We start from the raw sequence: 115,343 nt of genomic DNA, 5'->3' as shown, positions 1-115,343 counted from the left end.
TCCACCGGCTCCGCGCCGGCGGATACGGCTTCTGTAGTTTCCGCGGCCGCTGCCCCGGCCTCGGAGGCCTCCGGCGCTTTTCCCGTTTCCGCCGGGGCGCCTGCCCCTGTCTGCCCGCCGCAGCCTGCCAGTAAGCCTGCCGCCATGGTGACTGCCATTAAGACCGCTGTTAGTTTTTTCATCTTTTTCATACGTTTTCTCTCCTTCATTCTTTATTTCAGGCCTATTCCTTGACGGAACCGACCAATACGCCCTTTACAAAATACTTCTGCACAAAAGGATACACGCACAGGATAGGCAGCATGGTGATAATGATAGTCGCCATCTGGATGGACTGGACAAATACTTTATTATGGCTGCTCATCATGGACTGCGCCTGGGTGGCCAGCTGGCTGTTGAAATTGACCAGAACATCCCGGAGATAAATCTGCAGCGGCTTGATATTTTTATCGCTGATATACAGGTAAGCATTCCACCATTCGTTCCACCGCTCCACTGCATAAAACAGCAGGAAGGTTGCCATAAACGGCTTGGAAATGGGAATAAAAATACGCGTCATCACCACAAATTCATTAGCCCCGTCTATCCTGGCCGCTTCTTCCAGGCTGGCCGGAAGGCTGACGAAATAATTCTTCATGATAATCAGGTAATAGGTGCTTATCATGCTTGGAAAAATCATGGACCAGATGCTGTTGTCCAGCCCAAGTCCGCTTACCACCAGATAAGTTGGAATCAATCCGCCTGAAAACAGCATGGTGAACAGGATCGCACTGAGAAAAAATTTTCTCCCTATCAGCCTTTTCCTGGACAGTACATAGGCTGCTGTAACCGAGAATACCATATTTAAGGTGGTTCCCACAATGGTGACGAACAGCGTGGTCCCCAGCGACCTGTAAAAATAAGTGTCGCTCATAATGGTTTTATATCCCGTCAGGTCAAATACGTGCGGATACAGGTATGGGGAATAGGTGGCGCTGGCCAGGGTATTGGCCAAAGACACTATCAGCACGTTATAAAACGGATAAATAGTTATCAGGGCTATCAGCCCGAAAACCAGATATAAAACCACATCGAACAGCGATATTTTTCTTTTTTTCATAATCCTCCCTCCTGTCAGAACAGCCCTTCTTCTCCGGCGCTTACCACCACTTTGTTGGCAATGGTAATCATAACTACGCCGATTACTGATTTCAGCAGGCCAATGGCCGTAGTATAGCCAAAGTTGGTCCCCACCTGGAAGGACTGGCGGAATACATAGGTGTCGATAATATCTGCCACCGGATAGACCGGGGAGGAATACAGATTAAATATCTGATCAAAGGAAGCGCCTCCCATAATGCCGCCGATCTGGAGTATAAGCATGGTGCAGACAATGCCCAGGATACCCGGCCAGGTTATAAAACGCATTTTCTGGAACCGGTTCGCGCCGTCTATACTGGCCGCCTCATATAGCTGGGGATCAATGCCCGTCAAAGCCGCCATATAGATAATGGCGTCCCAGCCGCATTCCTTCCATATATTGGAGATCCATATAAACGGCCGGAAGGCTTTCAATGACATCAGGGGCGATACCTCCGGAAGCTTCAGCGCTCCCAATACCTGGTTTACAATCCCGTTGGAGGCAAACATACTGATAAGGATTCCCGACAGCACCACCCATGAAATAAAATGCGGGAAGGTAAACACTGTCTGGAAAAATTTTTTCACTCTCGGCTGCCGGATTTCATTCAGGGCAATTGCCATAAGTATCGGCATGGGAAAATGGAACAATAATTTCCCGAAACTGAAAATCAGCGTATTTTTAAAAGCCCTCCAGAATTCCGCATCCTTAAACATGGTTTGAAAGTGCGTCAGCCCGATCCATGGGCTGTGCCACAATCCCGTATTGTACTGGTAATTTTTAAAAGCCAGGCTGATGCCCCCCATGGGCAGATAGCAAAATATCACATACCACAGAAGAACCGGAAGAAGCATAGCATAAAGCATCCAGTCATTCCGAAAATGCTTTCTGAAATTGCCCTTTGGCTTCAAAGCCACCCTTTTTTCCCGTCTCATCCCTTCACCTCGCTGTTTGTTTTATGCTTTTCTGTCTTTTATTATAGGGTAAAAAAGCGGGAATAAGTATGGTCAAAACAGGGGAGATTCGGCCCCGGAAAATGGATAAATTTTAGGAGCGGGGGCCTTTGGGGGTAAAAATGGATTTTCTTTAGGCACAATCCTGCATTTTTCCATACAGGGTTCCTGCCGGGTATGCTATACTTTTTATCAGGAAGGAGGAGGGTTATGTCAAACTTATCCATTAAAAAGCAGTTTCAGATCATACTGGGGTGCATGGCCGCTCTCAGTCTGATTCTTTCCGTAGTTTCCTACACTGCGCTGGATCGCCTTCTGCTGAAGAATGCCGCCGCCTATGCCAGAAATACCTCCCAGAAATTCGACGGGGAGATGCATTACCTGTTCCAGCGTATTGATTCTATTTTTAATACGCTTCTTTTCGACCGGAACATTGAAGGGCTTCTGCATACCCCCTATTCTTCAAAATCCCAGAAATATGTGAAAGAACTGCTGGTTCAATTTACTTCCTTTTCCATCATGAACCAGGATATCAGCGACATCGCCCTGATTTCTCCGGATATGTCCTGGTCCAATCTGTATGACGCGGATACGCTGCGGCGGCTTTCCGGGCAGATGGAAGGGACCCATGGACTATACAGCTTCGGCTTTTTGTCCTCTTCCCTGACAAATACGAATATTTCCCGGGAAAAAAGGATGGTCTTTGGCTGCAATGTTTATGGTATGCATGAAATGGCCTATTATGGAAAATACCAGGGAAGCCTGATTCTTTCCATTGATTTGAAAAAAGCGCCGATTATCCTCCCCACAGAGGATGAAAGCACCACCTATTTTCTTCTGGCGGACAGCCTTGAAAATACCTTCTCCTTTAATTGTCCCGAGGATATTGCCGCCTGCCTTCTGGACAGCTGCAGAGAGAAAAACGCCTTTGCCGCAGAGGAACCTGTAAATTATGACACCCCTGATTACCTGATTTATGTCACGCCGGTTTCCAATGTAGGCTACCGTATTATAAGCGCTATCGACAAGAGGCAGCTTCGCCGGGATGTCCTGCATACCACTATAATAATCACCCTGATCATCACAGCCTCGCTTATGCTCCTGGCCTTTTTCATGTATATCCTGCTTCACAACATGGTATCTCCGCTGGATCAGCTTTCCTGCTATATTGAAGAAATCAGGCAGAAACCGCTGAACAAAAAAAGGATGCCCCTGCACCTGGGCGGCTGTTCGGAAATCCGCACCCTCAACGCCTCCTTCCACGAGCTTCTTGATGAGCAGCAGAAGCTGACCCGCCAGCTGTACCACACTACGGTGTCACTTTATGAAACCGAGCTGGAAAAGAAACAGGCGGAACTGGAATTCCTGCGCAGCCAGATCAATCCTCATTTTCTTTATAATACCCTGGAGTCCATCCGGGATATCGCCATGGAGGAACAGGTGCCCGAAATCGCCGGTATGTCGGATGCCCTGGCCAGACTGTTCCGCTATAACGTTAAGGGAGACGCCAATGTCCCTTTCTCCCAGGAGCTGGAAATCACACAGGCCTATCTGGATATCCAGAAAGCCCGTTTTCCCGGAAAGCTGGAGGTTATCTGCAGCGTACGCCCGGAAACCCTGTCCGTCTCCATCATGAAATTTCTGCTTCAGCCTCTGGTGGAAAATGCAGTTTTTCATGGTATAGAACCCGCGCTGCGCAAGGGAACGCTGTTCATAGGCGCCCGGGTACAGGAGGGCCGGCTGCTGATTACCATCCAGGACGACGGCATCGGCATTCCCCCGGAACAGTTTGCGCAGCTGCAGGAGCACCTGGCTGATATCAGTTTCATCAATACCTACTCCCAGCAGCATGTGGGAATCCTCAATGTAGCGCACCGGATTTTGCTTAATTACGGAGAAGGGTACGGACTCACACTGGAATCCGCACCGGAAGAAGGGACACGCATCCTGCTGACGCTGCCTGCGGACAGGGAAGGCGATGCATCCTGACGGAGCTGCTGCGCATTTCACTGCGGCAGGGGGATCTGTTATAGAAAAGGAGCCGATTTATGTTTCGTGTTATTATTGCCGACGATGAAAACAGAATTGTAAAAATGCTGGCAGCTTCCATTCCCTGGACCAAGCTGGGGCTTTCCGTCGCTTCCTTCGCTTCGGACGGGATGGAAGCGCTTCGCCTTGCGGAAGAGAAAAAAGCAGACATCATAATCACGGATATCCGAATGCCGGGGCTGAACGGACTGGAATTATGTGAGAAGCTTCACGAAGCCAATCCTAATATCCAAATCATCCTGATCAGCGGGTATGCGGACTTTTCCTATGCCCAGCGCGCCATCCAGCTGGGTGTGCTGGGCTACTGCCTCAAGCCTGTGGATATCCAGTATCTGCAGAAGCTTCTCCGGCAGGCCGTACAGAATATCCGCCGGGAGGTCTCCTTACAGGCAGATACCCTTTTGGATTATATGGAGGAAGGTGAGGAAGGACCTCTGCGCAGGATTCTCTGGAAATTCGGCTTCACCGCGCCCGAACTTTACCTGGCTGTTTCCGTCCGTATGCCAGACTGCGGGGAGGCGCTGGAAGCCGGGCTCACCGTCCGTCTGGGAAAGCGTAAATACCTGTATTTGCGTGAAAAACCCTTCCCCAGGGATGCGGCCTGCCGTCTTATCGGGGAAAGCAGGGAAAAAGGCGGCATCGGCCTTCCGCCCTCTCCCATACCCATTAGCCAGCTGAAGGAAAAGGTATCCGAAACGGAAATTATGGCCTGTCAGTTTTTCATCACCGGCAGTTCCTGTCTGACGGAATTTCCTGTTTCCACTGCCCTCACGGACGAATTTTTTGCCCGCTTCCAGGAAGCGCTTACCTGCGCTGATTCCCTGCTTGCTTTTCTTCAGCAGCTCCGCAGGCAGAACTGCGCGCTTCTTATAGACATCGCAAGCGCCTACCGTTTTTATAACCGGATGCTTGCCAGCCCTTACCTGGGCTCCTCTCCGGGCGACGATGAATACTTTCTGAACGGCTATGAACAGCTCGCAGAAAATTACGGTTCTTTCGCAGACGTTCTTGAAGAAATGGAATCCTGTCTGTACCTGCCGGAACCCGAACCGCAGCCCTCCCAGAACGGATCCAATGCCACTTCCTTCATGAAAATTATCAAATACCTGAATGAAAATTATGAAAAGGACGTTTCCCTGAAAAAGCTTTCCGGGCTTTTTCACCTGAATTCCTCCTATGTAAGCTTTCTGATTAAAAATGAAACTGGCCTCACCTATTCCCAGTATCTGACAGAGCTGAGAATCGGCAAGGCCAAGGAGCTGCTTACCACCACGGACCTGAGCCTGGCGGAAATCAGCGAGGCGGTGGGCTTTAACGACTATTTTTATTTCATTAAAAAATTTAAAAAGGTAGTGGGGGTAACGCCGGGGCATTTCACCTGAAATGCACGGCGTTTTCCATATCCGGCCGTGCCTGCCGGATACGGAAGCTTCTTCCTGCTGTCCGGATCCGATCAAACAGACAATAACAGCCGATTGGCACAATAAATATCTCCAGCCGTCCCAGAAGCATTCCCGCCATCTCCACAAGCAGTGTGGCGTTGTTCGTCGCCGGTCCCGTAATGCCTATGGAAAGACCCACCGTGCCCAGCGAGGAAGAAAATTCAAACATGGCCTCCGCAAGATCGCAGTCCGCCGTCTCTGTGAGCAGCAGCGACCCGGTGATGAAAAGCAGCAGATAGGTGACCGCAAAGCTGCCCGTCTGTTTATACAGCTTTTCATCAATTAACTGCCTTCCCTGAGCATTCCGGTAATAAGGAATACTGATCCTCCTGCCGGAAGAGACCCGCTCCTTCAAGTTTTCAGCAGCCATACGCATCATGATGTAAACCCGGGTCAGTTTCAGCCCTCCGGCTGTGGAACCAATCCCGCCGCCGATCAGCATCAGCAGTATCATAATGCCTATGGCTGACTGCGGCCAGTCCTGATACCCCATAGTGGAAAACCCCGTGGTGGACAGGGCGGATATCACATTAAAGCCGGCCTGCCTGAAGCTTTCTCCGGATTTTCCCACCAGCAGATGACTTCCCAGGCTCCAGGCCGCCAGGGGAACGGCTACCGCCAGCACCCCAAACATAAACCGCATTTCACTCACCTGCAGAACTTTCTTCAGCCTGCCCTGCACCAGAAGCAGCAGTACGGCAAAATTGGTGGTTCCTATCAGCATGAGGATACAGGTTATCGTATCCACGGCAATGCTCCCATAGGCCCCGATGCTGTCTGTCTGCGTGGAAAAACCGCCGGTGGACAGGGCGCACATCGCATGGTTGATGCTGTCAAAAACAGACATTCCAGCCACCACATAAGCCAGTGTGCCCACCGCCAGGAACCCACAGTACATCAGGGAAATCGCCCTGGCTGTCTTTCCCAGGTTAGGCATCAGGCGGTCAGGGTGCCCTTCCGCGTTATAAAGGTTCACAGACTCTCTTTCCTGCACAAAAATTATCATCATCATGACAAACCCCAGCCCGCCGCAGAACTGCATAAAGCTTCTGTGGAATAAAAAAAGGCGGCCGGCTTCCCTCACATCCACCACTGACAGCCCAGTGGTCGTCCAGCCGCTCACTGCTTCAAACAGCGCCTGCACCACGCCCAAACGCCCTGCCAGCAGGAAAGGGGCCGCCCCTGCCAGAATTCCGTAGCCCCAGGCGGCAAGCACCGTCATGCTGGAAGCGTACAGATGCCCTCGGTAATTGTACGCCTCCTTTTTATGACGGGTAAGGAAGCCGATCACCAGCCCCAGCAAAATGGAAAACGCCGCCGGGATCAGAAAAGCCGGAGCGTCGCCGGATTCCTCCGGATAAAACGGCAGCGCCAGGAGCGGCACTGCCAGCAGCATTCCTATCAGCAGTATCAGTTTTCCGATGCTGCTTTCCTCACGGATAAATTTTCTCATGACTACCTCTTTTTCCTGTTTTCAACAGTCTTTTTTCTTTTTTTCTACAGCTTTTTCTTACTTTGGGGTATCTCCCCGCATTTTTTATTTTCCTGTGAGCCTGTGGATCGCTTCCTTTTCCTGATCCGTAAGCGAAATCATCACCAGGGTATCCCCGGGAAATATCCTGCTGTCCCCGCGGGGAATCATGCTTTCCTCCCCCCGCAGGATGCAACCGATTATGGTATCCCTGGGCAAATCCAGCTCCCATATTTTTTTCTTGGCAGCGGGCGCCGCCTGGCTGATATAGACCTCGGTAATTCCCACCTTCCCGCTGCCAAGAGGAATCCTTGTTGCCATTTCGTCCATAAAAGCCTGCTGTTCTATGATGCCCGCCACAACATTAATAGCACAGACCACCGAATCAATTCCCATTTTGTAGAAAAACTCCGTTTTCTTCGGATCGCTTACCAGTGCCACTGTTTTTTCGACCAAAAATTTCTTTTTGCACAGCTCGCAGATAACCAGGTTATCCTCGTCATTCTGGGTCAGGGCGATGGCAATATCAACCCTGTCCGCTCCGGCTTCCTCCAGGACAAAGGGCTTGGAGGCGTCTCCGTAAATGACCTCCAGCGCCTGGATTTGGGCAAGGCTGTGGCAGTCGGCGTAATTTTTATTGATAACGATGACCCGGTAACCCTTGCGTATCAGAGATAAGGCCAGAGATTTTACCTTATGAAAACCGCCTGCCAGCAATATCAGTTTTTTCTCGGAAATTATATTTTTCATGATACCTCTCCTTTCCCTATCAGCCTTTCTATTTCCCTGGCGGACAGGACTGCCGGGCAGATGGTTTCCATGTTTTTCCCCATGCCTGCGTCTTTATAGATACATTCCTTTTCCGGATCGTAAAGGCGGCATACGATTTTTTCCGTATGAAACAGGACCGATGCGATCTGAGCCGTCATAATATTTACGTTATCATTGTCCGTTACCAGAATAATACAGTCCGCCTTTTGGGCGCGGACACCGGTTAGCGCCTCCAAATCCGTGGCGTCCGCAGTTTCCGTAAGCCCTCCATAAGAGGAATCCAGTTTTCTGAAAGCCTCCCTGTCCCGGTCGAGGATGCACACGTCATTTCCCTGGCTGTATATTTCGTTTGCCAGGCTGGCTCCCAGCCTTCCGCAGCCGATGATCAGCACATATTTTTTCTCATCCTTATGAGATACCAATAATTCCAATCCTTTCATAACCTCTCCTGTCTGTCCGTTTCAACGGACCTTTAATCAATGAAAAAAACCTGGCTTCTCACTGCTTCTCTTTACCACATGGCCTGCGCCGTTTTCATCATATTCAATTTTAAAGCGTTCTTTTTTTCCCTGTTTCCCACAGTCTTCCATGGTGTATGCAGGGGCTCCCGGTTTGGAAAAGCTGCCGAAATTCTCCATGTTTTCTCTTGCCGGAAGGAAGGTGGGATCCAGCACCCAGGCCGCCCGGAAGTGTTTCATTGCGGATACGTGGTTTCCCTGCGTCTCCATCAGGATCCCAAGCAGGTTGTGGGGCTGCGCCGCATCCGGATATTCCTTCATCGCTTCGCATATCATTTCACGGGTTTCTTCCATATCGTAAGCATTGATCAGGCGGCGCACTTTTTCACTCAGACAGGCCATGTATTCCTGTACGGTTCCTGTATCCACTGCTGTTCTCATTTCTGCTCCCATCTGCCCGCTTCAGCAGGCGTTTACATCAGAGAGGCTGCCTTTTTCTTCAGCCTTCTATCTCCTTTTGATGATTTTATTGTAAGCAGAATCCTGTGAGAGAGGTGTGAGAGTTTTGGGGAAAGGTGTGAGAATGTTGTGAGTAAACATAGAAGTAATTCAAGAAAAAAGCAGAAAGATGAGAGCAAATATTTGTTTTAAAATGTAAATTTTCACTTTATAAAGTAATCCAGAAAATTTGTTGTTGCTTCCCTTTATAAAGGTTTTCACACTTCAACACACCGCCGCAGCTCATGGCAGTGCGACCAGATGCAATATTGTCTTTATCACAGGAAATCATTACTTTGGACATTCCCATTCTTCCTGCCAAATCCAAAATGAGAAGCAGCTGCTGCCTTCCGTATCCCTTTTTTCTTTCAGCAGGCCTTATACCATATCCAATATGTCCGCCGTGTCTCTTCAAATCTTCAGTCAAAAAATGGCGTAGCTGAATGGAACCAATGATTTTATTATCAGACTTCCTCACCGAAAAAAAGGTACTCACATGTACACCCTCTCTTGACAATTTGTCCTTCTCAATGGCAAGAACAAATTCAAGCCATGTATCAAAATCATCATAATAACCAATACCGCAACAACCGTTTATATGTTTTTCCCCGCAAAGCAAATACTCCTGCCGGTATTCCCAGATATCTTTTTCCATTTTCTTTGATGGTCTTATCAATACTAAATCATTCATAAAAATCTCTTCATCCCCCTATTTGCATCCTTTTATATCCGACACCCGCTCCACAATCACTCTTACTTTTCATGCCGCCTTTATTCATCCGCCATTCTGTACCCTATCCCGATTTCTGTCAGAAGATACCTCGGTTTTGCGGGATTTTTTTCAATCTTGCGCCTGAGGGCGGCCATAAGCGCACGAAGGGCCTGGGTGTCGGAATCGTAGGATACTCCCCAGACTTCTTTGAGGAGATAGCCGCTGGTGAGCACCTTGCCCGCATTTTTCATCAGCAGGGTCATCAGGCTGAATTCCATGGGGGTCAGGTGCAGCGGTTCGCCGTCCAGAGAGGCTGCGTGCTTCTCCACATCCAGTTCCAGACCTCCTACCCGGTAAACGGACTGCGGCCGGGGAAGCCCCTGACGGTACAGGTGGCGCAGCGCCACACGGATACGGGCCATCAGTTCCGTTGCCGAAAAAGGCTTGGTCAGATAATCATCCGCTCCCAAATCCAGCATGGCTGCCTTTTCTCTGTCCTGATCCCTGGCGGATACGATGATAATGGGCATTTCCGACCATTCCCTCACCTTTTTCAGCACTTCCCCACCATCCATATCCGGGAGCCCCAGATCCAGAAGCATCATATCCACCGGTTCCGCCAGCAGCTGCTTCATGGCCGTAGCTGCATTTCCCGCGGTAACGCAACGGAACCCTTCCGCCTTCAGCGCATAGCAGATAAAATTCCTGATCTGCACATCATCTTCAACCACAAGAATCGTTTCATGATACTGCTCCATCGTCGTCCTCCTCCCCGCTGTCCGGGGCATCTTTCTCTGTAACCGTCTCTTTCAGGGGCAGGGTGAAAACAAACTCCGCTCCCCTCCCGTCTGTCCTGTTATGCGCTTCCATCCTTCCGCCGTGCTGACGGATAATGGATTCGCAGATGGTCAACCCCAGCCCGATTCCCTTCTGGGCATCCACCGGCTTGATCTGCGAGGTATAAAAAGTCTGGAAAATATTCGGCAGATCCTCCGGAGCAATGCCTTCTCCCCTGTCGGCCACAGTAAATACGGCATTTTCCCCCTGCAGATCCTTTTTTACAGTCACTTTGATTTCCTCCGCCCCATCGGTATGCTTTACCGCATTATCCATCAGGTTAATCAGCACCTGCATGATCAGCTTTGCATCCATTGGCACCATGAGCACCTCTTCCGGGGCTTCCACCTGGATTTCACGGTCAGGCGCCCTGCCCGCCATCCTGGCCACAGCACCGCCTATGATTTCCTCCGCGGCTTCTTCCTGCTTGCGGATCACCATCCGGCCCTCCTGGAGCCTTGTGAGGCTGAGAATATTTTCTACCAGGGTATGGAGCCAGATAGCGTCCTTGTGGATTCCCTGGGCCAGTTCATAGCGGGGATCCTCCCTGCGGGACATATCCATAATCATTTCCGATGTGCCCATAATCCCCGAAAGCGGTGTACGCAGGTCATGGGAAATGGCGCGCAGAAGATTCCCCCGGTACCGTTCCTGCTGTACCTGCTGCCGGGAGGCTGCCTGCTCCTGCACCGCCAGTATCCGATCCATGGCCAACGCTACGCATTCCAGCATGGAATGCAGAAACGCCTTCTGCGTTTCCCCGAATCCGGCCGCAGCCTCCACCGGGATGCGCACCACCCCTAAAATTCTCTGCCCGCCATAAACGGGCCAGTCATAAAATTCCGTCCCCATATCAAAGGGCGCATGCAGCTGTGCCAGCCGTTTTTTCAGTTCCTCTTCACCGTCAAGCCTTCTTCTTACCAGCCTTCCTTCCTCTGTCTGCTGCAGAAAAGTCTGTTCCGGATTTCCTTTTTCATCATAGCAAAGGCAGGCGGCCTGACAGCCCAGAAGATCACTGATAATGGAAACGGCGGTCTCCGCCGCGTCCGAAAGCTCCTTTGCCTCAGTAAGATGGCTGGTTAGCCGGTACAGCGCCTGGGTTTCACGTTCCTTTTCCAACGCCTTCTTGGCATTTTCCTTTTCCCTGGAGGTAAGGGCGCTGGTCACAAAGGCCACTACAGTCATGACCGCAAAGGTAACCATATAGCCCGCATCGTAGAACTGCAGGGAATGATAGGGCTTTGTAAAAAAATAGTTAAAGGTAAGCGTCGCTGCCACCGAAGCCAGGATTCCCCAGAAATAACCCCTGGTCAGGCTGGAGGTAACGAAAACAGCCAGGATATACAGAAGCACCACGTTCGTTTCCGTAAAGCCGATTTTCCGGAACAGCATTCCCACTACTGTGGCAAGAAGCAGAAAAACCACCATTTCCAGCGCATACAACGGCTGCAGCCGTATCATTCCTTTGCTTTTTTCCATAATTCCTGTTTTTTCAGCCCGTTTTCTTCCCATTCGAGCACCTTTCTCCGATCTTAATTTGCCGGATACTGCTGAATAAGAACCATATCCACATCTCCTGTCATCCCATACAGTATCCGTTACTCAATGGGAAACAGCTGCGGTTCTTTTTCCCCGTGTAAACCTGGACATCTGAAAAATCCAGCCATATACAGCAGGTTCTTTCCCAGATTATACAGCCATACAGAATTTCCGTAAAGCATTTCCGTCCACCCAAGTTATAATGTACCCGTTGGCTTTTTCCTCCCGAAGCTTATATCAGCTCTTTCTTGTTACAGTTTCATGACTATATTTTACGTAATTAACTTAATTGTTTTACGTTTTTATTAAGTTTTCAAAATTCAGAATTCTTTTGTCAATCTTAAGATTTACTTCATTGTTTTCCTATGTGGGATGGTTCATAATGGGGGTATAAGGAAGCAGATTGTTTATTTTTAATAGGTAATTGCGTAACAAGTCCGCAATTAGAAGAGGGGAGGCATCTTAATGAATGGTTTGAGACGTGTTTCTATATTGCTTGGAGTCAGCCTGGTGCTGACGCTTTTTCTGGGGGGAATGACCGTCCTGGCGGATGAGGCTGGGAGCGTGAGCGGGAATTCCAACCCAGAGCCTCCTGTTGTGGAGGCGCCGCCGGAGACGCCCGGTGAACCTGACGGGAATGGGACACCTGTACCCCCTGCGCCCGCTGAGCCTTACCTTTGCGGGAAGGACGGAATTATTACAGGGGTGAACCCCGAATACATACAGGGCCTGCTGGCACAGGGAACGAATCAGATGAAGCTGGTTATTCCTGCTGTGGTTGGAGGCGTTCCGGTGAAGGGCATTGGGGATAATGCCTTTAATCAGAGTAATTATGCCAGCATTAGTTTTGTTGGGCTGGATTTATCTGCTGCCACCGGTCTTACTGCCATCGGGAAAGGCGCATTTTTTAACTGTACGGGGCTGACGGGCAGCCTCAGGCTTCCTGCAGGAATAACATCGGTAGGGGAAAATGCTTTTTATTCCGCGGGATACCGTTTCGTTTATCTTTCGGGTAAGAACACTGTATATGGGGATTCGGCATTCGGCGGGGGAGCGCTTGCTGCGGTTGTCTGCCCGGACAAGTCTTCCTATGACGCGCTTACCCTCAAACCGCCGGTGGATCGCGCAGAAAAGCTGACTTACCCTGTCACTCTGCGTTTTGTGGATGAGGCGGGAAATGAGGCGGCTAAGGCCAGGGCGGCATTGTACCGGATGCCTTTGAAGTATGTGCAGAAGGATAATAAATCCTGGACAATTAAGGCGGATTATAAGCTTCCGGAACCTTCCGCGGGTACGTCTTCCAATAATTGGAGGTGGGTATTTGATAAGGGAAGCAGCACCGGGGTTACCCCTGATTCCCTTGTGACCGGCGAGGTGCTCACGCTGATTCAGCCGCTGGATCTGCCTCAGGTAGGCTTTGGCGGCGATATTGATAAGACCTATGACGGCAAACCGGCTTCTCTCAATGTCTCAGCCAGCCATCCCCATTACTCTTCCTATCAGGGCGCACAGAACGGGGATGTGATTTTCTATTTTATCTGGACCTGGGTTGACGAGAGCGGAAAAGAAACAAGAAAATCAGATTATGACTTATTCAATATGGAGTTCCGGGATGCGGGCAGCTTTACCTGCCGGGTTACGGTGCAGGCGGCAATCAAAGGCGAGAATAAGATCATTTATGAGGATCATCATGACTTTAAGGTGAAAATCCGTAAGGCAGAGCCTGATGTTACCCCTGTTATTTCCTCCGACAGCATCTCTGTCAGCGGCAGCCTCCCTACGCTTTCCCTGAAGGAAGGAAGCACGGAAGGCAGTATCCGCTGGGATGACGGCCAGACGATTCAGGAAGGAAAACATGATTATTCCTGGACGTTCACGCCGAAGGACAACAATAATTATACAGAGACACAGGGCACAATAACCCTGGAGGGTGTTTCGGATGCCCTTTACGCAATTGAGGTTACAGTATCCGGTAAAGGTAAGGTATCTCCATCCGGCTCCTTCTCGTTAAGTAAAGGGGAGACTGTTGATTTCACCTTTACGCCTGAGCCGGGTTATAAGCTTGATTCCGTTACCTTTGACGGTGTTGATATCAAAGGGGAACTCAAGGAAAATACCTATCAGTTGAAAAATGTACCTGCCGGGGATTCCAAGACCCACAGGCTTGCGGTATCCTTCGTTATTATGGAATCTGAGGATATGAAAAAGGTGTTTGACAGCCTTCCTGTGTTAAGTGAAGGAAGCAGTGTCAATACAGAACAGGCAAATGCTTATCTGGATGCTAAAATCCAATATGAGGAGCTTTGCCAAAACCGTACGCCCAATATCCCCGAAGAAACGCTGCTGAAGTTCCACCGTTCCCTGCTGGCTCTCCCTTCTATTAAAATAGATGTGGATGAGACCGGGATCGTAACCATGTCCGACTATGCCGCACTTCTGTACGATATGACAGCGCAGGAAGCCAGGGAACTGAGAAACGGCGCCATTACTAACTACACAATAACAATCAATGTAAAAAAATCTACTGTTAATCCGGAACAGAAAAAGGAAATCCAGTCCCTGTTAAAGGATGCCGTTATCACTTCCGGAAGCTACGATATAAAGCTGTATAAGATCATTACCAAAAATAGCATCACCACAACCACTGCTTTATACGAAACACCCAAACAGCTCATTTTGAGCTTCCCTGTTCCAAAGGATATAAAGGCAGTTGCAAACGGATACCAGAGAACCTTTTATGTTGCCGGATTACATGAGAACAGCCGATCGCGTACTTCCGCTTCACTTTTTACCAACAGTGATTCTTCCGGAAAGACCATTACCATTAAATGTGATAAGTTTTCGGTGTTCTCAGTTATTTACCAGGACGTAAAAAAAGCGGAGGATTCCCACCACTCCGACAATAAGGATAATAACAGCTCCAACAATAATGACAATAACTCTTCTTCCAACACATACGTACCTGACTATGAGAAGGATTTCTGGGACAATGTGGTCAAGCTGATTAAAAAAGCAAAGGCCGGGGATACCGTAAATGTCAATGCGGTTACCTATGATAAAATGCCTGAAGCAGTTATGGCCGCCCTTCGGGAAAATCCTTATGTGGCCCTGATTGTGAGATGGGACGGAGGAAAGCCTGTCATTATACCGGCCCAAACGGCGCTGGTTTATGAAAAGGGACGTGTATATTATCCGCTCTCCCTTCTGAGTGAGCTGTACGCCAAGGTAAATGCGGCGCTTACAACGCCCGCTCCCGCTCCTTCGGGTTCTGGCTCCGCCTCCAACAGCAATTCAGGAAAATCGTGGGAAATTTCCGCGCCTTCCTCCAATAAGACCTCCTCCTATACGCCAACGCCGAAGGATAAAGGTTCTGAGACAACAACGGAAACAGAGACGGAAAGCGAAACGGAAACACAGGAAACCGAAACCCCTTCGGAAACAATGGAAGAACCCACTCCCGCACCGGAAACCACTCCGGAGGAAGAGCTTCCTGTCAAGGAGCTGACAAAGAAAACGGAAAGCAAGACAATTACCATCGTTCTCATAGCCTCCTGTGTTCTTCTGATACTGGTGGTGGTAATTATCGCAGTGCTTCTGTCAATTAAGAGAAAGAACAGATAAATACGTAATTCTAATTGCATGCAAGATCAAAGCTGCGGGCCGGAAAACAAAACCGTTTTCCGGCCCCTTTATCGTACTGGATTTTACTCTAATGCTCAATTATTGGAAGATCCTCCATTTCTGTAGCTATCGCAAAAGTTATCCTGTATAATCATAGACAAATGAAAAATTTGTAGGTTTGCAACTTCAAGTAGCGGAAACGCAAAGGGAAGTTGGTACTAATTCCTTTGAATGACACCTATAATCTATTCATAATTTATGAATGGAGGTAATGATATGAGCTTTGCGGAAAACCTGAGACAAATCAGGGAAGAAAAAAATATCTCCCAGGAGAAGCTTGCCGAATTGCTGGATGTCAGCAGGCAGGCCGTATCAAAATGGGAACAAGGCATCGGGTATCCTGAGGTGGAAAAGCTTTTGCTTTTATCTAAAGAACTGGATATTTCTCTGGATAGTCTTATGGAAACGGAAATTGCCAATGGCGAAAACCCGGAAACCGGCAATGTAACAGGATCAATTGTAATTGAATCCCCAAATGAAAATATTGTCATGACCTGCTGTAAGGTTATGTCCTCCCCCCAATTTAAGGGCGGGAAAAAATCCCCGAAATATGCACTTATAGGGATGCAGAGTAATGGAGGATCGTCGTTTTGCGGGGAAAACACTACCTTTCTGGGATGGTATGCATCTCAGGAAAGCATAGCAAATGAAATCCGAAGTATTTATGAAGCTATCGCCAAAGGAATCCCTGCCTATTCTTTGAAATATAGTGTAAAAGTGGAAAAGCATTTGTTCTCTGTTAAAATAAAATAAATTTCAAATCAAAGGAGAAAATGATGAAAAAAAATTTGTGTATCTTGTGTTCTTTCATATTAATTTTAACATTAACAGCGTGCGGGACAGGTTTTGACGGCAGCCGAACAGGAAATGACAGTGAGCTTGTCATGGATTTTAAGATATTAAATACCACAGACTCGCAAGCTTTGGCTGCAGCAGAAGGCGATACTATTCATGCAGAGCTCGCGGCAAAGGACGGGTGCTTATCATTTACAATTCAGAAAGGCGATGAAGAACCTTTCTATGTAAGCGAGAAACTCATCGGTTCCCAGCAATTTGATTTTGAAATTAACGAAAGCGGTACATATACAGTTACAGTGACAGGAAAAAAGGCCAAAAACGGAAGTGTCAGCTTTACGGTTGTAAATAATCAATAGCCAAACCTCCGCTTATCACAATAGCCAAACCTCCGTCCCTTAGAATAATAATTTGGTACTATATACCCTTTCATGAAGAACATATTACGTATTACCGGAAAATAATAAATATGACAGGCTTTTAAACATTGGAGGTATTCCAAGTGGAGCTGGAAAGTAATCTGCTATTGTCCCAGGCCAAACAGCTTTATCATATAACACCGCTGTGGGAAATAACTACCGGATATTCAGGCGACAGCATTTTTGAGGCCGAATCCGGATTACGCCGCCGTATCCTGAGGGTTGCTGAATTCAGTAATAAGAAAGAGGCTCATGTGGAATTTGAGACGCGCTGGACAGAATATCTGGCGCTAAGAATGGAGGGCATTGCCAAACCGGTACGGAGTGTAAACAACCGGCTCTATGAGGTGGCCGGGGCCGGCGGCAAAACCTACATCCTGTCCCTGCAGGAAAAAGCGCCGGGAAAAATTGTGGACATTAACGACCCTAAAGAATTTAATGAAGAGCTATTCTTTCAGCTTGGTATGCTGATGGGACATATGCACAAACTGACCATGTGTTACGAAGGAAACCAACGCTGCCCCGAATTCAAATGGAATGGCCCGCATTTCTGGCGCAGGAATATTGCGATACCGGACGAAGCTGTGCGTCAGGGAGAAAAGAGATTCCTGGAAGAACTGGAACAGCTTCCTATCGGAAACGAAAATTATGGGATTGTCCATTTTGATATCCACACCGACAATTTTCTTGTCGAAAATAAAAGAATAACCTTAATCGATTTTGATGCCTGTCAGTTTAACTGGTATGCTGCCGATATGGCGAGTGCAATGTTTTTTATGGTGCAAAAAGGGGCGGGGCCGCTTAAAAATCTGACGGAAAAGGAACGTACCAATTTTGCCGAAGCTTATCTGCTCTCCTACCTGAAGGGATATCTTCAAACCAACACTATCAACGCTTACTGGATTGGGAAAATGGATTTATTTATGCGCTATCAGATGATTGATGAGTATGTAGCCGCCCAAACAGGCTGGCCGGAAGAATCCGCTCACCTGAAGCAATGGTATCTGAACTGGTATAAGGAAAGAATTGTGAAGCATTTGCCCTATGTATTTATAGATTATGAAAGAATCCTGAGGAATTTACCCGATCTGAAAAAAATATAAACTAAACTTAATCAAGGAGAATCGTATTATGGATAATTTTATTACACCGCCCAACCACATAAATTTCAAAGCGAAGAAACTTTTTGGAGCAATGGGAACAATTATTGATGGCTCGATAGCATACGTCGATTTAAATGGCGGCGGCCCAACCGAACAGCATACGCATGAACATAATCACCTCTTTATTGTAACTCAGGGTGAAGCAAAAATAAAATTAGCGGACAGCGAAGTTGTGGTGAAAAAAGACGAAGCGTTTCTTGTGGAAGGTAATATTCCGCATTCTGTATGGAATAACCTGGAATCCGAAACAATAATGATTGGAATTTCAGTTAAATAGATTTTGGTTTATTGGATTTAACCTCAATTACTGCCGGAATTGAGAACATATCTTCACAACCAAGGTGCCTGCAGCCAGGCTGGATAATACTGAATTTATGGAGGAAAACAGAACTATGGGTATCATCAAACATGAAATACCGATTTTAGAATTTGATACCGAAAAAACAGCGGTCATTAACCCCACGCATGACAGACTCGACCTGAAGCTTCCATTGAAATGCGTATTCGCATTTCTTGGGGAGTACATCGATGAATATGCGAAAAACAGTGAGACAAGACAAGTAGAAACCTTTATCAGCGCCACCAAGCAGTATCCAATTTATGTAACAAAATATATGGATACGGACATTTGCCTTTGCCAGGCTCCCGTAGGAGCGGCGGCGGCCGCACAGCTCATGGATTTCCTGATTGGCTATGGCGTAAAAGAAATTATATCCGCAGGCTCCTGCGGAGTGTTGGAGGATTTTCCGGAAAGCACTTTCCTTGTTCCATATAAAGCGTTGAGAGATGAAGGAACTTCCTATCACTATGCTCCGCCGTCAAGATTTATTGATATAGACGAGAAAGCAAGAAAAGCCATAGAGAAAACTATTTTAGAACACAAAATGAATTACCTGGAGATTATTACCTGGTCTACTGACGGCTTTTTCCGTGAGACTAAGGAAAAGGTCGCTTACCGAAAGGAAGAAGGCTGTTCAACGGTGGAAATGGAATGTTCGGCGCTTGCCGCCTGTGCCAGGCTTCGTGATGTCATTTGGGGAATGATACTCTACACCGCAGATAGCCTTGCAGATGCAGAAGCGTATGATCCGCGAAACTGGGGCGGCAACGCCTGTGAATATGCATTAAAGCTGTGTCTGGATGCCGTATTGAAAATAGGGTGATGTGCTTAAAGATTTGGGATCCGGGCCAGGGAAATTGATACCTGTTGTCCTGATGAGGGCAGAGTTTGTATTCATGGACTGCACATGCAGTGTCTGGTATATGGAAACACGGCATTTCCCGCTTTGTGTCGTGTTTTTTTCATTCGATTTGTTCTATGATTGCTGTTGAAAGGAGGAATACCCGGTGGATCAGAAAAAAATCGGAAGCTTTCTGAAGGAGCTTCGAAAAGAAAAAGGCCTTACCCAGGAACAGCTGGCAGAATTGATGTATGTTTCTGACAGAACCGTATCCAGATGGGAAACCGGTAGCAATCTGCCGAGCCTGGATATCTTAATCAGGATATCCGATTATTATAATGTTGAATTGAGTGAAATACTTGATGGAGAAAGGAAAAGTGGGAAAATGAATAAAGAATTGGAAGAAACCGTATTAAAGGTAGCAGATTACAGTAATGATGAAAAAATGAAAATGATGAAAAAACTCCATATTTTTTCATGGATCGGAGTTGTAAGCTTTCTCATCTACCTGGCTTTGGATGTAACCGGCCTTGCCGGCCAGGGAATTACGGAAGCCATAGCTTCCTTCTGCAGCGGACTGTCTTTGGGGATGTTAATTACCGCCGTGCTCTATACGAGTAATTCCATATATAAAATTAAGGCCTTTAAAAAGCGCCTTTTGGGGAAAAAATAAAATTGCTTTCTCAGCAGATAAGCGGTTCTGGTTATCTGCTGACAATAGATACGGGCCGAAAAACATTTATGTTTTCCGGCCCGTACCTGTTTCGCCTGTCAGATTTCAAAGGTTTCCGATTTGAAATTACTGTAATATCTTCCCTCGGCAGCCGTAAACCGCAGGACGCAGTAATCCGGATCCGTGACACCTTTCGGGTAATACATGGTATCCCCTTCTCTCCAAATCATTTCCTTACTCTCGCTGTCCTCTAAAACCTCCATCGTCCCTTTGAGCATAACGCCCCTGAAGAAGCGCCTGTCGCAGAAATAAATACAGGCTTTTGGGTTATCCCGATACTGCGCCGCTCTCATGGATGATGTATTCGTAGTAAAATAAAATGTCCTGATACCCTCTCTTTTACGCGGCGGCAGCATGGCCTTGGTGTTCGGAAAGCCATCCCCGTCCACGGAGCTGATAAAAGCCACCCCTTGCTTATCAATCAGATTTCCTATTGTGTTTTCCGCATTTTTCATCGCTCGCCCTCCTTTTTCCCCATTATAACTGGCTGCCTTCCTTTGGTAAAGTACACACTTTTTAGTAACTATTAAATGGCAGTTATAAAGGGTCTGTCGGTTAATACAGATTTTTAACCTACGGTATCCAAAAAAGAGGGAATTCAACAGAATTTTGTTTTTTACAGGAATCTGTTTTTAAACTGTTGAAACTTTCTTTCCTGAAATCACTCTGAAAATCTGTTCTGTCGTGTCCTTTAAATTAATATAGGCAGTGTTCTTTTTCATTGCCTCTTGAAGAGTTATTGTACCCTTTTGAATTGAAAAAAAAGCATCAATACCATATTTATTACAGTTTTTACCGACTTTTACATTACCGGCTAAAGCGATTACCATACAGCCATTCCTTTTAGCCAATGCTGCAATACCAACCGGTACCTTGCCCATCATTGTCTGCTCATCCAGTTGTCCTTCTCCGGTTATGACAATATCCGCTTTCTCTAACTCCTTCTCCAATCCTGAAGCATTTAAAATCAACTCTATCCCAGATTGTACACCAGCATTTAAAAAACTGAAAAAGGCGAACCCAAGACCGCCTGCGGCACCGGCTCCCGGAGCATCCTGCATATCTTTCCTACAAAAGGCTGCACAAACACTTGCAAAATGTCTCATATCCTGATCAATCAATTCCTTTTCTTCCGGCCGTACCCCCTTCTGAGGTCCAAATACATAAGTTGCACCGTTAATCCCACATAACGGATTGTTTACATCACAAGCCGTAATAAATGTGCACGCTTCTAAGTCTTTGCATTTTCCGGTATCAACTATTTTTTCTATTTTACCCAGATTAGGAAGAATGGCTTTCAGCCGGTTCCCATTTTTATCATAAAAACATATTCCCAAAGCCTCCAGCATTCCGATTCCACAATCATTTACTGCGCTTCCCCCTAATCCGATATAAAACTTTCTGCAGCCCTGCCCGATAGCATGAAGAATCATCTCACCTATTCCATAACTTGTGGCTTTCCATGGATTCTTCTCCTGCATCAGCATCAAACCTGCTGCCTGCGCAATTTCTATTATGGCTGTCTTTTTTTCAGCACATACCCCATAGGCAGCCGTTACTTTACTGCCGTTTGGGCCTGTAATCAGACATTGAACCAATTCTCCTCTCCAAGCAGAGACCATTGCTTCTACAGTTCCTTCTCCTCCATCTGCTACAGGCCTGACGACGACTTCCGCCTTTGGTAAAACTTCAAGTATGCCTTCCCTAACGGCATTCCCTGCTTCCATCGATGTCATACTGCCTTTAAAAGAATCCATTGCTACTACAATTTTCATCTGCAGCAGTCCTTTCTTACACTTTATTTTTCTGCTCACCATTCAGCCAGGAATAAAGATTGTCAAATACAATTTCTGCTCTTAATTTCATAGATTCTACCGAGGCAAATGCAATATGTGGAGTTACAATAATATTAGGGCAGTGAAGTAATGGATGCTCCAAATCCAACGGAGGTTCTGTCTCAAACACATCGCTTGCCGCGCCGGCAATTGTACCATTCCTTAACGCCTCCGACAGATCTGCTGAATTCACTACTGCTCCTCTGGCAGTGTTTATTAAAATTGCATTTTTTTTCATTAACGTCAGTTCTTTTTTCCCAATAAGATTCTTGGTATCTTCTGTTAAAGGGCAATGTAGTGAAACAATATCAGAACGCTTCAATAAATCCTCTATTGTAACCTGTTCGTCAAATATATTTGTATCTACCGCTTTTCTTCTGCTCGATACAATCACATGACACCCAAATGCTTTACACAAAGATGCCACGCCGCTTCCTATGGCTCCTGCACCTACAATTCCTACCGTTTTGCCCCTAAGAAGATTTCCGATAAGGCCTTCCTTTGTTCCTCCTTCACGGCATCTTATTTCTGTTTGCTTTACCTTTCGAAGAAGCTGTATCATAAAGCTGATGCAAAGCTCTGCAACGGCCTGTGTTGCATAACCCGAAGCATTACTCACTGCAATATCTCTGCTTCTTGCTTCTTCCATGCCAATATGATCAACTCCGGTAAAGGCTACATCAATAAATTTCAGTTTTTTACATGCCTGTATTACCTCTCCTTTCAAAGGCATATTAGCCAATATAATAACATCCGCATCCTTACCTCTTTCTTTTTGTACAGATACATCCGTACTTTTTTCATAAACAGTAAATGTATGGCCCATTTTTTCCAGTTTTGCTGCCTGTTCATCCAGAAATGCTTTGTCCACTCCCAGACCTTCCATTAATACTATATTCATATCTTATCCTTCCTTATTGAATAATACTTGTAATCCCTTCCGGAATAAATGTTATAGTTCCATTGTTAAAACCCAATATCCTGTCTGCCTTTGCCAATGCATCTTTAAAATCGAATGCTGGTACTATATGCAGATTCTTTACCATTTTTTCAGGACATTTACTGATAAGAATCACTGCATGCTGTGATAAAATTCTGGCCATTATCTGGGCTTGCCATTGATCCGCCTGCGTCCTATGCCTCGGCACCTTTAATATTTTATCCAATACATCCTGAGCAGACTGTGCATGACTAAATATCTTATAAAATGCATCCCCGCCGCAGCCATCATCACAGGCTGCAGCCATTATAATTACGCCCCCTGTTTTGACAGTTTTTTCAGCAGCTGCCATCCCTTTCACAGTCTGATATATGTTTTGATCCATAGGATATCCATTATTTGATGCAACCACAATATCTGCCGGGATCCGTCCGGCTTTACACAGACTTTCCAAAAACATGACCCCTTCCTTATGGGCAAGCTCCACATCTCCGGCAAACGCGCCAATAACTTTATGTGCGGAATTAATTACTACATTTAGTATATAGGCCAGCCTTGCTTTATGGGCCGCATAAATCATATCTCTGTGTATCAGATTATCTTTTATCTGACCATATCTGGAGTTAGGATCTTCGATAAACTCCGCGCAATGATTTGCATATATCGTATCCCGCCTAGAAATACCCGGCAAAACGCTTTTTCTGCCGCCTGAATAACCGGCAAAGAAATGCGGTTCAATAAACCCTTCCGCTATCAGCAAATCGGCCTCTGCAGCCAGCCTGTTTATCCAAAGTTCTCCTCCCGAGGGCAATTTACCCAAGTATTTCATATCTGTGGAATCACAGTCATGAATGATTATTTTTTCTTTTTTGACAAGCTCTTCTCCGAATTTGTCATACAGCTCTTCTTTTCTGGTACTTCTGTGACAGCCTGTCGCAATAAGAATAGTGATATCCACCCTTGGATTTGTCTTACGAATCTCTCTCAGCATATCTGGTATAATTAACTTGCTGGGAACAGGACGCGTATGGTCGCTTGCAATAATAACTACCTTGCTCTTGCCTTTTGCCAATTCACAAAGAGGCGCTGTCCCTATCGGATTCTGCATCGCATCCGATATAAGTTCATGTTCTCCCTTTCCTGCAGAAAATGTGTCCAGTTTACTGTTTATAACGCCAACGACTCTTTTATCTTCAACGTTTGCCTCCAAGGTTTCCTTACCATAAGGTATTTGGATTCTCATAATATTCCCGCCTTTATTATATGGATTCTGATAGGCATAACTTATTTTGGCCATACTCCTGCATTATCCAGCCTTCTCTTAGCCTCCGCGTATATCTCTTCTGATAGGGGCCCTTTCTGAGCCGCCCTGATATTAGCTTTCAAATGCTTTATATTTCCTGTACCAACAATTACTGTCCCAATAGCCTGATGACTAATTGCAAAACGGATTAAAAAATCAGCTGCACTTTCTCCGCTGTCACATAATTCATCCAGCTTTGACTTTTTAAAAAGTTCATCATAATAATCAAAATATTTCTTCACTGCCCCCCTGCAGATTATTCCTATATTCTTTTCTTTTGCCTGCGTTATAATATTTTCATTCGTCCTAATCAACGCTCCATAAATCAATTGAATTACCTCGAATTTATCCCATTGAAGCATTTCTTTACAAGCCTGATATCCAAAGAGGGCCGGATACATTGGCTGATCAGGAGAACCATTTCTGCAGCTGAATGCAATATGACGTACCTTGCCGCTTTTTTTGATACTTTCAGCTGCAGCTATCACTTCATCCTGTGCTCCTCCTGAAAGATAATCGGGCATAATTCCATGTAACTGCCATATGTCAATATATTCTGTCTGCAAAAGTTCAAGACTGCGGTCAATATTCTTATATAGCTGATCAGCCGTCCAAATATGATCCGGCCCAAGACTGAATTTTCCATGAGAACCTACATTACAGCCACATTTGGTAGCAAGAATATATTCATCTCTCCGCCGTCCTATCGCTTTGCCCACATACTCTTCTGCAATACCGTAACAGGGTGAAGAATCTACAAAATTAATGCCGCCGTCCAATGCTTCATTTAAAAGCTTCTCCGCTTCTTCATACCTCAACCTGCCTATTTCCATACTTCCAAATCCAAGCACTGAAACCTGCAAACCGGTATTTCCTAATTCTCTTTTAATCATATGTATCCCCCTGTTTTCGGATTAGTCTTTCTTCCGTTACGTGACTGGACAGTTTCCGTCATTTTGGCATATTTACTTTTTCCCCACGCTTCTAAATCCAAAAGTCCCAATCCCATACCATACCCCGCCTCTGAACCGCAAATGTTCAGCATAAAGGCAAGCCATTTTCCATCAGGGCTCACGTTGGAATTTGTTGCTCTCCATGGCTTTTTCCACAGCATCCTTGTCATTCTTGTTCTTTCCATGGAACCATCAAGCTTCAGCTTCCATAAATCAATTGTATTTGATAAAGCGCCTCCATCACAGGAGGATTCCAAACATATATACTCTTCATCCGGAAATATCCCTTCACATTCATTATGAATATGCGATTCTGAAATATACAGTTTTACCTCACCCGTCTTAATATTGACCCCTTTTACAGTACAGAAATAATCTGCTTTATCGACCTCGGGCGGATTGTAATATTCAGCCATTATAACTTCCGAATCTTCCAACCGGAAATCCTGCGGTTCCGGATCATATCCGTGTGAGCGGTATATAACTTTATCTTCCCCTAATTCAGGGCCGTTTTCTCCATAATTTATTTCTGTAACATGCACTTCAAAATCTTCAGGGCTGCCAATAGATGGATCATGGTTTCCATTCATTGAATATGTGATTCGATTTGCAATCCTTGACACTCCGCAGCCTTCAAATATTCTTCTTCCCAGCGGTTTGGGCGGATATTTCGCATCCTTGTCCATAATCCACAACTCAGATTCCACACGTCTGCTTATATATCGATCTTTAAATTCTTTGGGACCAATTAAAATATAATCGCCATTAGGCAGGAAAAGTACACGCAAGAAAGAATGGTGTGTTCCAAGATCTTTGGTTAAATTTCTTACTTCCCTGGTTTCTATATTAATTTCACAAACATCTCCATAATTACTTTCAATAAAAGCGATCCGTTTTCCATCAGGAGACCAATATGGCCTTTCACCATATGGAAGTAGTTTATAGTGAAATTCAGGCGGATCATTCAAAGGGAATTCCTCCTGCGCCATTATATTTTTTTTAGCCGGTTCGTAGTTCATATTCATACCTCCTCCGTTTTCTTATGTAAAAGGTTCTAATATAGTTACTGTTTCCTGTGTTGAATAATAGGCCTTCGCATGAATCCTTCCCATTTTATGATTTCCTTTTATTTTTACCTTTTTTATTTCTCCAGGTAACAAGTCAAAATAATTATCGCTGAATTCCCAGCCGAAATAATCGCCTTTCTCTTCCGCCTGAAGAACTATATTTCTCGCAAAAGAATCTGTCTCAATAACAAGCATTTCATTCTCCCAAGACAGGCTTAGTTTGCAGTCTGGAAACTCCATATGCCTTTCTATATCCGCAAAATCAATAATTTCTGTCAGGATATTTCCTCCTTCATCCACTGCCACAGCGTATAAAATACTCTCATTCATCGGAAATTGCTGAAACTGGTTTAAATCCATAATAAAAAGCGACTGATCCGGCATCACAGAAAAAGAAGTCTTTGTAAAAGCTATGGGATAATTTTTCTTTATGTTAAATAACTTAATAAAAACATTTCCCCTAATTTCTTTTATAGTGTCATTCACAGCCCACAATCCGATATAGTCATCTATCGAAAAAAACAGTTGAAAAGGCTGATATGCCCGTTTTAATGCGAAATATGGAAGTGAGGGTTCCATATAGTAATCCAGAAGACCTGAATAAATATGCGGTGCGCTGGTATTTATTTTCCACCAAAGATGCCCTTTACACCTTCTTATATTATCTTTTCTTTCCTCATACTTTCTTCCCCTGCGATATCTCCCTACACATTTTGTCATATATCTACCCACAGAACCCTGAAATCTGTAAATCATAGATTCTGGATCATTACCATCATAAAACTGCTCAACTTCTGAAATCTTTTTCCAACTGTCGGCTGAAGTAAAAGGACGCCATGTTTCTGGCCATGGGAATATATTTCCTTTTATCATTTGTCCTGTATAGAATGGGGGCCAAAGCTTTTCCTTTCCCACCATTCTTTCCATAGAATGATAGGCCGGAGGAAATGATCTCATATTTTCTGTTAGAAAAACAGGATATTCCCCTCCGGGAACAAACCAGGTACTTGTATAGCTATGGGTATCGCCTTCTAACGGATCATTTGCATAAGAACCGCCGCTTGGTGAGGAAAGATGATAATATCGCTGAGGATCCCATTTTTTACAAATTTGGCGATAATCTTCTTCATATATACCGTACCCGATGCATTCCCGCCCAGGATTTGAAAAATCTCTGCACATTATACTTTCATTACTTCCGCACCAAAGGAGTACGGAGGGATGGTGCCGAAGTCTCCTTACCTGATATTCTGCCTCTTTTCTGCACAACTCCCTGAAGCGGGCTTCCTCCGGATACATGGAATAATCATGAAAAAAGTCCTGCCACAGTAATATTCCAGCTTCATCGCACATATCATAAAAGCTGTCCGGAAGCCTGTCTCCTCCTCCCCAAATCCGAAGGCAATTCATATTCCCTTCTACAGCCATTTTTACTATTTTTTCAGCACGTTCTTTCTGATAACAGCCGGTTTTGTTATCAAGAGGCGCCATATTTGCTCCCCATAATTTTAAAGGCAGACCATTTATAACAAAATCCATATCTCCTTTTTTTTCCAGACAACGAAAACCTATCTTTTTCCGTACTTCATCTATCATGCCTTCCCCTGACTTTAACGTAATTTTTAATTGATAAAGAAAGGGAGCTCCCTTATGTATCACATTCCACAGTTTTGGATTTTCTACTTCTAAAATAATCTCTGCATTCAGACTCTTTACGCTGATTTCACGGCTGGCAATACACTTATTATCATCATATAAACCGCACGAAAGGAACAGATTGCACTCTGCCGCAAGATCGCTGAGGAACTCTGTATTCACACAGACACGTCCTAATACTGACTCCTTTATGTCCTGCGATTCCGTTCCTATTTTTCTCAAAGTCTGCACTGATATATCCACAAAATGGATACCCTGTTCTCCATGCTCTAACCATATATCATCGTATACACCTACCCTCGTTAAATAGGGAGGATATCCCAGATAATCGTCATAACCTCTGAAAAAAACGCGCAGCATAGCCTGTTTTGGCATTTCTTTTCCCAGGTATCTGTCAGGAATTTCTATCTGCTTCAGTTTATTATGGCTGGAATGAACATGAATAATTAAAAAATTGGCGTTATTTACAATTTCAGAAATATCGGCCTCTATCGGTAAAAAAACATCTTCATTCTGGGCTATTCGCTTTCCATTCCAATAAATATCGGCCAGAGTATCTATCCCGTCAATATGCAATTTCCAGGTTTCATTATCTGCTATTGGTTCATTACAAAAAACTTGAGCAGCATAAACCCAATCCTTTTCCGAGATCCAAGTGCTTTCCTTTCCGCTGCCGGTTATACCCGGATCCACAATCACCTTATGATATATCAATACCTCATGTACCTGCATGGGCATATGCGGAATCATATATCCTTTTTCGGGATCGTCATAATTCTCTTTTATTTGCATTACCTCTTTCTCCGAAAGAAGTTCGAAAGGTTCATACATAAATAATTTGAAATTATTTACAGTCTTTTTTTTCATCCATACTCCTAACCGCCATTAACCCTTTAATCCGGTTGATGCGATACCTTCCACAAAGTATTTCTGTAGACATGCAAAAACAATTAATACCGGAATTAAAGCGACTACAGATCCCGCCATAATTAAAGAATACTCTGAAGAATACTCCGTTATAAAGCTTCTCAAGCCCAATTGGATTGTTTTCAGATTTTGGGAATTAATGTAAATAAGGGGACCCATAAAATCATTCCAAATGGTTGTGAAGGAAAAGATCGTCAGTGTTGCTATTACCGGTTTGGATAGGGGAAGCATAATTTTTGCATATATTCCATATTCGCTCATACCATCAATACGCGCCGCCTCACATATCTCATTTGGTATTTCCATATAAAACTGTCTTACTAAAAACACTCCAAATGCAGTAAAACTCTGCAGTATAATCAGTGCTAAATGAGTATTTACCAACCCCATTTTCTTTATTATAATAAATTGCGGTATCATATAGGATTGCCATGGCATGGCTATTGTACATATGTAACTTAAAAATAAAAAATCTTTTCCGGGAAATTTCATTTTTGCAAATGCATAAGCAGCAAAAGTACTGGTAAGCAGCTGCAGAATCGTAATAAGAACTGTAAGCTTTGACGTATTAAAGAAATATCTTAAAAGGGGGATTTCTTCCCAAATACGAACGTAATTACTTGTTATGAATTCCTTTGGCCACCATACTACAGGATATGTAAATACATCCTTATTCATTTTGAAGGATGATGTAAGCATCCACGCAAAGGGGATCAGCATAATCAGACTGATGCCAATAAGAAGAATATATATTAACACTTTTGCGAGGAGTGGTCTTAGCTTTATTTTCATATTTATCACCATTTCTCCTTTTTCTTACATATAATCTGACCACTTTTTCTCGGCCCGGAATTGTATCAGAGTAATAACTAAAACAATTACAAAAAGTACCATGGCCACCGCACTGGCATATCCAAATTTGTATTCGGTAAATGCACTCTGGTAAATATGCATAACCAGAACATTTGTAGATCTGCCGGGGCCACCTTCCGTCATAGTATAAATTAAATCAAATACCTTAAAACAGGAAATTGTCAACATAATACTGACAAAAAAGGTAATCGGGGTCAGCATTGGTACCGTTATTCTTCGAAAACTCTGCCATCCTGACGCACCATCCATTTTTGCCGCTTCATATAATTCTCCGGGAATTCCCTGCAGGCCAGCAAGATATATAATCATATAGTAGCCCACATTTCGCCATATAGATGCCAGAATTACCACAGGCATAGACCAGTTGGTAGATGCAGCCCACCGGGGAGGATTTTCAATCCCAATTGATTGCAAAAGCATATTTACAGGTCCCATATCCGGATTAAACATCATGTTCCATACAGCCGCTATGGCGACTACTGCTGCAACATGTGGAAAAAATATCGCTGACCGGAAAACTGTTTTCCCTTTTATTGCCGTATTAAGCAGCCTGGCAAGTCCAAGTGAACATATCATAGTTACCGGCACAGTACAAACAGCATAATACAACGTATTAAACAATGAGATTCTAAATGTACTGTTTTTGATCATTCTTTGATAGTTTTTCAATCCTACAAACCAAAATTTATCCCCGGCATTCCACTCACATAAAGATAATACCAAAGTAAACACTACCGGAATTAACGTAAATATGAGATACCCAATAAAATTAGGGGCTATAAAGGAATAGGCTATCATGTTATTTTTAAATGTTTTTGAAGAAATTTTCTTCATATACTGTCCCTTCCTTTTTTATTGAAGGGATGTTCCAAAACGTCCTTATAAAACCGGTCTTTGTGTCCTGGAGCATCCCTTCCACTTATCTATTCTTCATTCAATGCTTCGTTTACTCTCTCTGTCAATTCTTTCAGTCCATCATCCAGTGAGAGACTTTTTGTCATAATCAAACTGTTTTCTTCATTCAGTATGGTTCCAATTGTTCCTGATTTTTCATGTACAGGGACCTCAAAAGATAACTGCGTTACATCAAATGCACTTTCACATCCTTCAGGAAAGCCTTCCTGGTTCAGATATATTTCCATAACCTTATCTGTACGTACGGCAGGAAGTGCACCATTAGCTGCCATAATCTCTGCGCCTTCTTCACTGCAAAGGTATTTAATAAACTGCCATGCCGCCTCTTTATTCTTGGATTTTGAATTTACACACATAGGGAATGCTGCTCCTACTGCATCTCCCGACTGGCCGCCAGCGGTATGAGGAGCTTTTACCATACCCCATTTAAAAGGAAGTGTTCCCGCATTTGTTTCTTCCAGCAAATAAGTAATAAACCAACTGCCCTGATATACGGTAGCTACCTGCTGATTAAAGAATGTTCCGGTATAGTGGAGGCTTCCTGTGGAAATTGTAGAGTAATCCATAATATAGCCGTTATCCTGCAGATCCAACACTCTTTGGTAAGCATCTCTCATAAATTCATAATCTGTTTCTATCGTTGTGTGCTTTCCATCCTGTATTGTCATGTTCTGAACGCTTGCCGGCCAATTTTGTAAATAGCCGCCATAAACCTTCTCAGTCCCGCTTCCGCTGGTCATCTCTTTACACATCTGTGCCCAGTCATCCCAGGTCATATCATCCGTTGGGTATGCAACGCCAGCTTTATCAAATAAATCTTTATTATAAAACAGAAGCCATAAATCATTTCTAAACGGCAAGCCGAATATCTGATTATTTATGCTTAATTTTTCAGCCGCCCCACTATAAATAGATAAATCTACGCCATCCCTCTCTATATAGGGCATAAGATCCTCTACCTGCCCATTTGAAACAAGTGTCATATATTGCTGGTTGTTCTTAGAGTAGATTAAATCAATATCTTCTCCCCCGGCCATCATTGTTGTCACTTTCTCAATATAATCCGAATTAAGAATATCAATGGGTTCAAATGTTACATTGGGATGCATTTCGGTAAATTTATTCATCGCTTCCTCAAAATAACCACAAGTTGCATAATCAACTATAGTCGCCTTCAGAACGATAGGTTCACTTTCCCAGTCTTCGACCTCTGTTTCCGAAGCTGTTGAGCCGTCTGTCTGCACAGTTTCCGTTTTTTCCCCGGCAGCTTCCGTACTTTCTGTTACGGCGGGCTGTTTGCCACATGCTGCAAGCATAGAACCTGCTACTATCAGGCTTACCAGCAACCTCATTGTTTTTCCTAAATACCCTTTCTTCATAAGAACTTCTCCTTTTCATTAAGTTTGTTGCATGCAACTTTGGCCGTTTGTTGTTGTAACCCTATTATCTTTTTTTCATGCGTGGAAAACAATGGAATTTCCTACCTGTAATCAGTAGATTTTTTATATTTTTTACTTACAGGATGGAATATTTTCATATTTTAGTAAATTTGTCAGACTAGTTTTTCTTTTCTTTTAAATCATAGTATAATATCAACAAAGCAATGACTAATGTGTTGTAATATTTAAATTATTGGAGACTTGATTATGAAACTGCTTCATACACTGAAAATGAAAATGATATTACTCTGTACAATTACTTCTATCTTTTTATCACTACTGCTTTCCTACCAAATATACCGTTTCATGCATAAATCTTTTGAAAGGGAACAAATTCAAACTGTTAACTACAATCTGGATCTCATAGCTTCTAATATAGAAAGAGAATTAGATAATTTATATCAAGTGATACTTTTTTGTTCAACTAATATCGAGATTTCCCGTTTCGCCAGTGGTATGAAAAACCAAGCTTATACATCTTATCCAATTTCCATGACAGCTTATGAACAGCTGAATGCTAAAATATTTAACTCCTCTATAGAAAACTATATCAATAAGATAATATTAGTTTCTAAAACGGGTGAATTTATTATCCAGGGAAAGTCCTATGGTATCAATAAAGATGTGGAAATATGCAGAAATCTTCCATATTTTGATGCACTGCTCAATGCATCTGATTATGAATGGATTGGTTTACAACCAGAATTATTTTCATCTTCCCGTCCCGGAACCTCTTCTCTTCCAATCATCAGGCCGCTTATTAACAGTTCAACAGGCGCAATCAATGGCTGGTTATATATTGCTTTAGATCCTTCCTTTGTAGCAGGGAAACTCACTTCCCATCCTCAGGCCTTTGATTCTACTTATTATTGGATGATTGAAAACAAAGCTTATCGATATGATAATGGGAACTTTGTAGAAACCCATCTGTGTATACAGGATGCTTCTCCATCAGATACCAGTTCTCTTTTATACCTTACAGAAAATGAAGACAATAAAAAAGCGCTGTGTATCAGCACTAGAAATGCCCCCTGGATGCTGATTCAAACGCTTCCTGACCCTAAAACTTTGTTTAGCTATAACGAATTTGAAAAAATTATTATTCCTTATATTTTGATACTTCTTATCAGTTTCCTTGTACTGGGCTATATTTTAAAACGTACCGTTTCTGATCCCGTAACCAAAATCAGCTGCCAGATTGATTCCATATCGGGCGGTAATTTTACTACGGATTCATCCTTGGAAACATCAGATGAATTTGGGCATATTGGTAAAGGAATAAATGTTATGTCGATGAGTATCCAAAGACTTATGAATCAACAATTAGAAACAGAACATGAAAAAAGGCAGCTGGAATTGGATAATCTGCAGAATCAAATCAGTCCTCATTTTCTATATAATACACTTTATACCATTAAGTGGATGGCCATAATCCAAAATGCTCCCGGTATTACGGAAATGTTGGATTCGCTTACGCAAATCATGAAAAATATTTCGAAAAATAAAAATTCCAAAATTACCCTGCGAGATGAACTGGAACTTCTCAACCATTATATTACAATTCAACGTTATAGATATGGAGACAGTTTCAGCTACTCATTGGAAGTTGAGAATGAAGAACTGTTAAACAGTCTTATCTTTAAATTTTCTCTGCAGCCGCTTATAGAAAATGCAATATTTCATGGATTAAGTACAAAAAAGCAGCCTGGACAAATACATTTACGTGTGAAAAAAGAGCAATCTGATCTGATCATTATAATCACTGATAATGGCATTGGAATATCTCAGAGAGAAATCAATAGGATTTTATCAACTGCAGAAGACATAACAGAAGAACAAATTTTCAAAAAAATTGGGTTAAAAAATATTAATCGCCGCTTACAGTTGGAATATGGAGAGCATTATGGAATCAGAATACGCAGTGAATTAAATCAATTCACTGAGGTTACCATTCGTTATCCCATTATGTTTTAGGAGGGCAAAGTGCTATGTATAAAATGATAATTGTTGATGACGAACCTATTATTCAAATGGGGCTCCGTTCTATTCTCAATTACAATGATTATGAGATTGAAATTATCAACGTTGCCAGCACGGGAGAAGAAGCTATAGAGCAAATCCGCATGTATTCCCCCGATATCGTTCTGATGGATATAAATATACCTGTTATGAATGGGCTGGAAGTTATGGAGACAATAAAAAAAGAATCAGTGGTATCCCCTGTTTTTATTATATTATCCTGCCATAACGAATTTGAATATGCCCAAAGGGCTATTAAACTTGGCGCAATAGATTATCTGCTGAAAATCGAACTTACTTCAGAAAACTTAGCGGAAGTATTGCGTAAAACCATATTACAAATAAAAAAAACAAAAATGCATACTGACTCTGAAAAAAATGATTTATACATGAAGCATGTATCATTGGTGGATAATTTCTTCCTGAAGTTATTAAATAACTGGTTTGAAACACCAGAGTCTATATATGAAATGATGACAGATTTGGATATTACAGTTTCGGGTACCTATTATACCTGTGTATATCTTGGCATACCGTCCTTTACTGATACAGCCTCACCTCTGCCCAAGACTGCCGCCGCACTTACAAATCTCTGTAACCTTATTACGGGACTATGCAAAAATTATTGCCCCTGTTATGTAGCTCCCTGGAATTTTAATAGTTTTGCTATTGTTCTGTATTTTAACCCGGAACCAGAACAGGATTTGTACAAAGATTTTATTCTTCCGTGTATACAGCATATTCAAAAAATGATACTGATGTATCAAAATATATCCCTTTTTGCCGGAATAGGTACCCCCGTTACCTCTATTGATCAAGTTTCCGCTTCGTTTAATGAAAGCAAAACAGCATTTCGCAATTGCACCGCTTCGGAAACTTTAGTCGTTTATGGCTCGTTATCCCCGAAAACAGGACATCCCTTCAACATTGGCATCATCCGCAAAGAATTAACTGCGGCGTTTGATAACTATGACATAGTTACTTTACGAAAGATTCTGGAGCAAATTCCCGAACTAATACTTAATTATATCCCTGATCCCGAACAGGCAATAGCTATCTGCAGTGATATTATGCATTTTTCAGCTATTTCCTATAAAGGTTCTGAACATATACTTGATGATATTTTCACACAGCAGAATTTCTACTACAGTCTTTATAAATGCCGGACAACAGTACAGGCTGCCGAATGGTTTCAGTCATTTATTAATGATCTATGCCGAAAAGTAGAAGCAGATTTTGAAAGCAAAAAAAACTGGCTTCTTCCAAGCATAAAAAAATATATTGAAGAACACTATATGGAACCTATAACCTTAACTGATGTATCTGCCTGTTTTAATGTCAGCTGCGGCTACATTTCAACTATATTTAAAAAAAACAACGGCATTGGTTTTACAGAATGTGTAACTCAGGCTAAAATACGGCACGCTAAGCAGCTATTGCTTAAACCCAATGCTAAAATTTATGAGGTTGCATCGCAACTAGGTTACAGCGACCCTTATTACTTCAGTAAAGTATTTAAAAAGTATACCGGATTTTCTCCAAAGGAATATATGACCAAAGGGACCACATAAAAAAATATTCATGGGGCTGTCGTTTATAGTAATTTTAATCAGCAGAGAGCCAAAAAAGAGAATACCGCAGGATTCTGGTTTCTTAGGACTCCAAATTCCTGCGGGAGTATTTCTTTTTTCCCTCGATAATATTATTGGGATACAAAAAACTACTTATTTTGTTATTTTATCTTCCCGCATAATCTCAATCCCCACCTCCTGCATGATGGTCACGGCGCCGAAAATCTTATGACCGCGCGGCGTCAGGAAATATTCCACCTTCAGCGGATATCCTTCAAAGGTCTTTTTCTCCACCACGCCGCAGGACTGCAGTTCATTCAGGTGCTGAAGCAGCATTTTCTGGCTGATTCCTGCAATTTCTTTTTTCAGGGCGGACAGGGAAGCAGGCCCCTTGCTCAGCTGCCACAGGATAACAGGCTTCCACTTTCCCTTAATCATATCGTGGGTTAATTCCAGTGGGCAGGTATATTCCTCACGCATTTTCATTTCCGCTCACTCCCTTTCCGGCGGCGGCCGCCCCATTTCCCTTTATTCCGAAAACCGGTACCCCACGCCTACCTCTGTAATAATAAACCGCGGGTTGGTGGTATCCTTCTCGATCTTCCGCCGCAGCGTCGCCATGAATACCCGGAGGCTGTTGGGATCGCCGCCCTCCCCATATCCCCAGATTTTACTCTGGATATAATTGTGTGTCAGGACCTTTCCCCGGTTGCTCACCAGAAGCGTAAGCAGCTTATATTCAATGGGCGTCACATGGATTTCCTTCCCGTCAATAAACACCATGCGTTTCACAAAATCAATCCGCAGATAATCACATTCAAAGCTTTCCCCCAGCTCGCTGCCGCCGCTGCTCTGCTCGGATTTCCGGATAGCAACGCGGATTCTGGCCAGCAGCTCGCCCATATGGAAGGGTTTCACCACATAATCGTCGGCGCCGAGATCCAGCGCTTTAATCTTCTCGCCTTCCTCCTGCCTGGCCGATACCACGATGATCGGCTTGTCCGAATTGCTCCTGATATGCTCTATGACCTCCATGCCATCCATATCCGGCAATCCCAGATCCAGGATGACCACATCCGGGTTGTTGGCATAGCTTAAGCCGATGGCCTCCCTCCCGGTGTCCGCCTTCAGATAATGGTAGCCTTCCTGCTTTAAACTCATGCAGATAAAATTGGATATATATTTATCATCCTCCACAATAAGGATGCTCACTTCTTTTTCACTGTTTTCCATCATTGCTCCTTTTCCGGCAGATGCCCGTCGAATGGCAGGTAAAACCGGAAGCATGCGCCTCCTTCCTCCCTGTTGAGAGCCTCAATCGTACCGCCGTGCGCCGTGACTATGGCCTTGCAGATGGCCAGCCCCAGGCCGATTCCTTTCCCCGTATCCCGGTTCACCGGCCGGAAGGTCACAAACTCATCAAAAATCCTGTCCTTAATTACCTCTTCGATCCCCGTACCGTTATCCTCTACGGAAAACCAGACCCCTTCCGGGGCCGCCTCCGTTTTTATCCGGATAAAGCCGTCCTCCTTCGTATGCTTGATGGCGTTGTCCAGAAGGTTGATGATCACCTGTACGATCATCTTTCCATCCATTTCCACCAAAAGCATCTCCTCCGGGATGTCTATTTCCACCCGGCGCTGCTTCCTCCGCCCCTTCACATAAGAAAGCGCATTGTTAATCACATCCTCCACGGCCTCCGGCTTTTTCTCCACCACCAGCTTGCCGCTGTCAATCTTGGTCATATTCAGGATATTTTCCACCAGCTGGATGAGCCAGTCCGCCTGCTCATTGATGTCCTTGCCCAGGCTCACAATGCTTTCCCGGTCCATTTTATCCCCGGACTCCGCGATCAGGCTGCTGGCCCCCGCAATCCCCGTAAGAGGCGTCCGCAGATCGTGGGAAATGCTGCGCAGCAGATTGCTGCGCATCTGCTCTTTTTCCATGGCAAACTTGATTCTCTCCTGCTCCATGGTCAGCTGCTCCGCCAGCTGCTCATTTTTCCTCGCCACCTCCACCTGATTCCGGAACCGTACCGTCAGGTTGGAGGATATGAGCGCCGCCACAAGAAAAAAGATGAGCAGAATCACATCATCCTGATTGGATATGGAAAACGTACGCACCGGTTCCGTAAACAGGTAATTGAATACCATAACGCTGACAATGGAAGCGATTACGCCATACTGGTACCCATTCGTACAATAGGCCACCAGAAGCACCCCCACAATAAAAAGCATCAGTATATTTTCCTTACCGATGCCCAGCCCGTGAAGCAAAAAAGAAAACAGAGAGGTAATGAGCATAATCCCCGCCAGCCGTCCCGCATACCGGATCTGATATAATCTCAAAAACCTTTCCATTTTCTCTTTCACAATAAATCCTCCTGAAACCTGTGTTGTCTCTATTCTATAGATGTTTCAGGATTTTATCAATATCTTTTTTACGGCCGATTACCATCAGGTGCTCTTCCGCGCGGAATACATGGTTCGCTCCGGGGAGGAAGCTGGTCTCGCCGTTGATTTTCGTACCGATAATGCTGCTGTTGAGCCTGGCGCGGAAATCCACCTCGCCGATTGTTTTTCCAACCCATTCCTTCAGGGGAGGGATTTCATAGATGGAATAGTCTTCATCCAGCTCGATATAATCAAATACATTATCAGCAGAATAGCGGACGGCCACTCTTTCCGCGATATCACGCTCCGGGTACACCACTTCGTCCGCGCCGTTTTTTAAAAGGAATTTTGCCTGGATATCCCTGGTGGCCTTGCTGACCACGAACCTGGCTCCCGCCTCCTTCAAAAGGCTGGTGATTTCCAGGCTGCTCTGGAAATTGGTGCCGATGCACACAAAGCACAGGTCAAAATTTCCCACACCCAGGCTGTGAAGCACCTCTTCATTGGTACAGTCCCCTATTTTGGCACTGGTCACCAGAGGAAGCAGAGCCTCCAGGGCCTCCTCCCTCTGATCCACTATCATGACTTCATTTTTCAGCTCCAGCATTTTTCGGGTTAAATGCTGCCCAAACCGCCCCATGCCTATAATCAATACTGTTTTCATCTTATCTTATCCTATCATTACTTTTTCTTCCGGCAGCTTTATGGGCGCCACCTTTTTGCGTTCCATAAAGGACAGGGCAAAGGACATGCTGCCGATACGTCCGCAGTACATCAGCAGGACAATGACAATCCGGCTGGCCGCGCTCAGATCCCTGGTAATGCCTGTGGACATGCCCACCGTGCCAATGGCGGAAAAGACCTCAAAAACCACATCCTCCATTACCAGCTGCGGCTGGAAATAAGGGATGGCTATGGACGCGATAATCGCCATGCACAGACTGATTACAGCCACGTCGCTGGCTTTTCTCACCGCATCGTCCTCCAGCCTTCTTTCGAAAATATTGCAGCCTCTGGCGCCGCGCAGGTTGGACCATACATAGATGAGAAGCACCACAATGGTGGTGGTCTTGATGCCGCCTGCCGTGGATCCGGGACTGCCTCCGATGAACATCAGAAGCACGGTCAGCATCTTGGAGCTGGTGGTCAGCCCCGCCGTATCTATGGTATTAAAGCCCGCAGTACGCGCTGTTACGGAGCTGAAGGCGGAGGTGAGCACCGTTTCCTTTACGGACATGCCCGCCATCAGGTTATCCTTTTCAAACAGATAGATAAAGAAAGCGCCTCCCACAATGAGAATCGCCGTACAGGACAAAACAATTTTAGTATGCAGCTTGTATTTCTTTATCTGCCATTTATTTCTGCAGATATCATCCCAGACAAAAAAACCGATGCCGCCGATTATAATCAGTCCCATAATCGTTACATTAATCAGCGTATCATCCGCATATGAGGTGAAGGAGGAGTAAGGGCCTTTGCTTGTTCCCATCAAATCAAAGCCCGCATTACAGAAAGCGGATATCGCATGGAAAATACCGAAATAAATTCCCCGCAGCACCCCGAATTCCGGCACAAACCGGAACGAAAGAAGAACCGCGCCCGCCATCTCTATAATACAGGTGCCGATGAGCGCCTTACGCACCAATCTGACCACGCCGCCCACCTGGCTGGTATTCATGCTCTCCTGAAGGATTCCCCTTGTTTTCAGGGAAATTTTCTTATTCAGGAACATGGCGAAAAGCACGCCAATGGTCATAAAGCCCAGTCCGCCCACCTGAATCATGAGCAGGATGATACACTGTCCGAACACACTCCAGTAGGAAGCGGTATCCACCACAACAAGACCTGTCACGCAGGTGGCGCTTGTTGCCGTAAACAAAGCGGTAAGGGGCGTAGCCATCTCACCGCTTCTTGTAGCCGCAGGCAGCATCAGCAGAAGCGTCCCTACGGTAATTACCAGAAAATATCCCATCGCAATTATCTGCGCCTGTGTCAGTTTGTTTCTGATATAATGAAACATTTCCCAATCCTTTTCCTTTTATTATTTTTTATTGTTATTTCTCTGTAACAGTTCAGGCAGGTTTGCGCATTCACTGCGCAAACCGTGAGAAAACGTGGTGGCAGCAGGCATCCGCCCGTACCCACAGTCACGGGGCTGTGCTGCTCAGGCATTGCTGCCTGAACTCTGTCTTTCAAAAAGATGATACAATCCTTCGGGCGTCGCTCCCGTTTTTTCCAGGACCCTGATCCGGTTCTCCAGGTAAATCCCCCGGTTTCCCGATTCATTACAGATGCCGTACAGCTGCTCCGCCCCTGCCAGGCGGTTTGCCATGCCGCACAACAGCAGGTTATGGTAATCGGAACCATCCAGGGCGAACACCGTCATCCCCGGCGCGCCAGCCACCTCATGCCATCGGGAGGATACATCCGTCAGCTCTTCTCTTGCAGCGCTGTCAAACTCCGGAATCCGCAGACAGCTGATACCGTTTTCCTGGAGCTTCTTTTCAAACAGGATGGCAAGCTCCCCTTCGCCTCCGATGAGCACCTCGTAATCATCGTCCGGCGCCGCACCCTTCGGCCGGAAATGGTATCCCTTCAGGATCTCATCCATATGTCCTGTAAAAACAAAGCCTACAATCAGCAGATATGCAGTCAATGCGGTCAGCAATAAAATATTTGTCAGAATCGTCATTTCATGATCGCCTCCTTGCCTTTTTTCCGTATCCACAGCTTTCCGGATACGAAAAAGGATGCTCGCTTAAACTCTTTTCTTAATTTAAGCATAGCATCCCGGGCATTAAGATAGTCTTAAGATTGCTTCTGTGGCATTAAGATTCCAATAAGATTCGTGTACCTGAAATTCTCCAGCATTTATGCGGGTTTCAGGCACTTTTTACAATGACTTCAAGTCTTTTTTCAAGAGGTTTTGTCACAAATTAATCTTAATTCTGACGCACTATATACGTATATCCCGTCATTCCCTATAGCTTTTCTTAACACAGCCCCATTAAGGCTGTCGGAATCTGTCATTAAGTTTCAATCTCCATAAAGTGCGTGTTGCTTTTGATTATTTTACTGTCAATTTTCGGCTGTAGCGCGCTATAATAATAAGATAAGGGAGACCAGCGTCTGTTTTCCGGCCCTGGAGAGTCCCTGCCTGATTATATTATGAAAAAAGAGGTACATAGCATGAAGGTATTATTAATTAACGGAAGCCCCCACAAAAATGGCTGTACATTCACTGCACTGTCCGAAATTGCAAAGACCCTGCAGGAATGCGGCGTTGATTCTGAAATTTTCCATATCGGCGCCGCTCCCATCCGCGGCTGTATGGGCTGTGGCGGATGCGCCGGAAAGGGGAAATGCATCTATGAAGACACTGTGAACACCGCTATCGAAAAGGCGGCGGAGGCAGACGGCTTTATCTTCGGTTCCCCTGTTCATTACGCTTCCGCGGGCGGAGGCATTACCTCCTTCCTGGATCGCATGTTCTATGCCGGGAAAAGCAGTATGGTTTACAAGCCCGGCGCCGCCGTGGCAAGCTGCCGCCGCGCCGGATCCACTGCCACGCTGGATCAGCTGAACAAATATTTCACCATCTCCAACATGCCCCTTGTAGGTTCCTCCTATTGGAATATGGTGCATGGAAATACCCCGGAGGAGGTGCTTCAGGATAAGGAAGGTCTGCAGACCATGCGCAATCTCGCCAGGAACATGGCCTGGCTGCTGCACTGCATCCAGGCGGGTAAGGAAGCCGGAATCCATGCGCCTGAACCGGAAAGAGGAAATACCACCAATTTTATCCGGTAACTGCTCATCCAGGTTATAACATTGAAAAAAAGCAGGAAAGCCGGCGTCCTCCCAAACAAGGCCTGCCAGTCACTTCCTGCTTTCTTTTTCTACTTCACATCCCCGTCGTCAAACCTGTCGCCGCATTCCGGGCAGAATTTCGGCGGATGAGCCGGATCCTCAGGCTCCCAGCCGCATTTGTCACAGCGGTAAAGCTTTGCGCCCGCCGGCCTGGGCTTTCCGCACTCCGTACAGAATTTTCCTTTGTTTACCGCGCCGCAGGAGCAGGTCCAGCCGTTATCTGACGGCTTCGGCTTTCCGCATTCCGCGCAGAAGCGGCCCGTATTTCCCTGAGCGCCGCAGCTGCAGGTCCAGCCGCCGGCAGCCTGGGACATGCCAGCCCCTGCCTGGGATGCCGTGCCCGTCCCTGTCTGGGGCGCCGCATTGTTTTGTCTGTTCTGCTGTCCCATTTCAAAAAGCTGGCCCGCATTTATTCCGCCTGCATTGGCTGCCATATTCATTCCTGCAAAGGCCATCATCGGCCCGGCAGCCTTATTTCCTGCCGCGGTTTTCATCGCATCGGCCTGCGCGCCGGTGATTGTTGCAGCCGCCATGTTAGGATCCCTGAGCACCGCCGCCTTCTGCAGCTGCTTGATCATATCCTCATCCTCTTCCGACGCCTTCACGCTGCTCACGCCGAAGGATGCCAGCGCGATGCCGCGCAGCTTCACCCATTTTTCGGAAAGCACCTGGTTCAGCGCCGCCGCGATTTCCTGCGTATGTCCCGGAAGGGAGCTATAACGGATTCCCATATCCGATATTCTTGCAAAAGCCGGCTGAAGGGCCGTCATCAGCTCACTTTTCAGCTGGCTGTCCAGATTCTCCCTGGAATAGGCCCCCTCCACATTACCGCATACATTCACGTAAAAGCAGATGGGATCCACCACACGGTAGGAATATTCCCCATGGCAGCGGATGGCGATATCAATATCCAGCCCGATATTCCTGTCTACCACACGGAAGGGAACCGGATTGGCCGTGCCGTATTTATTGCCCACAATTTCCTTTGTATTAATATAGTAAACACGCTGATCCTTAGGCGCTTCCCCGCCGAAGGCAAACCGGATGCCGAAATTTTCAAAGGATCTACGTATGTTTTCTCCTAAATCACCGTAAAAAACAGAGGGCTCGCTGGAGGTGTCATAAATGTATTCCCCGGGCTGGGCACAGATATCCACAACCCTGCCCTGGTCCACAATCATCATGCACTGTCCTTCATTGACCGCAATGACGGAACCGTTGGAAATTACATTGTCGCTTCCTTTTTTATTGGAGCCTCTTCTTGAGGTTTTTTTGCTTCCTTTTACCGCAAGGATATTGGCAGGAATGGAGTCACAGTAGAAATACTCCTCCCATTGATCCGCCATTACCGATGCCGCCGATTGTACTGCCGCTCTGATTAATCCCATTAAAACCGTCCTTTCTGCAGCTGCTGTCATGCCGCCGTACCATGCTCTTTCTGTTTCCGGGAATCAAGGCTGCACGCCGTTCCTTCCGGGTCTTTTGCGCCCCAGTCTCCTGTGCCGGCTGCCCCTCTGCCGCGGCATGCAGCAATATGTGTCTATTATATGTCATCCACCCTTTTTTTGCAAAAGAAACCGCCCGCCTGGTTTATATCGTTCCGGGAGCCGGCTGCCCCGGAGCCTGCCGCTCCATGGCGCCATGTGGATCCGGCAGGGGAAAGGAATCACGGATAAAGGCCCGGAACTGGCTCTCCTCCGCCTCCACAATCCTGCGCCAGCTGTCGGCAAACTCCTCCGGCCGCCCGTTTTTCAGATATTCCACCGCCTGCTCCGTACATCCTGCATAGACAGAATGAAGGCTTTTCCCCTTCATACGGAGAAGGGAAAAGGGATAGCCCCAGGGAAGCAGCTCCCTTATTTTTTGATAGCATTCGCGAACAAGGGCAAGGGGACATTTTTCCACAATAAAGGTTATACAAATCTCAAAACACAGATATCCTTTTCCCTCCTGTAAATACCAGGAGAAGCTTTCCCCCAGGCGCTTCTGCACCTCTTCTCCCTCCGCCCGCAGCGTATACAGAAGGACCTGGCTGATTGTAAGGGCAAGCAGCTGAAGGCTTTCCTGATACAGCTCTATACCTTCCCTGATTTCCCTGCCCGCAGCCTCGATTTTCTCAGGCTCCGTACAGACGATTGTCCCTTTTCCGTGATAGGATCGGGTCATTCCCAGATCCTCCAGAATATCCAGCGCACGCCGGATGGTATTCATCCCCACGCCATATCTGTCTGCCATATGAGGAAGGGAAGGCAGGTAGCTGCCGGCCGGATAGCTGCCGTGGATAATCTCGCGGATAATGCGCGAGGCCAGGGAATACCGCCGCTGCGGCCTGCTGCGGAATACATCCCAGCAAAACGGGATTTGCTTTACCTGCTTTAAGGAAAACTCATTTTCCGCTTCGTCCATAAAGGCAAACAATTCCGAGGCGGCCTTGCCATAAGAGACCTCGAACCGGTTTCTCAGGGCTGAGATGACTTCTTCCTGTGACAGCTCTCCCGCATTCCAGACCTCAGTTTCCACATCCGCTTTATTGTCCAGATAAGGAAAACGGATATACCGAATCGTTTCCCAGTAAAGATCCAGAATCAGCCGGTTGTTTAAGTTGGAAAGAACCATTATATAAAATGATACAGGCATGGACACAGCCCCCTGAAAAGGTTCTTCCGGCGGCCTGCAAAACCGATCCCATGTTTTTTGATCCATCCGACGCAGCCCTTCCTCCCAGAGAGGCTCAAACAGAAGCTTTCCTGATTCCGCCAGGTCCATAATTCCGTTCCTTCTCGGCACGAAATACAGGGCCGCATTTTTGCGGAAGCTGAACCTGGGCGCTTCATAAATCACCCTGGCGGTCTTTCTCGCATCAATCCGGATATATCCCTTTTTTTCCAGGAGCGCCAACGCGGACCGCACGGTTCCGGGAGCCATGCGGAACATATCCCCGATTCTGGCAATCGACGGCAGGCTGTCACCGCAGGCATAATATCCATAGAGAAGCCTTGTCTCAAAATACTCATAAATAAGCTTATAAAGTCCGTTATCCGACTTCATCGTAAACCCTCGATTTTTATTTCCCTTTCTTCTTATTCGTCCGTCCAAGTATTCTGGTCAGCGTATTTTTCAGCATTCCCACATCAATGGGCTTGGCAATGTGGGCCGTCATGCCCGCATCCCGGGCTGCCTGGATATCCTCCGCAAAGGCATTGGCAGTCATTGCAATCACAGGAATTGTCCCGGCATCCTCCCTGTCGGTTTCCCGGATGGCGCGCGCGGCCTCATAGCCGTTCATCACCGGCATCTGAATATCCATCAGCACCGCATCATAGGTTCCTGCCGGCGCGTCACGGAACTCCCTCACCGCCTGGGCGCCATTTTGCCTGAGAACCGGCTCCGCGCCGAACATGCGGAGAAGCTCGCTGATAATCTCCGCATTTATGGCATTATCCTCGGCAATCAGGAAACGGCGGCCGGCCAAAAGCGTGTCCGCCCCCGGCTCCAGAATTCCTGCATCCGTCTCTTCACTGACGTCGCTGTCCATTCCGTCCGCGCATTCACCCTCCAGTTCCACACAGAAGGTGGTTCCTTCCCCGACCCGGCTTTCCACACTTATCGTTCCGCCCATTAAATCCACAAGCCCCTTGGTTATACTCAGACCCAATCCGGTTCCTTCAATCCCCGCAGTCCTGTTGCTTCGGGTAAAAGGATCAAAAATATGGGATAAAAATTCCTCCGACATCCCAATCCCCGTATCGCGGACCGTAAACCGGTAGCGCGTATGCTCCGGCTCCCGGCAGGTCTCCAGTTCTTCAATCCGGAACTCCACCGTACCGCCCTCCGGCGTAAATTTCACCGCATTGCTAAGGATATTGATCAGAATCTGGTTAATCCGCAGGACATCCCCATAAAAACAGTCATGCCGGATATCTCCTTTGTTTATCACAAACCGCAGCCCTGCGCCCCCGGCCTGGGGAGCAATAATGGCCGACAGCTGTTCCACCAGCCCGGAAAGGGATATGCTCATCCGGTTCAGGGTAATCTTGGAGCTTTCTATTTTGCTCATGTCCAGAATATCATTGACAAGGCTCAGCAGATGTCTGGAAGACACGGATATTTTCTTCAGGCAGTCCGCCACTCTTTCCCTGTCATCCAAATGGGCGGCAGCCAGAGCCGTCATCCCCGTAATCGCATTCATGGGCGTTCGGATATCATGGCTCATGGCGGATAGGAATTCACTCTTTGCCTTGTTGGCTTCTTCCGCCAGGGCCAGCGCATCCTCCAGTATTTTCTTGGTCTGACGTTCGGAGGCCAGCATATCCGTCACATCCGCACGTACCAGGCAGATCGTCCTGTGATTGGCATCTCCCCAGAGTACATTGACCTGTTTATAACGCAGGCTGCCGTCATCTTCCTTGTAGGAAAAAAGGAAATCATAGCCTGACGGCTTTTCCCTGAGGTTTTTAAGCATCGTTTTTGTCCGGAAAAGCTCTCTGACATCCCGCTTCGCATCCTCTGAATCATGGCTGCCCAGGAAACGCATGATCGCTTCATCATAATTTTCCATGATAAACGGAGGAAGGTTCTTCAGCACCGTGTCCCTGGTATACATGGTCAGCCGTCCGCCGCTGCTAAGATCCACAAAGCCCGCCAGATCAAAGGTATAGGCAATCATATAAAGCAGCCCCTGCTGCTGCCTCACCGATTCCGTAATATCCGTCCTGGCAAGGCATACCCTTCCCAGCCTGAGATCCGTGGCGAAAACGGTCATATTTTTAATACGGATATCCCCGCTGTCATCTACCATGGAAAAGGAAAAGGCATAAGCCCCCTCCCTGCCCAGCTTCTCAGAAACTTTCTCCGGATTCAGGCTTTCCCGGTACAACTGTGCATCCTGCCCAACCACGCTGTCACGGATCATGGAATCTATCCATTCGGTATACCGGCCCTGCTGAGAAGGTACGCGGGAGGCGCCTTCATTACTGGAAACAAGCGTGCAGCTGTCCATGGACAAATCCACATCCAGCACATAGTCGTAGCCTGTAACGGACAGCTGATGCAGAATCCTGTCGGAAATGGTCTGTCCGGTTATATCCGACACTGTCAGTATCCCCGTCACATCTTTGCTGTCCGGCGTGGCAACCAGATTCATATTGATGAGGACATACCGCCCCCTTTCTTCATGAGGCAGCTTTACAAAGCATTTCAGGCGCCGCTGGGTATCCCCCCGGCGGAATGCCTCCAGGGAAGGTCTGTTCAAATAAATACCAAGAAATTCCTCCCGTTCCTGTTCATCCACCACCAGGCTGGAAAGGCCCATAAAAAACTCTTCCCTCACCGTACCAAAGGTCTCCAGCAGATTTGAACCGGTCCTGTCGATAATTTCCAGGATACGGTTCTGCGTAATATTGCAGTGCCCCATAACGAGCGCATTGGGATCAGGAGTACGGTAATGGCTGATAATCAGATCCTGATATTTTTTCCGGAGCCGCTCCTGTTCCTCCCGTTCCCTGGTAACGTCATGATAAACGGCATAGACCCGGCGCTCCCCGCCTTCGTTCTGGATAAGGGTAAGGTTGTTTTTCACCCAGACATAGCTGTCCTTCCCTTTTTTCAGGCGGTAAACAATCTCGCAGTGGCTGTCGCCGCTTTTGATATAATCATTCATCCTTTTATTTACATAATCCCGATCCTCCGGATGGACGCCCATCATGGCATCCTCTTTGTAAAGCTCCCAGGCCTTGTCCAGCGGCATGTCGGTCAGAGCCGCAAAACCGTCCGACAGAAATTCCGGTATCATGCTTCCGTCCGGTTCATAATGCACCACCGCAATACCGCCCGGCAGATTCTTCACCACCGTTTCGAAGTATTCCTCCAGACGCTCCTTCTCTTTTCGCGTCCTCACCTCGTCCGTCACATCCCGGATATACGTCACATAGGCGGGAATCCCGTTCCATTCCGTTTCGTTAAAACGGGCCATGAAATAGCGGTCCGTACCGTCAATCCGCATTTCATGCTCGATCCCGTCCGGCTGATGGCACCGTAGGGTACAGAAAGAACAGGGCGCATCCTTGCCGTGCAGCGCCTCATAGCATTTCTTCCCCACGCATTCAGCGCCTTTGCTGAAAAGAGTCCTGGATTCATTGACATAAAGCAGATCATAATTATCTCTGTCAATGATATAAATCCCGTCCGCCGTTTCATTGGCAATGCTCTGAAAAAGCCTGGTTTCCTCGGAAATCCCCGTAAAAACAGCATAAAACCTCGTGCTTTCCGCCAGCGGCCCCATCCGCCTGCCATTCAAATGAATCCAGACCAGATGTCCGTCCTTATGGAACATCCGGTAGGAAACATCCAGCACGCCGCCGCTTTCCACTGCCTTTTGCGCCGCCTCAAAAACCCGCTTCCTGTCCTGTTCATAAATCACGTTCAGCGCATCCCTGCCAATCATCCGCTCATATTCCTCCCGGCTGTGGCCGGAAAGCATGGTAACGCCGTCGGAAAAATAAGTGGGGATAAAACGTCCCCCTTCTATCCGGTAGCTGGCAATCCCGCCCGGTATGGAGTTAATCAGATGATCCATTTCCAGCTGCGCTTCTTTCAGATCGGATATATTATGGAATACGCAATGAAGCAGAGGGCAGCCGTCCTCTTCCCCGATCCATTTCATCCGTACCCGCACCCATACAATATGCCCGTCCCGGTGCTGCTTACGGAACTCAAAATCATCCACGCCATGGCTCCTGGCAACCTTCATCGCTCTGGATACCACCATTTTGGAATCCTCACAATAGGTCATTTCCGCCGCATCCCTTTTCACGAGCTCCCGGTATTCCTCCACCGTATAGCCGGACAATTCCGGCACACCATCCGAGAAATAGATGGTTTCAAAAATATCGGATACCTTATAGATGGCAACGCCCCCCGGTATGGCATTTATGATTTCCTGCATTTTTTCGTTGGCTTCCGAAAGTTCCTTCTTCAGCAGATATTCCGGGAAAGGCCGTTCCTTCAGGTCTTTATTGTCCATCCCTGTGCTGTCCCCCTGATATTCGTATTCCCCCATGATCTCCAGGCTCCCTTCACCCTTTCCAGAGGCAGCATCCGCCTTTATTGGCGGTTTTGGCACTATAAAGCGCCTCATCCGCCCGTTTTACCATTTCATTCAGGCCGTCTTCCTCATTACCAATCACAATTCCGGCAGAGCATGCCGGTACCAGACCCTCTCTCCATCCGCTTTCACGAACCGCCCGGCAGATTTCTCCTCCCTTTTTAAGAGCCATTTCTTCGGAACGCATCTGCTTCATAACTACGACAAACTCATCTCCGCCGAACCGTGAGAGAATGTCTGTCCCCCTGGTATGGCTGCGGATAATTTCACTGAACTTCATGAGCATCCGGTCCCCTTCTCCGTGTCCGAAGGAATCATTGATGTATTTCAGGTTGTCCAAATCAAAAAGATATACCGCCAGAGGGCAGTCCTCCTTATGCAGGGCTTCCACGGACGCCTCCAGCCCCCTCCGGTTCAGAAGCCCTGTGAGGAAATCCCGGTAGGCTTCATTTTGAAGGGTGCGCTCCCGCTCCCTGGACGCTGTAATTCCCATGGCGCGCAGCGCCCGGTTCCACAGGCTTTTCTGGGTATGTGGCTTTCTTGCGAAATCATCCACGCCCGCATCCAGCACCCTTTCCTCCAGCTGCGTATCCCCGGGGCCTGTGGCAATCACAGGGATGTTCCAGACAGATTTTTCCCGAAGCAGCACCTCAAGCACAGAAAAATTATCCGGACCGTCAAGCGTCATACTCAGGATCGCCACGGCAATTTTATTTTCATAGCTGGCAATGCAGGCCAGCGCCGCTTCCCCGTCGGCTGCCTCCACTACCTGATAGTTATTCTCAAAGGTCTTCTTCACCTGGCTGCGGTACTCCGCATCCTCATCCGCCACCAGGATCACGCGGGCCCATTGCTCCACCCAGGGCCGCTCCTTCGCCTGCGCCTGCCCCTCGTCCACGGTGGTCCGTTCCTTCCTCAGGAGCGCTTCAAACTCTCCGCAGGGCATGGGCCTGGCAAAAAAGTATCCCTGTACATAATCGCAGCCGATTTCCCTGAGCCTCTCCAGCTGTTCCCTGGTTTCCACGCCTTCCGCGACCACGCCCAGGTTCATCCAGCGGGCAAGTCCCATAATAAAGCGGAGAATCCCCTGATTCACCGGCTTTGCCGTCTCACTCTGGATAAACTTCATGTCCAGCTTCAGAATATCAATGGACATTTTATTCAGCATGTTCAGGGACGAATAACCGCTTCCGAAATCGTCCATTTCAATCACGAAGCCCAGCTCACGCAGCCGGCCGATGGTATGGATGATCTGCGCCGGATTTTCCGTATAGGCGCTCTCGGTAATCTCCAGATGGAGGCGCGAAGGCGGGAGCCTGTGCCTGCGGATGGTGTTAAGCAGAATATCCGCAATGTCCGCGTTGTAAATGTCGGCACGGGATACGTTGACGGAAACGGAAAGCGGAGGATATCCCTTATCCTCCCATTCCCTCAGTACTGCGCAGGCCCGGTCCCAGACATATTGATCCAGCTTGGTGATAAAACCGTTCTTTTCAAATAAAGGAATAAAATACGCAGGGGACTGCATTCCCCATTCCGGATGGTTCCAGCGTACAAGCGCTTCTGCTCCGGCCAGCCTGTCATCCTTAATCCGGTACTTGGGCTGCAGATACACCTCAAACTGGCCCTCCGCCAGCGCCGCCTCCATACCGTCCGTGATGGCCTGCTCCCGCAGGAGCCGGCTCCGCAGCTGATCGTCATAGGCAGCACAGTATTTGCCATACTGCCCCTTGATGCTGTTGGCCGCCAGCAAGGCCCGGTCGCACATCTGCTCCACGGAAATCCCCCTGTCGTGTATGGAATAAATCCCCCATTTCATCACAATATTTTTCGCATGGGAGAGGGAATTGATCTCCATTCCCAGCTCAATGAACATGTCGTCCGTATATTCTGCGGTATGCTCCAGCAGGCAGGCAAACTGATCCGCATTAAAACGGCCGCAGATCCCCTTATCTCCCACAAGCCTGGTATACATGTCGGCCACGCCGCACAGGAGCCGGTCCCCTGCCGGTATGCCGAATATATCATTGATAAGCTTGAAATTCTCTATATCGGAGCACAGGATATCATACTTCCTGTCCGGATGCTGCAGCAGGATTTCCTTCACGCGCTGATAAAAAAACTCTTTGCTGTACAGCCCGGTCAGCCGGTCATACTGGATCATATTGATCACAGCCGCCGTTTCCCTTAAATTAATGATGCTCGCCACCCTGTGCAGTATGATCTGCGGACGGTAGGGCTTCGCCACGAAATCCGCCGCCCCATGGGAAAGCGCCGCCACCTCGTCGGATTCACCGTCGCTCTGCGTCGTAACAATCACAGGAATCGAAGAATAGGCCTGATCCGCCTTTACATGAGCCAGGAAGGTATAGCCGTCCATGACAGGCATGATGATGTCCAGCAGGATCAGTGAAATCCCCTCCCCATACTCCTTCAGCACATCCAGAGCCACCGCTCCGTTTTCCGCCTCCAGGACCTGATATTCCGAGGATAAAATCTCGCTCAGCATCGCCCTGTTAATTTCGTTATCTTCTACCACCAGTATTTTTTTCTGTGAAATCATGTCTCCGCCCTCTGCATTATGTTTTCATTCCTGCCCAACCCACATATATCTAATAATTTTATCATACAAGAAAGGAATAAGCAATGCTGCGGAAGTTTAGAAACGGAATTATGAAATTTAATATCACCGGAACAACTGAAAAAAGAAGCCCTGAAAACCAGGACTTCTTCTGACGCAGTTCAGATATTGAAACCGTACCGTCTTACCAGATGCCGAGCATCTGCTGCAGGGTCAGGCTCACAAGGGCAATGGCCACCCAGCAGGTAAATCCAAGAGCAATAGGCTTGCCTCCTGTTTTTACCAGTTTTACCACATTTGTGTTAATTCCGATAGCCGCCATGGCCATAACGATAAAGAACTTGCTCAGCTGCTTGAGGAAACCGAAGATTTCATTGGCGGCTCCCAGGACAGGCCCGGTGCAGACAGAGGTGATAACAGTGGTAATGATGGAGGCGGCGACGAAATAGAGTATGAATGTGGGGAATACGTTTTTCAGGCTGACCGGCTTCCCTTCCCCCCGCATTTCTTTCTTTTCCTTCTGCATCCTTACAAAAGCAAGCATCAGCGAAACCGGTATGATTGCCAGCGTCCGCGTCAGCTTCACGATGGTCGCATATTCCAATACCGCGCCGTTTGTACCGTGCAGCGTATCCCAGGTGGAGGCCGCCGCTGTAACGGAGGAGGTATCGTTGACCGCTGTTCCCGCAAAGAGCCCGAAGCCCGTGTCAGTCAGCCCAAGCACCTCTCCCAGCGTGGGGAAAATAAGCGCCGCTATTACATTAAAAAGAAAAATAACGGATATGGCCTGGGCGATTTCTTCATCGTCCGCGTCAATGACAGGCGCTGCGGCCGCAATGGCAGAACCGCCGCAGATGCAGGAGCCGACGCCGATAAGAGCCGCCGTCTTGCCGGGAATCTTCAGAAGCCTGTACATAAGTATTGCAACCACCAGGGATGTGGTGATTGTGGAAATGATAACGGGGAGGGAAGTCATCCCCACCTTCCCTATCGTTCCCAGATTCAGGCCGAAGCCCAGAAGGATTACCGCATACTGCAAAATTTTCTTGGAGGTAAAGGCGATGCCTCCACTGACAGAAGACTTGTCCCTGATGGCAATTGCCAGCACCATTCCCGCTATGATCGCTATAACCGGAGCTCCTATCACCTCCAGGGCCCCTACCTGCCTGACCAGCAGCCAGGAGGGAAATGCAACCAGAAAGCACAGTAAAATTCCTTTTCCATTCTTTTTCAGAAAGTCCATGATCCACCTCATATGTTTTTTTCTTCCAGATTATATCGGCCCGGAATAATAATGTAAATTTATTTATATTTATATAATGATAAAAAATATTTATGGAAAGTCATAATACACAATTCATTTCCGGTCAATATTTCGTTTTCGATCCATCTTGCATAAACGTCAGGTACAATTTCTGCCAACTGTGCATAAATCCGGGCACCAAAAAAACTTCCTCCGCAGGAAAACACCGTGTTTTTCTCTTCGGAAGAAGTTTTCACATTTTGCAGCCGTAAAGCCCTGACGCACGGGGAATATGCCGGGCAGGCGGGAAAGCCGCTTTTTACTTTTTAATTATTCAGTCTCCTGACACATGGGCCAAAGAACGCCGGCTTTAGCGTATACGCCTTCCACGAGAAGGCGCCTGGTATCCTCCATCGGGTAGAAACGAGTGGTAAACACTGTTTCACCTTGGTTGACATAAATCTCTATCAGGGATGTATCTGCCAGGATACGTACTTCCTGTATACCGGAGATCAGCGCCCTCCGCTGCGTGCGTCCCCTGCCGGCGCCGATCTGCCTGCCGGCAACAGCGTCCGTGAAGGAAAGCACCGCCTCTTTTCCGTCCCAGGTAAACCTGAGAGCGTCTGCAATCGTAATTGACAGTTTACTGTCTTTTACACCGCTGGCACCGGCGCCTCCTTTTTCATCCACAGGGACTATCAAATCAAAGGCGGGAGCGCAGTACACGGCTTCCCCGGCCCTCACCTCCTGCCGTTCGCCGCGCAGGGCTTCCAGCTCGGGAACCGGATACTGGAGCAGGCGGCCGTTTTGTTCCCGGATGACCCGAGGAACCGTAAGCGCATGCTGCCAGCCGCTTTCTATCGTGGGATTTACATATTCCTCCTCAACATCCGGCAGGCCGGCCCAGGCGATCAGCAGGGTCCTGCCGCTTTCATCCGTAAAGGTCTGAGGAGCGTAAAAATCAAACCCCTTGTCCCATTCCCGGAAATCCTCCAGCCGGCAGCCCTCCCGGAAATCTCCGTTTACCTGAAAATAACCTGCCGTATAGACATTCTGGAATTCGTGTTCTTTCCTGGGAAGCCCCTGGGGGGAAAGGGAGAGGAACCATTTTCCCCCTGTACAAAACAAATCAGGGCATTCCCACATATAGCCGAACTTCATGGGCACGGTCAGCTCCCGGCAAAATCGCCAGTTTTCCAAATCACAGCTTTCATAGAGCAGCACCGCCCCGCAGTCATTTTTCTTCCTGCCCCCCAGAACCATATAGTATCTGTCTTCCAGGGCAAATACCTTGGGGTCGCGGATGTGCAGGGTATAGTCCGCCGGATAATCCCTGTTCGTGAGCAGCAGCTTTTTATCCCCGAAGGTCCTGCCGTCCCGGCTTTCCACCAGCACCGTGTTGGCCTCCCGTCCCTGGGTGACATAGTCAAAGTCTCCCGCAAGCTTCACATTTCCTGTGTAAAACAGGTACATGATCCCATCCTTTATAAGACAGCTTCCGGAATAAACGCCGCTTCTGTCAAACTGCTCATCCGGGGCCAGGGGAACGCCCGCATATTCCCAGTCCGTCAGGTTCCGGCTGGTGTAATGCCCCCAGAACTTTTCCCCGCCGCAGGGGTCAAAGGGCGAATATTGGAAAAAAACATGGTAGACACCGTTCATCTGGCACAGGCCGTTAGGGTCGTTCAGCCATCCTGCGGGCGGCATAAGATGGAACTTCAGACGCCAGGGGTCTTTCTGCACCCCTTCCTGCGCCGCCGCTTCCGCCTCCCTGATTTTGCGGATCATCTGCAGTCCTGCTTCGTTCATGGCCGCTGCTCCTCCTCTTTTTGTCTGGCACACTGTTTACTTTACACAGGAGAGCACCGGTTCCCCGGCCTTTACAGAGCCGGCCGCCTGCGTATTTACCTGTGCATAATCTCCGGTGTTCGTCACGATAACGGGGATTGTTATATCATAACCTTCCCCAAGAATTCCTTCCCGGTCAAACTCTATCAGCAGATCTCCCTTTTTCACATCGGAGCCGTCCTGTACATGGGCGGTAAAATATTTTCCTTCCAGCTTTACGGTATCCATGCCGATATGAATCAGGATTTCCGTACCGTCCGTGCCCAGCAGTCCCACCGCATGGCCCGTAGGGAAAATGGTCTGCACCGTCCCGTCAAAGGGAGCGTATACCTTCCCTTCCGAGGGTATTATAGCCATACCGTTTCCAAGCACGCCGCTGGCAAAGGTTTCGTCCTTTACCTGGCTGAGGGCAATGGCTTCACCGCTTACCGGGCTGTATACCGTCGTATCGCTGCCGGATTTTTCAGCTGCCTGACCGGAAACAGGTGCTGCAGGTCCGGAAACAGGTGCCGGCCCGGAAACAGTCGCCGCTGCTGCGGAATCAGACGTATTCCTGACCGCCGCAGGCTCTTCCTTATAAAGCGCCCAGGAAAGGATAAAGGCTATCACTGCGGATACGGCAATAATCATGGTATACTGCAGTGTGTAATCCGTGGTAATCAGATAACCGAACAGTCCCGTCACACCGTATGCGGAAGCGCCGATTCCTGTCCAGCCCGCAATAAGGGCGCCGCAGGCGCCGCCGATACAGCCGGCCACAAAGGGCTTCATGAAACGGATATTTACACCGAAAATAGCAGGCTCGGTGATTCCCAGGAAAGCGGACAGGGAAGCCGGAAGCGCCATGGATTTCGTCTTTTTGTTTTTTGTCTTTAAGGCAAGGGCGAGGGCGGCGGCTCCCTGTGCCACGTTGGCTGCCGTGGCAATGGGCATCCAGGTATTCAGGCCTGTCCCGCTCAGAAGTCCGGCCTCCAGCGCATTGTACATATGGTGTACGCCGGCCACTACCGTAGGCGCATAGGCAGCCCCGCAGACAGCGGCGCCGATGCCGAAGGGCAGGGTAATCAGGAACTGCATGCCGGAGAGGACGCCATTTTCAATCCAGGAAAATACGGGGCCGATGATTGTCAGCGTCAGGTAACCGGTCACAAGTACGGTTACGAGAGGCGTTACGAAAAGATCCAGGATTTCAGGCACGATTTTATGCAGCTTCTTCTCCAGCATGCACATGATCCAGACGGCGATTACCACGGGAATTACATGTCCCTGGTAACCCACCAGGTTAATCTGGTACAGTCCGAACCAGGCATCCGCCGTTGGGATGGATTCCGCGCCGGCCACGCTCCAGGCATTGAGCAGATCCGGATGAATCATAATCATGCCCACTACTGCGCCCAGAAACAGATTTCCGCCGAAAACCCGCGCCGCACTGATGGCGATGAGCACAGGCAGGAACACGAAAGCGGCATTGCTGAACAGATGCAGGATGGTATAAGTGCCGGACTGGGCCATGGCCGGATAAATCTTGCAGAGGCCTTCCAGAAGTCCCATTAAAAGGCCGCTTGCCACGATGGCCGGAATGATGGGTACAAATACGTCCCCCAGCGTTTTCACAGCGCGTTTCCAGAAGCTGGTCCTGGCGGAGGCTGCCTGCTTCACCTCTTCCTTGGTGGCAGCGCCGATTCCCGCAATCTGCAGGAATTCGTCATATACCTTGTTAACCGTGCCGGTCCCGAAAATAATCTGGAGCTGGCCGGAGGCAAAGAACACGCCCTTTACTCCCTCAATATTTTCCACCGCATCCTTATCGCATTTGTCATTGTCCGCTATTACCAGCCGCAGCCTGGTGGCGCAGTGCGCCGCACTGATAATATTCTCTTTGCCGCCGATGCTCTCATATACATCCTGCGCTGCTTTCCTGTAATCCATAACACCCTCTCCTTTTCACATTATAAGGAATCATTCTCATATGAATCGTTACTATTATGCCTAAAATAGCTAGTACAATGTGAATATTTTATATGGAATCGTTCTCACATCTTGTCTTTATTATAACCTGCTGATGAGTACTTGTAAATTCATAATTCCACCAAAATAGTATCCCTGCTTCTGTTGAAATTACACAAAAAAACTGCGGAAAGATCATTTTCTGTTTTTCCCGCAGCTTTGTATTTCTGTATTTATTTTTGTTTCTATTTCTGTTCTTCTGTTTTATATTACCGCTGCCTCGTGGTTCCTCTTTCCTCCACGCGGTAGCCCATTTTAATCTGTTTTCTTGCCTCATTCCCGTCCAGCAGCTCCAGGAGCAGCCTGGCGGCTTCCTTACCGCTGGTCTTATAATAGAAATGAACACTTGTCAGCTTAGGGCTGACGATGCGGCCGGACACCGTATCCCCCACGCCTGCCAGCGCCACTTCTTCCGGGATCTGCCTTCCCGCCTCCTGAAGCCTGGCCAGCGCGCCCAGGGCAATACTGTCAGTGGCGCAGAAAACAGCGTCCGCACCGGGGCACAGGGCAAGCAGCTGATCCATCGCCCGATAGCCGTCCTCCACGGAAAAGCCGGTTTCCAGGAAACTGACCGCGTCTTCCGCTATCCCTGCATCCCCCGCCGCCTCCAGAAAGCCTTTCCTCCGGCCCGCGCCCACGGCCTCATCCTGCTGCGTCACGCCAATACAGCCGATTTTTCCGGCCCCCCGCAGCAGGAGCCGCGACACATCCCGCGCCGCCAGGCAGTCGTCCTGGTAAACGCAGGAATATCCGTCCAGCCTCTGGCCCAGCAGGACAACCGGCACCTGCAGCGCCTTCAGCGCCCGCTTATGCTCCCGGGTAATGATTGTGGCAATCAGTATAATACCGTCCACATGGTTCTCCGAAAACAGCCGCAGGTATTCCAGCTCTTCCTTTTCCCGGTTCTCCGTATTGGCAAGCAGCAGCTGGTAGCCCGCTTCCTTCAGCACCACGCTGATCCCCGCCACCATCCTGCTGATGGAATCGGAATTGATTTTGGGAAGGATGACGCCGATCAGCCTCGTCTTTTTGGTGCGCAGCGTCTGGGCCTGCGTGGAGGGCTTGTAACCCGTCCGGTCAATCACCTCCTGAATGCGCTCTTTTTTTTCATCGCTGACGTAGCCGTTATTCAGGTAGCGTGATACCGTGGCCCTGGAAACCCCCGCCAGCTTTGCAATTTCATTGATATTCATGGAACCCCTCCATCCGAAACAGACGTAACCCCATTATTTCTTCTCCTGGCCAAGAGCCTTTTTGTAGCTGTTGAACGTGTCAATAAAAGCCTTGACCGCCGCCAGATCCTTATCGTCCATCTGCTCAATATCAGCGATGACTCTCCTCTGGACAGGTGACAGCGATGCATTCCTGCCCTTCCTGCTCATTTTGGGTTCCTTGCCGTCCAATATCCAGCCTGCGGAATATCCGTATCTTTCTTCTATCAGCGTGGCCGTGGAATGAGACACTCCGCTTTCATCTCTCAGAAGCTTGGAAATATAACTCTCCGTGACCTGAATGCTCTGCGCGAATTCCTTCTGCTTCAGGCCGTTCTCTGAAATAATAAGCCGGATTCTGTCTGATAATTTCATAAAATCACCTCGTTGTGCCTATCATAGCAAGAAAGCTGTAGTGAGTCAATCTAAATGCGTTGACAATGTAGTCATTCAATGCTATTATGTACTCATTCAAGTATGCAGTGGAGGGGTTCAACATGAAAGCTAATGATTACAAAGATGAAATCATCCGTTTCATCATAGATTCATCCGAAGAAGACAGCCTTATTATCGCTGCCTTTGTGGCGGGCCTGCGCTCCCGGAATGGCAGAAACGCTTCCTCCCCTGCCGAACAGGATACCCGGGACGGCAATAACGGGAAACCACAGGGGAACCGTTCCGCTTAGTAACGCGGAATGCTGCCGCCAGGCAAACAAAGAAGCAAAAAACAACAGAATACCGGAAGGGAGACAATTGTATGAAAAGGGATGGGAAAATATTGCCTGGGAACAGGAAGAAGGAGCTGTGGAAAGGAATCCGGCGGAACTACTGCCTGTATCTCTTTCTGCTTCCGGCAGTGGTGTTTATCGGGGTTTTCTGCTATGCACCCATGTACGGGGTACTGATGGCATTTCAGGATTATTCTCCGGGAAAGGGCATTCTGGGCAGCCCATGGGTAGGGCTGAAATGGTTCCGCACCTTCTTTGAACTGCCCCGTTTCTGGCAGATTGTTAAAAATACGCTGGTAATCAGCCTTTATTCCCTGGTGGTGGGCTTCCCCATTCCCATCCTCCTGGCCCTGATGATAAACAGCGTTAAGGGCACCCGTTTTAAGAAGCTGACGCAGACGGTCACCTATATGCCGCACTTTATTTCCACTGTCACCCTGGTGGGCATGATGTCCGTCTTTCTTTCTCCCAGATCCGGGTTTTTGAACCATCTCATCGCTATGCTGGGCGGCCCGGACGACCTGCATTACATGGGAAATGCAGCCGTCTTTCCCCATCTTTATGTATGGTCCGGCATCTGGCAGAATATGGGCTGGAGCTCCATCATTTATCTGGCGGCTCTTTCCGGCGTGGACCAGGAGCTCCATGAGGCGGCCATGGTGGACGGCGCCAGCAAGCTGAAGCGGATAATCCATATCGATCTGCCGGCAATCATCCCCACCATGGTTATCCTGCTGATCATGAACGCGGGAAGCATTATGAGCGTGGGCTATGAGAAGGTATACCTGATGCAGAACGATCTGAACGTAACCACGGCGGAGGTCATCTCCACCTATGTTTACAAAATCGGCCTGAAGCAGCAGCAATACAGCTATTCCGCGGCAATCGGCCTTTTTAATAACCTGATAAACTTTATTCTGCTGGTTGTGGTGAACAAGCTGTCCAAAAAGCTTTCCGGCTCCAGCTTATGGTAACACAAGGAGGGAGGAACCTGTAATGCACACACAAAAAACGGTAACCGGTAAGAAAAAATTCCGTTTTACCCAGGATACGGTCTTCGATATCATTGTAGCCGCCATTCTGTCAATCATTATTCTCATTATGGCCTATCCCATTTATTTCGTACTGATGGCCTCTTTTTCAGATCCTTCTTATGTAAATAACGGGTCGATGCTCCTGTGGCCCAAGGGCTTCACCTTGCTCGGCTATCAGAAGGTATTTGAGGATTCCCGTATCTGGACAGGCTATGGCAACACCCTGATTTATACCATCGGAGGTACGGCGCTGGGCACCTTTTTTACCATGATGGCCGGTTATGCCCTTTCCAGGAGGGATCTCCCCTTCCGCAACCTGCTCATGGCATATTTTGTATTCACCATGTATTTCGGCGGCGGCCTGATTCCCTTTTATATGGTAATTAAAAAGCTGCAGCTGACCAATACCAGAACGCTTATGATTATTCTCGGCGCTGTGGGCGTATACAATATCATCATTACCCGTTCCTTTATGGAAAACAATATCCCGGAGGAGCTGCGGGACGCCGCCCGCGTGGACGGCTGCGGCAACGGACGCTTCTTTTTCAAAATAGCGCTTCCGCTCTCCAAGGCGATTATGGCTGTCCTGGTACTTTACCTGGCCGTTTCCTACTGGGATTCCTATTTCAATCCCATGATTTTCCTTACTGACAGAAGCAAATACCCGCTGGCGCTGTATCTGCGTGAAATCCTGCTGACCGCCGCCACCGGGGCCGCCAACTCCATGACAACGGATGCGGAGGCGGCCAGAAAGCTGCAGACCATGGTACAGGTGATCAAATACGGCGTTATCGTCGTTTCCACCCTGCCGATCCTCTGCGTATACCCTTTCCTTCAGAAATATTTTGTAAAAGGGGTAATGATCGGTTCCATCAAAGGCTGATATCAATGGAAAGCGTTCCATGATGATAAACAATAATAAGGAGGCAGAGAATGAAAAAGAAACTGATTACACTACTGCTGGCGGCAGTACTCACCGCCATGACAGGCTGCGGAGGGCAGAACGCCGCTTCCGGCGATGCGGCGCAGGCTCCTGGGGATACGGCGGGTGCGCAGACGGAAGCCGGCGAGCCGGCCCCGACGGACAGCAAGGAGAAAACCACCTTCAAGATCGCAGTGCTCCTTCATCCGCTGACAAAGGATGAGGACTTTAACAACAAGGAGGTTTTCAAACAGGCGGAGGAGGCTACCGGCGTCCATATTGAATGGCTTCCCATTTCCGCAGCGGATGCGGAGGATAAGGTAAATATCATGCTTGCCTCCGATCTGCCGGATGCGTTTTTCGGCCTGGTAGGCGAGGGGCAGATCGCAAACAACATGGATTCCTTCGCCAACCTGGCGGAAAACGATCTGCTCAAGACCTATGCGCCTCATGTGGCCGCGGACTATGAAACCATCAACGGCGGATTCGATCTGGTGACCTGGCCGGACGGCTCCATCCGCTCTCTCATGACCGGACGGCAGACAAGCTACGAAAACGACGGCGAAGGCATAATGTTCATCAACAAAGCCTGGCTGGATAAGGCCGGGAAGGAAATTCCCACTACAACAGAGGAGTTCCTGGATGTGCTCAGGGCTTTCCGGGACGGCGATATGAACGGCAACGGGGACACCACGGACGAAATCCCCCTGGAGCCGTCCCAGAGCGACTGGTGCTCCAAGATTATGAACCTTGCCAATCCCTGGGGAATCGCAGGCACGGATTCCAGTGATGAGGCCGCCTTTAAAATGGTTAAGGACGGAAAGGTTGTGGGGACTGCGGATACGGAGGAATTCAGAAGCTTTCTGGAATTTGCCCACCAGCTTGTAGAGGAAGGGCTGCTGGATATGGAATCCTTTTCCCAGACCTCCGAGCAGTATCACGCCAAGCTCAGCGAGGGCGTAGTAGGCTGCTACTGGGCCTGGAATCCTTATGGGGATCAGAGCGAAACGGCGGCGGCCGATTATGTGGTAGTTCCTGCCCTTCAGGCGCCTGACGGACCCGGCTATGTGAAAACCGGCTCTCAGGATAAATTCGCCGCCAACCGCACCGGCTTTGCCATTACCAGCGCCTGCAAGGACGTTCCCCGGCTGCTGGAATGGTGGGATTATTTATCAAGCAGCACGGACATGAAATATACCTCCCGTTTCGGCCCCAAGGGCGAGGCCTGGGACATGGACGAAAACGGTACAGTTTTCGAAAAACTGCCCGAAAGCCTGACGGACGATTTCACGATTGAAAACTATAAATACACCTATGGCATGGTGGATTACGGCCCCCTGATCCGCAAGGACGAAAATGCGGAGGTGCTGGAGGACGTAGCCTGGACCTCCTGGTACCGCATCGAATGCGTGAAGGAAGTGCATGATTACTGCCTCCCTGCAGAAAACCAGCTGCCCATCCGCTTCGTGGATCCTGCCAAGACCAATGAAAGGACCTTTATTGAAACGGAGCTTCTGGCCTATATCCGCAATTATATCGCTACAAGTATCCTGGAGGGAATCGACGACGGCTCCTGGAATGCACATCTGGAGCAGCTGAAGGCCCTGCAGTATGACGCGTGGCTGCAGTGGTATCAGGATTATCTGGATGGGAAGTTCTGATGTGTGGATATCCGGTGATGATTAAATGGCAGAGCCATTTAAAATGATGTCTGTCCTGAACAGGTAATAATTTTAAGAGAAAAGCTATCCTCTGTTGTGTGGGGATAGCTTTTTGTTCCCATCATTCCACCTCCACCGTATCCACCTCCGGTACGGCCCCATATTTTCCGGCCATATATGCTTTTCGGATATTATCATTGGTCCGCACCTGAAATTCCGTCAGGTTGAAAAGTTCCGAACCCCGCTATGCCTGTCTTTATCCACAAAATAAACCTGATCCTTCCGGAAGATTCCCGGTATAAAGCTCAGATTGGGAAAGTTCCTCATTGCCTACTTCAAAGGTCATATCCTCAATTCCCACATCTGCCTGCTTTGCATAAGAAACAATAGCAGAGAGCATATTGGAGTCCTCAGCATACTCTAAAAGCTGCTTCGGGATATCCCCATAATCCTTGGAAAAATAAACAGATTCCCGAAACCACTTCATCGCAGCAATGCAGGGTTGGTAATTCATGACACAGGCAATTGAGAAAAACGGCTGGTTACCGGCCACTGCTTCCGCTATCATCTCCTTCTTTTTCCTATCTCCATTCGCCGGAAAAGAAAATGTCTGCCTGCACGGCTAAACATACTGACCCACAAAACAGTTACGAAGCAGGTATTACAAAAAATAAAGAATGCGATAAATAGTTTTTGACTATCTACCGCATTCCCAAATAACCTTTACCCTACATACACATCCCAAAGCTTACCGCAAGCGCCCGGTCCACCTGTCCCAACAAAAGATTGTCCACTCTGCCTATGTATTCCTTAAGCCTTGAGCGGTCAATGGTACGCACCTGCTCCAGAAGAATGATGGAATCCTTTCTTAAACCGAATTTGGAATCCTCAAGCGGTATATGCGTGGGAAGCTTATGCTTTCCGGTCTGGCTTGTTATCGCGGCCACGATGACGGTGGGGCTGTAGCGGTTGCCCATATCATTCTGAATGACAAGAACCGGACGGATGCCTCCCTGTTCTGAGCCGATCACCGGACGTAAGTCTGCGTAATATATATCACCTTTTTGAATGCTCATTGCTGTCTCCTCCAAATAAAATACTTCATCTGAAAATCCCTTTCCGTATCCTATTGAGGAGTGTTGCCTGTCAACCTGAGCTTTATTCATTGCTTTGAGGCGCTTTGGCAGAAAAAATTATTTTATTCCCGTGGTCGTCTTTCCCGTTCTTTTACAGTGTCAGTCGTTTGGACAGTTACCTCTTTTCTTCCGATGATAAAACTATTTTCCCTGTCGATAATAGAATTTCTTTTCCTTGACAAACTTTTATTTTAGAATATAATTACATTTAATAAATATATTTTGGGAATTTTATTCTACAGTTAAGGAGGGTACTTATGGAAAATGAAGCCTGCCTCGCCGCTATCAGGAACCAATACAATACACTTACCAAAACCGAACGGCAGATTGCCGATTACATACTCGCGAACAGCAGCTCCGTGGTGGAAATGAGCGTGGCCGATCTGGCTGCGGCCTCTGCTGCGGCCGGTTCAGCAGTCATCCGGTTCTGTAAAACCATAGGTTATACCGGGTTTTCCCAGTTCCGCATCACCCTGGCCATGGAGCTTGCCAGCAGGCCTGCGCCTGTCATGCCTCTTCTTACCAACAGCGATACCTCCGCAGACGCAGCGCGCAAGGTTTTTGACTCCAGCGTGCGTACTCTGCAGAATACGCTCTCCATGCTGGATTTTTCCATTGTTGAGGCCCTGGTAAATGAGATTTTACAGGCGGAACGTATCTGTATTTTTGGCGTGGGCACCTCTTCCCCCATCGCTGAGGATACCGGATACCGCTTCCTCCAGCTGGGGCTTTCCGCATCCAGCTATAAGGATATTCTCTTCATGCCTGTCGCCGCTATGAATATGAAAAAAGGAGAGCTGGCAATCGCCATCAGCCACAGCGGCCGGACACAGGCCACCCTGCAGGCGCTGCAGCTGGCAAAGGGGCAGGGAACCGTTACCGCCGCCATTACCAGCTACCGTACAAGCCCTCTGGCCCAAACCGCAGATTATTCTCTCACCGCCTACCCTGATGACATCAATTATCCCGTGGAGGCAGTCTCCGCCAGGCTCGCCCATATCTGTATCCTGGATGCCATCGCAGTAATACTGACCCTGCGCCAGGGCGAAGAGGCGGCGGCACACTTAAGAACCCGGAATGAGATTCTGGAACGGATCAGAAAGAAGGATGAGCTATGAAAAAAGCCTCCGGCCGGCTGCTTTTCCTCGTTGCCTATTTCGCCTATGCTTCTATCTATATTGCACGCCTGAACCTGACAGTAGCATCACCTGTCATGCAGTCGGAAAAGCTCATGAATGCCGCACAAATTGGAACTATGGGAGGTATCTTTTTCCTTTTTTATTCTGCCGGCCAGCTGCTGAATGGGTATCTGGGAGATATTTTCCCGCCGAAAATCATGATAATGACCGGTCTTTTCCTGACTGCGGCTTCTAATCTGGGAATTGGCTTTCTTCCCGGTACGGCGGTTATCACTCTTCTCTGGGGAATCAACGGCTTTGCCCAATCCATGCTCTGGGGGCCATTACTGCGTACTGTCGCCAGCCACTATCCTCCCGGGCGCAAATCCTTTATCGCCTCACTGCTTGTTTCCTCCGTGGGCACGGGCAGCATTCTCGGCGTATTTCTGGCAACGGCGGCCATCTATTTCGGCAATCTGCGGTATGCTTTTATCTGGCCGGGTGCGGCCGCACTGCTTTCGTTTATTGCCGTGTTTTATCTGTTTCCCGGTGTACCGGCGCAGGCCGCAGATCAGGAGAAAAAACCCCTGGCTTCCCTGTTTTCACCTGGGCTGATCCTCCTGCTCCTTTCCGCCATGTGCCATGGCGTGCTCAAGGACAACATCACTCTGTGGGCAGCTTCCTATTTTATGGATACTTTTTCAGTGGATTTGCCCACTATGTCCTTCTTTGTATTTGCGGTTCCACTGCTGACCCTGGCAGGAAGGCTGATTTACCCGCTTATCTACCGGGCCTGTGGCGGAAACGAACACAGGGTATCCTTATTCGCACTCATTTTAGCGGCGGTCAGCCTGGTCCCTCTGTGTTATTCCGGAATTTCCCTGATAACCTCCGCCATATGCCTGAGCACCGCCTCTGCAGCGGTTTCACTGATAAATACCTCATTCCTCACCATTTACCCTATGCGCTACCAGCAATACGGCTGTGTATCCAAGGTGGTGGGGCTGATGGATTTCGCCACTTACCTGGGCGCTGGAATCAGTTCCTCTTTTTATGGCTTCTGGCTGGAGTCCCACACCTATTCCGGTATGTTTTTATCCTGGGTTTTCCTGTCTGTCCTGGCTGTTATTTTATTATTTATAGTACAAAAAAGGAGATTAACATGAACGAAAAAGTAATCCTCATATCCATTGACGGTATGCGTCCCGACGGAGCCGTTGGCTGCGGCCATCCTTTTGTACAGGAATTGATGGAAAAAAGCACTTATACACTGCAGGGCGGCTCCGTGCTGCCACCAGTTACTCTGCCCTGCCATACTTCCATGTTTTACGGGGTCCCGCCGGAGCGTCACGGTATCCTTACCAACACCTATACCCCTCCTGTACGGCCGGTAAAAGGAATTGCCGAACAGCTGGCCGCCTCCGGGAAGGTATGCGCCGCTTTCCATAACTGGGAACCGATCCGTCACATCTGGCAGTCGGAAACCATGAAATATACCGGTTATATCAATGCCTATCAGGAGGATAATTCCGACAGCCTTCTGACCGGGATGCTTTTATCCCTTATCTCCCGGAAGCAACCGGATTTCCTCTTTCTGCATCTGGTGGAAACCGATGAAAAGGGAGGGCACGACCATGGTTGGATGTCTCCCGAATATCTGGGGCAGCTCGGCAACGCCCTTTCCTGTGCCCAGCGGATTTATCAGGCGGCTGGCAATGACTACCATATCATCATCACCGCTGATCATGGCGGCCATGACCGCAGCCATGGAGATAACTGTCCTGAGGATATGACAATTCCCATGTTTTTCTGCGGCAGGTACTTCCAGCACGGCAGGAAGCTGGAGCACGCATGCCTGCTGGATCTTGCTCCTACGATTGCCTGGCTGACCGGTGTTGCGGCTGTCAGGGAATGGGAAGGGCATATCATCCCTCACCTTTAAACCATATAAAAACAGGGGACTGCAATACAAAGGGCTGCTGCAAAATCAAACAATTTGCAGCAGCCCTGTTCTTCATGCATGCTCAGTGCTGGACATCCTGATTCTTCATCATTTCCATCAGGTTAAAGGGAGGAAGAATACTGTCAATCAGCTCATACAGAGCGTCGTCATAATGGTCGCGCACCTCACAGCTGCGGTCAAAGATCATGGTAGGCTCTTTTTCCTCCGTTACCGCATCCCACTGGGGAAGTCCGGAATGTCCCGGCCTGCCGGTCCGTGCAAAGGTCATCAGGGCGCCGAACATCCGGGCCTCCAGTTCATCGGAAACACCCTGGATGCCGCATACCTCCACCTTATCCGTATTGTGGAAAAAGAAGGGGATATCCGAACAGTGCCATGCGATTTTCTGATGCTGGATCGGGAACTCCAGGATAAAGTTGTAAAGGTAGGTCCCCGCGCCTCCCTTCGCGTGGAGCTTTGCCAGACGTTTGGAGGGCTGACGCATCACACGGTCCACATTCAGCAGATCCGTGGCATATTTTCCGGGATAGGCTTTGGCAAAGGCGGCAATCATTTCATCCGTATGTTCTCCGTAAACCTTTGCAATGATCTCCCTGGCCTCTTCCCCTGACAGCTTTGTTTTATCATAGGTTTCCGGCAGGAACGAAAACTCCCCGAATACGGAACCGATCAAAAGCGGGATCTGATATGCATGTTCACGGAAGCCGCACTCCAGCGGGCTGCCGAGATAATAATCATTTAACAGCGGGGAGCCTCCCACATAGCCGCCCTTCATGGCAATCGGCATACTGACCTTCGTATAGGCTTTTGCCAGCTCATAGTAGGGTACGGTTTCCAGCTTTTCCACATCCCCCTCGCCAAGCCCCAGCTCCGCGAGCAGCGCCCCGACGATTTCACGCCCGTCGCCGCGGCAGATAGGCAGTGTGGACGCATCCCCTACGCCGCTCATGATCATGCCCTTGTGGAACAGGCCGTCCGCGTCGGGAATCTGCATCAGGTCGGCCACCTTCATGCCACCTCCGGACTGCCCGAAAATTGTTACATTCTCAGGATCCCCGCCGAACAGGGCGATATTTTTATGTATCCAGCGCAATGCCGCCACCATATCCGCATGGCCTGCATTTCCGGAGTTTTTGTACTTTTCCCCGAAGGGGGACAGATCCAGATATCCCAGCAGATTCAGACGGTGATTGACGGAAACCACCACCACATCCCCGTCCATGCACATGTTATATCCATCATAGGCGATCTGCTCAATGGAGGAGCCGGCAAAATATCCTCCGCCGTGCAGCCATACCACCACCGGTTTTTTCGCCTCCTTATCCAGGGACTTCGTCCAGATGTTCAGGTTCTGGCAGTGCTCATCCTGCGGCCAGTAACGGTGGGGTACCATAAGCTCCGCGCTGGGCGTATCCTGGTTCATCAGCGGGCACACAAACCCGTAAGAGGTGGCGTCCTTTACGCCCTCCCAGGATGTTTCCTCTGGCATCTGGAAACGATCCGCATATGCATAGGGCACGCCTCTGTAAATATAGGCCCCTTCATAGAGAAATCCTTTCAGCCTTCCTCCGGTGGTTTCCACCACCGGTACTTCATCATAATTAAAATTTTTTGCCATCTTGTTAACCTCCTGCTTGTTTGTCAGAGAAAATACCTGCCCACTTTTGCAGGCAGCGGATTTTTCTCCTGAATAACTGTTATTTTCCTTCCGTCTCCCGTTTCTGTAAATCTGCCATTACTGTGGGATAAAGCTTATCCAGCTTATAAAAATAATAGAATACCGGAATGGCCAGCATGAACGGAATCGGCGCCGCCAGATACAGATTCTTAATCGCCGCAATGGCGGTTTCCGGCTGTACTGCTGCAAGTCCATTATATCCCGCCGCGCCGATAATGGCCAGCGCTACGGCGCCACCCACGCCTGCGCCGATTTTTGCGCCGAAGGTTGTGCTGGAATAAAGCATGCCTTCCACACGGGTTCCGGTCTTCCACTGTCCATATTCAATGGTATCAGCCACCATGGCAAACAGGGTTCCCGTAAGAGCCGCATTTCCCACGCCCTTAATCAGGGAGCATGCAATCAGCCATCCGCCGCTTGTGGGATTCATAAGCATAAGCACCTGCCCCACAAGGCTGATAATGCTTCCCACAAGGGCTACATCCCGCTTCCCGTATTTTTTGCTCAGCGGTGCTACTGCGGGCATGCATACCAGTACCGGCACGATGGATACCGCCGTAATAAAGCCCGCCAGGTTTTCGTTGCCCAGAATCCACTTGGCATAATAGGTGCCCACGCCCATGCCCAGGGACATTCCAAGTGCCGTGCATACCCAGATACCCACAATAATGAGCCAGTAATTGTTCTTCAGAAGAAGCTTGAAGCCCTTCACAAAACTGATGTTTTCCTTCTGTACGGAGGACACCCGCACACGCTCCTTTGTCTTTGCAAAGCAGAGGAGGAAAAGCGCCGCCGCTGCCACTGCATAAATAATGGAAACAAGAATCCAGCTCTTCTGCTGATTGCTGCCGCCCATGGCATTTACAAAGGGAAGGGTAAATGCATTGATGAGCAGGGAACCGCACTGTGCCATAAACATACGGAAAATATTGATTACCGTACGTTGTCCCTGATCACGGCTCATCAGGGAGGTGAGCGCGCCATAAGGGATATTGATCATAGTGTACAGGAATGTGGTAACCAGATTATAGGTAATCGCCACATATATGTATTTTCCCAGATCCCCCGTATTCGGCACCAGGAATACGAGCACACATGCAATGCCGATGGGAACCGCAAGCCAGAGCATCCAGTGCCTCGCCTTGCCGTATTTCGTCTTTACCCGATCCATTACGTAGCCCATGAAAATATCCGTGAACCCGTCCGCCAGCCTCGAAAACATCATAATGCTTCCAATAATCGCCGCATTCAGCCCCAGCGCATCCGTGTAAAAAAAGGTTACAAAGGTCGAGGTCAGGACCAAAATCAGGTTGCTTGCCAGATCCCCTCCGCCGTAAGCCACCTTTTCAAATACCCCTATTTTTTCCGTCTGCCCGGAAAGCTTTGCCTCCGCTGCTTTTCCAACCATAAAACTGCTCCTCCTTTGGTTCTTTTTGTTATATCAACTATACAAAAAAGAACCGCCACAGGATATCGCATTTCTCCTTACCTTTTCTCCCTTCCTTGCCGGATTTTGGATGGCAGTTTTTTCACTTTTCCTGCTAACGCAAGATTTCATGATAAAAACAGCAAAAATTGATGATTTCCGGCATTAATTCAAACAGGCCTGTGCATTTTATGCACAGGCCGTGTGGCTGCATGAAGGCGGCAAGCCTTATTCCTTCCGAATTTTAATAAGCATGACCTCAAGAGGCTTCACACTGGCTCTGATATTCAGAACAGGCTCCTCCTCCCGTACCTCTTCGCATTCTGTCCGATACTCAGGATACGAGCCCGCCTCCAGGAACGCGGACTCCTCCTGGTTCAGCGTATCCGGCGCTCCCATACGCACCCAGGCGTCATAGCTGCTGCCTCCCTGCCTTGTAATGCCATACCGTTTTATCCGGTATTTTCCCGGCGCCAGATGGGACATCTGGATGAAAAAAGCCTCCGCCTCCTTCGGCTGAAATACCTGATACCGGTTGGTCTGCGTCATATTTACCGTGTGGCGGTAGCGGTAAAGCAAATCATAATGACAATAATTATACAGGAAAATCTGTATCTCCTCATCCCGCTGTGAAATAAAGTATCCGTTTCCCTTTTCCACCAGCCGGTCCCCCATCTGCGCCAGAAGCTCCATCGCCCGGTAAGCGCTCTTTTTCACGCTGTTTTTGGTGAACAGCCCGAAGCCGCCGCAGAACATCTGGGGCACCGGTGGGATTTCATCCAGCCTGTCGTTCAGGGCAAAATACCCCATCCCGCTTAAATGGGCATTGTTTTCCAGGACATTTTTAAAAAGATATGCTGATTTATAGCAGGTGTCGTTGCACAGATCCCTCTGCCAGATCGTGCTGCTCCATTCCTCCACCACCAGCGGCAGCGCCCCTGCCCCCGCCTGTTTTAAAATCCCGCGGGCTTCCTCCGTCAGATGGAAAAGGATATCCTCATCCCTGCTGACGGCCATGGGAAAGCTTTCATTCCCCACTATCAGATTCAGGCCGCCCTCTTCCTCCTCCGGATTCACCCCGGCAAAGGAGCGGAAGCTGATGATATCCGGCATGCAGCCTCTCCGGCGGCACATGGCAAGAAACTGAGGCAGATATTTCCGGCAGTCCGTTGTTCCCGGGCCGCATACAAGGAAATTGCCGCATACGGATTTTATCGTCTCATAGGTACAGGTGTAAATCTCCTCATATTCCGCTTCCGTACATACACCGAAATTCATATATTCCGGAATCAGCCACGGGGCAAACAGCCACTGCCGCACCCGATCTCTGCCGTGACGCTCCACCAGGTGCTCCAGCAGGCTTCGGATCAGATCTTTCCACGCCTCCAGGGACTCCGGATAGGAAACCACCCCCGCCCGCATGGAGGGAATGGAGGTACTGCGCGCCAGGAGCCTGGGCATATTGCTTAACTCCACCATGGGCTTCGCCCCTGCTGACACAATAAAATCAATGGCTTCATCCACATAGGTGAAATTTTTTACCCGGTTGCCAATCATATCCGTCCGGAGCAGGCACATATCATCATCAAGAATCCCCTTTATGCGGATATATTCGAATCCGATCTGCTGCTGCAGAAGCATTATTTCCTGCTGCCTCGCTCCGTCCAGCAGCTCCCTCGCATAGCCTGCATTCATAATCCGCTTCCAGTGCTGAGTGATGCGCGGTTTTCTGCCCTCCAGATCTATCACCAGCTCCCGCACTTTTTCCTTGTACTGCTTTACCTCCGGATCGCTGCCGGCATAACGCATCAGAGAGGAAAAAACATGGTTCATTTCATCCGGCTCCGCTGCCGCCGTCTGCGGGGTTTCCTGCTGCGCCGCGGCCTGTTTCCGGTATTCTCCCGGCGTCATACCCCGGTACTGCTTAAACGCCTTGATCATGGCGTTCACATTGGGAAATCCGCTGTTATAGGCGATCTCCGTCAGCGTTTCCCTGCCGTGCATCATCCAGACGGCATGGCAGACACGCACCCTCGTCAGATACTCCATAAAGGACACGCCCAGATATCTGCGGAAGCTGTGTGATATGTATGTACGGCTCAGGAAGGTATGCTCCGCCAGATCCTCCAGGGTAATCGGCTCCCTGTAATTATTATGGATATAATCAATGGCCTGCTCCAGCCGTTCCCAGCCGCTGCCCTCCGGCAGCTCTTCCTTTTCCTCTAGGAAATGCCGGACCAGATTCTCAAGCAGCGCCGCAATCCGGTTCTTTATATACAGGGACTGCCTCATCTCATATTTATACTGCGCCTGAAAGGCCCGGGCCAGATTGTTCCGGAGTACATCATAGCTCCCCTGCCTGTCCTTCGGATACAGGAAGGAGCGGCAGTTTACCCTATGATTCAGAAGCTCCGGGCTGACAGAGGCCAGATAATGCAGGGAAATCGACAGCGACAGCGCACACGCATCCCCATCCAGCTCAAGTTCCAGCATCTGGAAGCTGTTGACGGCAAAAATATCCCCTTCATTGATACGGTATACCGGCCCGTTCTGGGCAAGGCACACCCGCCCGGCCCCCTTTAATACAAAGAGCAACTCCAGCTCCGGATGCCACAGCGCGCGTTCATCCTCCCTGCGCAGCAGGGTAAACCAGAAGTCTTCCTGTTTTTTGTCGGATTGTCCCATAATTGTGCTTCTCCTTCTTCCATTGCGGACCCCCTGGCCTCATGTCCGGCAAACGGTGAATCAGTGCTGATTATAGGATACCACCCTACGGGTTGGCAGCCAAGTATGGAATTTGCCGCATAATCTCCGACCACCTTTCGGCAATCTGCGAAAGCCCCTCCCCTGTAGGATGTGTCATATCCGCAGATATATATTCCGGATTACTTAACAGCTGTTTTCCCGGCGTATATATCAGCTTTGTCCCTTCCGCATGTTTACGCACAATCTCCCTGAATAGTTCCGTCCTCTCCTGCATATCCCCATTATGCGTAAAAATATCCGTTACAAAAACAGGCCTGCCGTCTGCTGCGAGAATTCCCATAAACTCCTCAATTCTTTTTTCATAGGCCGCGTCACTCAAAGGCTTTTTGAGCATGTTAATCCCCATCTCCACAGACGCAAATGTCCAGTCTTTTCTTGAAACAATATATTCTGCCATTGGTTTTTCCATAAAAGCCGAGCCTGCATAGCCCTGATTCATATAATCCACTCCAAATTTATGGGCCACCTGAAACGGATAGGTCCAGGGTGTCATCAATGCCATTCCGCCATGCGTAATCGAGGAGCCATAGGCCAGATAACATTTCTCAGGCGCATCCGATTTACAGGGCGGTTCCGTATTCCCTTCCCTGCCCAAATATCTACAGGTGCCATAAGGAAGCAGAACCCTTACCATCCGGGGTGAAAAAGGAAGCCTTGCCTGCCTTGCAATTGCTTCCAGTTTTTCAAGCTCTTCGGGATATTTTACTGAAATAACTGTTTCCGTCTCCCTAAGTGCTTTGGCAGAATACTGCCATCCTCCCTGGAATGAACCATAGTATATCAGCACCGTCTGTGCTTCCTCATCCGGATCCGCCCGGAGATGGAGCTTAACTTCTTCCCCGGTCAGACGGAATCTCACCTCAACCCCGGTTGAAAGGAAGGATGTGTTATCACGAATCCCTTGATCCAGCTGTTTTGCCACATCCCTCGGCAGACGAGACATCTTATAACCGTCTTCTTCCCATACCATTGCTTCCACATTATGAAATTCCATCTGGTCAAATATCATTGTCCTACCTCCGATCCGATATCCCTTTGTCCCACGGGCGTGCCGCCCGCTGGCTTTTCTGTGCTTTACTGAAAACGCTTAACCTTTCACCGCTCCCATCATAATTCCTTTGGTAAAGTATTTCTGCACAAATGGATACACAAGCATAATAGGAAGAATTACGAAGGCTGTCAGCGTAAGCCGGATGCTGGTAGGCGTGGCTGCTGTTGCAGAAAGCTGCGTGTCATTGGTAATCTGTGTCGCCTGCGCCTGGATCTGATTGAGCAGTTCATAAAGCAGGAACTGCATGGTATACAGTTTGGGATTGGTAATATACAGTTTGGTTGTAAAAAAGTCGTTCCAGTGGCCTACCGCTGTAAATAAAGCCACCGTGGCCAGGATTGGTTTCTGAAGAGGAAGCACAATCCGGAAGAGCCTGGTAAAATATCCTGCGCCGTCCAGATAAGCGGATTCCTCCAAATCCGGAGGTATAGCTTCCATGGAAGTTTTAAGCAGAACCATATTATAAACGGAAATCATACCCGGAATAATATAAATCCAGAAAGTATTCACCAGATGCAGCATCCGGTTATTCAAATAAATAGGAATCATGCCTGCCGAAAAATACATGGTTGCCACACAGAACCTGTACCAGAATTTTTTCCCCCACATTTCCTGCTTTGTGAAAAAATATGCGGTATATGCTGTGGCAAACACACTGACACCGGTTCCAAGGACGGTCCTGGCCAGCGTGATCAAAACTGAATTTCCAAGGTTTTCCACCTTTAGAATTTCTTTGTAGTTGCCGAAGTGAATTCCCACCGGACGCCAGGTTATGGCTCCCACTTCCACCATCTGGTTATTGCTGATCGTGCAGATTAGCAGATAATAAAAGGGATAGGCACACAGAAGCGCCAGTAAGGTGAACAGAATCCCGAAAATTATATTATAGCCGATATCTTCCATGGACATCGGTTTCTTAGCCTTTGGTAATACTTTTGTTTTTGCCATATTTTTACCTCCTTAAGCGACAAATTCACCCTGCTAGAAAACACTTGTTCCACGTACTTTTTTCGACGTATAGTTAGCCATGGAGAACAGTACCAGCGCTACAATGGATTTCATGACTCCTACCGCAACACTGTAGGAAATCTGGCCGTTTCCAATACCCAGATTGTACACATACAGATCCAGTACCTCTATGTATTCCTTATTCAGTGAATTGCCGAATGCAAGGAACTGATCCACACCATTGTTCAGGAAATTTCCGATGCTCATAATCAACAGCACGAAAAACGTGGGGATCAGCTGAGGAATCGTAATATACCTTATCTTCTGCCAGCGGCCTGCGCCATCCACCTGCGCGGCTTCATACAGTTCCTGATCGATACCGGAAATCGCCGCAAAGTAAATAATCGCACTCCATCCAAGGCCTTTCCATTGCTGCAGAAGCACCTGGGTCAGCCATACATGCTTATCGGAGTTCAGGATGTTGACCGGCTCCGAAATCCAGCCCATCCCGATAAGCGCATTATTCAGCACGCCGTTGTATCCAAAAATCCCCATAGCCAGGGAAAGCATGATTACCCAGCCTATAAAGTTCGGCAAAGTGGTTACGGTCTGCACCACCTTCTTAAATTTGTTCGATTTCATCTCGCTGAGCAATACCGCAAACAGCATAGGCAACGGAGAAAATACATATCCCAGCAGATGAATGGCAAAGGTATTTCTCAGCACGCGGAACAGATTCGCCCGCATTACCTTGTTTCCAAACAATTCCTGAAAGTTCTGCCACCCTACAAAGTTACTGTCAAACAACGATTTTCCCGGCTTATACTGGAAAAACGCAAAGGACCAGCCCCACAGCGGCAGATAATAAAACAGCAGTATCACAAGGATTCCCGGCAAAGCCATAAGAAAAACCTTATAGCCCAGCCATTTTTTTGACGCCGACATATCTTTCCTGCTTTTAGGTTCTGACTTACTCAATGAAGTGTCCCCCTTCCTTTCAACTCCGTATTTTAATTGTTTTTTCTGCTACTATTATGTTACACGCACAGCGCTTTGCCGTATATGAAAGAAATTACCGATAGTTTTAATAATTTCGGTTTATTTGCTTTCCGCCCTGCTTTCAATCATACATACTGAACTGTACAGACCTTCCGCTTTTGCGGTGATTTTTATTTTCCCAGGGGCAGGGTTGGATTTCACCAGAAGCTGGCAGAGTCCATGAAAAGCACGTCTTACCGGCAGCTTATCCGGCTCGTGGCTTCCCGGATTCCCGTTACCTGCTCCCAGGAAGGTTCCCGCGCCTTCCACCGTGAATGTAAGTTGCGGATCCGCTGTGGGGACTACCCGGCCATATTTATCCAGAATACGGACATTGATAATGGCAATATCCTGTCCATCCGCACAAATACAGTTTTCATAAGCTGTCATTTCTATTCTTTCCGCAGGCCCTGTCGTCCGTACTTCTTCCCGCGTTGCTTCTCTTCCGCCCTGATAGCCAACCGCACACAAAACTCCCGGTTCATAAATAATATTTTCCCATTTCAGGAACCAATCCCGTTCCATCCGCTTCCTTCCATAGCTTTTGCCATTGACCGACAGTTCCACTTCCTCATAATTACTGTAACAGTATACGGTAACCGGACGTCCTTCCTGCCCTGCCAGATTCCAATGGGGGAATACATGAAGAACCGGTTGCCCGGACCACCAACTCTGATAATAATAGGCGATATCTTTTTTAAAGCCGCAGTAGTCCATCACGCCGTATTGGGTGGAAACCGCCGGATACGGCATAGGCGTCGGTTCACCTTTATAATCAAAGGCCGTCCAGACAAAATACCCGGACAGATAAGGACGGGCATGATACATTTTCCACATATTTTCCGCCTTAAAGGCAGAATCCCCGCTCCATTTCCGAATATTTTTATTACCGTTTTCCGGATCCATAGGATAAAAATACCCCTGTTCCGTATTTGTCTCATAACAGGAACGGGTCCAGCCGTTTGAAAAGGCCTCCGTATTCATCATCGGCTGTCCGCAGGTCGTTTCATGATACGGATCCCATCTCTCGGGATAATAGTTAAAGCCTGCAATATCCAATTCTCCGGCCAGGGGAAGCAGCTCTTCCAGGGAGATATCCCTGCTGTCCTTTGTGCCATTGGGATTCCAGTACACAAGGGCCATGGTAACCGGACGGGAAGGATCCAGCTTTTTAACTTCCATACGCATTGCATGAGCTACCCGTCCCGCTTCCGGAGTAAACTGAAGGTTCACTTCTTCGTTTCCGATACACCAGCAATAAATACAGGGATGGTTCCTGTCACGCTTCACCATATTTCTAAGCTGCTCCAAGCTTTCTTTCGAAACACTGGTTTTTCTGGTTTCATCCATGACAAGAATCCCCATCCTATCACACATGGCAAGCAGTTCGGGAGACGGCGGGTTATGGGAACAGCGCAGCGCATTTGCTCCCAGTTCCTTCATCTTATGAAGACGGTACTCCATCAGCTTATCCGGGACTGCTATGCCCGTTCCCGCATGATCCATATGCTGGCAGAAGCCCTTCACCTGAAAGAAGGAACCATTCAGCAGCAGGCCTTTTTCCCCGTCCGCCTTTATGCTTCGGATACCAAAGGAGGTCTCCCTTACATCCACAGCTTTCCCATCATAAACAAGCTCGGTCCGCAGGGTATACAGATAAGGATTCTCCGGCCCCCAAAGACTGATATCCGTCAAATGCATCTCCTGCTCCACTGTATTTTCATCCCAGAAGCAAATATCCATTTCGGTAGATGTCGAACAGATTTCCTGTCCCACAGCATCAAGAATCACGGAACGTATACACACTAAAATCTCATTATCACGGCGGTTTGCAGCTGTAGTTTCAATGCGGACCTTCGCACAGCAGGTCTCAAGAACCGGTTCCGCCGTAATATAAATGCCGTCTTCCGGCAGATAGACTGGTTCCTTCACAGTCAGCCATACATGCCGGTAAATGCCGCCGCCTTCGTACCACCAGCCCTCCCGACCGGTGGAATCCACTCTTACTGCCACCAGGTTAGATTCTTCAAAGTTGATATATTCCGTCACATCATAAGTGAACCCTGTATAACCGCTTTCATGGGTTCCCACAAAATGTTCATTCACATATACGGTACTGTTGCGGAACACTCCGTCAAAGGTCAGAAAAACACGTTTTCCCTCCTGAGAGGCCGGGAGTTCAAATTTTTTCCGGTACCATCCAATTCCGCCTTCCAGGGAACCGCCTGCAAAATGTCTGCTGTCAATGGTTTCCATATCCGGCACCCTGTCTGATCCCACAAAAACCTCGTTTTTTTGCGTATAATCTCCCTCCATGACAAAATCGTGAGGCACATCTACATCTTTCCAGCCCGAATCTTCCAGGTTCCTTCCTGCCGCGCCGAAATAAAAGGACTTTCCTTTGGCTCCTCCCCAGCCTTCCGTATTGGTATGCGGCGCCAGATCCCCTTTGAAAAACTTCCAGCCCAAGTCCATATTGATTCTGTTTTCCATCTGTTCATCCTCTTTCTTATAATTATGTTTTGTGCATAAAAACAGCCGTGCCCATGAAAAATCAATTCTTTTCACAGGACACGGCGCTTCCATTTATTGCATTCCGGACAGGACTCCGGCCAGGCAATTATTCAGCTGCATTAAGGACCGCATCTCTTTCATTTCTTGCCTTTTCGATATCATCCAGACGCCACTGTATCAGATCCTCCGCGCCCAGATCCTTACAGTCGGCAACCATTTGCTGCCAAATACTTTGAAAGGTTTCTTCGTCCTCCGCATAGACCATTTTCCAGCTCGCATCTACCACCTTATCATTAATGGTGCTCATAGTAAGCTTCATAGAGTCATCCGGTGTGCTTAAAAAGCTGTTGATGAAATCAAGGTCACTTGTATAAACAGCGCAGTTATTGGTATCCACCAGATCCTGCCAGCTGTCATAGCCTGTGGTTTCTTTCCAGGAACGATATGCCTCATTGTCATTGGCAATTGCTTTTTCTTCCGGCCAGCCTGTATGGACACTGATTAAATCTTCTCCATTGGGCCCCTTATATGTCATAACCGCAGACTGGGCAAGAATCCAGCTTGTGTTCCAAAGATAGGCCTGTTCTCCATTGTCATAAAAGTACTTGTCTCCGGTCGCTGCCTGATTATATTCCTTTGCTTTTTCGGTCAGTGTAAGAACATTGCCGTTAATCTCGTACATATCGCCTTCCGGTCCTGCATTCCCCATCATCTGTGCATCCGGATCTGCCATCATATCGATAAAGGCAAGACATGCTTCCAGATTTTTCGTATTGGCATTTACCACAATATATTCATCCGTATTTCCAAAGATAGCATCTCCGTAAAGCGTTTCACTATTGATATAATATTTTGTTCCCGGAATCCAATATTCAAAATACTCGTTACGCCATCCGGGCTGTGTGCCGCCGCCGAACATTCTCGTCTTTTTCCCGGCAGTGCTCCGGTCCGTATTGATGCTGTCCGGATCTAGTATCCCCGCCTGCATACAGTCGAAGTAGAATTTCAATCCCTGGTAATAAACGCTGTTATCCTCCAGGATGGAAGAATATTTCCCCTCTATCATGTTTGTTTCCAGCAGATAGGGAAGCTGGTTTTCCGTATAGCCATGCCATCTGAGCCATGTAATAATATTTCCCCAATACTCGGTATCGGATCCTGAATTCAGCACAGTTCCATAGATTTTATTGCCGCTGTCATCTGTGGGATGGGCCTCCATCATCTGTTTTGCCACTGTGATCAGTTCATCATAGCTGTTGATTTCCGGCGCGCCGATTTCTTCATAAATGCTCCAGTTCAGCCTTACCACATTACGGTCTCCCATGTCTGTAATATCAGTTCCTCCCACATTGGTAGGCATTGCGTAAAGACTGCCCGTATCGTTACTCCTGTAATTTTTTACGAATTCCAGCGCGGGTCCAAGACCGTTTTTTTCAATCGCCGCCTGCACATGCGGAAGGTCGTCCAGATAATCATCCAGCTTCAGCACCATGCCCGCATCTATCATAAGGGAGAGATTTTCCGCGTTTACGTGCATAACATCCGGCAGATCCCCGCTGGCAAGAATTGCATTGGTTTTCTCGTCCGAATAAGCCCATACGTCAATGGCAAGCCCCTTTGTTTTGAAAAAATCTCCCAGATAACCCGAAACAGTCCCGCTGGTCAGATTCGCGTTAAAGGGATACAGGGAAATGGAAACCGGGTTCCCGCTGTGCTCACCTTCAAATGCCGCCAAATCAAAGCTTACTCCGCTGTCCTCTGCCGCTTCTTCCGTTCCCGCTGCCTGCGCGGCCGTTTCTTTGTTCCCTGCCTGGCTTGGCTGTTCCTGCGAAGAAGCCGTTGTACCGCTTCCGCAGCCGGCAAGCGTCCCTATCACCAATGCACCGGACAACGCCAGCGCAGCCACTCTCTTCCAATATCTGTTTTTCATACATTCCCTCCTGATAAAATTATAGTCTTCAGCTTCTAACCGTCACGTGACATCCATTCGAATTTCTTAGCTCAATCATAAATAGTTTCATAAATTTTGTATATATAAAAAATCTCGGATAATTTAGGAAATTCCGTATTCCTCACAAAGTCGGCTTTACTTGCCTGCCTTATTCCTATAAAATTATAGTACGGATTTACATACTGTTAAGGCAGAGGTCACTGTTCATTCCCAAATAGTATCTTTAAATTACAGGAGGTAATATGTTCCAGGTATTGCTGTGTGACGATGAAATATCTGTTACGAATTTTCTGAAAAACTCCATTCCCTGGGAAAGCCTTGGAATAGAAAATATCCATACCGCTTCCGACGGCAGGGAAGCCCTTGCTGTTCTGGAGAAAAATCAGGTAGATCTTCTGATAACCGACATCCGCATGCCGCGTATGGACGGATTGGAGCTTTTGGCAAAGGTCCGCCAGACTACCCCGGATACCCACTGCATCCTGCTGACAGCCTATGGTGAATTTGAATATGCAAAGGCTGCCTTCCGGCTGGGCGTGGATAATTATCTTCTCAAGCCGATTCAGGTGGAGGAGTTGACGGAGACAATTGAAAATACAGTAGAAAATATGTACCTGCACAGGAAAAACCAGGAGGTTCTCTTCCGTGAGAATATATTGCGCCGCTGGCTTACCGGCAGCATCGGTGAGGATGAACTGGGAGAAAGAAGCAGTCTTTTGGGGGATATTAATATTTACCAGCGCTCCTATTGTGCCGTATGCATGAGTAAAGCGGAGCATTCCATTTCCCTGTCCGCTTTTACCGAGAAGTGTGTGCCGGAGCTGTCCCGCGTATATGATTGTCTTCATGTCTGGGACAATCAGGGCTATTATGTCCTGATTGTGAGCGGGAAAGAAATAGACCGGGAGCAGCTGGCCGGGGTACTGAGGCAAACTGCGCGCCAGCTGGATATCTCCGATAAAATACGCATTGCCGCAGGAGCCGTGGCGGAGCAGAGTGAAAACCTCTGTGTAAGCTACCAGGGGGCAGTAAAACTGCTTTCCTCTCCGGAGCCTCCGGCCGGAACGGTCCAGCTTGTACCGGACAACAGCAGGATAGAGGCAGACCCGGACGCTTCTATTGATTATGTAAATCTTTCCCCCATCATACAAAAGGCGATTGATTACATCCACAAAGAATACGCAAATGGGGTATCCATCAAAGATTTCTGTGCGAAGCATACCATTACCACAGCCTATCTCGGCTATCTGTTTAAGAAAGAGACCAATACCTTTTTTAACAATTACCTGAATACCTACCGGCTGGAAAAAGCCAGGGAACAGCTGGTCAACTCCCAGGAAAAGGTAAATACCATCGCAGAAAAAAACGGTTTCACCTCAACCAGCTATTTTATAACCTCTTTTAAAAAATATACGGGAATGTCACCTCAGAAATACAGGGAGCAGAACCAATGAACAATAAAAAACCGGACAATCATGTAAATAATCTTTTTCTCACCAGCGCCTCCGTTTTCTGTATCCTGCTGCTTATTTTCAGCTTTCTTGCCATATATTTTTCCTACCACGACAAAAAAAGCCGGATTACATCGTCCATGGAAATGATCAGCACCTATACCAGCCAGGAATACGGAAATATAGTGAACAATTTCTGGCAGGCCTATATGCCTGTCTACGAAACAATGAAAGAGGATTCCACACTGGTAAAGAGCTATTTCGCAGCGGAGGACGAACTGACCCCTCAGGAAAAGAACCAGCTTTCCAGCCTGTTAAAAAGGATGAGCCTGCGGGATAACAGGATTACATGGATTGCCCTGTATTCCGCTTTAAGGCCGGTAAATTATATTCAATACGCCAATGATACTTCCATTAATACGCTGCCTGACAGCTTTCCCTATATCAAAGAGCTGACGGACAAAAAACAGCAGATGGAGGTTTATGGCATGCGCTATTTAAACGCTGCTTCCGCCGGAAATGAAACCTTTGCCATCAGCGGCGGCGTGCCCTTCGGCTTTGGGAAAGGCAGCATTATCATCGGTTATAAGACAAGCACCCTCGCCCAATCTGCCACTCTGTTTCCCGATAATGTAAAAAGCATGGAGTATTATGTCATATCCAATGGACAGGTTGTTTATAATTCTGAGGAGAATTATGATATCGGCTCACTTTATCAGCCGGATGGAGAAACAGACGGTATCCACACGGTAAACGGCACCCGTAAATATGTGCAGGCGCTCCCTTCCGGCAACGCTTCCTCCTATGTTGTCTGCTCCATTAATTACGGGGATATGCTCCGGTCTGTCCACAAGGATACCCCTTTGCTCCTTGCCGTATTTATTGCCTTTTTCGGATTTTCCGTCTTCATCGGCCGCAGCATTCAGCGGCAGGTGGCGGAGGAAGTGGCTGTAATTAAGGAGGGACTGAACATTCTGGCGGAAAACAACCTGGATTACCAGCTGCCTACCAATTTCAGGCAGAATGGTTTCCCGGAAATCGCACAGGATATCAATATGATGAGCTCACGGCTCAATGAAAGCATTAAGAAAGCATATTATTTTGAATTGAAGCAAAAGGATGCCGAAATGGCAGAGCTGCAGGCTACCTTCAACCCGCATTTTTTATACAATACCCTGGAAATGCTGCGCAATAAGTGCTACAGCAACGGGGATTCCCAGACAGCGGGGCTGATTGCCAACCTGGCCTCCATTTTCCGCAGCTTCATCGGAGCAAAAACCTTCGTAACCTTCCGGGAGGAACTGGCCTTCAGCAAGAAGTACCTGTCCCTTCTTATCGCAAGATACGGGGATCTCGTCAGCTTCCGCTATGACTTTGATTCCGCCCTGCTCAATTACGGAATCATACGGAATGTCTTCCAGCTCCTGATAGAAAATTATTTCGTCCACGGGTTTGACGCCAACCGGCCGGACAATGAAATTGAATTCATGGGAACCTTCCTGGATGAAGACAATATTCAGCTCCTTGTAAAGGATAACGGCTATGGTATGACAGAGGAAGAGGTCGTTGTGCTGAACCAGAAAATTGAAGAGCCGATCCGCCACAGCCGGGAGAACTTCGGCCTGAAAAACCTGAACCAGCGCCTGAAGCTCTTTTACGGTCCCAGCTATGGGCTGCATATTGAAAAAAATGAATCCGGAGGGATTACTGTTTTCATAAAAATCAGGAAAATGACGGTGGAGGAATATGAGGAAAACAGGAAACAATTGCGGGAACCGGAAGGGGATCCCGGTTCCCGCTAAGTGCCTTCCTCCGGCGCTATAGGCCAGTTTCAGGACTTCATTAATCCCCCGCCGCCTTATTGATTTCCGCCCAGGGAGTAATTGATATTTTGTGCAGGTTCTGTATCTGCGCCAGGCCTATTTTAATCCGTCACCCAGCCCGTAAACATCATTTTCTTTTCCTTCCACACCATCCCAATGGATTTCTTCTTTAAACTCCAGTTCAATAATCGTATCCAGCATATCACGTGAAGCTATCGGCACCCGGATTTCAATATTGCCTCCATCCTCCGTAAGTTCTGCGTCACGGGCATTCAAGGATCGCCAGGAAACCAGCTCGTTATCCGGTATCGTAAACTTTACAGTATCCTGCTGCCATTCAATGATATGGACGTATACCCTGTTTTTACGGTATGTAGTTCCGCCCCAGCTTCCCGGTATAACCGGGCCGCCTCTCGTTTTGTACACTGTATCCCCATATTTTTGCAGCCAGTCACCAAGCTGCCTGAGACGTTCCACCTGTTCCGGTTCCATATCCCCATCTCCTGTGGGACCGACGTTGAGCAGATAATTGCCGTCCCTGACCACAATAGAAATCAGGTTATGAACCAGTTCCCGTAAAGACAGCACCGGCCTTCCCGGAATGTATCCCCAGGAATCCGCAATACAATCATTGGAATCCCATGGTTTATCCGTACGGATATCATCAATCCGGCGTTCCCTCACGTGAAAATCACCTTCCCAGCCGAAACGGTTATTTATCATAATATCCGGCTGAAGCCTGCGTATCTCATTGATTATTTTTTCCGATTCCCAGAAATAATTAACTTTCATATATTCGCTGACGGCCCATTCCGGCCTGCGGAACCACCCCTGCTCGGAGGACCAGTCGATTCCGCCCAATGCCAGCCACTCCCCGTCAAACCAGAGCAAATCGATTTTCCCATAATTCGTCATCAGTTCCATCAGCTGATCATGGCACTGTTTTTTAAGCTCCAGCGCATTTTCCCAATAAAGATCCGGGAAAAAATAGCCCGGGAATCTCCAGTCCAGGGGAGAATAATAGAACCCCACCTTAAGCCCTTCTTCCCGGCAGGCTTCCACATATTCTTTTACAAAATCCCTGTGCGCCGCGCTGTTCATCGCATTGAAGCTGCTGCTCCTGCTGTCAAACAGACAGAAGCCATCATGATGGCGGGTTGTCAGCACCATATATTTCATTCCCGCATCCTTAGCCGCCCTGGCCCATGCACGGGCGTCAAACCTGCAGGCCGCAAATTCCTCCGACAGTTTTTCATACTCCTTCACATTCAGCCGTTCGCTGAACAGTACCCATTCTCCCTTTCCCAGCATGGAATACAGTCCCCAATGGATAAACATCCCAAACTTGGCGTCCCGAAACCACTGCATACTGCTCTCGTCCAGTCTGTGTACTTCTTCCGGCACATATTCTTTTTGCGCCTGTTCAAAGGATTTCATTTCTTCTATCTTTTTCATAGCTTTCCTCCTGCTGTTTTTTCCAGGCCCGCTCAGCCCTTTACGGCTCCTACCGAAATTCCCTTAATAAAATATTTCTGCATAAAAGGAAATACCACAAGGAGCGGGAGCAGGCCTACAATGGCAATAGCCATCCGGACGGTTTCCTGGGGAATCCCCCCGCTGATGCTGGACATGTTGATATTGCTGTTTGCATTTTTTGATAAAAACTCAATATTTTTAATCATATTATTCAAAAGCTGCTGCACGCTGAACAGTTTTGCATCTGTGATATAATATAACCCATTCATCCAGTCGTTCCAATACCCCAAACCGATAAACAGGCCGATTGTGGCAATAATCGGTTTACAAAGCGGCAGCGCTACCTGGCCGAATATCCGGAATTCCGTGGCGCCGTCAATCTGGGCGGCCTCGCTTAATGCAATCGGCATGTTGGACTGAATGTAAGTGCGGGCCAGGATAACATTAAAGGCGTTCATCAAAAGCGCCGGTATTATCAGTGCGCCTATCGTATTTTTCATATGCAGGTAACGGGTATACATGATATATGTAGGAACCAGGCCTCCATTAAACAGCATGGTAAAAAACAAATAAAAGGAAAGGAATTTTCTCCCGGGGAAATCCGGATGCGCTAAAACATAGCCATAAAGCAGCGTCATCATGGTTCCTGCCACCGTGCCAACCGCAGTTACCATAAGCGTAACTCCATAGGCGCGGAAAATCTGAGCCTTTTCATTCCATATATATTGATATGCTTCCAGGCTGAACTGCTTTGGCCAGAAGGAATAGCCATGCATTATAATCTCATTGTTACTGGTAAGCGACGCCATTACCAGAAGAACCAGAGGTATTATCATAATCAGCGATATAAGCCCCATCGCCAAAGTAAGCATCCACTGATAACGTCTTTCTTTTTTCCCAACCATATTGTCCTCCTGTCTGCTAAAATAATGCATTCTCAGCACTGTATTTTCTGGTTATCCGATTGGCTGCCAGCACCAGGACAAAGCCCACCAGTGACTGATATACACATGCCGCAGACGACATGCTGATATCTCCCAGTTCAATCAACCCGCGATACACATACGTATCAATCGTATTTGTTGCGTTAATCAAGGCTCCGGAATTCATCGGCACCTGATAAAACAGGCCGAAATCCGAATAAAAGATTCTTCCGATACTCATAAGGGTCAATGTAATTACCGTTGATTTTAAAAGCGGCAGCGTGATAAAACGGATTTTGCTCCATCTGGTTGCGCCGTCGATTTCTGCGGCCTCATACATTTCCTGGTCGATTCCCAGTATCGCCGCCAGATATATGATGGAAGAATACCCCGCGCCTTTCCAGCAGTTGATAAAAATCAAAATCCCGGGCCAGTATTTGGGCTCCGTATAAAAGGAAATTGCCTCCCTGCCCGACGCAGTAAGGCTTCCGTTAATAAATCCGGTTCGGCCGCTAAAAAACGCATAGGTCAGGTAGCTGATGATGATGATGGAAATTAACGACGGAATCAGCACACAGGACTGAAAAAGCTTCACCTTGGTCTTACTGCGTAACTCACTCAAAAGAATTGCAATTAAAATTGCCGCGAATGTATTTACAATAATAAACGCCGTATTATACAGAAGTGTATTCCTGGTAACCAGCAATGCATCCGGCGCCTTGAAAAGATATTCAAAATTGGAAAAGCCTGCCCAGTCGCTTTTCAGAATACCTTTTGAAAAATTTAAATTTTTAAATGCGATGACAATACCGAACATCGGAATATAATTGTTAATCAGCAGATATACAAATCCCGGCAATACCATAATATAAAGTGGCAATGCCTTACGGAAAAGTTTTATTTTTTTACCGTTCATATTCACTTTTTCCTCCAAAGCCCCTGCAGCGGCAGTCCTTATCAAATTTTTCTTCCTTCCTGCAATATGCAGCGCCTCCTGACATCAATTCCGCCCTAAAGAATAAGCGGTCAACCGATAACGATATCAACCGACCGCTTATAAGCATTATTGTTTACTTTTGTTCTGCCAGCCAGGCGTCCGCCTGTGCCTGCATTTCAGAAATAACATTGTCAATTCCCGCCGCTTTCAGTTCTTCATTAAAGGCTGGCAGGGATTCTGCCGGATCCGCATCCCCGTTTTCAATAATCGCTTTGTATTTTCCCTTAACATTGCTGATTGCCGTAATCTCATTCTTCACCTTGGATGTATCAAAGATAAAGCCATACAGCGGGGATAATTTTGCCGTGTCGTTAAACTCAGTATATTTTGCAAACACATCCTCCGGGTCGGTCTCCCATGCATATCCGATGGATGCATTCCCGGAAAACCACATTTCATTGCCCCAGCCTACATTGTCCCCGGTAACGCCTTCCGGATAACCGGCAATTCCTTTGGCCTCGTCCTTCACTACATAATCCTTGCCTTCTATCCCGTAACGGAACAGATTCTGGAAATCCGAATTGGTATACAAAAGATTCAGCACTGCCAGCGCTTTCTCAGGATGTTCACACTGCCCTGCAATTACCCATTCAATGAAGTTTACGGATTCGGTGGAGAGTGATTTTTCCGTAATCGGGATAGCGGTAATCTCCAATCCTGTATTCATCGTTTCCTGCGTTACAATGCCGGGATGATAATTTCCGAAATAACCAAAGGCATTGCCTGCTTTCAGAATATCCTGCCTCGGTGTGGTATTTGTTGTGGAATCCGGCATAAAATAACCTTTTTTATTCCACTCATAAGCGGCTTCCGCCATTTTCTTATACTGTTCCGTATCGTAGGTATTAATGATAGTCACGCCATCTGAAGGATCATCCTTCATATCCACGCCTACGCCTGCCGCAATTTCATCAAACTGACCTTTTACATAATTCAAAAAGCAGCCGCTGGTTAAATCGGACGGAATCAAAGGATACATACCCGGATGCAGCTTCTGTACCTGGCTCAATACCTTCTCCACATCGTCCATTGTCTTAATATCTTCTTCCTTAATACCGGTTTCGTCCAGGATATCCTTCCTGCATACCAGGCCCGCCTGCGCCGCCATATCCCGATAGCTGGGAAGTCCATACAGCGCGCCGTCAAAATAGCAGGCATCTATGTAACGTTCCATCGCCTGGTAGGCTTCCGGCGCATAAGTCTTAATCATGTCCGAAACATCATACAGCTGTCCTCTCTGTCCTTCTTCCCTGATACCATCGCTTTGCATGAAAATATCCATCTTTTCCCCGCTGGACAGCATCAGGTTAATCTGATCCCCATAAGCTCCCCATTCAATAATCTGCAGCTTTACTTTCGCATCAGCCACCGGGGCGATAATTTCGTTCATTGCATCCTCTACCTCCTGCATGCTGGCAGGAGAAGCATTGGAACCAGGCCATATCATAAGGATTTCTGCCATATCCCCGTCTTTTAAAACAGAGTCGGCCGCATCAGCCGCTTCCGCCGTTCCTGTTTCATTTCCCGTTTCATTCCCTGTTTCGGCAGCCGGCTTGTCGCTTCCGCTCCCTGATGAAGAATTTCCGCAGCCCGACAGCGTCGATACTATCATGGAAGCTGCCAATAACAATGTAATTAACTTCTTTTTCATATACTTCCTCCTAATTTTAAAATGGTAACGGCCGTTCTTGTTCTGATATCCTTATCATACGTTCTGCACCTTCATTCTTCAATTTCAATACCGATGCATTCCATAACAAAACCGACTTTTTATAAAGAAAAAGAGCATCTGCACCAGCCGCAGTGCGGCCGCAGATGCTCCTTTTCCTATCAATCCCTTTCATGTCTGACACGATATTCACTTGGTGTCTGGGATGTTAGTTTCTTGAAAATCTTGGCGAAATAGGCCGGAGAGTCATAGCCGGTCTGGGCGCTGATCTCCGCCATAGAAAGATTTGTTTCCCGCAGCAGTTTCTTCGCCATGATAATTCTGTATCTCTGTATGTATTCCATTAAAGTATAGCCGGTACATTTTTTAAATTCCCGGTTAATATAATCCCCGTTCAGATGGACCAGGGACTCGATATTCCTGCGTGTGATAATTTCGTTATAGTGCTCCTCCAAATAGCTTCTGACCTGCCTGATGGGATCTGACATTTCACTGTCTTTTTCATTCGGCGTTTTCATGGATACGGCCATATTTTCTTCCACCCGTTCAATCGCTGAGCTTATCACCTTCTCCAGCTCCTCAAAGGAAACAGGCTTGAGCAGGTATTGATAGACCCCAAGGGAAATCGCGCTTCTTGCATAATTAAAATCAGGGAAGCCCGTCAGGATTATGCAGATAATTTCCGGATAAGCATCCTGCATCCACTGTATCAGTTCAAGGCCGCTCTCTCCCGGCATTTCAATATCGCAAATCATGATATCAATCGCAGACGACGCCAGGATATCCCTTGCTTCATCCGCATTATAAGCCACAAAAACCTTCTGTATCCCTTTCTTTTTCCAGTCTATGGCTTTCTCCATGATCTGGATCATAGTAACTTCATCATCTACCAGAAGCAGTTTCATTCTCTGAGTCCCCCCTTCGATATCATCAGCGGAAGCAGCAGGGTTACCACCGTATTGCCCGGTACGCTCTCTATCTGCATTTGCGCTGTCTGCCCGTAAAATACCCGGATTCTTTCCTTCACATTCTGGATTCCTATATGCTCTCCTCCTGCTTCAATGGATTCATCCCGCTCTATTTTTTCCAGGATATCCTTTTTAAAACCGATTCCATTATCCCTGACCGTAATCTTCATCTTCTCTGTTTCCACAGCCTCCACCGTCACTTCTACCTGCAGCAGCGGAACACGCATAATATTATGCTTCAAACTGTTCTCGAAAAATGTCTGTATGAGAAGAGGCAGCACCGCCTGTTCTTCCAGTCCCGGTTCCACCGATATCCGGGCCTCAAACCGATCCTGATAGCGATATCTTTGGATTTCCACATAACTGCTGAGACATTTTAATTCCTCCTGCAGCAGGACAAACGTCCCCTTCCTGCCAAGAAGATAGCGAAAATAGCTCCCGCAGGCAAGCGCCAGTTTCTGGATGGAAAGGCAATCCTTCATCTGCGCCATACCATAGAACAGATTCAGTATATTCGTATAAAAATGCGGCTGTATCTGTATTCTCAGGTAATTGCTGTTGATTCTCTGCCGCTCCAGCTCCGTTTCATAAACCTGAATTTTCAGATGCGCAATCTGATCCGCCATGTTATTGAAGGTACAGAACAGATTCGCAATCTGGGAATTATCATGTACCACAGGAAGCCTGGTATCCATATCCCCGCCGCTGTAATTTTCCATTGCCGCCCGCAGCTTTTCCAACGGTTCAAATACGTCCCTGGTCTGCCTCCCCAAGACCAGAAATATCAGAAGCGACGCAAACAGCATAGCTCCCATTAAAATGAGTACTCCCGTGCCTTTATTGCTGTAGAGCCTGCCGCTGCCTATGGTCACACGGATACCGGCATCAGTATACTCCAGAAAACGGTCATAGGAAACTGTCATCCCCTTGTAAGGCTCTCCCATGTGCGCAACCGTATTTCCCGCGCGATCCACCATTTCCAGGACCCAGTTTTCTTCCTGATCATATAAGCCTTCCAGAATATGCCCCGCAGGATACAGGCTGCCGATATACCCGTTTTCCATATGGTAAATTTTCAGCAGATACGGCGTATCCTGCACATAAAGGACACTCCATTTGTCCTTGCTGGCTATTGTATTATGCGCAATATAATCGAAAACATTTTCTTTGATCCCCTGCGATTTCAGATAGGAAGTATTCTTTTCATCCACTGAAAAATATATGTTTCTATCCGGGACATATACAAAGGTCACAAGTTCATATCCCTGCCTGGCATTCATATCCGCAATCTGTGAACGAAGCTGCAGCTTTGCGGTTTCCACAGTCAGTTTATCCTCAGAATTGCACAGCTGGCTGTACAATGCCCCGGTTTCCGCACTGATAAAACTTAACATCATCCGCGATGTTTCATTCAGCTTGTTCTCCCAGAAGACTCCGTAGCTGTCAATGGTATCTTCAAACAGCTCCTGTGCCCGCTGCCCGTCCTTATGTATCAATAACAGGCTGCTTATCTCAATAATTAAAATGGCGCCGGTCATAACCGCCCCCATTGACCAAAGCACCTTTTTAAAAATTGATTTTTTGCCATTTTCCCCCATGTTTATCCCCTTCATTCCAGGCTCTTCCTTTACGCCTGCCGCAGCAAAACTTCAAGATACAAAAAGAGCCATCCTGTCGTAGATGCACATATACGGGTATCTGCGCGCCGTCCAACCAGGGACTTAAATCCCTGTACGCATTCATACGAAAAGATGGTTCCATGGGTTAATTTTAGAACAATGCAAAAATAAAATCAATGGATAACTGTTCAGTACCCTCAAAGTTACATCAAAGGTACTTCTAATCCAACAGCGCCCTCTCCACGCTCCAGTAAAAACTATTCTCCCCAATCATATCATAGATACCGGAGCGTTTCAGCATCATCATAGTGCTGTTAGGAACTCCGCATAAAAAGATTTTCTTCCCCTGTTTCTGCAGCTCGGCCAGCACCTGCATAAAAGTAATGGCGCCTGAGATATCCATATAGGAAACCCCTCGCATGGACAGCAGGACGGTATCAAACTCCTGCATTTTTACAAGGATTTCCTCAATATTCTGCGTGTTCGCAAAAATTATGGTTCCCGTCAGGTAAGCGACCGCAGCATTTTCATACTTCTTATTCAGTCTCTCATCCGCATTATTGATACGGCTCATATCCACTTTCTCATAATTGATTTCTATATGGGACAAACGGCTGACCAGAAGAACCAGCCCGGTTACCACACCCAGCAGAATCGCCGTGGTCAGATCAAACAAAATGGTAGCCGCCATGGTAATCAGGTATTTGGCTGCAGCCCCCTTGAAATGATGGGAAAAAATATACCTGATTTCCTTCCAGTCATTCATGCGGAAGGCGGTCACCATCAGAACCCCCGCAAGGGCGGACAGGGGAATCCTTGCCATCACAGGCCCCAGGATAAACATAAAAACAAGAAGCCCCAGCGCATGGAATATACCGGTCAGCCTTGTGCGCGCCCCGGATTTCAGCGCAACGCTCGTCCTGGCAATGGCCGCAGTTGCGGGAATCCCCCCGAAAAAGGGCAGGATAATATTTCCGATGCCCTGCGCCACCAGCTCCTGATCGCTGTTCAGCCTGACATTTGCCATTTTCCCGGCGCTGGCCCCGCACAGCAGGCTTTCAATCATCCCCAGCATGGCAATACTCACCGCCGGGCCGAAAAGCCCTTTGATATCCTGGAGATTCAGCGCTGCAATATCCAGACGGTCCTCCAGGAAAAGCGTTTTGGGAATGGCGCCCACCGTTTCCACATCCAGTTTCATTACAACAGAAATCACTGTGGCAATAATAATGCTCAGAAAGGAAGCCGGCACCACCGCGTTCCATTTTTTCGGAAAAAACACCATAAATAATACAACAAACATTCCCAGCAAAACAGCCTGCAAATTCACCGGAAAACCCAGGCGCCCATAGCTGAAAAGCTTTTGCACCGCGCTGGATCCTTCCGACGCAACTCCAAAAAAATTATCAATCTGCCCCATCGCAATAATCACTGCAATACCGGATGTAAATCCCGTAATAACAGGCGCCGGGATAAAGCTTGTCAGCCTGCCGATATGGAAAATACCGCAAAGCACAAGCAGGACACCCGCAATGAGCGTGGCCGCAAAAACACCCTGCAAGCCATATCCCGCAATAACGGACATCAATATGGCTGCCATTGCTCCCGTAGGGCCGGATATCTGATAAAACCCGCCCGAAAACGCACCGATTACCAGGCCGGCAATAATGGCCGTAACCAGCCCGGCCGCCGCCGTCGCACCGCTGCTTACGCCGAAGGCCAGCGCCAGCGGAAGCGCCACCGCCGCAACCGTCAGCCCGGCCATGAGATCCTTTATAAGATCTGCCCCGCTGTAGTTCTTAAACTCTTTTTTTAGCTGCTGCACATAATTCCTGATTAACATAACACACTATCTCCCCTTAATATAAAAAAGTCCGGCGCAGGACCTGCCTCTGTAATCGTGGTTTCCCTTGCAGGCCGGCGCGCAGAACTTAATTATAGGATTTCTATGATATTGCGTCAATATGAAGCAGCACTCTTTTACCTTTATCCAATTTTTATGAAATAAGGCAGCCGCTCCAAACCTGCTTCCACATGGATAGTCCGCCCGCCCTCATACAGCGTTCCGTCCTCCGCCTTCCACATCCCTCCGGGAAGGACAACCTCCCGGCTTACCGCACCCTTCCTCATAACCGGAGCTGCCATAACACGGCTGCCCAGCATATACTGATCCAGGATCCGTTCCATCCCTTCCTCCGGAAATTCATATGCCATCGGCCGCATTATCGGCTCCCCGGAAGCAGCCGCCTTCCCGGCCAGCTCCAGAATGAAGGGCGCCATTTCCTGATGCAGCCGATACATCCTCTCCACAATCCGAAAGCCTTCCTGGCTTAATACTCTCCATGGCGCCAGAGAAAACTGTATCATCGGGCAAAGCGCGCTCGCCTGCGTCCATCTTATAAAAAGCTCCTCATCAAAGCTTGTTTCAAACAGGTCATTAAAAACCCCTCCCCCCAGCATATCCGGACAATGATAGAAATTCCCGGTCAGCCCCTGCAGCAGGGAATGCGGAATAATCTGGTTAAGCCCCTCTCCTTCCCAGGTATGCATTTTATCCTGGAGCCGGTGCACATAGGGCTTTCCGCCGCCCTTCCAGCCGCAGCGGAACTCATGAAAGGGATAGAGTTTCCCCAGCTCTTCATAGTATGCAATCTGATCCTGCTCACAGCCTTTTATAAAGGAAGCATCGTCCTCGTCAAAGAAATAGGCATCCCCTCCATCAAACTTAAAACCGTCAACACCGTATTTTTCCTGCAAATAATCCAGCTGACTTTTATACCATTGTACCGCGGATGGATTGGACAAATCCAGTAAAGCGGTGCGCCCCGCCCACCACCAGCGATCCGCCGTATTGCCGTCCGCATCCTGAAGCAGCAGCTTCTGTGCCTTTAGTTTTTCATAATCCGGAGCCTCCGGATCAACCACCGCCATCGTCCACAGCATTACCGTAAAGCCCAGCTCGTGCAGGCGTTTGATCATTTTCTCCGGCTCCGGAAAGGTATCCTTCCTGAATTCCCAGTTTCCGAAGCAAATCTGCCAGCCGGCATCTATCATCAGAATCCCAGCGGGCATTCCATGGCTGATAATATTTTCAGCATATTCTAATACTTTTTCCTGGGATGAATTCACATTCAGTTCGATCCAGGTATTATACTGCGGTTTTTCAAAAAATAACCTGTCCGGCACCCTGGAAGGCAGTGTATATTTATCCCTGGCTGCATTCAGGCAGGCATCCCTGAGATTTTTCCCATCCGAATTCAGTTCCACCGGATAATCCGAACGGATTCTTATCTCGCCGTGCCAGAACCGGATCCGAAACGGCTTATCGCTCCAGATATATCGTCCTTTGGAGGATACAAAAAGCGGCGCCGACTGATCCAGCGCCAGCTTTATCGTTCCCAAATCCAGCTCACAATCACTGTCTTTATCATAGGGAAGCGTTTCGCCCAGATTCACGATACCTCCCCACCAATATTCATTTTCCAACATAGTAATACGCATCGTATGCTCTCCTCATAACCAATCTTTTTTATATGTCGCTCATTCCGGCAGCCGCCCGGAACTATTCCCGGGAAGCGCTGCCGCCCTCCAGCTCGGAAACCGCATGATAATCCCGGAACCGGGAAGGGGTTACGCCATAGAACTTCTTAAAAGCAGTCGTAAAATAGGTACTGTTGTTATAGCCTACGGCATCTGCAATCTGTGAAATATCCTTATCCGCCTCCGAAAGGAGAAGATCCCTGGCCTTTTCCATGCGGACCTTCAGAATATAATCCAATGTCCTGGATCCGGTAAATTCCGTAAACAGCTTCCCAAAATAGGCGGCGCTGATATTCAGCTTATCCGCCAGCAGGTTCACATTCAGATTGCTGTCGTCATAATTATTCCGTATGTAGTCCACCGCTTCTTCCATCATGGCTGCAGTAGAATGGCTGCTGATTTTGCTGATTTGGATGGCTGCCTCATCATACAGGGATTCCAGCCATAAAAGCAGCTCCTCCCTTCCTGTCAGCGCTGCTATCCGCTCCCTCAGAGAACCTCTTCCATTTTCCTTGCCTTCCGCATTCCGGCTCATCCTCCCGGCCTTCAGTATCGCTGCCCCAGTCTGCTCCAGCCTGGATACAAACTGTCCGTAGGGCATCATCTCACAAGCCTCAAGCAGATTACGGACAGCCTCCATATACCCTTCTTTATCCCTCTGCTTCAAACAGCCAATAATCACATCATCCCAGTCCTGCGGTATCTCATTTTCCATACCGGTAAGAACCACCGTTTCTTCACAGCCCAATAAATGTCTTGTTTTCAGGCAATCGTTGAGCCATCCGAAATAACGGACACAATCGCTGCCGCCGTCCCGCAATGCCTGGGACACCATAATATAGGTGCGGATTTGTGACAGCTTTTGTATGGAAGCCTTTGCTCTGCCAACCGCCTCCACGATCAGCTGCTCCGCCTGTTCCTCTCCATCCTCCCGATAAACGATGAACAGCATTCTTCTCAGGCCCACTTCCAGGCCGGTACAATGCCCGAACTGCTCCAGGGCTGTTGTAAACACGCTGCCCGCCATATTTCTCAGCATATCATATTCCTGCATACTGAAGCTGTCTGCCCGGTCCGCACTCTCCATAAAAACTACAGCCATATAATAAGGACGGTTTCCCGAAAGAATTCCCTTCTGCTGCATCAGATCCTGGATTTCCTTCCTCTGATTTCCCAGCAGCAGGTTCTTTACAATAAAGTCATTCTCTTTTTTCTCATTCAGTGTTTCAATATGTGTGGAAATCCCCTGATAAAAATGCTCCAGGAAAGCGATCTCGTCCTCATCCGCACCCGGTTCCATTTCCTCCGCAATCTGTGATTCCTTCAGATTCCCGACCATTTGGTTAAAGGGCCTGAAAATACGGCGGGAAACCAGCATCATCATCAGGATAATTGTCACCGCCGCCACTATGATAACGGCAAAAACAATATAAAAAACGTAATTTATATTCACAATCTGCGTGACATAATCCGACTGCGCCACAATATAATATCCGTTTTGCTGTGCAGGGAAGGATAAAAATTCCCAGCGCTTCCCATCCTCCTTCAGTTCAAATTGCTCCTCATGTGCCAGTACACGCCGTACCCATTCCCTGTCAGACCAGTCTTCTCCCAGATTTTCCAGGTTGCTGTTGCCAACCACTACCCCATCCTTATTCAAAATCACAATGCGGAACTGTTCCTCATGCGTATTGGAAAAGAGGCTCTTATTCATCTGCCTCAAATCAATATTTATCACCGCCATCCCGCTGAAACGGGGATCGGTAATCGCCGTTTCAGCCATGGGTATGGTAAGAAGTGGAATCGCTTCCTGATCGGAATGCCTGCTTTGTACATTCCATACACAGGCATTATTCTGTCCGTCAATTTGTATCATTTTATCTATCAGTATATGATCAAGATTTTCAGGAATGGATACGTTGGATCCTATATTCAGAGCCATTTCCTTTTGATAATTTATGAAGCAGGCCGACTGCAGATACGCAGTACCGTTTAATATGCTCAGCACCTTATTGATAAAGGACATGTGGTTGGTAAAATCCGTATCCTCTTCCAGCCGCAGGCTGACTCCGTCAGGAGAGGCATACCACTCTGATAACAAATTCCTGGCATCCGTAATGCTCCGGCTGAAAACTGCATCCGTATTTCCCATGGTTGCACGGGTAAGCTCATAATACCCTTCCACCATCTGCGTGCGGAACCAGGCAAATAATACTGCCGCCACCACAATCAGCACCGTCAGGGATATGGAAAGCATCCCCAGCAGCGTTTTGGAAAATAGGGTTTTTGTTTTTTCCCGAAGCCATTTCATAACCTTGTACCTCCCGCTTTCTCTGCATCTATTGTAGCAGAATGCCCTGTATCTGAAAACAGCCAAATCCCCTGAACGCGGCAGACGGATCGTCAGTAATTTCCTCTCCCTGTCTGCTGAAAAAAGCGCTCGCAGGATTGCGGACGCCTTTCCCGGCTTGCATCAAAAAGCCCCTACTGTTTGTTCTGTGCGTAAAATTCAGAAAACTGCTTCTGATATTCCGCAATATAATTATCCAGTCCTGCTGCCTTCAGCTCTGCAATTACGGCATCGATATTTTCATCATAATCCAGGAAGCCCCATGCCATGGGTTTCAGCTTCTCATCATAGATAGAGGTGAGCATTGCCACTTCCGTAGCAACCGGCTTTGTATCGAAGGAAAATCCTGTCAGTTTGGAAAAAATTGCGTCATCATCAAAGTGCTCATATTCCTCGATAGTTTCCTGCGGTATGGATGAGTCGTAAACATTATAGGGGATAGCTTCCATAAACCAGCTGTCGATAAAGGAATCTGATACCAGCTTATTAATGGAACCATCTTCATTTATTTCATAGTCCTTACCTTCCACACCATATACACAGAAATTAAAATGCTCCTGATCCTTGTACATCCAGTTAAACAAATCCAGCCAGCGGGATACGTTTTCCTGATCAGCCGCTGAAATTGCAATGCCCCAGTCATAATCCTTATTCTTAACCTTCTTCTGATCCCCAATTTTTACCATGGTTTCATAGGCGTCAGGATCCGCTGTTTTCAGGCTGCTGGAAATCAGGGAACCGGGCATTCCGTTTCTGGAAAGGCAGTTTGCCGCATTCCAGTCAGCATCGCTCTGGGAGGGATTGGTAATCAGGTCCTTGTTGATGTAGCCAAGCTCCACCCACCTGCTGGTGATTTCACAAAGCTTTTTAAAGGCGTCGGATTCAAAATAGCTATAGACGGTATCGCCCTCTTCCTCTTCATTCACATAGACGAAATCATTGGCTTCATTGACGGATCTGGTTCCCTCTCCGCAGTAGGACCACAGCGCGTACGGAAGGAAGTCCAGGTTCATTACGGTTCTCATATCCGGATATTTTTCCTTACATAAAGCCATAACCTCTTCCAGCTTCTCCAGCGTATTCACATCCGCGCTCTTGTATCCCAGCTCATCCAGGATATCGCCCCTTACGTCAAAATACTGCATGGATCCGGCATATGGCTTGTTACCGAAGGGAACAGCATAGATTTTACCGTTATACTTCGTACATTCAAAGCCGTTATTTTCACCTCTTGTTGCAATCAAATCCGGAAGGTGGGTTTCCAGCAGGGATTCATCGATTTCCGCCAGATATCCTTTGGTATGCCAGTCATAGTTGGATACGATATACTCCACTGCAAATCTTTCCCCGGATGCCAGCATCGTGGAAACATTCGTATCGGAACCCCAGGGCAGGAATTCCACAGTCAGGTTGATATTCAGATCCTCAAGGACGGCGTCATGAAACTCATTCTTAAAGAACTCCTCCCGCCTGGAAGACATATCCCCGTAAAAAATCAGCCTCAGATCCACCAGCTCCTTATCAGCCGTATCGGCAGCGCCCTCCGTACTTTGTGCCGCCGTACTTTCCGCAGCCGTTGATTCTGCGGAGACAGAAGCCGCAGCCTCCGTATTTTCACCGGTTCCTCCCGTTCCGCAGCCTGCCAGCACAGATGCTGACATCATTAACCCCATTACCAATGCCAAAACTCTTTTTCTCATTTTGCTCCTTCCTGTGCCTATTAACGCACGTAACAATCTATCCTTTTAAATATCCGTACTTTGACAGATATATAAGGCCTAACCTTTCACGGCTCCCACCGTAATTCCTTTGACGAAATATTTTTGGGCAAAGGGATAAAACACCAGTACCGGCAGAACGGTAAAAACCGTCATGGCCATCCGCGCCGTATTGGACGGCAGCACTATATGGTCCTTTGCCGACTGCAGAGACGAATTGGTCAGCAAGGCTGAAATATTCGCCATCATATTATATAAGAGCTTCTGCAGTGTATATAAGTCCGTTTTTGTAATCAGGTACAATGATAAATAAAAATCGTTCCAATACTGCAGCGCCATAAACAGGATTACGCTGACGAGCCCCACCTTGGCAAGCGGCAGCGCCACGGAAAAGAATACCCTGGCATCGGAGGCCCCGTCTATTTTTGCCGCTTCCACCAGTTCCTCCGGGACCGCCTTAAAATTACTTTTTAATACAAACATATAAAAAACATTCATTCCATAAGGCAGGATAAGCGCCCAGATATTGTTCTGCAGCCCGTAATATTTCGTGCAGAGTATGTACCAGGGAAGCAGGCCCCCGCTGAAAATCATGGTAAACCATGCAAAAAAGGAAAGACTATTAGCGAATCTGAAATTCTCTTTTTTCTGCGCCGTCGCATAGGCAAACAATGACATTACGGCCACCGAGTAAATGGTGCCGATGATTACACATAAAAAGGATATCCCATAGGCCCTTAACAGCATAGTTCCTTTATTTTCCATAATAAACCGGTAGGTTTCCAGGGTAGGCTTCCTGGGCAGCAGGGAAAACCCGTAACTGACAATTGCCGTTTCATCGGAAATGGATGCTACAAAAGCTATCCAAAGAGGAAGGAAGCAGCTGACCGCCATGATTCCTACAATTACATAGCATAGGATGCTTTCTTTCGTTTTACGGGACTGTGTCTCTTGTTGTTTCTTCATTTTTTTAATCCTCCTACTGGTTTTGCGAAGCAAAATGCAAATTCTTTAGAAATTTGCCCTCCGTCGAGCAGCGGATTTGCCTCCTTAAAATAAAGCGTAATCTGGATCGAATTTCTTTACCAGCAGGTTGGAACCCAGCACCAGAAAGAAACCAAAAATAGACTGATATAAGGTAATTGCAGAGGCTGATTCAAACTGCCCGTTTACGATTGCCGACCGATATACAAAGGTGGCAATGGTATCCGTTTTTTCCAACAGCAGCGGGTTCAGGCTGGTCATACCCATAATCTGATCCACTCCGCCCGCCAGAATGCCCCCAATATTCAGCAGAAACATAATTATAATGGTAGGCTTTAACAGCGGCAGCGTAATCCGCCTGATTCTCTGCCACCGGCTTGCCCCGTCTATCTCTGCCGCCTCATACAGGCTCTGGTCAAATCCGGTGAGTGCGCAGAAATAAATGATGGAACCATAGCCAGCGTTTTTCCATATGGTAGTTATAATCATGATCGGCCACCAGTAGTCCGCATTGGAATACCATTCCACCGGGGTGCCTCCCAGTGCGGAAATCGCAGAATTGATAATTCCCGTATTCTCATCAAAGAGAGCCAGCGCCACCATGCCCACAACAATCCAGGATATAAAATAAGGGAAAAGCATCACCGACTGGGTTACCTTTCTGTATCTTTTGGCATTAATTTCGTTCAGCAGCACTGCAAGCCCTACATTAACTATTACACCCAGCCCAATGCTGAACCCGTTAATCACCAGTGTATTCCTGGTAGCCCGGATGGCATTATTCAGATTCATAAAGAAGAATTTAAAATTCTGTAATCCTACAAATTCACTTCCGAACAGCCCTCCCTGATAGGTATAGCGTTCGAATACCACATACAGACCGGCCATCGGCAGATAACTGAAAAGTATCAGACAGATTACGCCAGGTATCGCAATCAGGTAAAAAAACCATTTCTGCCTGATTTCCTGCAGCAGGCTGACCTTTTTCCCTGCATAAGGAACTGCTTTCTTATTTTTTTGTTTCGTACTCACTTCCTTGGCCTCCTTCGTTTTTCTGAGGCCAGACTAACATATGGTTTTGTGCTATTCAACCATGAAAACTTGAAATTTATTAAAATATTCAGCATTTTTATCAGTTTCTAAATTTTTTAAGCCCTATTTTTTTAAATCTATTCGTCTTTTTCTATATTTCAATCGCATTATTGTTCAGTTTGAGGGCAAAGAAAAAGATTCCCCGCCGGCTGAGATGACAGTATTTATTACAGCCGGCAGGAAATCTATTTATATTTTAAGGATAAGGAAATATTTTTCAGGTGAAACCAAATACATGATTTACGATCTTTTTCCAAAGGGAGTTGGCAGGCAGCCTCCTCTGTTATTTCACTTCGAAAACCTGCTCAGGCAGGGCTGCTGTCTTTACCCTGACCTTTACCGTTTGTTTTCTGTCTGCCTGCACCACAAGCTGTACCCGTCCCCCAAAAGCTCTTTTTAACGGAATGTTTTCCGGGCTGTGATCACCAGGATTGCCGTTAGCGCACCCCAGGATTCTGCCTCCCTCAGCTTCAAAGGAAAGCTCATTGTCCGCATAGGGAACAATATTACTATTTTCATCCACTATACTGAAATTTAAAATAATTGTCTGCTTTTCCGCTGTCTGCTGTGTTTCACGGAATATCTCCGCATCAATACGTGAAGGCACTCCCGCTGTTGTAATTTTCTTTTCTAAAACCAGCTGTCCGTTACGATACCCTTTCGCGGTAACAGCTCCGGGAAAATATGTTACATCTTTCCATTCCAGATAGCCGTTTTTCTCCATTTTCTGCCTGCCGTAGCTTTGCCCATTTACAAACAGTTCAATTTCTTCCAGATTGCTGAAGCAAAACACTGGCAGATTACGTCCTTCCATTCCCGGAAATGTCCAGTGCGGAAAAATATGAAGCACATCTTCCTCCCCCCACCAGCTTTTATAATAGTAGAAATTATCCTTGGGAAAGCAACAGTAATCAAAAACACCAAACTGGGAATAAACGGCCGGCCACCCTAACGGCGTTGGTTCCCCGCGGTAATCTATTCCTGTCCATATAAATATCCCCGCCAGATATTCCCGCTCAGAACAAAGTTTCCATTCCTGTTCCGCAATCCCCCGACGGACTGCATTTTTGCCGCTCTTTACTTTTTCAGCATTATCATCATCATAAATATAATAATTTGCCGCCGACTCATTTGTACTGTAACAGCCTCTGGTACCGCTGTTGCTGCTCGCCTCAGTTATGATAACCGGCTGATCCGGCACGCTGGCATGATAATCATCCCATGCCTGTGCACAATAGTTAAAGCCCATAACATCAAGATTTTTAGTTACAGGAATATAATTTTGTGCAGTGCTAAAACGTTCCTTTCCATTCCAACAGACTACGGCGGAAGTAACCGGCCGTGTAGGATCCAGCTTCTTCACCTCCATTTTCATAGTTCTTGTTGTTCGGGCTGTTTCTGATTTATCCTGGGAAAAAACCTCCTCGTTGCCAATCCCCCATAAAAATACCGACGGATGGTTACGGTCGCGTTTTACCATCGTCCGTAATGCAGTCAAATCATCTTCGCAGCTGGACATGCGTCTTGTTTCATCAAAGACCAGCATTCCGATCCTGTCGCACATTTCCAGCAATTCCTGCGTCGGCATGTGATGGGCGCTTCTGTATGCATTGGCTCCCATTTTTTTCAGCTGCCGCAGCCGGTACTCCTGTATACAGTCATTTGCCGCAATTCCACCCACTGCATGATCATGGTGGCAGCATACCCCTTTAATCTTCAAATGTGTACCATTCAGGAAAAAGCCCTTTTGCGCGTCAAAATATATATCCCTGACACCGAAGCTTGTTATACAGCGGTCGGCCAGCCTGCCATCTATGTAAATGCTGCTTACCGCTTTATACAGAAGCGGATTATCCAAATCCCACAGCATCACATCCTCTATGTGAAATTCCTGCGATACATTTTTATTTTCCCATGCTTCCAGCTGCAGAAGCTTTGCAGCCTCACATACCGAAAGGGAATCCGGCGCAATGATTTCCGTTTTCAGCTGTATTTCCCCGGCATTGATATCCTTAGAAGCAATCTCGGTCTTTATGGAAATAACAGCGGATTTGTTCTTTAAGTCCACAGCGGGGGAGATAAATACGCCCCAGGGTGCTATGGAAACAGTATCACAGATTTCAAGAGCTACATGACGGTAAATCCCTCCGCCCTCATACCACCAGCCCTCGCGGCCGGAGGCATCCACACGGACCGCCAGAAGATTGTCTCCGGTAAAGCTTACGAAATCAGTGATATCCAGCCAGAAACTGTCATAGCCTCCCTTATGTGCCCCCACCAGGTATTCATTTAAATAAATCGTACTGTCCCTGAAAATACCATCAAAATATAAAATTACCCTTTTTTCTTCACATCCCTCCGGAAGTGCAAAATGTTTCCTGTACCATGCGATTTTCCCCTCCAGGCAGCCACCGGCAAAATGTCTGGAATCCACACTTTCCATTGCCGGGATTTTCTGCAGCTCATTTTCCCCGGCGCTTTTTCTTGTATAATCCCCACTGACAACAAAATCGTTCGGCACATCTGTTGCTGTCCACCCGCTGTCATCCAAAGAAATTGCAGTTGCTCCAAAATCGTATGCTCTTGCCTTTGCACCTCCCCATCCTTCAGTTGAGGTTCTTGGACTCAAGTCTCCTACAAAAAGCTTCCAGTCCTGATCCATATTTAATTTTATACGCATTTTTATTCCCCCGTTTCCTTCATCCGCCGCAGCTTTCATAATTTTAATAAACCATAACAAATACCCTTGTAATTCACAATGATTTTTACTAATATATAATATATTTTACTGACAATAACTCATGTAGGCTAAGGAGTATATACCTATGACAATAAAACGTCAAATTATCAATGACGGATTTCGAATTTCTCAGGAGAAAATGGAAACAGGATGGAATATGCCTTTCACACATTACCATCCTGCATCTGAAATATATATTTTGGAAACCGGCGAGCGAACCGTAAATATAGGAGAAACTTTTTATCTTACTTCAGCGCACGACGCTGCACTTTTTCTCTCAAACGTTCCGCATAGCAGCAGCGGAACCACTCCCTTCTCCGGTATTTGCATTCACTTTTCTGAAGCATATCTGCATTTATACTTCAGGAAATATGCAACATCACAGCTTATGAAATGCTTTCAGACTCCAATCCTGCATTTAAGTGACACGGATTTTAAATGTATAAAGGAGATTGCAAACTGTTTTAAGGATTATGAAGCCGATAACTATCTAAAGCTGGCAACAATCCTCAATATTCTGTGCCGCTCTCAGGCTCCCAAAGATGCAAAGCAGCCGGCCGATGAGCATTGGCGTAATAAAGCCTCCGAAATTATAGAATATACCGAACACAATTATACAAGCATCCAACATGTTTCTGATATTTCCAATGCTCTTAACACCTCAGAAGGATATGTTTATTCCGTTTTCCAGGAGCATTATAAGGTATCTCCAAAAAAATATGTCACCGAACTGAAGCTGCATCACATCTGCCACCTGCTTGAATATTCCTCCAAAAGTATTAAGGAGCTTTCAGACCTGGCCGGCTTTCATTGTTATGAGCACTTCCTCAGGACCTTTAAGAAAAATATGGGGTGTACCCCTACTGAATACAGAAAAAATTGGGAACAGACCGCTTCCCGGGGATAAGGGAAGCGGCCTGCTTTACTCGGATGCCTGCCTGTTACTTATTCTTACTCTCATAAAATGCATTAAACTGTTTCTGATACTCCTCCAGGAAACGGTCGATTCCCGCCTCATCCAGTTTCTTAAGCGCCTCATCAATTGCTTCATCATATTCCACCAGGCCATTGGTTATAGGATTGAAGTACTCCTGCTCAACCGCCTGCATCTGTGCGTACTCGGTCTGTACCGGCGTCATATCAAAGGAAAAGCCCAAATCCTTCTGAGGAATACAGCCTTCATTCCAGTTTTCATAGGTCTTAATCTGATCCTCCGTAATATAGCTCTGATATCTTTTAAAATTAATATTATCAGGCAGCCATGTTTCGAATAAGGTATCTGTATTAATCATCTCCAGCTGGCCGTCGTCACTGATTGTATAATCCTTTCCTTCCACACCATAGAGAATGAGGTCACACCATTCCTGGCTGCTCTGCAGAAGGTTAATCAGCTTAACATAGCCTTCCAGTTCTCTGCCTTCCACATTGGCGCTTACGGCAAAAGCCGTTGAATATGTTCCTCTGGACATCAGCGGTTTCTTTGACTGATCTCCCAGATAATAATTTTTGAATTTTGCATTAGGATCCGCTTTCCTTACCGCATCCTCGTATTCAAAAACTCGATAGCTCGCACCAGCGGCAAAAAGAGCTTTCCCGGACATAAATTCCGCATCAATCTGGGAGCCATTGGACATTACATAGCTGGGAATCATACCCTTCTGATACCATTCCCTGAAAATTTTGCAGGCCTGCTTATATTCCTCAGATGCATAATAATTATACACAGTCGGGTCATCCGCCTTGTTTCCATCCGTAGATACGAAATTATTCAGACGGAATACATTCATATCGGATTCAATCGCCCCGTTTACCATCTGCGGGAGAATACCGCCTCGTCCAAAACCGATGATATCCGGGTGTTTTTCTTTGGCAAGCGTATAGAATTTTTCCACATCCTCAAGAGTTTTCAGTTCGGTCATGCCAACCTCTTCCAGAAGATCCTGCCTGGTTATAATCACATAGTTCTCACCTGCATTCGGTTTATTTCCAAAAGGAAGTGCATACAGCTTTCCATTCACCTTCCAGATATCAAAAGCTTCTTCGCCGCCGCAGTTTTTCTTCAAATCTTCTGCATACTTTTCCGCCGCATCTGTAATATCCGCATAATATCCCTTGGAGACGCACTTTGATAAAAATGCTGTATCCGTATAAGTCGCAAATTTTTCTCCGGATGAAAGCATCAGTTCCGTTTTTCCTCCCGCATATTCAGACCAGGGAAGATATTGTACCGTAACATCCACATTAATGGCATCCAGAACCTTGTCATGAAATTCATGTTCCGCAAAATCAGACATTCTTGCAGAAGCCTCGCCATACAGAATAAGTGTCGCCTGGGTAGGAGCTTCTTCCCCGGCCGCTTCCTGGCTTCCGCCGGCAGTATTATCTGCAGGCGCGTCTGCTTTTTCCCCACAGCCGGTCAGCAGCACCGACACAGCCATTACCGCAGCGGCAATAAGCGCTGCAACATTTCTTTTTTTCATATCCTTGAAATCCTCCTTATTTTTACGGAGAAAAATGCAATTTCTTTAGAAATTTTCCCTCTGGCGAGCAGAGGATTTTTCTCCTTTTTATAGTTTGGTTTTCACCAAATTAACCTTTTAATGCGCCCACTGTTACACCCTTTACAAAATGTTTCTGGATAAAAGGATAAATCAGTATAATCGGGCCGATGGCAATACAGGTAATCGCCATTTTTATCGTCTGAGCAGGCAGTATTATATGGGATGCCACGCTGCTTGACGGATTTGCCGCCAGATATTGGATATTGGACATCATTTTATAGAGAATGTACTGAATCGTATAATATTTCTCGTCATTAATCAGCATCAGCGGCAGATAAAAATCATTCCAATACTGCAATGCATAAAACAAGGTTATTGTCACAATACCGGCCTTGGACAATGGAAGTATTATCTGCCCGAGAATCCGGAAATGACCCGCGCCGTCAATCTTCGCACTTTCCACAAGTTCATAGGGCAGTCCGTTAAAAAAGTTTTTCATCAAATACATATTAAAAACATTCATTGCATAGGGAAGGAACATGGCCGCATAATTATCCTTCATACCAAGATATTTGGTGCAGACCAGATACCAGGCCAGCATTCCGCCATTAAAAAGCATGGTAAAATATGCAAAGAAAGCCAATTTGTTTCCGAAACGGAAACCCTTTACGGACAGGACATAGGCATAACAAACTGTTATCAACACAGAAAGGGCTGTTCCGCATAAGGTTGTGAGTATACTGTTTTTATATGCATTTAAAAGCTTGCTTCCCTGTGATTGAAATACATATTGATATGTTTCCAGGGAAAGTTCTCTGGGGAAAAGCGTAAATCCATGCACGGCAACTTCACTTTCCGGTGTGAAAGATCCTATCACTGCAAAAATGATTGGGAAAATACAGACTACAGCAATTACAGTGAGTAAAACATAGAAAATAATTAACAGGATATTATCTGCCCCTAATTTCTTTTTATTATGTATCATGTTGACTCCCTTCTAAAATAAGGTGGCATCTTTATCAAATTTCCCCGCTATTTTATTTGCCGTAATTACAAGCAGGAATCCAAAGATGGACTGATATAAGGATATTGCTGAGGCGAAGGCCATTTCTCCGTTCCTTACGCCGCTTCTGTATACAAATACATCGATTAAATCCGTTGTCGAGAATAATACAGGATTTAAATTGGTAAGGCCGATTATCATATTCAGGTTACCCTTCAGCATATTTCCGACGGACAACAGAAAAAGAATAATTATTGTAGGCTTTAAAAGCGGGACGGTTATCTTACGGATGCACTGCAGCTTGGATGCGCCGTCTACCTTCGCGGCTTCATACAGGGAAGAATCGATTCCTGTCAGAACGCCATAGTATATGATTGATGTATATCCGCAGCTTTGCCATGTATTAACTATAGTAAGAATCGCTATCCACGCTTTAGGATTCGCATAGAAATCTATAGGCTCTTTTCCCAAAGACACCAGGGTCTGGTTCAAAAGGCCTGAATCCGCATTCAGCAATGCATAAAGAATTGCTCCCATGACCATCCAGGAAATAAAGTAAGGCAGAAACATAAGGCTCTGGGAAATTTTTATAAACATTTTCCCTTTTATTTCACTGAGCATAATTGCTATAGCTACCGCAAAAATGGTTCCTACAATAAAGAAGAGAAGATTATACATGACTGTAAGTCCTGTAGAACGCATGGCCGTGGAAATATTATTAAAGAAGAAACGAAAATTTTTATAAATGGGATCTGCCCAGGGGCTTCCGAATATCCCTCCTTTAAAATTGTAATCTTTAAATACCAGAACAATACCGGCCATTGGAAAATAAGAAAATAGAAGAAGGGCAATTACCCCGGGCAAAGCCAGGATATAAAGAGGAATATCCTGCCGGAATTTTCTAAAACCGGACTTCTTTCTTATCGTACCGACCGGCTCAGATGGTTTTTTTGATTTGAACATCTTTTTGCCTCCCGTTTTTTTGATGGTTTTATTGTAGTACGGGAGGACTGCCTCTGAAAATAAAAAAGATACGCATTCTATTCACTTTCCCACAAAAATAGGGCCAGAACGCGTATCAATTTTATATTTTTATGTTGTTTTTATCTACCATTCCTGAATGCAGATGGAGAAATGCCAAATTTCTTCTTGAATTGCGAAGAAAAATAGGAGGTATTGCCAAATCCACAAGCTTCTGCAACTCTCTTGATATTCACCTCCGGATTTGACCTGAGCATTTCAGATGCATAGGTAAGACGGAGATCATTTATAAATTCCGGAAAGGTCATACCCACATATTCATTAAACAATTTACTGAAGTAGGAAACCGACATATGGAATTGATCCGCCACCAGCTCCACACAGATATCATCGTCCCGGTAATGCTTACGGATATATTCCACCGCATCCAGCATATTCATGCGCAGTGTTTTTTCCTGGAAAACACTGTTCTCAAGGCAGGTTTCTTCTATTAAATGTTTCAGATAGTATTCCAAATCGCTTTTATCATATAGGGATGTTATTTTAACATAATGATCCAGATATTTTTCCTGCCTCTGCCTTCCGGTCAGTTCACATCCCATAATACACTGCTCAATCTGCACGCATAAATCCGAAAGGAACAGCAAAACCTTTCTTATTTCATAGCCGGAAAGCTCATCCAGTATTTCTGATATACTTTCTACAGAGTCCTGAGTTTTTCCGGCCCGGATATTACTCAGAAGGCCCTCATATATTTTTCTGGGAACAGCATTTTCCTTTCCGTCATTCAGAAGTTCGCAAGTCATGCCGGACGTTCCCCTTCCCAAAAGATGGTACTTCTGCAATGTCTGTAAATCCCTGAATGCAGGCCTGAGTTCATTTTCATCTGATATCAGGCCGGACACTGCATAATATATCCGGACAGGGACCGTTTTCTGAATCTGCCTGCATTCTTCGCTTAACTTAACGGCTATTCTGTCCGGATCACTGAGCATTCCTATCCTCACAGGCTCCTTTATCATCATTAAAGTCCATGAGGCCCTGGCATCTGAAAATGAACTGATTTTACAGCCTGAATGATTCTCGTCCAACGTCTGATGGATATCCTGTGTAATCCGGCTGTCCATCACATGTTCATCGGTCCAGAATAAAATAAGGATACAATGCTCGGTACGATCCTGCAGCCTGAGTACAGGCGGAATTACCGCATCAGCCTCATTTCCGCCAAGATAACCCAGAATTTTATCAGAATGGTATTGCTGCGACATCATATGTATCTGACTGATTATTTTATCACTTGTAATTTCCGCCTGTTTTTTACTGTAGTCTTCATTCCCCGGAATCAACTCCGGGCCGGAACCGATTCGGCTGAAAAAGTCTTCCAGGGGGTAATACAGCTTATTCGCCAGGAATACGGCCAATAACAGCGCCGTAATCAGGCTTATGATAACGCTTAGAAAAGCTGCTTTCTTAATCTCCGCAAGCTTTGTCTGCATAATATGATAATCCTGCAGCATGACAAAATGCATATCCAGGGAATCATTATAGATACTGTTACATAGATACTTGGAATCATTGAGAAGAAGTTCTCTGCTGCCACCGCTGAAATCTCCTCCCTTTAAGTAGCTCCATACTTCGTCCTGCTGTTCCCCTGACAGTTTTCCTTTCATCACAGCCTGTCCATCGGACTTATATACAAGCAAGGTCGTGTCTTCTACGTTCTGTGAAATCAGCGTTTTTTCCAGGGCATCCAAATCAAGGGAATATATGATGCCGCGCACCGGTTTCTCCCCCATCGCATTCCGTTCTGTAAAAAAGATGCACAGATTGCTTCGGGTATCCGTATGTATAATAAACTGTTCCATATCATTGGAGGTTTCCATAACCCCCTGTTCAATCTGCTGCATTTCTGCTTCGGAAGGATAGCGCCAGCCATAGTACCGGAACTCATTTTCATTCCGGAACAGGCAGATATACTCCGCAAAACCATTATTCACGCAAAGCCGCTGAAAATAACTGCCAATCCAGTTCTCATTTTTCCAGCTCTCATTCTGAGTATAGATATGCTGCTTAATGTTGGAATCCTGCCAGGCTGTCTGAAGCTGCGTGCGGCACGTATCGATACTGTTCGTAAACGTGGTATCCAGGTTCTGGAGCTGAACCATGGACATGTCATAAACCACTTTTTGCGTATATGAATTGAACCAGGCAAAAACCCCTGTAATTACGATGGCAACTGCAATTATAGCGATTATACTGTAACTCAGCAGAAGTACGGATCTGTATTTCTTATTTGCAATATCAAGCTTAAAATATCTTCCCATGGCTATATCCCTGTATTCCCTGTTATCTGTTCAGCATTTTATTTTTCCGGTATCTGGCTGTCTTTTCCGAAAAGGAGGTGAATTTATTGAGTTTTCACCAGACAGCTTTACCTTATTTTTCCTCTGTAAAAGGCAGTAATTTGCCGGCCTCTATATTATACCATATTTACAGGTAACAATAATTACAAAATAAGCGCCAGGAATAATAGCGATAGAAATAATGTATTCCGATAATAAGTCTTGTTCTGCCTTAGAGATTATTACTTACAAATATTATCGTATTTGTATCTTAGTGCATTAATAAGGTCATATTTAGATTGGTAGTGTATAACCATACCTTTATATAGTGTTATACCATTTTTACAATTCATTGGTATGGTTTTACACTACGTACAGGAGGTGAGATTATGTCATTGACTTTATATGATGCAAAAATTTTAGGTGCTGCAGTAAAAGATGCCCGTAGTAAAAGACATCTTACGCAAGCCGAATGCGCCGAACTCCTGGAAGTCTCTCTCTCGTTCCAAAAAGATATAGAGCGTGGCCGCTTTTCTCCCAGTCTTGAAAATTTTTACCATATCTGCCGAACTCTGAATATTTCCGCAGATTCGTGTATATTTCCGTATGTCAATACCGAAAACCCTGTTTATCAGGAATTAATCCGAATTATAGCAAAATGTGATGAAAACCAATTAAGGGTTTTAATTTCCACAGCATCGGCGCTTATCTGCATAGATAGATATTTCATAATATCATAAAAATTATTTATTATACATTCCAGATCCTTATCTTCATCTACGCCCAGTTTATTGCAGAGTGCATCTTTTGCCTTGCTGATTTCAGAATATAGTTCAGCGCATATTTCCCCATCAGCAAATTCATTTTTAACAAACTTGCTTTCCTTAACAGGATACTTTTCCAAAATAAATACCCCAATCATTAAATCATAAATCCGTTCCTTTAATTCATTATCGTTCGAATACATTTGTATACCTCCGTATAGTTCGTATACGAACCTTTATTTTAAATATATTCTAACGCCATAATTATAACGATGCATTATTAATTTGGAGTTATAATCAATGATAAAATATGATAAGCTATGGTCCACAATGCGTGACAAAGGAATCTCTCAATATGACCTGTCAACGAAATATAATGTAAACCACGCACAGTTGGATCGTTTAAGACATAACAAGAATATTGAAACTAATACAATTGATAAATTATGCAATATTCTGCATTGCAAAGTAGAAGACATAATGGAGCATGAAGAAGATGATAATGCTTTCTAACTATATTAAGTGAGCTTTTAAATCCGTCCTTCTTAGCCTCTATGTCAAATCCTTAAATGAATATCAGGCAGAATATACTGTTCCTCATATCTGTACGTATTTCATAGTGGAATATTAAACTCAAAAACAACAAAAATATCACTCCGGGAATCTTTCTATTGACGGAGTGATATTTTTTTCGTTACCTTATTCTTTCTGCTTTTTATAGTAATATCCATAGACTAAATGGCAATATAATAGCGGTATCCAGGGTGAGCACATACTTTCCGATACATTATAATTCCCAAAGGGAGACCTTATAAAGACAACTTAATAATCATATCTATCCGCCTTTTCTCTGAAATATTATCCTGAATTTCTTTTTAAAACCTTATAGCAACCACACATCCGTTAAGCCTTCATAATCTCACGCACCATCTTTGCACTGACGCCGCAGAGGGCCGATATTTCTTCTTCTGATTTCCCCTCTCCCGCCAAACGCATTATATTCTTTGTCAGGCTGATACCTTTTCTCACACCTTTCCTTACCCCTTCCCGCATTGCATTTTCTTCAATAGCTTCACTTAAATTACACATCCGCTTTAGCTCCTCTCCTATTTCCTGTTCCATCTCAACTCCATAATCCCTCAACAGCACTTCCTTTTTCCTGGCTGCATTCATCCTGGGGGAAAGCAGCGTATTCAAAAATCCGTGCAGTTCTCCACCTTTCTCCCTGCTCTTTTCATTCAGGCAGATAATGATAACCGAAAGTTTATCATAGTTCTTTTTCTTTTCCGGCATTGTCCCTATAATATCTCTTTTCCCAATCCAATACTCTGTCAGGGCGTTTCCTATATGTAATGGGGCATTCATACAGATCCATATGCTATATACCTTTTTCAGCTTCCCATATTCCGAGTCTGTAAATTCCCTGTCCAGCTGTTCCGAAAGCATTCTTGCGCCGTAAAATATTCCCCTGGTTACTATCCGGTATTTCAGGTAGAATTTTTTCTGCGCCTCCACATTCATCAGAAGCTTTACCGTCTCCCTGCTCCCCTGTCCGGGAACATAAACACGGAACCTGATATCATAGGTTATTGTTCCCTCTCCGGGTATCCTGCTCTCCGTGCTGTCCCCTGTGATAATAAGCTTACCCTTCCCTGTTTCTCCCGGACGCAGCGCTGTCCCCTCAATCTCGATGTCAGGCTCAATCCAGCCGACGATTTCTTCCGGGGAGTACTCCCGGAATTCCTCAGAAGCCCCCTTAAGAATACGTGCCAGAACCTGTCTGTTACCCAGGATTCGCTTTACATGCCCATCGTACTGGGCCTTCGCCCCGGCGGCATCCAGTGCCGCGCCAATTGCTGTCTTTCCCTTCATTCTTACCTCCCTGTAAAAGCAGGAATGCAGACAAAGACACTTCTGATATTATCTTCTGCAGTTCCTGCCGTTATAAAATGTGATTTTCGGCAGAAACTGCCAGAATGTGCGAACGCACTTAATACTAATAATAAGAATATAATTATGATACTTTACAGATGGTTAATTGTCAATAGTGAAGAATTCATTTGCTGCGGACAGTCCGCATACTGCCGCCCATGGGCCAGTTGTATCAGCTTTCTGCCTTTCTTCCTGTGCTGTCTCTGCTATTACCGTTCTTCCGTTTTCTTGTAATTCTTCCAGAATTCCCAGTATAAACGCATCAATATAACTGCGCACAAAATGTGACAATTTAAGCTGTTAAAAATGAACTATCAGATTAAAATTAATGCATTTATCCTCACTCCATGCAAATAACCAGAGAAGAAAACCACAAACTCGTTTTTCTCTGGTTATTTTATGTCGTCTTTATAAACATCTTCCCAAGCACACTTAAGCCCTTATTACTCCGCTTATTGTAATGCAGCCAGTTTCCGCTCCATTTCTTCCAGCATGTCACCGGTTATAATTTCCGGAGAATAATGATTCATAATACGCAGCGAGAATTCCCCGGCCATCGGATTCTCCTTCAGCATTTCTCTTATGTTTGGTATATGTTCTGTCAGTATTGCTTCACAGCCCTCTGACTGGAGCAAAAGCTTCACCGGAGTATCAATTCCTGCACCATTTACGGTCATCTCCAGCTCACTAGTATGATCCGCATAAAAATCGCCCCATATCTCCTTCAGCCAGCGTACACTATCCGTAAACCATTCTGCGACCACAGGATTTACCATACTGCGCTCTCCATTTGAAGTCAGAGGTTTAGCAAGAGACAGGCCATGAACTCCATTTCTGAAAATATGCAGTTCGAATTCCACCCCATTTTTATTCAGTGCCTCCGCAAATTTCAGGCTGTTTTCCACCGGGACAATGATATCATTGCTTGTTGAGAAAATAAAAGCAGGAGGTGTCTCTGCCGTCACTTTTTCATCCAGACCGGGAATTTCTTTATAGATACCATCTCCCATGGAGGATAAAATTACCGGATAACCTAATATCATTGCGGTTGGCTTATCCTTTCCCATTGTCCCGAGCGCAGCCGCCAGATGACCGCCTGCAGAAAATCCTGCAATCGCAATCTTTTTGGCATCCACATGCAGTTCATCGCTATTTTCCTTCAGATATGCAAGGGCTGTACAGGCGTCCTCATAGGACTGAGAAAAAGGGACTTTCTCTCCAACGGAATACCTCAGTACAAACGCCTGGTATCCTTCGGCCATATAAGCCAGGGCTACCGGCTCCGCTTCCCTGTCAGAACACATAAAGTATCCGCCGCCCGGAAAAATCAGGACAGCCGGCCGGATTTGAGCATTTTTCAGTTCATTGCTTACATCATGGATATAGCCCGTTAATGTTACATTCTCTTTTTCAAAAGATTTCACGAAATACCTCATTATTTACACCTCTCATTTTTATTTATCCATCAATTTCAGCGGAAAATCCCCCATTCTTTTCACCTCAAACCCATTTTCCCTGAATTTCTCATAATCAAAAGCATTCAGCTCATCAATAGCCAGCTTGTGAAATTCATAGAAATTAGGCCACCACTCATATCCTGTGCCAAGCTCAGCCCCCAGATATGCATCTGCAATGTCCTTTCCCATTTGAGGCGCCACATAAAAAGCACCCATGGCAAGCACATTGACTCCATTTCCTGTTATTGCGCGAAGAGCTGCCGGAACACTCTCTACTACGCCGGCATGTACACCCGGACATTTGCTTGCGGCAATATGTATCCCCATTCCTGTGCCGCAGAATAAAAGTGCCCTTTCAAACTCTTTTTCGGTAATCATTGCCCCTGCCTTCAGCCCTATCCGATGAAACATTTCCGGATTTTCTTCATCGGCACTTTTTACCCCTATATCCGTTATTGTCCAGCCTTTTTTACGAAGATGCTCCACTACGGCTTCTTTCAGAGGAAAACCTGCAAAATCAGCACCTACCAGAATTTGTTTTTCTTTAACTGTCTTCATTTTATTTTCTCCAATCTGTCTGCCACTGCAAAACGCTTCACCGCACCTTCAGAATACTGCCTTCCGTAATCCCGGCTTCATTAAAAGCGTCCACACGCACATACAGGGGCTTTCCTTTCATCAACGCGCCGATTTCCCGTCTGCATTGCCCGTAAACAATACTGCTGTGATAAAGTTTATCCGGCGCATATCCCCATAACACGTTATAGCCTGTCGCTGCCGTATCCTTCCAGTCCACCGTGATATTCAGTTCTCCCATCTCCTGTACTGTGACTTCATCGGCTGCTTTCGGTCTTTGGCCCTGTCCTTTTCCAAATACACGCAGCCCGGAAATACAGGGAAGCTGAGCATATGGCAGTTCCAGAATTGTGAGCCTCAGATACCTGACCTGCTTTCCTGTTTCCCAGACAAGAAAATCATGGGAAAGATCGGTATCCGCCTGCGATTTATCTGCAAGCATACTGAAATGAACACCGTCCTGTGAACCTTCCAGTATCCAGCGCAGCGGCTGTATCCTGGTATCAATAAAACGTATTTCCGACATATCCTGATGTGCACTTTCACCTTCAGGAAGCTGTACTTCAATTCCATCCTCCGCAAAATTGATCTGTACGGCATGTACGTCCTGCACCTTTTCCAGATCCAAGCAGACCTGCGAACCAGGCTGGTTATCAGCGGCCTTCCACCACGTCCTGATATCCTCATCGGTTATAAATTCCGCGCCCTTCCCGGAAGAAACACTCACCGGCTTACGGTAAGAAAGCAGCATCCATTCCGGCTGCTCCCAGGGGCGGCTATCCACACGAAGCGGCCAATCCCCATACCTTTGATCACAGTACAACTCTCCATCGGCATCAAAACCTGCCTTCCACAGGCCAAGCCTGCGTTCAAATTTATGATTGCGGCTGATACGCATAGAAGAAATATGCCAGAATCCCTCCCGGGT

Annotated in this window: 91 protein-coding genes and 1 pseudogene (2 of these 92 cut by a window edge); 25 read left to right on the top strand and 67 right to left on the bottom strand. The window is 47.0% G+C overall.

Features of this window, described 5'->3' with window-relative positions; genetic code table 11:
• The 3 genes in view from DXC51_RS02165 to DXC51_RS02155 are tightly spaced (at most 32 nt apart) and all read right to left on the bottom strand, a layout consistent with a single transcriptional unit that may run on beyond the window.
• Positions 1 to 191: the beginning of an extracellular solute-binding protein gene (locus DXC51_RS02165; protein WP_117530646.1), read on the bottom strand. 1,450 nt of this gene lie to the left of the window's left edge; only the first 191 of its 1,641 coding nucleotides appear in the window; the start codon lies at positions 189 to 191; its stop codon lies off the left edge, out of view.
• Between the two features lie 32 nt (positions 192 to 223).
• Positions 224 to 1,099 carry a carbohydrate ABC transporter permease gene (locus DXC51_RS02160; RefSeq protein WP_025488276.1) on the bottom strand — a complete coding sequence of 292 codons (876 nt, stop codon included), beginning with the start codon at positions 1,097 to 1,099 and terminating at the stop codon, positions 224 to 226.
• 14 nt (positions 1,100 to 1,113) lie between these two features.
• Complete coding sequence (locus DXC51_RS02155) at positions 1,114 to 2,055, bottom strand: ABC transporter permease (protein ID WP_025488275.1); 942 nt, start codon at positions 2,053 to 2,055, stop codon at positions 1,114 to 1,116.
• Between the two features lie 228 nt (positions 2,056 to 2,283).
• On the opposite strand from DXC51_RS02155, the gene DXC51_RS02150 reads away from it, so the two are divergent.
• Positions 2,284 to 4,062, top strand: coding sequence for a sensor histidine kinase (locus DXC51_RS02150; protein WP_181970011.1), 1,779 nt, complete (start codon positions 2,284 to 2,286; stop codon positions 4,060 to 4,062).
• Positions 4,063 to 4,121: 59 nt separating this feature from the next.
• Positions 4,122 to 5,504, top strand: coding sequence for a response regulator transcription factor (locus tag DXC51_RS02145; protein WP_117530648.1), 1,383 nt, complete (start codon positions 4,122 to 4,124; stop codon positions 5,502 to 5,504).
• Here the strand turns inward: DXC51_RS02145 and DXC51_RS02140 are convergent.
• The 7 genes from DXC51_RS02140 to DXC51_RS02110 all read right to left on the bottom strand — a co-directional run bounded on the left by DXC51_RS02140 (position 5,497) and on the right by DXC51_RS02110 (position 11,823).
• A complete protein-coding gene (locus DXC51_RS02140) occupies positions 5,497 to 7,017 on the bottom strand; it encodes a TrkH family potassium uptake protein (RefSeq protein WP_025488271.1) in 1,521 nt (506 codons plus the stop codon). The two genes, DXC51_RS02145 and DXC51_RS02140, sit on opposite strands and share 8 nt — an antisense overlap.
• Positions 7,018 to 7,101: 84 nt before the next feature.
• The gene (locus tag DXC51_RS02135) at positions 7,102 to 7,785 is read right to left on the bottom strand and encodes a potassium channel family protein (protein ID WP_025488270.1); all 684 of its coding nucleotides are present in this window, start codon (positions 7,783 to 7,785) and stop codon (positions 7,102 to 7,104) included.
• Entirely contained in the window at positions 7,782 to 8,246 is a 465-nt protein-coding gene (locus DXC51_RS02130; RefSeq protein WP_025488269.1) for a potassium channel family protein, read from the bottom strand. Before DXC51_RS02130 ends, DXC51_RS02135 begins: the two co-directional genes overlap by 4 nt.
• A 36-nt stretch (positions 8,247 to 8,282) precedes the next feature.
• Positions 8,283 to 8,705: a hypothetical protein gene (locus DXC51_RS02125; RefSeq protein WP_025488268.1), complete on the bottom strand. Its 423-nt coding sequence runs from the start codon at positions 8,703 to 8,705 to the stop codon at positions 8,283 to 8,285.
• Between the two features lie 226 nt (positions 8,706 to 8,931).
• On the bottom strand, positions 8,932 to 9,453 hold the full coding sequence (locus DXC51_RS02120; RefSeq protein ID WP_025488267.1) for a GNAT family N-acetyltransferase: 522 nt from the start codon (positions 9,451 to 9,453) through the stop codon (positions 8,932 to 8,934).
• A gap of 80 nt (positions 9,454 to 9,533) precedes the next feature.
• Positions 9,534 to 10,232, bottom strand: coding sequence for a response regulator (locus tag DXC51_RS02115; RefSeq protein ID WP_025488266.1), 699 nt, complete (start codon positions 10,230 to 10,232; stop codon positions 9,534 to 9,536).
• Positions 10,216 to 11,823, bottom strand: coding sequence for a DUF4118 domain-containing protein (locus tag DXC51_RS02110; RefSeq protein ID WP_243003104.1), 1,608 nt, complete (start codon positions 11,821 to 11,823; stop codon positions 10,216 to 10,218). The genes DXC51_RS02115 and DXC51_RS02110 overlap by 17 nt, the downstream gene beginning before the upstream one ends.
• 492 nt (positions 11,824 to 12,315) lie before the next feature.
• On the opposite strand from DXC51_RS02110, the gene DXC51_RS02105 reads away from it, so the two are divergent.
• The 7 genes from DXC51_RS02105 (at position 12,316) to DXC51_RS02075 (ending at position 19,762) form a co-directional block, all read left to right on the top strand.
• The gene (locus DXC51_RS02105; RefSeq protein WP_025488264.1) at positions 12,316 to 15,471 is read left to right on the top strand and encodes a leucine-rich repeat protein; all 3,156 of its coding nucleotides are present in this window, start codon (positions 12,316 to 12,318) and stop codon (positions 15,469 to 15,471) included.
• A gap of 276 nt (positions 15,472 to 15,747) precedes the next feature.
• Entirely contained in the window at positions 15,748 to 16,284 is a 537-nt protein-coding gene (locus DXC51_RS02100) for a helix-turn-helix transcriptional regulator (RefSeq protein WP_025488263.1), read from the top strand.
• A 23-nt stretch (positions 16,285 to 16,307) separates the two neighbouring features.
• Positions 16,308 to 16,685 (top strand): hypothetical protein, encoded by a 378-nt coding sequence (locus DXC51_RS02095; protein ID WP_025488262.1) that lies wholly within the window; start codon positions 16,308 to 16,310, stop codon positions 16,683 to 16,685.
• A gap of 143 nt (positions 16,686 to 16,828) precedes the next feature.
• Positions 16,829 to 17,848: a phosphotransferase enzyme family protein gene (locus DXC51_RS02090; RefSeq protein ID WP_025488261.1), complete on the top strand. Its 1,020-nt coding sequence runs from the start codon at positions 16,829 to 16,831 to the stop codon at positions 17,846 to 17,848.
• Between the two features lie 28 nt (positions 17,849 to 17,876).
• The gene (locus tag DXC51_RS02085; protein WP_025488260.1) at positions 17,877 to 18,185 is read left to right on the top strand and encodes a cupin domain-containing protein; all 309 of its coding nucleotides are present in this window, start codon (positions 17,877 to 17,879) and stop codon (positions 18,183 to 18,185) included.
• 115 nt (positions 18,186 to 18,300) lie between these two features.
• Complete coding sequence (locus tag DXC51_RS02080; RefSeq protein ID WP_025488259.1) at positions 18,301 to 19,071, top strand: nucleoside phosphorylase; 771 nt, start codon at positions 18,301 to 18,303, stop codon at positions 19,069 to 19,071.
• Positions 19,072 to 19,255: 184 nt separating this feature from the next.
• Positions 19,256 to 19,762, top strand: coding sequence for a helix-turn-helix domain-containing protein (locus DXC51_RS02075; protein ID WP_025488258.1), 507 nt, complete (start codon positions 19,256 to 19,258; stop codon positions 19,760 to 19,762).
• 98 nt (positions 19,763 to 19,860) lie between these two features.
• Here the strand turns inward: DXC51_RS02075 and DXC51_RS02070 are convergent, their stop codons facing one another.
• The 10 genes from DXC51_RS02070 to DXC51_RS02025 form a co-directional block, all read right to left on the bottom strand.
• Positions 19,861 to 20,277, bottom strand: a complete 417-nt coding sequence (locus DXC51_RS02070) for a pyridoxamine 5'-phosphate oxidase family protein (protein ID WP_025488257.1) — start codon at positions 20,275 to 20,277, stop codon at positions 19,861 to 19,863.
• Between the two features lie 177 nt (positions 20,278 to 20,454).
• Positions 20,455 to 21,597: a glycerate kinase family protein gene (locus DXC51_RS02065; RefSeq protein WP_025488256.1), complete on the bottom strand. Its 1,143-nt coding sequence runs from the start codon at positions 21,595 to 21,597 to the stop codon at positions 20,455 to 20,457.
• 16 nt (positions 21,598 to 21,613) lie between these two features.
• Positions 21,614 to 22,558: an NAD(P)-dependent oxidoreductase gene (locus DXC51_RS02060; protein ID WP_025488255.1), complete on the bottom strand. Its 945-nt coding sequence runs from the start codon at positions 22,556 to 22,558 to the stop codon at positions 21,614 to 21,616.
• A gap of 13 nt (positions 22,559 to 22,571) precedes the next feature.
• The gene (larA, locus tag DXC51_RS02055) at positions 22,572 to 23,843 is read right to left on the bottom strand and encodes a nickel-dependent lactate racemase (protein ID WP_025488254.1); all 1,272 of its coding nucleotides are present in this window, start codon (positions 23,841 to 23,843) and stop codon (positions 22,572 to 22,574) included.
• A 38-nt stretch (positions 23,844 to 23,881) separates the two neighbouring features.
• Entirely contained in the window at positions 23,882 to 24,793 is a 912-nt protein-coding gene (locus tag DXC51_RS02050; RefSeq protein WP_025488253.1) for an aldo/keto reductase, read from the bottom strand.
• Positions 24,790 to 25,872: a TolB-like translocation protein gene (locus DXC51_RS02045; protein WP_025488252.1), complete on the bottom strand. Its 1,083-nt coding sequence runs from the start codon at positions 25,870 to 25,872 to the stop codon at positions 24,790 to 24,792. The genes DXC51_RS02050 and DXC51_RS02045 overlap by 4 nt, the downstream gene beginning before the upstream one ends.
• A 21-nt stretch (positions 25,873 to 25,893) precedes the next feature.
• The gene (locus DXC51_RS02040) at positions 25,894 to 28,443 is read right to left on the bottom strand and encodes a glycoside hydrolase family 2 protein (protein ID WP_025488251.1); all 2,550 of its coding nucleotides are present in this window, start codon (positions 28,441 to 28,443) and stop codon (positions 25,894 to 25,896) included.
• Between the two features lie 18 nt (positions 28,444 to 28,461).
• Positions 28,462 to 29,295 (bottom strand): carbohydrate ABC transporter permease, encoded by an 834-nt coding sequence (locus DXC51_RS02035; protein ID WP_025488250.1) that lies wholly within the window; start codon positions 29,293 to 29,295, stop codon positions 28,462 to 28,464.
• Between the two features lie 24 nt (positions 29,296 to 29,319).
• Complete coding sequence (locus DXC51_RS02030; RefSeq protein WP_025488249.1) at positions 29,320 to 30,210, bottom strand: carbohydrate ABC transporter permease; 891 nt, start codon at positions 30,208 to 30,210, stop codon at positions 29,320 to 29,322.
• Positions 30,211 to 30,299: 89 nt separating this feature from the next.
• Positions 30,300 to 31,670, bottom strand: a complete 1,371-nt coding sequence (locus DXC51_RS02025) for an ABC transporter substrate-binding protein (protein WP_117530649.1) — start codon at positions 31,668 to 31,670, stop codon at positions 30,300 to 30,302.
• 267 nt (positions 31,671 to 31,937) lie between these two features.
• Between DXC51_RS02025 and DXC51_RS02020 the strand changes: the two genes are divergently transcribed.
• Complete coding sequence (locus DXC51_RS02020; protein ID WP_025488248.1) at positions 31,938 to 33,704, top strand: sensor histidine kinase; 1,767 nt, start codon at positions 31,938 to 31,940, stop codon at positions 33,702 to 33,704.
• A gap of 14 nt (positions 33,705 to 33,718) precedes the next feature.
• Complete coding sequence (locus tag DXC51_RS02015) at positions 33,719 to 35,320, top strand: response regulator transcription factor (protein WP_025488247.1); 1,602 nt, start codon at positions 33,719 to 33,721, stop codon at positions 35,318 to 35,320.
• A gap of 153 nt (positions 35,321 to 35,473) precedes the next feature.
• Here the strand turns inward: DXC51_RS02015 and DXC51_RS02010 are convergent, their stop codons facing one another.
• The 6 genes from DXC51_RS02010 to DXC51_RS01985 all read right to left on the bottom strand — a co-directional run bounded on the left by DXC51_RS02010 (position 35,474) and on the right by DXC51_RS01985 (position 40,405).
• Entirely contained in the window at positions 35,474 to 35,806 is a 333-nt protein-coding gene (locus DXC51_RS02010) for a winged helix-turn-helix transcriptional regulator (protein ID WP_025488246.1), read from the bottom strand.
• 42 nt (positions 35,807 to 35,848) lie between these two features.
• Positions 35,849 to 36,556, bottom strand: coding sequence for a response regulator transcription factor (locus DXC51_RS02005; protein WP_117530650.1), 708 nt, complete (start codon positions 36,554 to 36,556; stop codon positions 35,849 to 35,851).
• Positions 36,553 to 37,692 (bottom strand): sensor histidine kinase, encoded by a 1,140-nt coding sequence (locus DXC51_RS02000; protein ID WP_021637642.1) that lies wholly within the window; start codon positions 37,690 to 37,692, stop codon positions 36,553 to 36,555. Before DXC51_RS02000 ends, DXC51_RS02005 begins: the two co-directional genes overlap by 4 nt.
• Positions 37,693 to 37,726: 34 nt before the next feature.
• Complete coding sequence (locus DXC51_RS01995) at positions 37,727 to 38,377, bottom strand: potassium channel family protein (protein ID WP_021637641.1); 651 nt, start codon at positions 38,375 to 38,377, stop codon at positions 37,727 to 37,729.
• Positions 38,378 to 38,383: 6 nt separating this feature from the next.
• Positions 38,384 to 39,733 (bottom strand): TrkH family potassium uptake protein, encoded by a 1,350-nt coding sequence (locus DXC51_RS01990; protein WP_021637640.1) that lies wholly within the window; start codon positions 39,731 to 39,733, stop codon positions 38,384 to 38,386.
• 144 nt (positions 39,734 to 39,877) lie between these two features.
• A complete protein-coding gene (locus DXC51_RS01985) occupies positions 39,878 to 40,405 on the bottom strand; it encodes a hypothetical protein (RefSeq protein ID WP_021637638.1) in 528 nt (175 codons plus the stop codon).
• 497 nt (positions 40,406 to 40,902) lie between these two features.
• Here DXC51_RS01985 and DXC51_RS01980 point away from each other — a divergent pair, with 497 nt between their 5' ends.
• Complete coding sequence (locus tag DXC51_RS01980; protein WP_035322673.1) at positions 40,903 to 41,523, top strand: flavodoxin family protein; 621 nt, start codon at positions 40,903 to 40,905, stop codon at positions 41,521 to 41,523.
• A gap of 89 nt (positions 41,524 to 41,612) precedes the next feature.
• On the opposite strand, the gene DXC51_RS01975 is transcribed toward DXC51_RS01980, so the two are convergent.
• The 9 genes from DXC51_RS01975 to DXC51_RS01935 all read right to left on the bottom strand — a co-directional run bounded on the left by DXC51_RS01975 (position 41,613) and on the right by DXC51_RS01935 (position 57,950).
• The gene (locus DXC51_RS01975; RefSeq protein WP_117543605.1) at positions 41,613 to 42,971 is read right to left on the bottom strand and encodes an SPFH domain-containing protein; all 1,359 of its coding nucleotides are present in this window, start codon (positions 42,969 to 42,971) and stop codon (positions 41,613 to 41,615) included.
• Positions 42,972 to 43,173: 202 nt separating this feature from the next.
• The gene (locus tag DXC51_RS01970) at positions 43,174 to 44,631 is read right to left on the bottom strand and encodes a GntR family transcriptional regulator (RefSeq protein WP_117543523.1); all 1,458 of its coding nucleotides are present in this window, start codon (positions 44,629 to 44,631) and stop codon (positions 43,174 to 43,176) included.
• A 16-nt stretch (positions 44,632 to 44,647) separates the two neighbouring features.
• The gene (locus tag DXC51_RS01965) at positions 44,648 to 48,640 is read right to left on the bottom strand and encodes a PAS domain-containing hybrid sensor histidine kinase/response regulator (RefSeq protein WP_243003103.1); all 3,993 of its coding nucleotides are present in this window, start codon (positions 48,638 to 48,640) and stop codon (positions 44,648 to 44,650) included.
• Between the two features lie 16 nt (positions 48,641 to 48,656).
• Complete coding sequence (locus DXC51_RS01960; protein ID WP_025488241.1) at positions 48,657 to 51,248, bottom strand: EAL domain-containing protein; 2,592 nt, start codon at positions 51,246 to 51,248, stop codon at positions 48,657 to 48,659.
• A gap of 202 nt (positions 51,249 to 51,450) precedes the next feature.
• On the bottom strand, positions 51,451 to 52,509 hold the full coding sequence (locus DXC51_RS01955) for a YeiH family protein (protein WP_025488240.1): 1,059 nt from the start codon (positions 52,507 to 52,509) through the stop codon (positions 51,451 to 51,453).
• A 330-nt stretch (positions 52,510 to 52,839) separates the two neighbouring features.
• Positions 52,840 to 54,318: a glycoside hydrolase family 32 protein gene (locus DXC51_RS01950; RefSeq protein ID WP_025488239.1), complete on the bottom strand. Its 1,479-nt coding sequence runs from the start codon at positions 54,316 to 54,318 to the stop codon at positions 52,840 to 52,842.
• Between the two features lie 36 nt (positions 54,319 to 54,354).
• Positions 54,355 to 56,286 carry a PTS sucrose transporter subunit IIABC gene (locus DXC51_RS01945; RefSeq protein WP_025488238.1) on the bottom strand — a complete coding sequence of 644 codons (1,932 nt, stop codon included), beginning with the start codon at positions 56,284 to 56,286 and terminating at the stop codon, positions 54,355 to 54,357.
• Between the two features lie 287 nt (positions 56,287 to 56,573).
• Positions 56,574 to 57,557: a LacI family DNA-binding transcriptional regulator gene (locus tag DXC51_RS01940; RefSeq protein WP_021636203.1), complete on the bottom strand. Its 984-nt coding sequence runs from the start codon at positions 57,555 to 57,557 to the stop codon at positions 56,574 to 56,576.
• A gap of 33 nt (positions 57,558 to 57,590) precedes the next feature.
• Complete coding sequence (locus DXC51_RS01935; protein ID WP_021636202.1) at positions 57,591 to 57,950, bottom strand: helix-turn-helix domain-containing protein; 360 nt, start codon at positions 57,948 to 57,950, stop codon at positions 57,591 to 57,593.
• Between the two features lie 122 nt (positions 57,951 to 58,072).
• Between DXC51_RS01935 and DXC51_RS01930 the strand changes: the two genes are divergently transcribed.
• From DXC51_RS01930 to DXC51_RS01915, 4 genes are all read left to right on the top strand, one after another.
• The gene (locus tag DXC51_RS01930; protein ID WP_025488237.1) at positions 58,073 to 58,261 is read left to right on the top strand and encodes a hypothetical protein; all 189 of its coding nucleotides are present in this window, start codon (positions 58,073 to 58,075) and stop codon (positions 58,259 to 58,261) included.
• A gap of 71 nt (positions 58,262 to 58,332) precedes the next feature.
• Positions 58,333 to 59,277, top strand: a complete 945-nt coding sequence (locus tag DXC51_RS01925; protein WP_025488236.1) for an ABC transporter permease — start codon at positions 58,333 to 58,335, stop codon at positions 59,275 to 59,277.
• A 22-nt stretch (positions 59,278 to 59,299) separates the two neighbouring features.
• Positions 59,300 to 60,220, top strand: coding sequence for a carbohydrate ABC transporter permease (locus DXC51_RS01920; protein WP_025488235.1), 921 nt, complete (start codon positions 59,300 to 59,302; stop codon positions 60,218 to 60,220).
• A 50-nt stretch (positions 60,221 to 60,270) separates the two neighbouring features.
• The gene (locus DXC51_RS01915; RefSeq protein ID WP_025488234.1) at positions 60,271 to 61,920 is read left to right on the top strand and encodes a type 2 periplasmic-binding domain-containing protein; all 1,650 of its coding nucleotides are present in this window, start codon (positions 60,271 to 60,273) and stop codon (positions 61,918 to 61,920) included.
• Positions 61,921 to 62,176: 256 nt separating this feature from the next.
• Here the strand turns inward: DXC51_RS01915 and DXC51_RS29410 are convergent, their stop codons facing one another.
• Both DXC51_RS29410 and DXC51_RS01905 read right to left on the bottom strand, forming a co-directional pair.
• A complete protein-coding gene (locus DXC51_RS29410; protein WP_025488233.1) occupies positions 62,177 to 62,488 on the bottom strand; it encodes a hypothetical protein in 312 nt (103 codons plus the stop codon).
• A gap of 160 nt (positions 62,489 to 62,648) precedes the next feature.
• Complete coding sequence (locus tag DXC51_RS01905) at positions 62,649 to 62,996, bottom strand: type II toxin-antitoxin system PemK/MazF family toxin (protein WP_025488232.1); 348 nt, start codon at positions 62,994 to 62,996, stop codon at positions 62,649 to 62,651.
• Positions 62,997 to 63,313: 317 nt separating this feature from the next.
• Between DXC51_RS01905 and DXC51_RS01900 the strand changes: the two genes are divergently transcribed.
• Genes DXC51_RS01900 through DXC51_RS01890 form a run of 3 tightly spaced genes read left to right on the top strand, consistent with a single transcriptional unit; the run spans position 63,314 to position 66,116 of the window.
• Complete coding sequence (locus DXC51_RS01900; RefSeq protein WP_025488231.1) at positions 63,314 to 64,174, top strand: MurR/RpiR family transcriptional regulator; 861 nt, start codon at positions 63,314 to 63,316, stop codon at positions 64,172 to 64,174.
• Positions 64,171 to 65,340: an MFS transporter gene (locus DXC51_RS01895; RefSeq protein ID WP_025488230.1), complete on the top strand. Its 1,170-nt coding sequence runs from the start codon at positions 64,171 to 64,173 to the stop codon at positions 65,338 to 65,340. Before DXC51_RS01900 ends, DXC51_RS01895 begins: the two co-directional genes overlap by 4 nt.
• Complete coding sequence (locus DXC51_RS01890) at positions 65,337 to 66,116, top strand: alkaline phosphatase family protein (RefSeq protein WP_021636185.1); 780 nt, start codon at positions 65,337 to 65,339, stop codon at positions 66,114 to 66,116. The genes DXC51_RS01895 and DXC51_RS01890 overlap by 4 nt, the downstream gene beginning before the upstream one ends.
• A gap of 82 nt (positions 66,117 to 66,198) precedes the next feature.
• Here DXC51_RS01890 and DXC51_RS01885 read toward each other — a convergent pair whose 3' ends face one another.
• From DXC51_RS01885 to DXC51_RS01850, 8 genes are all read right to left on the bottom strand, one after another.
• The gene (locus tag DXC51_RS01885; protein WP_025488229.1) at positions 66,199 to 67,755 is read right to left on the bottom strand and encodes a carboxylesterase/lipase family protein; all 1,557 of its coding nucleotides are present in this window, start codon (positions 67,753 to 67,755) and stop codon (positions 66,199 to 66,201) included.
• Positions 67,756 to 67,834: 79 nt separating this feature from the next.
• The gene (locus tag DXC51_RS01880) at positions 67,835 to 69,223 is read right to left on the bottom strand and encodes an MFS transporter (protein ID WP_025488228.1); all 1,389 of its coding nucleotides are present in this window, start codon (positions 69,221 to 69,223) and stop codon (positions 67,835 to 67,837) included.
• Positions 69,224 to 69,469: 246 nt separating this feature from the next.
• The gene (locus DXC51_RS01875) at positions 69,470 to 71,926 is read right to left on the bottom strand and encodes a GH39 family glycosyl hydrolase (protein WP_025488227.1); all 2,457 of its coding nucleotides are present in this window, start codon (positions 71,924 to 71,926) and stop codon (positions 69,470 to 69,472) included.
• Positions 71,927 to 72,011: 85 nt separating this feature from the next.
• Complete coding sequence (locus tag DXC51_RS01870) at positions 72,012 to 73,016, bottom strand: SGNH/GDSL hydrolase family protein (RefSeq protein ID WP_025488226.1); 1,005 nt, start codon at positions 73,014 to 73,016, stop codon at positions 72,012 to 72,014.
• Between the two features lie 78 nt (positions 73,017 to 73,094).
• Positions 73,095 to 74,006, bottom strand: coding sequence for a carbohydrate ABC transporter permease (locus DXC51_RS01865; RefSeq protein WP_025488225.1), 912 nt, complete (start codon positions 74,004 to 74,006; stop codon positions 73,095 to 73,097).
• Positions 74,007 to 74,039: 33 nt separating this feature from the next.
• Positions 74,040 to 74,984, bottom strand: coding sequence for an ABC transporter permease (locus DXC51_RS01860; RefSeq protein WP_243003102.1), 945 nt, complete (start codon positions 74,982 to 74,984; stop codon positions 74,040 to 74,042).
• Positions 74,985 to 75,104: 120 nt separating this feature from the next.
• Positions 75,105 to 77,537 carry a glycoside hydrolase family 2 gene (locus DXC51_RS01855; protein WP_044914512.1) on the bottom strand — a complete coding sequence of 811 codons (2,433 nt, stop codon included), beginning with the start codon at positions 77,535 to 77,537 and terminating at the stop codon, positions 75,105 to 75,107.
• A 127-nt stretch (positions 77,538 to 77,664) separates the two neighbouring features.
• Entirely contained in the window at positions 77,665 to 79,488 is a 1,824-nt protein-coding gene (locus tag DXC51_RS01850; protein WP_025488222.1) for an extracellular solute-binding protein, read from the bottom strand.
• A gap of 263 nt (positions 79,489 to 79,751) precedes the next feature.
• Between DXC51_RS01850 and DXC51_RS01845 the strand changes: the two genes are divergently transcribed.
• Entirely contained in the window at positions 79,752 to 80,963 is a 1,212-nt protein-coding gene (locus DXC51_RS01845) for a response regulator (protein ID WP_025488221.1), read from the top strand.
• A complete protein-coding gene (locus DXC51_RS01840; protein WP_025488220.1) occupies positions 80,960 to 82,762 on the top strand; it encodes a sensor histidine kinase in 1,803 nt (600 codons plus the stop codon). The genes DXC51_RS01845 and DXC51_RS01840 overlap by 4 nt, the downstream gene beginning before the upstream one ends.
• 117 nt (positions 82,763 to 82,879) lie before the next feature.
• Here the strand turns inward: DXC51_RS01840 and DXC51_RS01835 are convergent, their stop codons facing one another.
• The 13 genes from DXC51_RS01835 to DXC51_RS01775 all read right to left on the bottom strand — a co-directional run bounded on the left by DXC51_RS01835 (position 82,880) and on the right by DXC51_RS01775 (position 102,799).
• On the bottom strand, positions 82,880 to 84,238 hold the full coding sequence (locus DXC51_RS01835) for an alpha-L-fucosidase (RefSeq protein ID WP_025488219.1): 1,359 nt from the start codon (positions 84,236 to 84,238) through the stop codon (positions 82,880 to 82,882).
• Positions 84,239 to 84,270: 32 nt separating this feature from the next.
• Positions 84,271 to 85,164 (bottom strand): carbohydrate ABC transporter permease, encoded by an 894-nt coding sequence (locus DXC51_RS01830; protein WP_051358369.1) that lies wholly within the window; start codon positions 85,162 to 85,164, stop codon positions 84,271 to 84,273.
• A gap of 16 nt (positions 85,165 to 85,180) precedes the next feature.
• On the bottom strand, positions 85,181 to 86,098 hold the full coding sequence (locus DXC51_RS01825; RefSeq protein WP_025488218.1) for an ABC transporter permease: 918 nt from the start codon (positions 86,096 to 86,098) through the stop codon (positions 85,181 to 85,183).
• A 154-nt stretch (positions 86,099 to 86,252) separates the two neighbouring features.
• Entirely contained in the window at positions 86,253 to 87,830 is a 1,578-nt protein-coding gene (locus tag DXC51_RS01820; protein ID WP_117543519.1) for an ABC transporter substrate-binding protein, read from the bottom strand.
• Between the two features lie 179 nt (positions 87,831 to 88,009).
• Positions 88,010 to 88,753: a response regulator transcription factor gene (locus DXC51_RS01815; protein ID WP_117543517.1), complete on the bottom strand. Its 744-nt coding sequence runs from the start codon at positions 88,751 to 88,753 to the stop codon at positions 88,010 to 88,012.
• Positions 88,750 to 90,429, bottom strand: a complete 1,680-nt coding sequence (locus DXC51_RS01810; protein ID WP_117543515.1) for a sensor histidine kinase — start codon at positions 90,427 to 90,429, stop codon at positions 88,750 to 88,752. Before DXC51_RS01810 ends, DXC51_RS01815 begins: the two co-directional genes overlap by 4 nt.
• 226 nt (positions 90,430 to 90,655) lie before the next feature.
• Entirely contained in the window at positions 90,656 to 92,278 is a 1,623-nt protein-coding gene (locus DXC51_RS01805) for a SulP family inorganic anion transporter (RefSeq protein ID WP_117543514.1), read from the bottom strand.
• 143 nt (positions 92,279 to 92,421) lie between these two features.
• The gene (locus DXC51_RS01800; protein ID WP_117543512.1) at positions 92,422 to 93,936 is read right to left on the bottom strand and encodes a glycoside hydrolase family 31 protein; all 1,515 of its coding nucleotides are present in this window, start codon (positions 93,934 to 93,936) and stop codon (positions 92,422 to 92,424) included.
• Between the two features lie 61 nt (positions 93,937 to 93,997).
• On the bottom strand, positions 93,998 to 96,286 hold the full coding sequence (locus tag DXC51_RS01795; protein ID WP_117543510.1) for an AraC family transcriptional regulator: 2,289 nt from the start codon (positions 96,284 to 96,286) through the stop codon (positions 93,998 to 94,000).
• 173 nt (positions 96,287 to 96,459) lie between these two features.
• On the bottom strand, positions 96,460 to 98,025 hold the full coding sequence (locus tag DXC51_RS01790) for an ABC transporter substrate-binding protein (protein WP_117543508.1): 1,566 nt from the start codon (positions 98,023 to 98,025) through the stop codon (positions 96,460 to 96,462).
• Between the two features lie 78 nt (positions 98,026 to 98,103).
• A complete protein-coding gene (locus DXC51_RS01785) occupies positions 98,104 to 99,009 on the bottom strand; it encodes a carbohydrate ABC transporter permease (protein ID WP_117543506.1) in 906 nt (301 codons plus the stop codon).
• An 84-nt stretch (positions 99,010 to 99,093) separates the two neighbouring features.
• Positions 99,094 to 100,059 (bottom strand): ABC transporter permease, encoded by a 966-nt coding sequence (locus DXC51_RS01780; RefSeq protein WP_117543504.1) that lies wholly within the window; start codon positions 100,057 to 100,059, stop codon positions 99,094 to 99,096.
• Between the two features lie 343 nt (positions 100,060 to 100,402).
• A complete protein-coding gene (locus DXC51_RS01775) occupies positions 100,403 to 102,799 on the bottom strand; it encodes a glycoside hydrolase family 2 TIM barrel-domain containing protein (RefSeq protein WP_181970010.1) in 2,397 nt (798 codons plus the stop codon).
• 145 nt (positions 102,800 to 102,944) lie between these two features.
• Here DXC51_RS01775 and DXC51_RS30700 point away from each other — a divergent pair.
• Positions 102,945 to 103,223: pseudogene (locus DXC51_RS30700) on the top strand (cupin domain-containing protein); the annotation flags it as partial.
• A 24-nt stretch (positions 103,224 to 103,247) separates the two neighbouring features.
• Positions 103,248 to 103,766, top strand: coding sequence for a helix-turn-helix domain-containing protein (locus DXC51_RS29875; protein WP_243003101.1), 519 nt, complete (start codon positions 103,248 to 103,250; stop codon positions 103,764 to 103,766).
• A 34-nt stretch (positions 103,767 to 103,800) separates the two neighbouring features.
• Here the strand turns inward: DXC51_RS29875 and DXC51_RS01765 are convergent, their stop codons facing one another.
• The 4 genes from DXC51_RS01765 to DXC51_RS01750 all read right to left on the bottom strand — a co-directional run bounded on the left by DXC51_RS01765 (position 103,801) and on the right by DXC51_RS01750 (position 109,668).
• Positions 103,801 to 105,339, bottom strand: coding sequence for an extracellular solute-binding protein (locus tag DXC51_RS01765; RefSeq protein ID WP_117543498.1), 1,539 nt, complete (start codon positions 105,337 to 105,339; stop codon positions 103,801 to 103,803).
• A 109-nt stretch (positions 105,340 to 105,448) separates the two neighbouring features.
• Positions 105,449 to 106,345: a carbohydrate ABC transporter permease gene (locus DXC51_RS01760; RefSeq protein ID WP_102287370.1), complete on the bottom strand. Its 897-nt coding sequence runs from the start codon at positions 106,343 to 106,345 to the stop codon at positions 105,449 to 105,451.
• 12 nt (positions 106,346 to 106,357) lie between these two features.
• The gene (locus tag DXC51_RS01755; RefSeq protein WP_102287369.1) at positions 106,358 to 107,326 is read right to left on the bottom strand and encodes an ABC transporter permease; all 969 of its coding nucleotides are present in this window, start codon (positions 107,324 to 107,326) and stop codon (positions 106,358 to 106,360) included.
• Positions 107,327 to 107,466: 140 nt separating this feature from the next.
• Positions 107,467 to 109,668: a helix-turn-helix transcriptional regulator gene (locus DXC51_RS01750; RefSeq protein WP_117543496.1), complete on the bottom strand. Its 2,202-nt coding sequence runs from the start codon at positions 109,666 to 109,668 to the stop codon at positions 107,467 to 107,469.
• 407 nt (positions 109,669 to 110,075) lie between these two features.
• Here DXC51_RS01750 and DXC51_RS30695 point away from each other — a divergent pair, with 407 nt between their 5' ends.
• Complete coding sequence (locus DXC51_RS30695; RefSeq protein ID WP_117543494.1) at positions 110,076 to 110,426, top strand: helix-turn-helix domain-containing protein; 351 nt, start codon at positions 110,076 to 110,078, stop codon at positions 110,424 to 110,426.
• On the opposite strand, the gene DXC51_RS01740 is transcribed toward DXC51_RS30695, so the two are convergent.
• A complete protein-coding gene (locus DXC51_RS01740; protein WP_181970016.1) occupies positions 110,318 to 110,653 on the bottom strand; it encodes a hypothetical protein in 336 nt (111 codons plus the stop codon). The genes DXC51_RS30695 and DXC51_RS01740 overlap by 109 nt on opposite strands.
• Before the next feature lie 97 nt (positions 110,654 to 110,750).
• Between DXC51_RS01740 and DXC51_RS01735 the strand changes: the two genes are divergently transcribed.
• Positions 110,751 to 110,963, top strand: a complete 213-nt coding sequence (locus tag DXC51_RS01735; protein ID WP_102287367.1) for a helix-turn-helix domain-containing protein — start codon at positions 110,751 to 110,753, stop codon at positions 110,961 to 110,963.
• A gap of 390 nt (positions 110,964 to 111,353) precedes the next feature.
• Here DXC51_RS01735 and DXC51_RS01730 read toward each other — a convergent pair whose 3' ends face one another.
• The 4 genes from DXC51_RS01730 to DXC51_RS01710 all read right to left on the bottom strand — a co-directional run.
• Positions 111,354 to 112,322 (bottom strand): hypothetical protein, encoded by a 969-nt coding sequence (locus DXC51_RS01730; protein WP_117543492.1) that lies wholly within the window; start codon positions 112,320 to 112,322, stop codon positions 111,354 to 111,356.
• A 512-nt stretch (positions 112,323 to 112,834) separates the two neighbouring features.
• Complete coding sequence (locus DXC51_RS01720) at positions 112,835 to 113,806, bottom strand: alpha/beta hydrolase (protein ID WP_207660849.1); 972 nt, start codon at positions 113,804 to 113,806, stop codon at positions 112,835 to 112,837.
• Between the two features lie 30 nt (positions 113,807 to 113,836).
• Positions 113,837 to 114,397, bottom strand: coding sequence for an RpiB/LacA/LacB family sugar-phosphate isomerase (locus DXC51_RS01715; protein WP_021636160.1), 561 nt, complete (start codon positions 114,395 to 114,397; stop codon positions 113,837 to 113,839).
• Between the two features lie 37 nt (positions 114,398 to 114,434).
• Positions 114,435 to 115,343: the 3' portion of a family 43 glycosylhydrolase gene (locus DXC51_RS01710; protein ID WP_117543487.1), read on the bottom strand. Its footprint extends 897 nt past the window's final position; only the last 909 of its 1,806 coding nucleotides appear in the window; its start codon lies beyond the right edge, outside the window — the gene reads right to left on this strand; its stop codon occupies positions 114,435 to 114,437.

It is taken from the genome of Eisenbergiella massiliensis (assembly GCF_003435485.1).
The sequence above is the reverse complement of the archived record's forward strand: the minus strand, read 5'-3'. Positions and strand labels throughout refer to the sequence as shown.

Bases quoted from the DNA above. Each gene is read 5' to 3' on its own strand.
- DXC51_RS02145 (WP_117530648.1), top strand. From the start codon at position 4,122: ATGTTTCGTGTTATTATTGCCGACGATGAAAACAGAATTGTAAAAATG.
- DXC51_RS02005 (WP_117530650.1), bottom strand. From the start codon at position 36,556: ATGATGGAAAACAGTGAAAAAGAAGTGAGCATCCTTATTGTGGAGGAT.
- DXC51_RS02115 (WP_025488266.1), bottom strand. From the start codon at position 10,232: ATGGAGCAGTATCATGAAACGATTCTTGTGGTTGAAGATGATGTGCAG.
- DXC51_RS01805 (WP_117543514.1), bottom strand. From the start codon at position 92,278: ATGTTAATCAGGAATTATGTGCAGCAGCTAAAAAAAGAGTTTAAGAAC.
- DXC51_RS29875 (WP_243003101.1), top strand. From the start codon at position 103,248: ATGAAATGCTTTCAGACTCCAATCCTGCATTTAAGTGACACGGATTTT.
- DXC51_RS02095 (WP_025488262.1), top strand. From the start codon at position 16,308: ATGAAAAAAAATTTGTGTATCTTGTGTTCTTTCATATTAATTTTAACA.
- DXC51_RS01925 (WP_025488236.1), top strand. From the start codon at position 58,333: ATGAAAAGGGATGGGAAAATATTGCCTGGGAACAGGAAGAAGGAGCTG.
- DXC51_RS01790 (WP_117543508.1), bottom strand. From the start codon at position 98,025: ATGAGAAAAAGAGTTTTGGCATTGGTAATGGGGTTAATGATGTCAGCA.
- DXC51_RS01800 (WP_117543512.1), bottom strand. From the start codon at position 93,936: ATGCGTATTACTATGTTGGAAAATGAATATTGGTGGGGAGGTATCGTG.
- DXC51_RS02025 (WP_117530649.1), bottom strand. From the start codon at position 31,670: ATGAAGAAAGGGTATTTAGGAAAAACAATGAGGTTGCTGGTAAGCCTG.
- DXC51_RS01855 (WP_044914512.1), bottom strand. From the start codon at position 77,537: ATGGAAAACAGAATCAATATGGACTTGGGCTGGAAGTTTTTCAAAGGG.
- DXC51_RS01920 (WP_025488235.1), top strand. From the start codon at position 59,300: ATGCACACACAAAAAACGGTAACCGGTAAGAAAAAATTCCGTTTTACC.
- DXC51_RS02155 (WP_025488275.1), bottom strand. From the start codon at position 2,055: ATGAGACGGGAAAAAAGGGTGGCTTTGAAGCCAAAGGGCAATTTCAGA.
- DXC51_RS01945 (WP_025488238.1), bottom strand. From the start codon at position 56,286: ATGGATTACAGGAAAGCAGCGCAGGATGTATATGAGAGCATCGGCGGC.
- DXC51_RS01975 (WP_117543605.1), bottom strand. From the start codon at position 42,971: ATGGGATTAATCAGAGCGGCAGTACAATCGGCGGCATCGGTAATGGCG.
- DXC51_RS01960 (WP_025488241.1), bottom strand. From the start codon at position 51,248: ATGATTTCACAGAAAAAAATACTGGTGGTAGAAGATAACGAAATTAAC.
- DXC51_RS01970 (WP_117543523.1), bottom strand. From the start codon at position 44,631: ATGAAGTCGGATAACGGACTTTATAAGCTTATTTATGAGTATTTTGAG.
- DXC51_RS02130 (WP_025488269.1), bottom strand. From the start codon at position 8,246: ATGAAAGGATTGGAATTATTGGTATCTCATAAGGATGAGAAAAAATAT.
- DXC51_RS02160 (WP_025488276.1), bottom strand. From the start codon at position 1,099: ATGAAAAAAAGAAAAATATCGCTGTTCGATGTGGTTTTATATCTGGTT.
- DXC51_RS01840 (WP_025488220.1), top strand. From the start codon at position 80,960: ATGAACAATAAAAAACCGGACAATCATGTAAATAATCTTTTTCTCACC.
- DXC51_RS01885 (WP_025488229.1), bottom strand. From the start codon at position 67,755: ATGGCAAAAAATTTTAATTATGATGAAGTACCGGTGGTGGAAACCACC.
- DXC51_RS01900 (WP_025488231.1), top strand. From the start codon at position 63,314: ATGGAAAATGAAGCCTGCCTCGCCGCTATCAGGAACCAATACAATACA.
- DXC51_RS01995 (WP_021637641.1), bottom strand. From the start codon at position 38,377: ATGAAAACAGTATTGATTATAGGCATGGGGCGGTTTGGGCAGCATTTA.
- DXC51_RS01825 (WP_025488218.1), bottom strand. From the start codon at position 86,098: ATGAACGGTAAAAAAATAAAACTTTTCCGTAAGGCATTGCCACTTTAT.
- DXC51_RS01935 (WP_021636202.1), bottom strand. From the start codon at position 57,950: ATGAAATTATCAGACAGAATCCGGCTTATTATTTCAGAGAACGGCCTG.
- DXC51_RS01880 (WP_025488228.1), bottom strand. From the start codon at position 69,223: ATGGTTGGAAAAGCAGCGGAGGCAAAGCTTTCCGGGCAGACGGAAAAA.
- DXC51_RS01830 (WP_051358369.1), bottom strand. From the start codon at position 85,164: ATGGTTGGGAAAAAAGAAAGACGTTATCAGTGGATGCTTACTTTGGCG.
- DXC51_RS02125 (WP_025488268.1), bottom strand. From the start codon at position 8,705: ATGAGAACAGCAGTGGATACAGGAACCGTACAGGAATACATGGCCTGT.
- DXC51_RS02065 (WP_025488256.1), bottom strand. From the start codon at position 21,597: ATGAAAATTGTAGTAGCAATGGATTCTTTTAAAGGCAGTATGACATCG.
- DXC51_RS01845 (WP_025488221.1), top strand. From the start codon at position 79,752: ATGTTCCAGGTATTGCTGTGTGACGATGAAATATCTGTTACGAATTTT.
- DXC51_RS01875 (WP_025488227.1), bottom strand. From the start codon at position 71,926: ATGGGACAATCCGACAAAAAACAGGAAGACTTCTGGTTTACCCTGCTG.
- DXC51_RS01820 (WP_117543519.1), bottom strand. From the start codon at position 87,830: ATGAAAAAGAAGTTAATTACATTGTTATTGGCAGCTTCCATGATAGTA.
- DXC51_RS02030 (WP_025488249.1), bottom strand. From the start codon at position 30,210: ATGAAGAAAATTTCTTCAAAAACATTTAAAAATAACATGATAGCCTAT.
- DXC51_RS02060 (WP_025488255.1), bottom strand. From the start codon at position 22,558: ATGAATATAGTATTAATGGAAGGTCTGGGAGTGGACAAAGCATTTCTG.
- DXC51_RS02020 (WP_025488248.1), top strand. From the start codon at position 31,938: ATGAAACTGCTTCATACACTGAAAATGAAAATGATATTACTCTGTACA.
- DXC51_RS02015 (WP_025488247.1), top strand. From the start codon at position 33,719: ATGTATAAAATGATAATTGTTGATGACGAACCTATTATTCAAATGGGG.
- DXC51_RS01760 (WP_102287370.1), bottom strand. From the start codon at position 106,345: ATGATACATAATAAAAAGAAATTAGGGGCAGATAATATCCTGTTAATT.
- DXC51_RS01870 (WP_025488226.1), bottom strand. From the start codon at position 73,016: ATGATATTTGACCAGATGGAATTTCATAATGTGGAAGCAATGGTATGG.
- DXC51_RS01865 (WP_025488225.1), bottom strand. From the start codon at position 74,006: ATGGCAAAAACAAAAGTATTACCAAAGGCTAAGAAACCGATGTCCATG.
- DXC51_RS29410 (WP_025488233.1), bottom strand. From the start codon at position 62,488: ATGATAGCGGAAGCAGTGGCCGGTAACCAGCCGTTTTTCTCAATTGCC.
- DXC51_RS02105 (WP_025488264.1), top strand. From the start codon at position 12,316: ATGAATGGTTTGAGACGTGTTTCTATATTGCTTGGAGTCAGCCTGGTG.
- DXC51_RS01890 (WP_021636185.1), top strand. From the start codon at position 65,337: ATGAACGAAAAAGTAATCCTCATATCCATTGACGGTATGCGTCCCGAC.
- DXC51_RS02085 (WP_025488260.1), top strand. From the start codon at position 17,877: ATGGATAATTTTATTACACCGCCCAACCACATAAATTTCAAAGCGAAG.
- DXC51_RS01750 (WP_117543496.1), bottom strand. From the start codon at position 109,668: ATGGGAAGATATTTTAAGCTTGATATTGCAAATAAGAAATACAGATCC.
- DXC51_RS01785 (WP_117543506.1), bottom strand. From the start codon at position 99,009: ATGAAGAAACAACAAGAGACACAGTCCCGTAAAACGAAAGAAAGCATC.
- DXC51_RS01930 (WP_025488237.1), top strand. From the start codon at position 58,073: ATGAAAGCTAATGATTACAAAGATGAAATCATCCGTTTCATCATAGAT.
- DXC51_RS02100 (WP_025488263.1), top strand. From the start codon at position 15,748: ATGAGCTTTGCGGAAAACCTGAGACAAATCAGGGAAGAAAAAAATATC.
- DXC51_RS01775 (WP_181970010.1), bottom strand. From the start codon at position 102,799: ATGCGTATAAAATTAAATATGGATCAGGACTGGAAGCTTTTTGTAGGA.
- DXC51_RS01740 (WP_181970016.1), bottom strand. From the start codon at position 110,653: ATGTATTCGAACGATAATGAATTAAAGGAACGGATTTATGATTTAATG.
- DXC51_RS02080 (WP_025488259.1), top strand. From the start codon at position 18,301: ATGGGTATCATCAAACATGAAATACCGATTTTAGAATTTGATACCGAA.
- DXC51_RS01735 (WP_102287367.1), top strand. From the start codon at position 110,751: ATGATAAAATATGATAAGCTATGGTCCACAATGCGTGACAAAGGAATC.
- DXC51_RS01835 (WP_025488219.1), bottom strand. From the start codon at position 84,238: ATGAAAAAGATAGAAGAAATGAAATCCTTTGAACAGGCGCAAAAAGAA.
- DXC51_RS01730 (WP_117543492.1), bottom strand. From the start codon at position 112,322: ATGAAGGGAAAGACAGCAATTGGCGCGGCACTGGATGCCGCCGGGGCG.
- DXC51_RS01850 (WP_025488222.1), bottom strand. From the start codon at position 79,488: ATGAAAAACAGATATTGGAAGAGAGTGGCTGCGCTGGCGTTGTCCGGT.
- DXC51_RS01895 (WP_025488230.1), top strand. From the start codon at position 64,171: ATGAAAAAAGCCTCCGGCCGGCTGCTTTTCCTCGTTGCCTATTTCGCC.
- DXC51_RS02040 (WP_025488251.1), bottom strand. From the start codon at position 28,443: ATGAAAAAAAAGACTGTAAATAATTTCAAATTATTTATGTATGAACCT.
- DXC51_RS01990 (WP_021637640.1), bottom strand. From the start codon at position 39,733: ATGTTTCATTATATCAGAAACAAACTGACACAGGCGCAGATAATTGCG.
- DXC51_RS02035 (WP_025488250.1), bottom strand. From the start codon at position 29,295: ATGAAAATAAAGCTAAGACCACTCCTCGCAAAAGTGTTAATATATATT.
- DXC51_RS01955 (WP_025488240.1), bottom strand. From the start codon at position 52,509: ATGGACTTTCTGAAAAAGAATGGAAAAGGAATTTTACTGTGCTTTCTG.
- DXC51_RS01905 (WP_025488232.1), bottom strand. From the start codon at position 62,996: ATGAGCATTCAAAAAGGTGATATATATTACGCAGACTTACGTCCGGTG.
- DXC51_RS01950 (WP_025488239.1), bottom strand. From the start codon at position 54,318: ATGAACGAAGCAGGACTGCAGATGATCCGCAAAATCAGGGAGGCGGAA.
- DXC51_RS02150 (WP_181970011.1), top strand. From the start codon at position 2,284: ATGTCAAACTTATCCATTAAAAAGCAGTTTCAGATCATACTGGGGTGC.
- DXC51_RS01915 (WP_025488234.1), top strand. From the start codon at position 60,271: ATGAAAAAGAAACTGATTACACTACTGCTGGCGGCAGTACTCACCGCC.
- DXC51_RS01965 (WP_243003103.1), bottom strand. From the start codon at position 48,640: ATGGGGGAATACGAATATCAGGGGGACAGCACAGGGATGGACAATAAA.
- DXC51_RS01755 (WP_102287369.1), bottom strand. From the start codon at position 107,326: ATGTTCAAATCAAAAAAACCATCTGAGCCGGTCGGTACGATAAGAAAG.
- DXC51_RS30695 (WP_117543494.1), top strand. From the start codon at position 110,076: ATGTCATTGACTTTATATGATGCAAAAATTTTAGGTGCTGCAGTAAAA.
- DXC51_RS02110 (WP_243003104.1), bottom strand. From the start codon at position 11,823: ATGGGAAGAAAACGGGCTGAAAAAACAGGAATTATGGAAAAAAGCAAA.
- DXC51_RS01940 (WP_021636203.1), bottom strand. From the start codon at position 57,557: ATGAATATCAATGAAATTGCAAAGCTGGCGGGGGTTTCCAGGGCCACG.
- DXC51_RS02120 (WP_025488267.1), bottom strand. From the start codon at position 9,453: ATGAATGATTTAGTATTGATAAGACCATCAAAGAAAATGGAAAAAGAT.
- DXC51_RS02070 (WP_025488257.1), bottom strand. From the start codon at position 20,277: ATGAAAAATGCGGAAAACACAATAGGAAATCTGATTGATAAGCAAGGG.
- DXC51_RS01715 (WP_021636160.1), bottom strand. From the start codon at position 114,397: ATGAAGACAGTTAAAGAAAAACAAATTCTGGTAGGTGCTGATTTTGCA.
- DXC51_RS02045 (WP_025488252.1), bottom strand. From the start codon at position 25,872: ATGAACTACGAACCGGCTAAAAAAAATATAATGGCGCAGGAGGAATTC.
- DXC51_RS01985 (WP_021637638.1), bottom strand. From the start codon at position 40,405: ATGACGATTCTGACAAATATTTTATTGCTGACCGCATTGACTGCATAT.
- DXC51_RS01765 (WP_117543498.1), bottom strand. From the start codon at position 105,339: ATGAAAAAAAGAAATGTTGCAGCGCTTATTGCCGCTGCGGTAATGGCT.
- DXC51_RS02135 (WP_025488270.1), bottom strand. From the start codon at position 7,785: ATGAAAAATATAATTTCCGAGAAAAAACTGATATTGCTGGCAGGCGGT.
- DXC51_RS01980 (WP_035322673.1), top strand. From the start codon at position 40,903: ATGAAGGTATTATTAATTAACGGAAGCCCCCACAAAAATGGCTGTACA.
- DXC51_RS01810 (WP_117543515.1), bottom strand. From the start codon at position 90,429: ATGAAGGGGATAAACATGGGGGAAAATGGCAAAAAATCAATTTTTAAA.
- DXC51_RS01795 (WP_117543510.1), bottom strand. From the start codon at position 96,286: ATGAAATGGCTTCGGGAAAAAACAAAAACCCTATTTTCCAAAACGCTG.
- DXC51_RS02050 (WP_025488253.1), bottom strand. From the start codon at position 24,793: ATGATTAAAAGAGAATTAGGAAATACCGGTTTGCAGGTTTCAGTGCTT.
- DXC51_RS02140 (WP_025488271.1), bottom strand. From the start codon at position 7,017: ATGAGAAAATTTATCCGTGAGGAAAGCAGCATCGGAAAACTGATACTG.
- DXC51_RS02010 (WP_025488246.1), bottom strand. From the start codon at position 35,806: ATGAAAATGCGTGAGGAATATACCTGCCCACTGGAATTAACCCACGAT.
- DXC51_RS01815 (WP_117543517.1), bottom strand. From the start codon at position 88,753: ATGAAACTGCTTCTGGTAGATGATGAAGTTACTATGATCCAGATCATG.